The sequence below is a fragment of the Belliella buryatensis genome (genome assembly GCF_900188245.1).
GTDB classification, from domain to species: domain Bacteria; phylum Bacteroidota; class Bacteroidia; order Cytophagales; family Cyclobacteriaceae; genus Belliella; species Belliella buryatensis.
Genome location: NZ_FZOK01000008.1, coordinates 114,693 through 208,177 on the forward strand (window position 1 = coordinate 114,693; position 93,485 = coordinate 208,177).

Below are 93,485 nucleotides of genomic sequence, written 5' to 3' on the forward strand. Positions count from 1 at the left end.
TATTTCACAACAGACTCTACAGCCAGTCTAAGGGCTGTAGAAATTGAAGCTGAAGTTGTCCTTAAAGGTACCAGAGTAGATGGTGTATACACAGCAGATCCTGAAAAAGATAAATCAGCTACAAAATATAGCACCCTTTCTTTCCAAGAGGCATACGAAAAAAACCTCAACATCATGGACATGACAGCGTTTACTTTATGCCAGGAAAACAATTTGCCAATTATCGTATTTGATATGAACAAGGAAGATAACCTAGCAAAATTGATCCAAGGAGAAGAAATAGGAACATTAATCACAACATTATAATAATCCAGACTAAAATCTATTATGGAAGAGATACAAATGCACCTGGACGAGGCAAAAGAGCTGATGCAAAAAGCTGTAAATCACACCTCACAAGAATTGGTAAAAATCAGGGCAGGTAAAGCTATGCCAAATTTATTAGATGGCATTATGGTTTCTTACTATGGCGCTCCTACTCCATTGCAACAAGTCGCTTCAGTAACTACCCCAGATGCTCGAACACTATCCATCAAGCCTTGGGAAAGAAATTTGATTAGTGAAATCGAAAGATCCATCATCAACTCTGACCTAGGTTTAGCACCACAAAATAATGGAGAGATCATTATCCTAACTATCCCTCCAATGACAGAAGAAAGGAGAAGGGGTTTGGTGAAGCAAGCGAAAGCAGAATGTGAAAATGGAAAAGTAAGTGTTCGAACAGTTAGAAAAGATACCAACGATGCACTTAAAAAACTCCAAAAAGACGGTGCATCCGAGGATGAAATAAAAAGAGCAGAAGAAACCGTTCAAAAACTGACAGATCAATATTCTACAAAAATAGACGAACTCTTGGTGAAAAAAGAAACTGAAATCATGACTGTTTGACGAGTCTTAATTTAACCTTATACCTATTAGAGTCTGTTCCCAGCCAGGAGCAGACTTTTTTTATCAATTGGCTACTTTTCACTTCATCTATATTTTTCACCTAGAAAAGCGTACCTTTGCACCTTGGAAATTTTGAATCTATCCAAATGAGTTTAACTAAAGAAATACAAAAGCGCAGGACATTTGCCATTATTGCCCACCCAGATGCAGGAAAAACTACCTTAACGGAAAAGCTATTGCTTTTTGGTGGAGCAATTCAGACTGCCGGCGCTGTGAAATCTAACAAAATAGATACTGCTACCAAATCCGATTGGATGGAGATCGAAAAGCAAAGAGGTATCTCTGTTGCGACTTCTGTCATGGGGTTTGAATATAAGGACATTAAAATCAACCTACTTGACACACCAGGTCACCAAGATTTTGCTGAAGATACATACCGTACGCTCACAGCAGTAGATTCTGTAATCATGGTAATCGACTGTGTGAAAGGTGTCGAGATTCAGACTGAAAAACTGATGGAAGTTTGTCGAATGAGAAACACCCCAGTCATCTGTTTTATCAATAAACTTGATCGTGAGGGTAGAGATCCATACGAACTGTTAGACGAAGTAGAAAATAAACTCAATATCAAAGTAAGACCACTTTCTTGGCCAATAGGCATGGGTAAAGGCTTTAAAGGTGTCTACAACTTATACGAGAAAAAGCTAAACTTATTTACCCCAAGCCAAAGAAAATTAAGCGATGATCGCGTGGTGATTAAAAACTTGGAAGAGAGCCAACTAGATGATTTGATCGGGACTAATAATGCCAATCAACTCAGAGAAGATGTGGAATTGATCGAAGGAGTATATCCTGATTTTGATACCAAGGAATATCTTGAAGGAAAAGTTGCTCCTGTATTCTTTGGCTCTGCTGTTAATAATTTTGGTGTGAATGAAATGCTCGACACCTTTATAAGAATTGCTCCTGCTCCAAAAAGTAGAAACACAGAGGATAGGGAGGTTGTACCAACTGAGAACAATTTTTCTGGATTTGTATTTAAAATCCATGCAAACATGGATCCAAATCACAGAAATAGAATTGCATTCCTTAGGATTTGCTCCGGTCAATTCGAAAGAAATAAGCCTTATAAACACGTAAGAGGGACTAAGCCATTGAGATTTTCAAACGTCACCCAATTTATGGCTCAGGATAGAGAAATGGTGGACATTGCATATCCTGGAGACATCGTGGGCCTTTATGATACGGGTAATTTGAAAATCGGCGACACTTTGACAGATGGTGAAGAAATGACTTTCAAAGGAATCCCTAGTTTCTCACCTGAGATCTTCAAAGAAGTCATCAACAAAGATGCAATGAAGACCAAACAACTCGAAAAAGGATTGAAGCAGTTAATGGAAGAAGGTGTAGCACAATTGTTTACCTTTGATATGGGTTCGAGAAAGGTAATCGGAACAGTCGGTCAACTTCAATTTGAAGTGATCCAATTCAGGTTGAAGCAAGAATATAATGCGTCAGTAGAATTTGCTCCTATGCAATTGTACAAAGCCTGTTGGATCAATAGTAGCGACAAGAAAAAACTAGACGAATTTGTCAAATCCAAGAATCGACACATCGCTCACGATAAAGATGGAAAATTAGTATTCATGGCTGAGTCTCGCTCTTGGTTGCAAATGGTACAGGACAACTATCCTGATATAGAATTCCACTTTACTTCTGAATTTTAAATTCCAGAAAAGAAAAGATCAAATACTGCCAAATTTTGGCAAAAATAAAATCAACAAAGAAATGAAAAAGAGGCCATTTTCAGTCGTTTATGAAGACAACCACCTTTTGGTAGTTAATAAGGCTGCGGGCATTTTGGTTCAAGGCGATAAGACTAAAGACAAAACCTTAACAGATTACTGTAAAGAGTACATCGCTGAGAAATATAATAAACCGGGAGACGTTTTCCTTCACCCTGTCCATAGATTGGATAGACCTGTAAGTGGCTTGGTTGTCTTCGCAAGAACATCAAAAGGACTTGAGAGAATGATGGAACTTTTCAGAAAGCGAGACATCCATAAAGTCTACTGGGCTGTAGTAAAGAAAAAACCTAAAGATGAAATGGGAAAGTTAACCCATTACTTGGTCAAAGACGAGCATAAAAATTTCGTTACTGCTCATGACTACGAAGTCCCAGGTTCTCAAAAAGCTGAGCTTACCTACAAAAGGCTTGGCAAATTGAACGATCATTGGCTTTTGGAAGTAAGACCAGTATCAGGACGCCCTCACCAAATTCGCGTTCAATTGGCATCTATGGGGTGTGCTATCAGAGGCGATGTAAAATACGGCTTCCCAAAAGGAAACCCTGACAAAAGCATCAATTTGCATGCGTTCCATTTGATTTTTGTTCATCCTGTTAGAAAAGAAAAACTCTATCTAAGAGCTGCGCTTCCAGAAGAACCTTTCTGGGAGCAATATCTCGAACTTGAACCTGTCAAAGCAAAAGATCAACACATAGACAATACCTACAGCGGATAATTTAAAAAATCAAAAACCTAATCCCCTAAGATCATGAGAAATTTAATTTATACGCTTCTTTTACTGTTGACCATTGGTGCATGTAGTATTAAGCAGGAACCAAAAACTATCTTTGTCGTCAGGCATGCTGAAAAAATGCTTAATGGTAATGATCCAATGCTAAGTATTGCAGGCACAGCTAGAGCAAAGAAACTAGATCAAATTCTGGCAGACAAAGCCATCAAACATGCTTTCAGTACCAATACAGTGAGAACACTTGCGACTATTCAACCAACAGCAAATAGACATGGCATCGCCAAAGAAATCTACGATCCTCAGTTCCATGATGACTTGGTTAAAGAGCTAAGAACCAGAAAGGGCAATATCGTAATTGTAGGCCATAGCAATACAGTGCATCATATCCTTAATTACTTTGTCGGTGACGGTGAGAAATTCGAGGAGCTTAAAGATGAAGAGTATGATTTCATATTTGAAATCACCCTAGCTGAAGATGGCAGTAGCTCAGTAGAAAGAAGACTTTACAAAGAATATTAAAAAGGCGATAATTCCGCCTTTTTTCTTTTACACAACCCTTATCTCAATTCCTATCTCCTCAAGCTTTTCTCTATAAATTTCAGGTATCCCTGAATCGGTAATTATCACATCTACATCTTCCAGATTACAGATTTTTCCAAATCCTTTTTTCCCAAATTTACTTGAGTCTGCCAAGACAATGGTTTTTTGTACAGATCGAATCATCTGAGCATTCAAATGAGCTTCCATCATATGGGATGTCGTCAATCCAAAATCCAGACTAATGCCATCAACACTTAAAAACAACTTACTACAAGCAAAATTAGCCATCATCTCCTCTGCATAATTCCCTACTACAGAGCTACTACTTTTTCTAACTACACCACCTAATTGGACAATTTCTACTTCAGCAGAGTCAATCAGCGCCAAGGTCACATTCATAGCAGCAGTCAAGACAGTCAGCTTTTGATCTTTAGGTATCAGTTGCGCAAATGACACCACAGTAGTTCCAGAACCAATGATGATCGCTTCCTCCTTTTCTATCAGCTGAACAGCTGCCTGTGCTATTTTCATTTTCTCTTCTACCCTTACGAGCTTTTTTTCATGAACAGGCTTATCATTTACATAAGGAGAGTTAAGTGTGGCGGATCCATGTGACCGAAAAAGTAAGCCCTTATTTTCTAATAGCTTTAGGTCTTTTCTTACTGTCACTACGGTCACATTGAGCTCTTTACTTAGATCAGCAACATGCACAATCCCTGCTTGATTCAATTTATCCAAGATGTACCTATGTCTTTCTGCTAATGTCATTCTTACTTTCTTTTGATTATCAAATATAAGTCAGAACAATCAAAAAATGAACAAATAGTATTTTTTACTTTCTTTTACTTTTTTTTTATTTCTTTTACTGTTATTTTTGATCCAAATATCGTCGAAATGGATAGAGTTAAAAATATAGAAAAACTTGCAGAATCTGGAAGGGTGTGGGATGTTGCTGTTATAGGAGGTGGAGCATCTGGGTTAGGAGTAGCACTTGATGCATTATCTAGAGGACTATCAGTAGTACTTGTAGAAAAAGCAGATTTTGCAAAAGGGACTTCAAGTAGAAGCACAAAACTTGTCCATGGAGGTGTAAGGTATTTAGCACAAGGAGATGTTTTCCTAGTGTTCGAAGCACTCAAAGAAAGAGGGAGATTACTTAAAAATTCTCCACATCTGACTCACAATCAACATTTTATTATTCCCATTTATACGTTATTTGATAAACTTCAATACAGTATAGGTCTTAAAATATACGACTGGATGGCGGGAAGGCTTAGGCTTGGAAAATCAAAATTCATTTCTAAGGAAGAAACTATTCAAAGACTCCCTAAAGTCAAACAAGAAGGCTTAATGGGCGGGGTGGTCTATCATGATGGGCAATTTGATGATGCGAGATTAGCCTTAAGTATTGCAATGACTTGTGATGAATTGGGCGGAATTATGCTCAACTACACAAAAGTCAATGCCTTGATCAAAAATAATCAAGGTAAAATCACAGGAATTCAAGTGAGAGATTTGATAGGAAAGAAGAATTATCAAATCAAGGCTAAAATGGTAGTAAATGCCACTGGTGTCTTCGCTGACAAAATCCTACAACTTGACCAGCCAAGTGCGCCAAAAAGCATACAACCTAGTCAGGGAATTCATTTGGTCCTGGATCAATCATTTCTTGGAGGAAATGACGCATTGATGATTCCTAAAACTACAGATGGGAGAGTACTTTTTGCAGTTCCATGGCAAGACAAATTGGTCCTTGGCACTACTGATACCATCAGAGAAAAAGCAAAGCTTGAACCTGAGGCGCTAGCCAAAGAAATTGATTTCGTGTTGGAAACAGCGTCAGCTTACCTGACGAATAAGCCTACAAAATCGGACGTTTTATCTGTTTATGCTGGACTGAGACCTTTAGCTGTGCCAAAAGAAGGGAGCGCCAAGACAAAGGAGATATCTCGTTCTCACAAAGTAATTGTATCAGACAGCAACTTGGTTTCAATCACAGGAGGAAAATGGACAACTTTCAGAAAAATGGGAGAAGATACTGTAAACCACTTTTCAAAAGTATCAGGTAAATCAATTGGTAACAGCCAGTCAGCAGAGATCAAATACCATGGCTACACAGTCAACCCGCAAACAGGACACTGGAAAAGTTACGGATCAAATGCTGATAAAATCAAGAAAATGATTCAAGATGATCCAATACTAGGTGATTTACTTCATCCAGAGTATCCGTACACACTTGCCGAAGTAATCTGGGCTGTCAAACATGAAATGGCAATCAAGGTAGAGGATATACTAGCTAGAAGAATAAGGATTCTTTTTTTGGATGCAAAAGCCGCAATATCAATGGCCCCAAAAGTCGCTAGACTTATGGCTGAAACTCTTGGGCGCGATGAAGACTGGGTCAATGAAGAGCTCTCAGATTTCGAAAAAATGGCAAATAAATATATATTGAAATGAAATAAATAGAAATATAGCTTAGCTGAAATATTTCTGAAGTCAGATAGATTGATATACGGCTTCACTCAAATAATGCTTCGCAGAAGACATATATGATGCTCTCAGCTATATCTTTTCTATTTCAATCATAATTCTACAATATTCAACCATCTAACAATACCTAAAACAATTAACCCATGCCTCAATACATATTATCATTAGACCAAGGGACAACTAGTTCCAGAGCAATAATTTTTGATGCAAAAGGTCAGATTGTATCAGTAGCACAAAAAGATTTTAGGCAACATTTCCCAAGGTCAGGCTGGGTTGAGCATGACCCACAAGAAATTTGGTCTAGCCAATCGGCTGTTATGATTGAATCCCTAGCCAACCAAGGAATCAAAGCCAATCAAATTGCAGCAATTGGCATCACCAATCAGAGAGAAACAACAATCGTTTGGGATAAAAAAACAGGCAAAGCCATATATAATGCCATAGTTTGGCAAGATAGGAGAACTGCTGCTTTTTGCAATGAATTGAAAGAGGCTGGAAAAGCTGAAATGATCACTCAAAAAACAGGTTTAATACTAGATGCGTACTTTTCTTCCACAAAGATCAAATGGATCCTTGACAATGTAGAAGGGGCGAGAGATAAAGCTGAACTTGGTGAATTGGCTTTTGGAACTGTGGATACTTGGCTGATTTGGAAACTCACGGGAAGTAAAGCCCATGCTACGGATATCAGCAATGCCAGCAGAACAATGCTTTACAATATTCATGAAGAAAAATGGGATGAAGAATTATTGGATCTTTTTAAAATCCCACGCAACATGTTGCCAGAAGTAAAAGAAAGTGCCGAAATCGTAGGAGAAACAGCTGGAGATATTCTTTCGCACAAGATCCCTATATCTGGAGTTGCAGGTGATCAGCAGGCCGCACTTTTTGGACAACTTTGCACCCAAGCAGGTATGGCCAAGACTACATATGGCACTGGATGCTTTCTTGTCATGAACACAGGAGACAAGCCAGTAACCTCCTCAAATAAACTTCTCACCACCATAGCTTGGAAGGTAAATGGAAAAACGAGTTATGCATTAGAAGGCTCCGTATTTATAGGTGGTGCTGCTATTCAGTGGTTGAGAGATGGGATAGAACTTTTTGGCCATGCTAAGGAAAGTGAGAAGCTTGCTGCTAGCTTAGTAGATAATGATGGGGTCTATTTTGTCCCAGCTTTATCAGGACTTGGAGCACCACATTGGGATCAAGATGCACGTGGAGCATTTTTTGGAATCACTAGAGGGACGACTATTGCGCATATGACACGAGCAGCATTAGAGGCCATTGCTTACCAAGTCAATGATGTGCTCAAAGCCATGGAAAAAGATAGTGACGAACCCACTAAAGAGCTTCGAGTAGATGGGGGTGCAACTGCCAACAACTTCCTCATGCAATTCCAAGCAGATATTTTGGGATGCAAAATTACTAGACCCAAAATCATTGAAACCACAGCCATTGGAGCAGCATTTTTAGCCGGTTTGGCCGTCGGGTTTTGGAAAGACGAAGAGGAACTCAAATCCCTTTGGGAGGAAGACAAAAGCTTCGAACCAAATATGGATAAGGAAAAAGTCGAAAAATATCTACATTTTTGGCATAAGGCAGTTGAAAGATCTAAAAACTGGGTAGAATAATGGATGCATTCGTAGCAGAATTTGTAGGCACCTCGCTCCTTCTCGCAATGGGTTCTGGTGTCGTGGCCAATGTGGTATTGAATAATACCAAAGGACAAAATAGTGGATGGATAGTCATCACCACAGCTTGGGCACTTGGAGTCTTTATCGGAGTGGTCGTAGCGGGACCTTATAGCGGTGCGCATCTGAATCCTGCCGTAAGTATTGCTTTAGCAATTGCAGGAGATTTTCCTTGGGCGGATGTCCCTAAGTATGTTTTCGCCCAGATACTCGGAGCTATGTTTGGTGCGGGAATCGCTTGGCTGGTTTACAAAGATCATTTCGATGCGACAGATGATCCTGGATTAAAATTCGCCCCATTTGCAACTGTTCCAGCCATTAGAAATTTACCCTCCAACCTGATTTCAGAAATCGTAGGAACATCTGTTCTGATTATCGTAATTCTTTATTCGACAGAACCCATTTTACAGGATGGAAACAATACGCCGATTGGCCTAGGATCACTTGGTGCATTACCTGTAGCCTTTTTGGTTTGGGTGATTGGCTTATCTCTGGGAGGCACAACTGGCTACGCGATCAATCCTGCCCGTGACCTTGGACCAAGGATCATGCATCAAATCTTACCTATCAGAGGAAAAGGAGGAAGTGATTGGGCTTACAGTTGGGTTCCGATAATAGGCCCCATCATAGGGGCTGTGTTGGCTACTGGAATATATTTATTATTAGATCAAGGAGGAATGGTTTGAGATATAGTGAGTTGATGACGTAAAGTCTATATCAAATCTAGATCAAGGCAATAAAAGTTGATTTTTATCCGCATCAACCCGTTAGATCTGCGTCATCAGTATCTAATTGGATTTGATCTAGATAGTTAAGTTATTCATCCATTCTTTCAAAAGAAGTTCCAGCTTTTCAAAGCTTATGAATAGGCCTTAAACCAACAAAAATCAACTCGTCTTCAGACGGATTATTATCTGGATGATTGATTGAAACATATAACTTTCCTTGATAGGTAAAGAACATCCTTGTGTAAAACTGATCTACAGGAAGATGATATTCACCTACCTTATTCATTTCCTTATCCAAAATAATTATTGATGGTTTTTTATTATCCCAGTTTTTCCTAACTCCATCCAAATCCTTGTAATCCACTCCTTCATAGGCAAACCTATACAAGTAACCAGTTTCATTATCATAAGCAATCTCACGATAGGAATTACTCTCTAAATACTCTTGCTCATCATGATAGGGGCTTGGATTATCCAAGGGCAATATATCTCCATGTCCACTATGCCCAGCGGCTGCATAAGTAAGCGCTTCCGAGTCTATATTATAGATCAGCAGATCATTTAAGAATGGCAAACAAACGATTAACTGATCATCTCCCTTAAGCAAATGTGAGGTATGTGAAAAAAAAGCACTATATACCAGTGGTGACAAATGAGAAGGTAAATTCAAAACATGCTCCATCTGTGGCCGATCACCATGTGTAAACTTCATAAAATAAGTTCCAGACCATAAACTCGGTGAATTATAATCTTGGTCTCCCGCCGCAAAAGTGAAAGTTGTATTTTTTGTTTGATTATAGATTAACGGTTGATTGGTATAATATAGCTGTACAAAAGGTTTTTTATCTTCTCTTTCAACTTCCATTGAATTTATTCTTTGGAGAACATTACCGCTAAAATCTGTAACGTAAAGTTCACGACGCCAAGAACTCCCAATCAATAGCGTGCTATCAGACATAACTTCAAATGCCTTAATCGTCCTTACTCCGTTGGGACCTTCTTGCTGAAACTTAATACTGAAACTTTCAGCATCATCTGACAATGCATAAAACTCCAATTGGTTTGTATTTTCGTTGACTAGCCCCAAATAATCTTTTCCTTTTATACGAGCCTTTGAAATGTATTTTGAGAACACATTGGTTCTTTGCCCAATTGGAATAGATATCGTATCAGCTGAAATCAATGTGATTATATCATCAAATTTTCGTGGGTTAGGATCAAGCGATTGACTCGTTGAAGCCTGTTTTTCACAACTTATTAAACTAAGAATGCTAAATAAAAAAAGAAGTAAATATATTTTCTTCATGGATTCTGATTATTTGAAAAACTCATTTTAACACAACTTCACCTAAAAGCTTCTTCAAGATCATGATTACTTTTGTTATGTCCAAGTGAATGTTTCTATTTTTAAAAAAATTTTGAATACTCTGAAATTTTGTACAAATCCGAAATTAAATTCCCTATTTATACATTATGGAAATCTAAATTAAACCTCTCTTAATATGGCTATTAGCTTGGAATAAAAAAGCCCTTCCAAAGTTTCAAACTTTGGAAGGGTTTGGATCCTAATTCAAGGCTATGATTATCATCGAATTAACTACATGAAACCATGAATAATACAGGTAATCATCCTAAGTTAGGAGAGTGCAATTGAACTCTGAAGACTGTTGACCGTCGTCTGTTGACTACTTCAAAATCTCTCTCGAAATCACCAACTTCTGTATCTCGGAAGTTCCTTCACCGATTGTACAAAGCTTAGAATCTCTGTAGTATTTCTCTACTGGATAGTCTTTCGTAAATCCATAACCACCGAAAATTTGAACTGCTTCATTGGAAACAGCAACACAAACTTCTGAAGCATAAAGTTTAGCTTTAGCTCCAGCAAGCGTCACCTTCTGCCCTTTGTTTTTCAAATCTGCTGCTTTGAAAGTCAGTAGTTTTGCAGCTTCCACTTGGGTTGCCATATCTGCAAGTTTGAAAGATATTCCCTGAAACTTACTAATTGGTTGATTGAACTGTTGCCTCTCTTTGGAATACTGAATAGAAGCCTCCAAAGCTCCCTCAGCAATCCCTAATGACAAGGCAGCAATAGAAATCCTTCCTCCGTCAAGAATTTTCATAGACTGAATAAACCCATCTCCTACCTCACCAAGAATATGATCCTTGTGAATCCTACAATCTTCAAATATCATCTCGGCTGTTTCAGATGCTCGCATTCCAAGCTTATCTTCTTTCCTTCCTGCTGAAAATCCTGGAGTACCTCTTTCAACCACAAATGCGGTCATTCCATGGGAATCACCCACTTCTCCAGTCCTAGCAATCACTACAGCCACATCACCAGAAGCACCGTGAGTGATGAAATTTTTAGCGCCATTAATCACGTAGTAATCTCCATCTTTCACGGCTACTGTACGCATATTTCCTGCATCGGATCCTGTATTTGGCTCGGTCAAGCCCCAAGCGCCTAAAAATTCACAGGTAGCTAGTTTTGGCAAATATTTCTTTTTCTGCCCTTCATTCCCAAACATCATGATGTGTCCAGTACAAAGGGAATTGTGAGCAGCCATGGACAAACCTACAGATGGATCTAGTTTAGACAACTCCACAATCGCCGTCACATATTCAAAGTATCCAAAACCAGAGCCACCATATTCCGTCGGCACTAATACGCCCATCAAACCAAGTTCGCCAAGCTTTTTGAATACTTCTATTGGGAAATGCTGTGCATCGTCCCATTCTTTTCTAAAAGGGGTAATCTCTTTCGCTCCAAAATCCCTAATCATTTGGGCAATCATTGCCTGATTTTCATTGAGCTCAAAATTCATCATATTCGTTATTATTGGGTTTAATTTTTACTAATATAACAACTTCCTTTCAAACTGGAAGTTTGAAAAAACCCCCGCAAATAACCTTGACGTTTAGTCTATGAAGGTATTCTCCATATAATCCTCAATTCAAATCAACATAGGTCAACCAGGTATTTTTATATTTCAAGCATTCACCAAATATTTATTGCTTTGAAAAATGATGATTTTTACACAATTGGCTGATTCTATTGTAGAAAGACATCTGTAAACTCAAATTTCTGACCATCAAATAGCCCTTTGTCACTTAACTTCAAATCAGGAATTACTAGCAAGGCCATGAAACTCAAAGTCATATAGGGTGACTGCAGTGTAGACCCCATATCCTTCGCCATACGATCAATTTTAATGTAGGCTTTAGCTACTTCATATCCGTCTCTATTAGACATGATTCCTCCCACGGGCAATGGTAAAACCTCTTCTTGATCTCCATTGACTGCCGAAACTCCGCCTTTGACATTAATCAGTAAATTGACAGCTTTGCAAATAGATTCATCATCAACTCCCACCGCTATGATATTATGAGAATCATGACCGACAGACGAGGCGATTGCACCTGACTTCAGACCAAAATTCTTGATAAAAGCTATAGCTGGCGATGCGTCTTCATATCTATTGACAACAGCTATTTTAAGTATGTCGGAGGAAGGGTTTGAAATAGCAAAACCATCTTTAAGCAAAATTTCTCCATTCAATTCTGGTGTGATTAGCTGACCATCCAAGGCCTCGATCACTCTCACTTGGACTTGCCTCGACTTTAAAGCAAAATCTTCAACTGATTTTAATGATGTATTGAAGTTATTAATCACTTCATTCTTGACTCTTGGAATAAGAGTTTGCCCATCTTGCGCTACCAAGCGACCATTGATATAGGTAGCCTTAACTTTGAAATCCTTGATATCCTTTAACAATACAAAATCCGCAGGATCGCCTACCCTCAACAAGCCCACATCAAGTCTGTAATGATTCACAGGGGTGATACAAGCAGCACGCAAAACATCAAATAAGTTCTTACCCTTTGCCACAGCTCTTGAGACCAATTCATTGATATGAGATTCAGCCAAGTTATCAGGATGCTTGTCATCAGAGCAGAACATCATCATGCTAGGGTATTCGTCAATCAAATCAATCAAAGCTTCAAAATTTTTTGCAGCACTTCCTTCCCTGATTGCGATCTTCATTCCAAGTTGAATTTTTGCCAAAGCTTCTTCCTTAGTAAAACATTCGTGATCTGTAGTGATCCCTGCCGAAGCATATTTTGCAGCTAATTCCCCCTTGAGGCCAGGCGCATGACCGTCTATTGGTTTACCATATTTTTTTGCCAATGCAATTTTTTCCATTACCAGCGGATCTCTATTGACCGTACCTGGCCAATTCATCATTTCTGCGAGGTAGACAATCTCTTTTCTCTCTAGAAGATCATGGATATTTTGAACTGTAATCTCTCCCCCTGCTGTCTCATAGTGAGTTGCCGGAACACAGGAAGGAGCTCCAAAATAAAATTTAAAAGGAACTTGAGCACCATTTTCTATCATATAATTCACTCCTTCCATACCGCAAACATTTGCAATCTCGTGAGGATCTGAAATCGTAGCAACTGTCCCATGAACAACCGCCAGTCTAGCAAATTCAGCAGGAACTAACATGGATGATTCCACATGCACATGAGCATCAATGAATCCTGGGGAAATATATGGGAGCTCAGGGTTATCCTTTATCTTTCGGATGGATACTATTTTTCCATCTCCTACCTTCAACTCAACAGCAAAAATGGTCTTATTTATAATGTCTAAATATTGACCTTCAATGCAAAAACAGTTCATTTTTATATGATTTAAGTTAGGCTTTTTAAAATACAATCCAGAATAGAGCAGATACTTTACTGTAAGTTTGAATACATCTAGCTCTCTAAAGGAAATAGATATAAAACTACTATATTTGCCCCTGAAATAAAAAGGAGGGACAACTTTTACTAGATGAATAAAATTGTTATCGCAATTGACGGGCATTCTGGGTGTGGCAAAAGTTCCACAGCTAAATCTGTGGCCCAAAAACTTGGATATACCTACATTGATTCAGGTGCTATGTACAGAGCTGCCACTTTACATTTTTTGAACAATCACACCGTTTTGACCAACTCAAAAGAAGTTAAAAATGGTCTTGACTCACTAAAAATCAGCTTTCAGATCAATCCTGATAACCAAAAACAGGAAACATATCTTAATGGGCTCAATGTGGAAAAAGAAATCAGAACCATGAGGGTATCTGATTACGTTAGTGAAGTAAGTAAAATCAAGGAGGTCCGACAAGAATTAGTCGCTCAGCAACAAAAGCTTGGTAGAAAAAAAGGTGTTGTAATGGATGGAAGAGACATTGGTACGGTAGTTTTTCCTGATGCAGAGTTAAAGATTTTCATGACCGCAGATATTCAAATCAGAGCTGAGAGAAGGCAAAAGGAAATTTTGGAAAAAGGAGATCTGGTTGAATTAGACAAGATCATCAATAATCTTCAAGAAAGAGATAGAATAGATTCTAATCGGGCTGAAAGTCCATTATTTAAGGCAGCAGATGCGGTAGAGATTGATACCAGCTTCCTAGATTTCGAAAAACAAGTCGAACAGATTATATCACTGGCCAAAGAGCGAATGGCCGAGAAAGTATAGGCTTATGAATGTTACCATAGATAAAAACTCAGGTTATTGTTTTGGGGTAGAATTTGCCATAAAAATGGCAGAAGATGAAATGGAGGGTAATGATAGACTCTATTGCCTTGGCGATATCGTACACAATGACATGGAAGTCAAGCGACTTAGCGAGAAAGGCTTGGTGGTTATTGATAGAGAGAAACTTCAAGACTTAAGCGATTGCAAAGTTCTAATCAGAGCTCATGGAGAGCCTCCAGAAACCTACCGTACTGCAATCGAAAATAACATAGAGCTAATAGATGCTTCATGCCCTGTTGTTTTGAAGCTTCAGCATAGAGTCAAAACCGCATTTGACAAGATGGAAAAGGAAAAAGGTCAAATAGTCATCTATGGAAAAAAGGGGCATGCAGAGGTAATTGGACTTACGGGCCAAACCTTAGAAAAGGCCATAGTTGTCATGGAAGATAAGGACCTAGAAAAAATAGATTTCACAAAACCTGTAACCTTATTCAGTCAAACTACGAAAAGTACTAAAGGCTTTTACGAATTAAAGGAAAAAATTGAGGAAAAAATTAAGGCAACAAAGGGAGTGTTGAACGAGATTGACTTCAATGCCAATGACTCCATTTGTAGGCAGGTATCAAATAGAGAACCACAATTGAAACATTTTGCCAGTGAAAAAGATGTAATCATCTTTGTGTCCGGTAAAAAAAGTTCAAATGGGAAAGCCTTGTATCAAGTTTGTAAAAATGAAAACGAGAAAAGCTATTTTGTAGAAAATGAATCAGAGATCGACCCAAACTGGTTCAGTCCAGAAGATAAGGTTGGGATTTGTGGAGCGACTTCTACACCTATGTGGCTAATGGAACAGGTGATGCACTACATCATGTCCCTTGAACAAGGCCTTGCTTTAGAGAGTAATTAAATCAAAGAAAGACGTGAATTAAATATGTCAACTTAGCAGGTTACTGGCAAATAAACACAGAATTATCTTCTAATAACTGATGTATTTTCTTAGATTTGAGGCGTTTTTCAAAAGACCATACAGTTCAAAATAATATGTCAAAACTAATTAAGCTTAAGAAGGGATTCGACATTAAGCTCGCTGGAAAGGCTGAAAAGCAGCTTGAAGACTTCCAGTCTGCTAAGACCTTTGCTATCAAACCTACGGACTTCATTGGTCTTCAAAGACCTAAAGTTACTGTGGCTGAAGGAGATACAGTAAAGGCAGGAACTCCGATTTTATTCGACAAGGCTTTGGAGCAAGTCCAATACGTCGCACCAGTTTCTGGTGAAATCGTTGAGATCAAAAGAGGTGAAAAGAGAAAGCTATTGGAAATTAAAATCCTAGCTGACAAAGAAATCAGCTATGAAAATTTCGAAAAATATGCTGAATCTTCCATAAAGTCACTCAGTAAAGAAGACGCAATCACCCAAATGACCAAAGGTGGTGTATGGCCTCAACTGATCCAAAGACCTTTTGGTATAGTGGCTAATCCTGAAGATAGTCCAAAAGCCATATTTATATCAGGTTTTGACTCTCACCCACTAGCTCCAGATTACGCAGTAACATTGAAGGGTGAAGAAAAATACTTTCAAGCTGGTATTGACGTCCTCAAAAAGCTTACAGAGGGAACAATCCATTTGAATCTTAATGCAGATGCTGAGGTACCTGGCGTTTTTGCTAATGTACAAAATGCACAAATCAATAGATTCTCAGGTCCACACCCTGCTGGTAACGTGGGCATTCAAATCCATCATATAGATCCTATAAATAAGGGTGAAGTAGCTTGGACAATCAATCCTTACGGAGTAGTCCAAATTGGAAAACTTTTTCTCGAAGGTCTATATGATGCTTCTAAAGTTATTTCCATTACTGGATCAAGGGCTAAGAAAGCTGTTTACACGAAAACTTTTATTGGCGCTTGCGTAGATACTCTTGTAAATGGAAACCTGAAAGAAGACGAAAAGTCTGATGTTGCTCCTGAAACAAGAGTTATTTCTGGCAATGTACTGACAGGAGAGAAAATAAATCATGACGGTTACTTGGGTTACTATCATAACCAATTGACTTTGATTCCAGAGGGAGAATATCACGAATTTTTAGGATGGATGAAACCAACAACTGATAAATTAAGCTTCCACAGAGCACTTGGCTTATTGTCTTTCTTAAAACCAAACAAGGAGTACGTTCTTGACTCTAACGTTAGAGGTGAAGAGAGAGCGTTTGTTCAGACAGGCGTATTTGAAAGTGTAACTCCGATGGACATTCTTCCAGTTTATCTACTAAAAGCCATCATGGCAGAAGATTTTGATGAAATGGAAGAGTTGGGTATCTACGAAATCGTAGAAGAAGACTTAGCACTATGTGAGTTTGTGGACGTTTCCAAACACCCAGTACAGGAAATAGTTAGAAAAGGAATAGACTTAATTCAATACAGTTAATCAATATGAAGTTTCTAAGAGATCTGTTGGATAAGCAGAAGCCCCTTTTTCAAAAGGGAGGAAAATTAGAGAACCTTTATTATGCGTTTGAAGCTGGTGAGACATTTTTGTTTACACCAAAACATACCAATGCAATAAAAGGAGCTCAGGTCAAAGATGCCATTGACCTAAAAAGGATGATGATTACGGTAGTAATCGCAATGATTCCTTGTTTATTATTCGGCATCTATAATACAGGTCATCAACATTTTCTTGCCACAGGACAAACAGCAGGTTTGTGGGAAGATTTTGGACCAAAAGCATTGCTAGGCTTACAACTGGTGCTTCCAATTGTTATAGTAGCATATGCAGCTGGAGGGGCTGTAGAGGCAGCTTTTGCAGTGATTAGAAAACACCCAATCAACGAAGGATTTCTAGTTACAGGAATGTTAATTCCATTAGTAGTACCAGCCACGCTACCATTATGGCAAGTTGCCTTAGCAACAGTTTTTGCAGTCATCATTGCAAAAGAAGTATTTGGGGGAACTGGAATGAATATTTTGAACGTAGCGATGACAGCAAGAGCATTCTTGTATTTCGCATACCCTGCTCAAATATCAGGTGATCAAGTTTGGACATACCTGGGAGACAAAGCACCTGTAGATGGCTTCTCTGGTGCAACAGCATTAGCTGTAGCATACAATGCAGGGGTAGAAGGCGAAACTGTCAACTCAGCGCTCGCGACTCACAATAGTGCTATTGGTGCTGGATTATTTGACTTTGCAAACTTATTTATAGGTTGGATTCCAGGCTCTATCGGAGAAACATCTACATTGATGGCTTTGATTGGTGCAGTTATTTTAGTAGCAACTGGAGTAGCAAGCTGGAAAATCATCGTATCAGGTTTCGCAGGCGCATACTTAATGGGTCTTATAATGAATATATTCGCAGTAAATGAATATATGGCAATGGGTCCAGAATATCACATTGTGATGGGTGGTTTGGCATTCGGTGTAGTATTCATGGCAACAGATCCAGTATCTGCTGCACAAACAGAAATTGGAAAGTGGATCTACGGGCTATTGATTGGTGTCTTGACAGTCATCATCCGAGTGACCAACCCTGCTTATCCAGAAGGAATCATGCTTGCCGTTCTTTTCATGAACGTGTTTGCACCTTTGATCGATTATTATGTAGTAAAAGCAAACAAGAAAAGGAGGTTACAACGTGCAACAGTCTAACGCATATATCATCACTTTCTCAGTAATTCTGACAGTTGTTTTGGGGTTATTGTTATCAGGTACTTCTCAGTTATTGGGTCCTATTCAGAAAAAGGCCGTAGAACTAGATACCAAAAAGCAGATATTAGGTGCTGTCTTGGATGCATCTGAAATTAGAGCAATGAAGCCAGATCAAATACTTGATTTCTACGAAAAAAGAATCACATCTAAAGTAGTAGACATAGATGGTAACGAAATAGAAAAAGATACAGATGGCAATGAAATCGTTGCTGAAAATGTAGATGTTGCCAAAAACTATAAAATGGCACCTGAAAAAAGAAAATATCCAGTTTTCATCTTCCATGCTGAAGGCAATCAAGATGATGCCGAGGCTATCATTGTACAAGTGTACGGTGCTGGTCTTTGGGATGAAATCTGGGGATTCCTTGCTTTGGATACTGACTTAAACACAATTGAAGGTGTAACTTTTGGACACAAGGGTGAAACACCCGGTCTTGGAGCAAGAATCACTGAAGGTGGAGTTCAAAATAGATATCAAGGGAAGAAAATTTTCAATGACTCAGGTGAATTCCAATCCGTAGCTATGCAAAAAGGTGAAGGCAAAGATTATAGCAGCGAAGATCATAAAGTAGATGGACTTTCTGGCGCAACAATCACTGCTAACGGTGTAAATGCCATGTTGGAAAATTACTTAAAAGCTTATAAAGCTTATTTTGAGAAAATCAAAAGTTCCTCATCCAGCGAAATTGCCGCATTAAACTAATTCAGACATTATAAATAAAATATAATGAGCACAGAAACTGCAGAAATTAAAGAAAAAAAGGTGTCAGAAGCCTTATTTTCTAAAAGAAGAAAAAAGTTAATAAGCGATCCGCTAGTCGATGACAATCCAATTACCATTCAGGTATTAGGAATATGTTCAGCTCTTGCCGTAACTACACAGATGCAGCCTACCTTGGTGATGGCCATCTCAGTAATATTTGTAATGGTAATGGCGAACTTGACCATTTCACTATTGAGAAACACTATCCCTTCAAGGGTTAGGATAATTGTTCAGTTAGCTGTTGTCGCCTCTTTAGTGACGCTAGTTAACGAAGTATTGAAAGCTTTTGCTTTCGATATGTACAAAGAACTTTCAGTATTTGTAGGCTTGATCATTACCAACTGTATCGTAATGGGTAGACTAGAGGCTTTCGCCTTAGGAAACAAGCCTTACGATTCTATTCTTGATGGATTTGGTAGTGCTTTAGGTTATTCTTGGATTATACTTGCTGTTGCCTTCTTCAGGGAGTTATTAGGTTCTGGTTCAGTATTCGGTGTTCAAATCTATGATGGAATCAGCAGCCTATTTGGTGGAGAATTCAGCCTAGCGACCAATGGTCTTATGGTATCTCCAGTAGGGGCTTTCATTATCTTAGGTCTGATCATTTGGGTACAGCGTACCAAGACAGGTTATGTTGAACATTAATAAAGAAGAGAGAAATGGAATTATTTAGCTTAGCAATTAAGTCAATCTTTATTGACAACATGGTTTTTGCCTACTTCTTGGGAATGTGTTCATTTTTGGCTGTTTCCAAAAAAGTAAGTACAGCTATTGGTCTTGGTGCCGCAGTAATATTTGTATTGACAGTAACAGTTCCAGTAAACTGGCTTTTGAATGAATTCATCTTAAAAGAAGGAGCCTTGACATGGGCTAGCGCATCTCTTGCAGGTGTGGATTTATCTTTCTTGAGATTCATTATGTTCATCGCTATCATCGCTGCAATGGTTCAGCTTGTAGAGATGGTCGTAGAAAAATTCGCTCCTGCTCTTTATGGAGCACTAGGTATATTCCTTCCTTTGATTGCTGTAAACTGTGCTATCTTAGGTGGTTCACTTTTTATGGCACAAAGAGATTATACCTTAGCTGAATCTACAGTATATGGATTCGGATCTGGTACAGGCTTCTTCTTGGCAATTGTAGCTTTAGCTGCTATTAGAGAAAAGCTAAAATACTCTAATGTACCAAACGGCTTAAAAGGATTGGGTATTACCATGCTTTTGACTGGTCTTATGGGTATAGCATTTATGTCTTTCATGGGTATAGATCTATAAAAAAAGCAAAACATATTCAAGTAAAAAGGCCTCAGAAAATTCTGAGGCCTTTTTGTTGATACAGAAATTTTATGTTATATGATTCCTTCTAACTCACTCAATTCCAACCAACGCATTTCCTTTTCTTCTAATATGTCATCGATTTCTTGAATTCTTGCAGACCACTTGATTAACTCTTGATGATCATCTGATCCCTGAGTGATTTTAGCTACGACTACTTCTTTTTCACGTTGAAGCTTTTCGATAGTCTGATTCAACTCTTCAAATTCCTTTTTCTCCTTGAAACTAGCTTTATTCTTTGGGGGATTTTGGTCTTGAACTTCTTGAATACTTTTCTGGGAAGCAACCTTTTCTTGAGGTTTTGCCGTTTGATTTTCTTTCTCCCATTCTCTGAAATCAGAATAATTCCCAGGGAAATCCTTAATCTTACCCTCTCCTTCAAAGACAAACAAATGATCTACCAGCCTATCCATAAAGTACCTATCGTGAGAAACTATGATAAGACATCCTGGAAAGTTATCCAAAAATTCCTCAAGTGTATTAAGTGTCACGATATCCAAATCATTGGTAGGTTCATCAAGTATGAGAAAATTTGGACTTTTTATCAATATCATCAAAAGCTGCAATCTCCTTCTCTCTCCACCGCTTAATTTTGCGATTGGGGTATGTTGCTGTTTGGGGGGGAATCCAAATTTTGTCAAAAACTGAGAAACTGTAATTGTAGCTCCACCAGCAACAGTAACCACCTCTGCTACTTCTTTAACGATATCAAGAAGTCTTTTTTCTTCATCAAAAGAATCTTCCTCTTGTCGGTAGTAACCAATTGCTGTTGTTTGTCCAATTCCTACTTTTCCTGCATCAGGTTCCAATATTCCAGTAACCATATTGAGAAAGGTTGTTTTCCCAGCCCCATTGGGTCCTACTATACCTATTTTATCTCCTTTCTTAAAGATATAAGAAAAGTCTTCTATGATCTTTTTATCATCAAAAGATTTCTTTATATGCTCGATTTCTATGATCTTATTACCTAGACGTTGAGAGGTCACAGCTAATTCAATCTCGCGTTCTTCTCTCTTACTAAAAGCTTTTTCTTTTGTTTCTTCAAAAGCATCTACCCTATATTTAGCTTTGGTACCTCTGGCTTTAGGCTGTCTTCTGATCCAATCCAATTCTTTTTTATAGAGACTCTTTGCTTTATCTATTTCAGTAGCCTCTATCTCTCTTCGTTCAGCTTTTTTCTCTAAGAAATAGCCATAATTTCCCATATAGCGATGTATACTTCCATTGTCCAATTCTAGAATTTGATTAGTCACCTTCTCTAAGAAATACCTATCATGGGTTACCATAAACAAAGCCAAATTTGCTTTGGAAAGGTACTCTTCAAGCCATTCTATAGTTTCTAAATCCAAGTGGTTAGTTGGCTCATCAAGTAATAATAGATCAGGTTTTTCTAAGATAGCCTTAGCCAATGCAACTCTTTTTCGCTGGCCTCCACTTAAATTTCCCACAGCAATATCTGTATCATGTAGTCCTAGCTTACCTAGGATCTCCTTTACTTGATATTCGAAATCCCAAGCTTCCAGTCTATCCATTTTTTCGAAAATCTTCTGTAGCTGTTCAGAATTATCTATACCATTTTCAGAATCAATCATTGCCCTATGATAATTTTCTATGACTTTCAAAGTCTCATTATCACTCCCATCAAAGATTGTTTGATATATAGAAAGATTTCCTGTGAAAACTGGATTTTGGTGAACGTAAGCAACTTTGACCTGCTGATTGATTGCAATCTGTCCTGAATCGGGGACTTCTATTCCCATGATGATCTTCATCAAAGTGGATTTTCCTGCTCCATTGATACCAACAAGTGCTACCTTTTGCCCCTGATCTAAGCCAAAAGAAATATTTTGAAAAAGTTTACGCTCGCCAAAAGACTTGCTGAGATTTTCTACTGATAAGTAATTCATGGTGCAAAGATAGCGTTTGTAAAGTGCAAAATCAGCGCTTTATAAAAATTCCTTATATAATTGAAAAACTTAATTAAAACAGCAGTAAACAAGTTTTTACAATAAATTACTTCAAAGCAACACAATCGCATGCCCCAGATGTAGCCTCGAATTAGAAGTAGATAGAGAAAAATCTGAAGGAGCATTAGCTGCTTTGAGTAAATTACAGTCTGGGCTACATGAAGCAGCTACCATTCGACAAAACTCCAAGACTTGATAAACATCATCCTTTTTTGATTAAAACCTTGAAAGCTTCTCCAAGTTGTTTAAAGGCATTTTTAAAATGCTTTTGAGACTTTTTTAAATTAGGCTCCATTTCTATTTTTTTCGAATTGTATAGGTTTTCAACTTTTGATTTACCCTTCTTGAGTTCTTCTTCTATGGTAGTCCTTTTTTCTCTCAGATCTTTGATTTTCTTTTCTAAATCAACTTTTGCCTCACCACCTGCATCCGCTGCTTTTTCAATTAAATGTTCTATTTTAGTACCAATGTCCTGAAGGAGCGACTCCACTTCATCAAACCCGGATTTTTTATGACCTTCCATTATCTTTAATTTGATTCTAAAACTAATTTACGAAATGTTAGCTGAAATAATCGAAAAACTAGAAACAACCACGAAATTGAAACAAGACTTATTCAATCAACTAGTGGCGTATTTTGATAACTTAGAAAAAACTTGTCGTGAAGTAGCTTCAGAATTACAAGCTGCTGAAACTATTAATAACTTACCTATCAGAATTGAAAAAGTAAATGATTATGAATTTCTTTTCAGAATAGGGGGAGATGTTTTGATTTTTATGATGCAAAGCAACATAGTTAGAATACCTGACGAAGCCTACATTTGCAAAACCAAATACCTTAAAGATGACATCAGTCTCCGCTATTTTGGTCAAGTTTTAATCTATAATTTTCTAGCTGACACAATTACTTACGGTAGATTGGAAGATCCAGGCTACTTGATTAGTCGCCTCCTATTGAATAGAGAAAATAAATTCTTCTTAGAAGGTGACAGAAAGATTGTTTTTGATTTTCCAGAACTGAAAGTGAATACTGTCACAAAAGAGAAAAACAGGCAACTCGTAGAAGGCTTAGTACTATCAGCACTCAACAATGACCTACTAGCTCCCAACTTCCATGATATCATGATGATCAATTATCATCAAAAGTTAGAACACACTTCAAGTATGGGCAATCCACAAAAAATAGGTTTTGACATGTTTGCAAAAAACAGAGAAAACCCTAATTCTCAATAGGCTCATTATTTTGAGTCTGCTTTTCATATAATTCTGCATAGACTCCTTTTTTGGACATCAATTCTTCATGACTACCTTGCTCAACAAGCCTACCGTCATCCAAAACAATGATTTTATTTGCCAACTTGGCAGAAGATACCCTGTGAGATATGATGATTGAAGTCCTATTCTCCATTATCTTACTCAAGGCGTTGAGAATGGCATTTTCTGTTTTGGTATCTACTGCAGATAGACAATCATCCAAGAGTAAAATACTAGGCTCCTTAGCTATTGCACGTGCTATTGATACTCTTTGCTTCTGACCACCTGATAGTGTAATCCCCCTCTCCCCTAATTTAGTCTGAAAACCCTTGGGAAAAGCGGCAATGTTATCATAAACATCTGCATCTTTTGCAGCTTTTTCTACTAGTTCTTCAGGGATTTGATCCAATCCAAAGCCAATATTATTGGAAATACTATCACTAAAAAGGAAAACATCTTGAGGCACGAAACCAATCTGACGTCTCAAAGCTGCTGTATCAAATGTCTCAATTTTATGACCATCTATGTGAATCTCTCCATCTGATACATCATACATCCTCATCAGAAGATTAGCTATTGTAGACTTCCCTGAGCCAGTTGTTCCAATAATTGCGAGTGATTCTCCTGAATCAATATCGAAACTTACGCTATCTAGTGCTTTGATGCCTGACTCTGGATAGGTGAACGAAACATTTTTCACTTCAATTCTACCCTTAATAGGTATATCTAATCCTTGTGTACTGATTATGTCATTCTTTTCGTCTAAAAACTCGTTGATTCTTGTTTGAGATGCCGCTGCACGCTGCACGATACTTGTCACCCAACCAAGCGATGTCACTGGCCAAGTAAGCATATTGACATAAAGAATAAACTCAGCAATAACTCCATAACCTATCGTCCCGTCTATCACTTGCATTCCGCCTACATACACGGTGATGATGGTACTGATACCAATCAAGGCCAAGATAAGAGGATAGAAAAGAGCCTGGACTAAGGTTAATCGTATAGATTTATCTTTATAATCTTCACTTGCTGTCTTGAAATCGTTGACACTGTCATCTTCTCTGACGAAAGCCTTCAAAACTCTGATTCCAGAAAAGGCTTCTTGAACAAAAGTACTCAAACCGGAAAGGCTTCTTTGAATTTTTTCTGACCTTTCATTGATCAGATTATTGACAAAATATATACTGATAGACAGGACTGGGAGTGGTAATAGGGAGTAAATGGTCAATTCTACATTTACACTGAGCATATACCCAATCACCAAAGGAAATAATATCAACAGATTAAGGCCATACATGATCGCCGGTCCCAAATACATCCTTACTCTACTTACGTCCTCTGTAATTCTCGCCATCAAATCCCCCGTACTATTTCTTCTATAAAAACTCAGAGGTAGGCTCTGATAATGATCGAAAATCTCATTTTTCATGTCATACTCTATCAGTCTAGACATAATAATAATAGTCTGACGGATCAAGAATAAAAAGAAACCTCGAAGCAAGGCCATGACAAGGATCAAAACTCCAAAAATAAAGATGAATTTCAAGAATGAAGATCTAGCTATAACACTCAGTTCACCTTCACTAAATACCTGATAATACGCAAAACTCTCCACCACATAATCTATGGCTATCCGGACAAGTTGAGCTGGAATAATTACAAAAATATTAGATATCACAGTAAATATGATCCCTAACAAAAGGTAACCCTTATATTTATATAAATATTTATTTAATCGCCAGAGTGGTTTCACGAAATAAAAACTTTTAAATCACTTGATTAGTTTTTTTTAACTACCTTAATTGCATTGGTAAAGCCCGAGAAAAATATATAATTTTGCATCGGTGATTTTACAACACAACAATCCCAAATATAACACAATAAAAAATTCCAAGTTCAAATGGTAGAGATTAATCCTGTGGAAAAAGTAAGAGAAGGATCCATCTATGGACAGATCACTTCTTTAGGTCATGAGCAATTGGTCATCTGTTACGATGAGCCTACAGGGCTGAAGGCTATTATAGGCATCCACAATACAGTCCTAGGCCCCGCACTAGGCGGCACAAGGATGTGGAACTATGCATCGGAGGCGGAGGCCATCACTGATGTTCTGAGATTGTCCAGAGGGATGACATTCAAAGCTGCTATCTCAGGCCTAAACTTGGGTGGCGGCAAAGCTGTCATCATGGGAGATCCAAAATTAAAGAATGAAGCATTCTTGAGAAGATTCGGGAGATTTGTAGATAGCCTAGGAGGAAGATACATTACTGCAGAAGATGTAAATATGAAAACAAGCGATATGGAATATATCGCTATGGAAACAAAGTACGTAACAGGTCTACCTGAAGTAAGAGGAGGAGGAGGCGACCCATCTCCTGTGACAGCTTACGGTACTTACCTAGGTATGAAAGCCGCTGCAAATAAAGCTTTCGGAACCGATTCACTGGAAGGTAAAAGAATCCTTGTTCAAGGGGTTGGTCAGGTAGGTAAATACCTAGTAGAGAGATTAATTAAAGAAAATGCGAAAGTATTTGTGACTGATATTTTCGAAGACAAGCTTGCTGAAGTAGCCAAAAACACCGGCGCTACGGCTATTTCTCCTGAGATGGTATATGACTTCGATATGGACATCTACTCTCCATGTGCTTTGGGAGCGACTATCAACGACGACACTATAGATAGATTGAAATGTAAAGTAATCGCAGGAGGAGCCAATAATCAGTTGAAAGATGAAGAGTATCATGGAAAAATACTCCTCGAAAAGGGCATCATTTACGCTCCTGATTTCTTAATCAATTCAGGTGGCTTGATCAATGTATGTGCAGAGTTTATGGGAGGATACAATAGAGAATCCACCTATAGACATGCCGAAAAGATCTATGATATCACTACTTCTATCTTAGAAAAATCAGCGATTGAAAATATCCCTTCTCAAGAAGCGGCGATTGAAATGGCTTGGAACAGAATAGAAGCAATGGGAAGAGTAAAACTCCCTTACTAATTTTAAAAATAAATTGAAACCACCTGAAAGCAGAGATCTTGTAATTTTCAGGTGGTTTTTAATATGCTTAAAGACAGATTAGACGAACTGTCTTCGATTACTACGTCTAAAATATTATATTTACGTTCTTTAAATTCAGGTATGTTAAACAGAAGAATCCTCAGAGTCAAGGCATTTCAAAGTCTCTATGCTTACGAGCAATGCAAAGCATCTAATTTTAATCTTGCGAAAGACCAAATAAGAGAAGCTTTCCTCCCTGACCTCAATAGCATGGAGGTTCAAGATAAGACTCAATTAAAAAAAGATGCTGAAACCACCATCAAACTTTTTGAAAATAACCTGAATAATAAGTCCCTAATTTCTTCTCAAGAAGTCAGTGTAAAAATAAAATCAGAGGCCATAAAAGCTATCAATACTTTTCATAAAGCCAATGAAAAGGATTATGACTTTTTGCTCAAAAATATGATTACTTCCGCTGAAAAAATCCCACAACTTTACCTGAATGCAGTTCAATTACTTATTGAATTTAGTAATCATGTCAAGCGGGAAAGCGAAAAGAAAAGAAAGATAGCTACAGACCGTATTACGGATAACGCAGGCGAACTTAACCTAAGCAAAAACGTTATTTTACAACAGTTGAAAGCTAATCCTGATTTTGAAACAGCAGTAATCAGAAATGATGCAACGCTAGATGACCTTGAATTAGAAATCAAAGAATGGTTTAGAGATTACATCAAACCTGCTGAGGCTTATCAAGATTATATCAAAATCAGTCAACCAAATAGAGAAGATGATTACAATATCTTAGAGTCAATTCTCAAGAAAATCATTTTCAAGAATGATGCTATGCTCAACTTTTTCTCAGAAAAGGACATGAGTTGGATAGAAAATAAATCAGTAGTCAGAAGCTTAGCTACTAAATTGATCAAAAACGTGTATGAACAGGAAGTAAGCAGTAGTGATTTACTTCCTGAGATTGCTATGAACTGGGAAGATGATAAGGAATTCTTCCAAAATATATTTAACTTGACGATCGAAAATGAAGAAGTCAATCGAGACTTGATCGCCAAAAAAACTCAAAACTGGGATATAGAAAGGATAGCTTTCACTGACAAAATCATCATTTCGATGGCCTTGACAGAAATGAAGTTTTTCCCTAGTATACCAGTGAAAGTAACTATCAACGAATACATTGATGTATCCAAAACATATAGTACTCCAAAGAGCAAGCAATTTGTCAACGGTTTATTAGATGTTCTATCTAAAGAAATGTTAGAAAGCGGAGAAATCAAAAAGAGTGGTAGAGGTCTTTTAGATAATAAATAAACAACAAAGAGATGAGCAAAAGCAGCACAGGATGGGTCGCATTTTTAGCTGGTGCCGGTATTGGCGCAGCTTTGGGGATACTGTTTGCCCCAGATTCAGGAAAAAACACAAGAGATAAGCTATCTTACCAACTTTCTAAATATAAGGAAGAACTTGAAGAGCTTATCAAAGACTTGAGAGAAGGAAAAAACATGCCTTTTAACGAAGCAAAGTCTGAAGGAAATAAAGTGATATCTGACGCTAAAAATAAGGCAGAAAACTTATTGAGCGATGTCAACAAACTCATAGATCAAATCAACCAAGAAGCTAATTAACCTAATATATTTATGAAGCACTTAAGTTTATCAGCATTGGCACTCGCTGTAATCCTTGGATTCTCTAGCTGTGGTGGCAATGACCAATCTGACAAAATAGCGCAACTTGAACAAAAAATAGCGCAAATGGAAGCAGCAACTGCTACTCCTTCTAATGTTCAAACAACTACCACTGTAGACCCAAGTTCACTAGGGAAATTCAGTTTTGAAGAAGTTGAATTTGACTTTGGGACTATCGCCGAAGGTAAGGTTGTAGAGCATGTCTTCAACTTTGTCAATGATGGCCAAGCTCCATTGGTAATATCTAATGTGACTGCATCTTGTGGTTGTACAACTCCTGACTATACCAAAACACCAGTAAAACCAGGAGAATCAGGATTTGTAAAAGTTGCATTCAACTCTGCTGGTAAGCCAGGTACACAAGCGCCTACTGTAAGCATTCAAGCTAATACTAGCCCAAATGTCAACAGACTAAGACTAAAAGGAAATGTAACACCTAGAACAACAGCCAACACGCAGGGACAATTAGGCCCTGTTAAACAATAATTATGATTAACTTTATCTTATTACAAGCAGAAGGTGCCGGAGGAGGCATACTAGGTCAGGTATTTTTGTTTGGTTCTATCATATTGATCATGTATTTCTTCATGATCAGACCACAGCAGAAAAAACAAAAAGAAACTAAAAACTTCCTTGAGGAAGTGAAAAAAGGTGATAATGTAGTTACAATTGGTGGAATTCATGGCAAAGTAAATGCTGTAGAAGGTGATACCATTACATTAGAACTCGATAAAGGATTCAAAATTAAAATAGAAAAGTCCGCCGTTTCTCTGGACTTTACCAAAAGAGCAAACGGTACAAAATAATTTGTCCCTTGACTAAACTCAAAAAATTCTTTAAATCAACCAACCCTAGAAAGGTTGCAAATATGAAAGTGGTAGCATTATGCTTTTTAGCAGCTGCCACTTTCTGGTTTTTAAACGCTCTTAATAAGGATAACTATAATACAGTAGTGGATTATCCTATAGAAATCATTTTTGATCAAGAGGAATTCATGGCTGTTGAAAATCTCCCTTCAAAAATCAAAATTGAAATCAATGGCAACGGTTGGGATCTACTTAGAAAATATTTCAACATCAATGAAAGCCCTTTCTTAATTGAAATCAATAATCCAGCTACCAAAAATTACATCCTTACTTCTGAAATAAGAAGAAATCTCGCAGAAAATATCTCACCTACTTCTTTGGTGTCAATGGTTTCGGATACAATCAAATTCAATATTGACAAGGTAGTCACTAGAAAAGTGAAGGTAGAAGTGGATACTTCGGGAAATACAATAGCCAAAAACCATAAAATCATCAACCAAATTGAAATAGACCCTGCTACTATAAATATCAAAGGACCAACTTCGGTTTTGCAAAAATTAGATGGCTCTTTCAAAGTCAAATTGGGAGAAGAGAAGATCAGCAAAAGTTTTAATAAAATCATACCCCTTTCTGTCCCTGAACCTTATGAAGACTTCCTCAAGCTCGAAGATGAAAGTGTACTAGTGAAATTTGATCTTTATCAACTCCTAGAGGGTAATAAAAGGTTGAAAATCAGTAAAACAAATTTCCCTGACAATGTCAGCTTAGTACAAGAGCCAAATCATATCATGATATATTATCTCGTGGATGAGAGAAAGCTTGATGATCTTAAGCAGTTTGAGTTTGAAGCAGTGCTTAACTATAACAATAGAAACAAACAAGATAGTACTATTTCAGTAGTCATAAGCCCAAGGCCTTCTATGCTAGAAGATATGCGAATAGAGCCTGCTATTTTTAGATTGAAATATGAATAAAAACCGAACACTTCTAGTAGGCATAACTGGAGGAATAGGCTCTGGTAAATCAATTGTTGCCAAAATTTTTTCCATACTAAACATTCCTGTTTATTATGCAGATGACCGAGCAAAATGGCTTTTGTCAAATAATGCAGGTTTAAAAACTAAAATAATGGAAGTTTTTGGAGAAAAATCTTACTTTGATAATGGAGATCTAAATAGGGCTTTTTTAGCCTCCGAAGTTTTTGGGAATATTGAAAAAACTCAACTAATCAATAGCCTAGTACACCCAGTAGTCAAAGTTGACTTTGAAGCATGGGCGGAAGAAAATCAAAAATCCCCCTATGTCCTAAAAGAAGCAGCTCTACTATTTGAAACAGGGTCTGCTGAAGAACTAGACTTTGTCATCACTGTAAGCAGCCCATTAAGAGTTCGAATTAATAGAATATTGCTAAGAGACCCTCATCGCACTGAATATCAGGTAAATGCAATCATTGACCAACAATTGCCAGATGAGGAGAAAATCAAAAAGAGTGATTTTGTAGTGAAAAATGTAGACAACAAACTTTTAATCCCACAAGTCTTAGAGATTCATCAAAAAATCTTGGATACGCTCAAAAAGTAAGAATCAAATTGGTATATTAATCTGATCTAGATAGAATTTCATTCTTGTATGTTCTCTATTGAGAAAATCTATTTTATCAATTCTGTCTAGCTTGTGATTGTAAAACACTTCCACGTAATCCGAACCCAAGAGATATAAATTGACCTTGTATGAATAGTACCGTATAGCCACGACAAAAGTACCATCAATATATAACTTTTGAATCTTCTTGTGTAAGGGTAAATTTTTAAAATCCTCTCTACTCATTCTTCAACTTTGATAATTCCATTTCCGATGCAATATACCCAAATGCAGACCAATATCCAGTATTGATCACATTTTGAAATATTGATTGCGCCATAGTAGTATCACCTTTTGATAAATAAAAATTTCCCAAACCGTACCCTTGTGTCACATATTGCAACTTTTGGTCACTTGCTTGAGTGTCTACATTGAGTAGCTTCTCAGGCTGATACTCTCCTTTGTACATCAATAGTCTTTTGAAATAGGCATCATTCTCTATGATCTCCAAATCAGAACTCACTTGACTAAGTAGATCTTTAGCCTCTACATTTCTTCCCAACTTTTGTAATGTCATGTAATACCAATCTAATGTGGCGATTTTTAAATCATCATTGACGGATACCTCCATGCAATTTTTATAAGCTTCAAGTGCTTCATCCCATTCTCCCTTAAGGAAATGAGCCAAACCTAAGTGATACCAAACATTAAATTGCACATTGGAAAGTGGTATATTTAATTTATTAGGCATACCGTCTTGCTCTATCTGAATCGGAGCTCCACGCATTAGGTCAGCAGCATTTTGAAAATCTTTGATAGCTTCATCCAGCTTCCTGATAGAAATATACCTATGACCCCTATGTCTCAAAGGTTCAAAAGCTTCTGGAAACTCATTAACGGCTTTTGTAAAAGTTCTGATTGCTAGGTCGTACCGACTTAAATAAGCCTCTCTTCTCCCTATCCAAATTAAGTTTTCCAAAGTTGGGTCTTCCATATATTGCTTCTCGGCCTCTTGGAGATTTTTAATTTGCATTGACTGACTTGAAGAATCAATTTTAGTAAAAAGAGAATCTCCTAATAAGCTAATCGATTGAAATACTTCCTCATTTGGAATGATAATATTATTAGTCGATCTCTTCTTATCTACAATTTTTGTATCACAAGCCGAGAAAACGACCAAAAGTGCCATAAAAAAACTCCAATAATTTTTCATAATGATTCGGTTTCTTATCCGTTAAAACTTTGAATCTATTTTGTAGGTACGTATTATTGAATTTAATTTATTCTATCCAATTAATGAATACCAAGTCAAAAAAAATTTCCACTTTCAGCTTATTTTATACTTTTATTTTACTAGCACTAAGTATTCAATTATCTTCTTGCTCCTCCACCAAAAAAATCAGGAAACAAAATATCAGCCAAGTGGTCAATACTGCAAAGACTTACCGTGGCACCCCTTATCGTTATGGTGGAACAACAAGATCTGGCATTGATTGCTCGGCACTGATTTACCATTCTTTTGCGAGTGTAGGCGTGACTATGCCTAGGACATCAGAAGAGCAAAGTAAAATCGGTAAAAAAGTATCAGAAAGAAATCTTGAAAAAGGTGATGTGGTATTTTTTGCTACTGGAAAAAGAAAACGACAGGTAACACATGCTGGCATAGTCACAGAGACTACAAAAGGTCAGGTATGGTTTATCCATTCTTCTACCTCTCTTGGCGTCACTGAGGACAATCTCAATAACAATTACTGGTCTAAAGCATACTTATTTGGCAGAAGAGTCTTTTAAGCAGTAAAAATACAAACTACCATATAAAACAATGCTCCTATCATCATTTTTGACTGAGTTCAAATACTTTGTATAAAAAGGCAACAAATCCAGATTTAATTTCCAAACATCCTTTGGTATTAAGCTTTTATAATTAATTTTGCATCCGAATTGATAAAGCGTAATTTCCTTTTTACATCAACACATAAAAATGGCAAATCTTGGTAAGATAACTCAGGTAATTGGTCCAGTAGTGGATATCTCTTTCGAAGGAGGTAAATTACCTAATATCCTTGATGCACTTGAAATCACCAAAGAAAACGGTCAAAAAGTGATCTTGGAAGTTCAGCAGCACTTGGGCGAAGACAGAGTAAGAACTATTGCAATGGATTCTTCTGAAGGTATGGTTAGAGGCATGGTAGCAACCGATCTTGGTGCTCCTATCTCTGTTCCTACTGGCGAAGGTATCAAAGGTCGTCTTTTCAACGTAGTTGGAGAAGCTATCGATGGTCTTCCTCAGCTACCTGAGGGAAAGAGACTTCCTATTCACAGATCAGCTCCTAAGTTTGAAGATCTTTCTACTTCGACAGAAGTACTTTACACAGGAATCAAAGTAATCGACTTGATTGAGCCTTATGCGAAAGGTGGTAAAATTGGTCTTTTCGGTGGAGCTGGTGTAGGTAAAACTGTATTGATACAAGAGTTGATCAACAACATCGCTAAAGCTTATTCAGGTCTTTCTGTATTTGCAGGTGTTGGTGAAAGAACGCGTGAAGGAAATGACCTTTTGAGAGAAATGATCGAGTCTGGCATCGTTACTTACGGTGATGACTTCATTCATTCATTGGAAAATGAAGGTGGATGGGATCTTTCCAAAGTAGATTTGAAAAAATTAGAAGAGTCTAAAGCAACCTTCGTATTTGGTCAAATGAACGAGCCTCCGGGGGCACGTGCAAGAGTGGCACTGACAGGTTTGACTCTAGCAGAATATTATAGAGATGGTGAAGGAGATGGTGCTGGAAAAGATATTCTTTTCTTCATTGACAACATCTTTAGATTTACTCAGGCTGGTTCTGAAGTATCAGCACTTCTTGGTCGTATGCCATCTGCGGTAGGTTACCAACCAACTTTGGCAACCGAAATGGGAGCAATGCAAGAAAGAATTACTTCTACCAAAAATGGATCTATTACATCTGTACAGGCCGTTTACGTACCTGCGGATGACTTGACTGACCCAGCACCTGCGACTACTTTTGCTCACTTGGATGCTACCACAGTACTTTCTAGAAAAATTGCTGAACTAGGTATATACCCAGCGGTAGATCCATTAGATTCTACTTCTAGAATTCTTTCTCCAGAGATATTGGGAGAAGAGCATTATGGATGTGCTCAAAAAGTGAAAGAAATCCTACAGAGATACAAAGAACTTCAGGATATCATTGCCATCTTGGGTATGGAAGAGCTTTCTGAAGAAGATAAATTGGTTGTACACAGAGCTAGAAGAGTTCAGAGGTTCTTATCTCAGCCTTTCCATGTAGCTGAACAATTTACTGGCTTGAAAGGTGTGCTAGTTGATATCAAGGACACCATCAAAGGATTCAACATGATCATGGATGGTGAATTAGATCACCTACCAGAAGCCGCATTCAACTTAGTAGGTAGCATTGATGATGCTATTGCTAAGGGTGAAAAAATGCTAGCAGAGGTAAAGTAAGTGACTAGAAATCAGTTATTAGTTATCAGTTTTTGTCAAATAATTTTACAAATTACTATTAACCCAATAACTATTCACTCAATAACTTAAACAAAGATGCAACTAGAGATTGTAACACCGGACAAAAAAGTATTTCAGGGAGAAGTCTCTGAAGCAAGCTTCCCGGGAGCAAACGGAGCTTTTCAGGTATTGAATAATCACGCACCTATCGTATCAGCTTTGGCTAAAGGGGTTGTTTCTTTTACAACCAAAGAAGGCAAAGAAACTTTGATCATCGATGGAGGGGTAGTCGAAGTAAAAGACAATACCATAGTGGTACTCGCTGAAAAGGTTCTGTCATAAGTGTAAACGAAAACCCTTAATAATATAAAAGCCTGGCACAAGTCAGGCTTTTTATTTTTTGTAGGATATCATCAATCTAAACGTCATTTAGAGCAAATAATTTCCAATTTAGACAATAAAATAGTTTGATAATATGTCATTATTATAATTTTTCTTATTGTAATTTTGTGATAGTCAAAGAAAGCATCAAGTTCAATTTTTTCAAGTTTGCCTAAATCTTTTGACCAAAAAAGTACAGAAGTAGCGTATATCACAAATCATACAACTACAAGTAAAATGTTTCAAATCAGTGGTCTCGTCATTACGTATAACGAGGAAAAAAACATAGCCAAATGCATAGAATCACTTTCATTGGTCTGCGATGAAATCATCATCATTGACTCCTACAGCAGAGACAAAACCAAAGAAATTGCTCTTTCATTCGGTGCCAAAGTGGTCGAACAATCTTTTCTTGGGGATGGACAGCAGCGAATATTTGGACTGCAGTATTGCAAAAATGAGTGGATACTGAATCTCGATGCGGACGAGAGACTAGATGTGGACAGCTATGAATTCATCAAATCTCAGCAATATCTTAGCCTTCCATATGATGCTTACAATTTCCGAAGGAAAAACCATTTTAGAGACCAAAGAATAGATTTCGCAGGCTGGTATCCTTCCTATACCTGCAGATTCTTTAATCAAAAAACAGCAAAACCAGCCACTGCCAAAGTTCATCAGTCGGTAGTAGCTCAAAACATGAAAAGAACAAACCTCCATTTAATCCATTATGGTTGGGATAGTTTTTATCAAATCATTTCCAAGTATAACCAATATACCAACTGGCAGGCAGAGGAATATGTTGAGCAAAACAAACGTGTTTTTTCAATAAGCCCAATCCTTCATGGAGCATATTCCTTCTTCCGATGCTATTTTCTTAAAAAAGGTATATTCAATGGAATAGATGGTCTCACATTTTCATTGATGCAGGCATTTTTCTCTTATATGAAGTATGCCAAATATCTAAAACTAAAAAAGGAACAATCAAAAACTGATGCCTATTCTAATTCAGAACTCAATGGTAACCTTCAAATCCCGAATATATTTTCGACAACTAGGATTCTCAAACCAAACATTTGAAGATTTTCTTCAACATCATTTAGATAACACAATTATATTCCCTACATTTGCAACCCTGAAAGGAGGTGTATACATATGATCATAGTCAACGTAAAAGAAAACGAATCTATCGAGAAAGCGCTTAAGCGTTTCAAAAAGAAGTTTGATAAAACTGGAGCTGTAAGAGAGCTTAGAGCTAGACAACACTTTGTAAAACCTTCTGTAAAGAATAGGGAGCAGAGAATCAAAGCTGCCTACAAGCAGAGACTTCAGACAGAAGAAGCAAAATAATTTAATTATTGTTTGCTATCTTTTTGAGATACATTCTAATGGCGCATCTACCGAAAGTGGATGCGCTTTTTTTATTACTCTTTTTTTTAAGCAAATCAAATCCTCTCAATTAAAATATTTAAGGTGTAGTTACAAACTACACCCAGACTAAGCCCTCCCACATTATTTCAATCCATTTCTATCATATCTCATTTAAAACAATTAACTTAATGTAGTAGAATTACCATAGATGATAGACTCCTTTATCAATTTTCTTGAGCATGAAAAAAGGGCAAGCAAGCATACCGTACTCGCTTACCAAAAAGATCTTGAGCAATTTCAAGAGTTTTGTAATATTTCATTTGAAAAAGAAGATATTACACAAGCAGACCATGCTGAAATCAGGGCTTGGATTATTGACTTGGTTGAGCAAGGTCTCAACCCCAACTCGGTTAATCGTAAAATCGCTACTTTGAGATCCTTTTATAAATTTTTGATGCGATCTGGAGAAATCACAAAGGATCCTACCTATAAGATTAAAGCCCTCAAAACCCCAAAAAGATTGCCAGAGTTTGTCCAAGAAGAGTCCATAGAAAAAATCTTAGAAGCAGATGTATACGCACCAGACTTCGAAGGGCAAAGAGATCGAATGGTTATGGAGTTTCTCTACCTGACAGGTGTCAGATTAAGTGAACTAATATCCTTAAAGTGGAAAGATATCAACCTACACGAAGACAGCGTCAGAGTACTCGGAAAAAGAAAAAAACAAAGAATAATACCACTAACAAATACCTTAAAAAAGAATATAATTTCGTATAAAAAAGTATTTGAAGAAACATTTTCATTTGTAGACCAGAGTGACTATTTTATCGTTAGAAAAGATAGAAGCCAGGCATACCCTATGAAGATTTACCGCATAGTCAGACATTATTTAGATCTTTTTGCTCAAACTTCGAAAAGAAGCCCACATCTATTAAGGCATACCTTTGCTACACATCTGCTCAATAAAGGAGCGGATCTCAACGCTGTAAAAGACCTATTGGGCCATGCTAGCTTAGCTGCTACACAAGTATATACTCACAATTCTATGGAAAAACTTAAGGCTGTGTTTGATCAAGCACATCCTAAAGCTTAATATAAGTTCAACTTTAAACAAATACCGTTATGAAACTTCAAATGCATTCCATCCATTTCGATGCTGATTCTAAGCTTACAGACTTCATCCAGAGAAAAGCTGACAAGCTTGACACTTTCTATGATCGAATTATTGACGGTGAGGTTTTTATGAGACTAGATAAGAACGAAAAGAATGAAAATAAAATTATTGAAATCAAGATGAATGTGCCTGGTAAGCAACTTTTCGCTAAACATCAAAGTGACTCCTTCGAAGCTGCTGCAGATGAAGCCGTAGAAGCGCTAAGAAGACAGATTAAAAAGTATAAAGAAAAAGTAGTACTTGCCAATCAATGATAAACCCTAACAGCTAATTTTATGGCCTTCTTTCATCGGAAGGCCTTCTTTTTTTGCATATTTGTAGTCTGAATCTAGCATATGAAAGACATTTACTTTTACAGGAAACTTAGCTTGAGCCTCATATCTATAGTAGGACTTCTTAAGCTACTTTATTTTCACTTTTCCAGTTTAAGCTTATTTACAGAAGAAACACAATATTGGCTTTGGTCAAAGCATCTTGACTGGAATTACTATTCTAAGCCACTGATGATAGCAGTGTATAATTATTTGAGCACTGGAATCTTTGGAGACACTGAATTTGCAATTAAGTTCAATGCAATCTTATTCAGCTCACTCACTGCTTGGGTCATATTTGAATTTACCCATCTAATATTTCAAAAAGGGAAAATAGCCCTTTATGCCACTTTGATTTTGATTGTGATGCCTTTTTTTCATCTTGGATCTATCTTCCATACAACGGATTCTTCATTATACTTTTTTTGGATTCTAGCACTTTATCTGATTTGGAAAGCATGGGTGTCGAATCATTTACAATGGTGGGTTTGGGCTGGTATAGCGACAGTATTTGGGATACTATCCAAAAATATCATGGTGCTAACCCTGCCAATATTAGGGATATATATCTTACTTGTTGAGCCCAAAAGATTCTTTAGCAAAGGACCTTGGATCTATGTTCTGGTTTCTTGCTTTTCACTGACCCCTATTATTGTATGGAATATTCAGAATGACTGGGTTACTTTCAAACATGTTGGAACTCTTGGTGGTGTGGAAGGAAAAAAAAGTGGTTTTGACACCTACCAATCATTGAAATATATTGGAGAATATATTGGTGGTCAACTTGGTTTTTTATCACCATTCTTCATCCCAATTTTGATTTTGAGCTTCAGAAAATTGAATTTTTTGAAAAACCCAAAGAACTTATTCCTGCTTTTACCGACACTAATTGTTTGGGGACTGTTTTTAGCCATGTCTATCTTCAAAAACGTCAATGTCAATTGGCCTGCTTTTGCAATGCTCACTTTACCTCTATTGATGGCCAAAGTAGTCTATGAAGCCTCCTCTCGTTGGAAGAAATATACATTGTTCAGTGGATTAATTACAGGTGCTTTACTATTGGTTCTATTCTTTCCTGCTCCATTTGACGCCATAGGATTCAAGAAAGTCCTAAAGCCCAGCAAAGACCCCATGATGCGATTGGCAGGGTACCGAGAAATGGGCACAAGGTTAGATCATCTGATTGATTCTTTAAAGCTGGATCGCCAATTCATCTTTAGTGACAACTATCATGTTGCCTCAGAAATGGCCTTCTATATGCAAGGAAATCCTCAAACTTATACTATCAACCTGGGTAGAAGAAAAAATCAATTTGACTTATGGCCTGGCATTCAACAATTCGAAGAAAAAAACTATACAGGCATATATATTACCAAAGAAGATCAAATTCAAGAAGCGGTTAGACTAGGCTTTGATTCTTTGATATCAACAGAGAAGTTCTATACCATTCACAGAGGAGACACCGTCAAAACCTACACAATTGCAATCCTTGCAAATTTGAACCATATCGAAGAAGTAGATACTGGGGAATTTTAGTTAAAGTGGTGTTCCCCAATAGTATTTTTTACCAGTAGCTTCCTTCACTTCTTGAGAATTCCCTTCCCAAAGACTCTGAGCCATCTCTTTGATAAACTTCGCATCCCAATTGATAGCAGCTGTATCGAAGCTAAACTTATCCTGTGGTATCAACTCAAGATATTTGTCTTCAACAAGGATAAAATCGTACTGTCCAATCTGATCAATAAAATAATCAGGACTCAAATCAGTCATGTAAAATTGCGCTCCTAAACCAATCCGAATCTTGCTTCCTGTATGGAGGTGCCCGACAAAAGCTATTTTGCTTCCTTCCGGAATATGCTTATCAGCAACATACTGCTTAACTAACTGACCGGCATCAGGTAAGGAAATCTGATAAGTAGAAATACTTGCTCCAAAAAAGAGCAACAAAACACTCCCGGCTATCATCTGAGGCAAACCAACCAAAAGATTTCTTTTAAAATAAAAATAGATCAGTAGTGAAAAAACAAAGATGCACTGACCCCAAACCCATAAACTACTTTGCAAATAGGTATTGAAATACACACCAACTAAAAGCACAATTAAGTTAAGGCCCAGCAAAAACAATAAAGAAGATTTTAGTAATCTCACCCTTTTTAAAGCACCGTTTTCAATCAACAACCACCCTAGCCAAATACTAGCCAAAGGCAAGATAGGCAACAGATATCTTTCGTAAAACTTAGTCACTCCAGCTGACATCAATACAATAGCCAATACCCAAAGGACTACCAAACCAACAAATGCTGGATTTTGTTGAAATAGGTTTTTAGATTGGACTTTGACTTTTCTCAATCCAAAAATGAACCAAGGTATAAAAAGTACAACCACAAGTAAGGTCGCTAACATAAAGTTCTTGATCAAAAGTAAGAATCTATTTCCCATTCTAATACCTACCTGATCTTCTAAAAAAGACTCCAAATACATAGGTCCGTGAATCCAATACATCGCAACAAACCAATAACAAGCAATGACCAAACTGGTAAGAACAGCAGGAAAATACAATAGCTTTGATAAATCAATTCTTTGCCAAGGATTTAATAACAAATAACCAATCCCTAAACCTCCTAATGCAGCTGCAGGCAATCCTTTAACTTCAAAGGCCAATGCTAACCCTATAAATAGCAACCAATGGTAGCGCTTTGGAGCTTGATTACCGTATTTGATAAATCCTAAAAATCCAACTGTCGAAATCGCCATGCACATCCCTAGAAGCACATCAGGGATAGAACGCGTAGCACTAAGGATCAATACTGGCTGTGATGCCATCATAATCCCTGAAAGTTTCGCTACCCTTTTATCATCAAACAAGATTCTTGCACCCCAATACACAAAACCGACTGTAGCAGCTCCAGCCAATAAAAAGAAAATCCTTGAAGCAAATGGTGTAACACCAAAAAGCTTGAAACCTGCCAAAACAAACCAATAGGTCAAAATTGGCTTTTTGAATCTCAGCTCTTCACTACCAAGGTAGGGAGTTTGAATATCCCCAGTCTGAAGCATCCTGACAGCAGCATCCGAATAATACATCTCATCTGGATAATGCATGTGAAAACTCAATGCAAAAGGCCCTACCAAGACTACAAAGGCCAACATCAGCCCCCAAATAGAAAAACTTTTTTCAGTCAACATATTTTTGATTCATCTGCTTGCAAAGATACTATTTTAGTCAAGGACAGTATAAACCTTTCACCAAAGAAGATTCAAAAGAAAGAGAGTAATAGGTATAGAAAACTTGGGTTATTTGTGGACTTAGAGATAAAAGAGTAATTTTGACGAAATTTTATTTTCATGACCAAGCCATTGATTTCTGTAGTCATCACCGTCTACAATGAAGAAGAAAACATAAAGCCACTCTTAGATGCAACTTACTACGCACTCAAGGACATAGATTATGAGGTAATCCTGATAGAAGATGGTTCTACTGACGGGACTGTTGCAGAGGTGAAAAAATATGCTGACAACAGAACCAAACTTATCATTTTTAACAAGAACTATGGGCAAACCACTGCGCTTGCTGCTGGTATAGACATGGCTCAGGGGCAATATATCGCTACGATGGATGGGGATTTGCAAAATGACCCAACAGACATCCCAGGCATGCTCCAAAAAGCCATTGATGAAGATTGGGGTGTGGTAGCAGGCCGAAGAGCCAATAGAAAAGACGGATTTGTTCTTAGAAAATTTCCAAGCAAAATCGCTAATTACATCATCAGGCACAGCACCAAGGTCTATTTGAATGACTATGGCTGTAGCTTGAGAGTATACAAAGCAGAAATCGCTCAGAACATGGGCTTATATGGTGAGCTTCATCGATTCATCCCCGTGCTAGCTAAGCAGGAAGGCGCAAGCATGACAGAAGTAGATGTCAAACATCACCCTAGAATTCATGGAACTTCAAAGTATGGATTAAGCAGAACATTCAAAGTCATGGCTGACTTGATCCTGATGCTCTTTTTTCAGAAGTACTTCCAAAGACCAATTCATATATTCGGCACACTTGGATTATTCTCCTTTCTAATTGGGGTATTGATTAATTTTTATCTCTTAGTGGAAAAGATCATGGGAGCTGATATTTGGGGGAGACCTATACTATTACTCGGGTTTATTTTCCTCCTTGGTGGAATTCAGCTGATTACCACGGGAATTATTGCGGAGATCATCATCAGAACTTACTTTGAGTCTCAAGATAAAAAAACATATAAAATCAAAGCTGTCTATCAAGGTGAATAAAAAGACGCTCAAATTATTACTCAAGCTAACCCTCACCGGGTTAGCTGTTTTTTTGGTCTTCCGTAAGATAGACACCAATGAACTTGGACTTATACTCAAATCAGCAAGTCCAATTTGGCTATTTTTTGCATTTCTCCTCTTTGTGCTGAGCAAAGTCTTCACTGCGCTCAGGCTCAACTTGTACTTTCGTGATATCGGAGTAGTACTGAGCGAAAAGAAAAATATTATCCTTTATGGAATCGGGATGTTCTATAATTTATTTCTTCCAGGGGGAATTGGCGGAGATGGCTACAAGGTCTACTTACTCAATAAATACTTCCACACACCTGTAAAATCACTCATTCAAGCCTCTCTTTTAGATAGACTTGGAGGTCTGATTGCTATATTACTTATCCTGTTCAGCCTCCTTTTATTTGTTGACATTGATCTGACCCTTATAGCTACTTTACCTATTGTCACTGTTTCTATCGTCTTATTGATAGCAATATATCCTGTTTTCTACCTGATCAATAAATTGGTTTTTTCTAAATTTCTCAAATCATTCATTGGAGCTAATCTTTATTCTATAGCAGGACAATTGACCCAGATGATCGCTGCATATTTTATTATGATTGCCTTGGGCATAGATGACAGGATCCTTGAATATCAATTCGTCTTTTTACTTTCTTCTATCGTAGCCGTTTTACCATTGACAATAGGTGGTGTAGGAGCCAGAGAGTTGGTTTTCATTTACAGTCACGAATACATCGGAATCGATAAAAACGCGGCCGTTGCATTTAGCTTAATCTTCTTTTTGATCTCAGCGATGACCTCATTAATTGGTGCATTTTTAAAAATTGATTTTGAAAAATCAGAAAAACAATAAAATAATAATAAGCGCTAAAAATAGACTACTTCACAAAAAACAACATTGAATATTTAAAATTTAAATTTGCAGGGAAGATATATAGAATAGTAGCTTTAGAATTGGAAGAATTGCTCAGTGGGCTTTAAATAGTCCATTGAGTATATTTAAAAAATCAAATTATACCCAACCCCAGCCAATACCCCAATAATGATAATCAATGGTGAGGAGAGCTTAGTAAAATTCAACAAGAGATAAGTCCCTAAAATGGCCAACACATTGAACAAGTTCGCATCCAATGGCTCAAACAGTAAGTAAGCCGCTGCGATTAGCATGCCACAGCTTACGGCATTCACCCCCTCTAGTGCCGCCCTAACTGGTCTATATTTTTTCAATTGATCCCAAAATCGAATTACAAAGAATATCAAAAATGTCCCGGGCAAGAAAATTCCAGCAGCAGCGATAAATCCCCCAGTCAACAAGCCCATCACGCCATATTCCCGCATGGACAGGGCTCCCACATAGGAACTGATACTGAAAGTCGGCCCTGGCATTCCTTGTGAAATAGCATAGCCAGTGAGAAATTCTTGAGAAGTGAGGAATTTTTTAAACTCAACAAACTCGGTAAATAAATAGGGTACCAAAACTTGTCCTCCTCCAAATATTAAACTCCCATTTCTATAGAAATTCTCAAAAAGAAGAACAGATTGATTTTTTGTGATCGCTCCCAAAACAGCTGCTAGAATTAAAATACCCGCCCATAGATAGAAGTTGGACCAAGAAATTTTCAATTTCTTATCTCCTTTTTCCCTTGGATGATTCCTATAATTCATGGAGGTCACCATCCCCCCTACCAATAATAAAATAGGAAATACATATGGTGAGTTGTAAAAAAAGGAAACAAAAGCTGCCAACATCATCAACACAGTAGCTTCTGCTGTCTTGACCATTTTGAAGATGGTCTTTTGAGCTGCATAGATGATGAAACCGATAGCCATCGGTTGGATAAACTTGGCGAAATTCAATGCTCCTGGTGTGTTTTCCTGTAAAAAATCAATCAGGAAAGCCGCTGCAATCATCAAAAACGTAGCAGGCATGATCCAGACCAAAAGGGAAAGGTAAGCTAAATTTGGACCTCCAATCCGATAACCTATCGCAGATATGGTTTGCGTAGAAGTCGGCCCTGGCAATACTTGGCAAAGCGCATTGAGTTCCCACAATTCCTGCTCTGATATATAGCCTCGCTTCCTCACCATGAGCTCTAGCACCATGGCGAGGAATGCTTGTGGGCCTCCAAAAGCGGTCACAGAAAGTAAAAGTACATCCTTGAGGTAAAGGTAATATCTTACTTTCTTGACTGTCACCTTATTTCTTCAAACCTAATTCTCTCAAACGCTCATCTAGGAACTCCCCAGCAGTTGCGTCTTCGAATTGTTTAGGATTGTTTTCGTCAATACAACTTTCTAAAGAAGTGAGATCCATCTCAGACCTTGGATGCATAAAGAATGGAATTGAGAATCTGCTTGTATTCATCAGCTCTCTTGGTGGATTGACCACCCTATGTATGGTTGATTTAAGCTTTTTGTTGGTCAATCTTTCTAACATATCACCTACATTCACTACCAATTGATCTGGAAGTGCTGTGATTGGTATCCATTTTCCATCCCTTCTCAATACTTGCAAACCATCAGCGCTAGCGCCCATCAACAGTGTGATCAAATTGATATCTCCATGCTCAGCTGCACGTACTGCATCAGCTGGCACCTCGTCAGGATTGGTAATTGGGAAATAGTGGATTTGTCTCAAGATTGAGTTGCCATAGGCTACTTTATCTTCAAAATAATCCTCAGGAAGCTCCAAATAAAGCGCGATGGCTCTCAGCATATTTTTGCCAGCTGCCTCCAAAGTCTTATAAGTCTCTAGAGCGATCTCTTTGAACTCTGGCAATTCTTCAGGCCATACGTTTTCGGGGTATTCGGCTTTGATAGGGTCATTATCAGGAATGTCAGACAGTTCTTGCCCTACATGGTAAAACTCTTTCAAGTCACCTGTATTTCTACCCTTTGCATGCTCCTTACCTTTTCCTGTATATCCTCTTTGATAGCCAATTTCCGGTTTTTCATGCTTTACTTTTACTTCATCAGGAAGTTGGAAATATCTCTTTATGATATCATACAATTTTTCCTGTAACTCTTGGCTCAATCCATGATTTTTGATCGCAGCAAAACCAATGTTATTATAGGCTTGTCCCAACTTTTCAACAAACGCTGCTTTCTTTGCTGCATCTCCAGATGTAAAATCTGCTAAATCTAGAGATGGAATCTCGTCATATAAAATCTCAGTCATACGGGTATAATTTACCCCGAAAGGTACGGTTTTTTAAGGTAATTTTAAATATCTTTAGTCAACAAGTCTAATCCTATGAAGCACGCTTATTTTTACTCGCTCGTTTTTCTTTCACTTTCCCTGATTGCTTGTGAATCAAAAAGAGAAAAAAAGGCAGAAATGAAAGCCCCCATCAGCAAAGTAGACTCGGTATCTACCGAAACAGCCGAAGTGAGTTTTTATTTTTACGAAGAAAAAAACGATTATCCAGACGCTATTCTTGAAATGTTCAGTCCTCTAGGAGATCAAGTTTTCAAACCAGGAAAAGTCCCATTCGAATTCAACATCAAAAACTATCCTTTTGCTGATGGGTTAAGTGGGTTTCAATTGAAATTAATTTTGAATGCAAGCGACCCAGTTGGCTACAACATGCCAATTTTTCAAAGAGAACTTAAAGAAGGAACCTACAGAGCTGTGGCCTTTCTCGTCGATGAAGAGGGGTTGGCATTGAAAGAATTTGGAAACTATGTGGATCGGGATTTTCGAGTTGGTGATACTAGACCGTTCCCCTTTTCATCTGAACCATATTTGGCTATAAATCTACCCCATGACAAGCAGGAGTTCAATTCTGAAGACGAAGTGACGATTGATTTCTTATTGCTGGGAGGGGATATTAAATTAGACAAACTGAAGGTCATCATTACAATAGATGACGCAAAATACGAAGTCAATGAGATGACACCCGTACGGATTTCTAACTTACCAAAAGGAGAACACTTGATCAATGTAAAACTCGTGCAAAACAACGGTAAAGAACTAGACGGCCCTTTTTCCTCTGTAAATAAAAGAATATTCATCAATTAAAGAAATAAGCATCTAAGCGGATAATTAGGGCTGTTTTTGAATAACATCCTTATCTTTGCACGCAATATTCAAACAGAAATCAAGATACATTTTATGCTACTGGTCAATACAATTCGGGAAAATTTTGAGCAAGTGCTAGAAGGCCTCCAAAAAAGAAATTTCCCTCATGCCGAAGCAACTTTGCACCAGGTATTGGAGCTGGACAAAAAGCGAAAAGAAACACAAACAGAAAGAGATAATCTTCAAGCAGAATCTAATAGCATTGCAAAAGAAATAGGCATGCTGATGAAGTCTGGAAAAAAAGAGGAAGCAGAAAAGATCAAATCAAGAACTTCCGAGATCAAATCTCAGGTAAAATTACTTGAAGATGCTTACAACAATATTGAAGAAGATCTTAAGCAGATTTTATATACACTGCCTAATGTCCCTCACTATTCCGTGCCCAAAGGCAAATCAGCTGATGACAATGAGATTGTCTTGGAACATGGAGGTATTCCAGAGTTGTATGCAGATAAATTACCCCACTGGGAATTGATCAAAAAATATGATATCATTGATTTTGATCTAGGCGTGAAGATCGCAGGTGCAGGTTTCCCAGTATACAAAGGACGAGGTGCTAGACTACAGAGAGCTTTGATCAACTTTTTTTTAGACGAGGCAATGAAGGCTGGCTACATAGAAGTACAACCTCCTATCTTGGTCAATGAAGACTCTGGATATGGCACTGGACAACTTCCCGATAAAGAAGGTCAAATGTACGAGGCTACAGCAGATAAACTTTATTTGATCCCTACTGCAGAAGTGCCAATCACCAATTTGTACAGAGATGTCATTCTCAGCGAAGCAGAATTCCCAATCAAAAATGTAGGCTATACACCTTGTTTCAGACGAGAGGCTGGCAGCTGGGGAGCGCATGTTCGTGGCCTCAATAGACTGCATCAGTTTGACAAGGTAGAGATTGTACAGATTGTACACCCTGACAGATCATATGAAGTGCTGGAAGATATGAGCAGATACGTTCAGGGTTTGTTACAGAAGTTAGAACTTCCATATAGAGTTTTGAGACTTTGTGGTGGTGACATGGGATTCACTTCTGCACTAACTTATGACATGGAAGTCTATTCAGCAGCACAAGAAAGATGGCTTGAAGTGAGCTCAGTGAGTAATTTTGAAACCTACCAAGCCAATCGTCTTAAACTTAGATTTAAAAGTGAAGACAAAAAAACACAACTTGCCCACACTTTGAATGGCTCAGCATTGGCATTACCTAGAATAGTGGCCTCCATATTAGAAAACAATCAGACTGAAGATGGCATCAAAATGCCAAAAGTACTTGTTCCATACCTAGGTTTTGACATGATTTAGAAATATTATCGATTCAATCATAAATGCCTTGATGAATAGTTTTCATCAAGGCATTTGTCTTTATAACAAGACTTTGGGTTCAGTCTGAACCTAGTAAATCAACTGAGGATTATAAAATTCAATAAATTTTCCACACTATTATTTTCACCTTTTCAAAGAATGTAATTTGAGTAAATTCCAACCTTTATTTGGTGAAAATAAAAACTATCTCTCATGGGTGTTTCATGAAAACGTTTCCGAACAAATTTAATATTTTTACCAATTCAATAATTATTAAAGCTTTTACTAACATAATCATTAATTTTTAAACATTTTTATTGTCAAATTTGTAATTAAAAAATGTAAGCAGTATGTTTGTACTGTCATCCCAAAATAGCTGGCCTCAAATTTTATGACTCAGCATCTGTTGAGACTTGAGGTTAATCCAAATAGTATTTCTTAAACCTATTAAACTTATACTACTATGAGATTATTAACAGCGCTCACGTTAGCTTTCAGCATTTCATTTGCTGCTTTGGCTGAAAAAAAAGAAACAGAAGGTACTGTCAAGCTTAGAAAATTAGACGACAGTAAAGTACAACTAATCTATGGAATCGAGCCAGAAAGTATGGTTACTGTGAAGATTTTTGACAGCAACAATACGCTGATACATGCGGATCAAATTAAATCTAAAAAAGCATTTTCAAAAGCTTATGACTTCTCTAAGTTGATCCCTGGTAAATACCAAGTAGGTGTATTCAGTAAAAATGGTGAAATCGATCACTTAGAGCTGAATTTGGCAAATGAAAAAGTAGAGCCAATAGTCTATTCAAAATTGGAGAAGCAGGAGAGAAACAAGTACAGACTACTTGTTAATGCACTCCTCCCTACTGACATGACTGTAGATATCTATGAAAACAATATCTTGATCTATTCAGAACAATTGAATGATACTAAAGGCTTCAAAAAAACTTATATTTTGGCTAATGGAGTAGGTCGTTCAAATGCAAACATAGAGTTTTATCTAAGATCAGAAGATGGGTTCTCTACCCTTCTTGCAGCAAAATAAAGAAAAAAGGCCTCTCAAGTTTTGAGAGGCCTTTTTTCTTTATTTGAAATATTTTAAGTTGATGACTTCCTTTTCTGTCAGGAATCTATAATTCCCCCTGGTTAAATCTTTTTTATCTAAGCCTGCATACATCACCCTGTCTAGGCCTTCTACTTCATAACCAAAATGAGCGAAAATTCTCCTTACGATCCTATTCCTTCCAATATGAATTTCCAATCCCAAAATTGTCCTATCTTTAGAAAGCACTTGCATGTCATTCACTTTCACAGGGCCGTCCTCTAGGTCAAAACCCTCTAAGATAACTTCTTCATCTACTCTTGTAAGTGGTTTGTCCAAAGTAACTTGATAGATTTTCTTGATCTGATTTGATGGATGTGATAGCTTTGCTGCTAATTCACCATCATTGGTAAATAACAACAAGCCAGTAGTATTCCTATCCAACCTTCCAACAGGGAATATTCTTTCCTTGCAAGCATTTGCCACCAATTGCATGACAGTCTTACGTTCCATTGGATCATCAGTCGTTGTAATAAAATCCTTAGGCTTATTCAACAATACATAGACCGGCTTTTCTGGATTAATGTTTTTCCCTTTGAAAGTAACCACATCTGACAATTGCACTTTGTAACCCATTTCCATGATCACTTGTCCATTGACCTTGATTTCTCCGTTTTGAATCAGATTATCAGCTTCACGTCTAGAACAAATCCCTGAGTTGGAGATGTATTTATTGAGCCTGATGGCTTCATTCTTGTTAGGAGACTTATTGAGTTTTTTCTCAATAACCTCAAAGTTATAATTCGGTCTTGGTTCTGCTGGAGCATCTGCTGGCACCACTCTACTGAACTTCTTCTTGGCTGATCTACCTTCAGCCTCAGCCCTTTTTACAGTTTCAAAAACTGGCCTTTCGTCCTTTCCTCTTCCTTTGTAAACAGTTTTGAACTCACCTGATTTTTCAGATGCTTTATTATCTTCATTTTTTCTATATGAAGGTTTTCCATAGGAGCCTGCAGGCTTTTGGTCAGAAGTTTTAGGAGTATATTTCTTTTTAGGATGACCTTCAAGGCTAAACTCTTTCTTCTCTGTTGGCTTAGTCTTTCCTGAATAAGCTGGTTTTTCTGTTGACCACCTTTTCCCTTTCGATTCGTCTTTTGTACTTCGTCCTTTATAGCTAGACTCTGTTTTCCCTCTTCCTTCAAAAGAAGTTTTCTTATCATTTCTAGCCGATGAAAAGTCTCTCTTTCCTTCTTTAGAACTTCCTGATTTTGATCTTTTTCTAGAATCTTGGTTTCGATTATTATCTTTTTTCATAGCATTCAGCATCTCTGCTGTATTAAATATTATTCCATATTACTCAATGACACTAAGTCGCTGAAAGCAAATGGGATGCAAAGGTAAGTATTATTTCTTATAAAATGCTTCTACAGCCGATCTTACCGAACCAAACTTGACTAGGTATTCTTTAGCTTTTTCCTCCTCAAGCCCAGTGGATTCGACAATCATTTTTGTCCCACGCTTCACCAACTTCTCATTGGAAAGTTGCATGTCGACCATTTTATTGCCCTTGACTCTTCCCAATTTGATCATGACAGTTGTAGAGATCATATTCAAGACAAGCTTTTGAGCTGTCCCTGCTTTCATCCTAGTACTACCAGTCACAAACTCTGGCCCTACCACCACCTCTATTGGAAATGCTACTGCCTCAGCTAGCGGAGAATTGAGATTACAGGTGATACAGCCTGTGAGAAGTCCCTTTTCTCTGGCTTGTTTTACACCTCCTATTACATAAGGCGTGGTACCAGATGCGGCAATGCCAATCACTGTGTCTTCAGCATTAAATCCAAATGCAGCAATATCATGCCATGCTTGAACAGGATCATCTTCTGCATTTTCAACTGCTTTTCTGATAGCCTTATCCCCTCCTGCTATGATACCGACTACCCAATCATGAGGCACTCCATAAGTAGGAGGACATTCTGAAGCGTCCAAAATACCAAGCCTTCCACTCGTGCCAGCTCCTATATAGAACAAGCGACCGCCCTTTTGCATCCTTGGAATGATCTGCTCAATCAAAGCTTCAATTTGCGGTAAGCTCTTACCAATAGCTTGAGGCACCTTTTGATCTTCTTGATTGATATTTTTGAGAATGGAAGCTAGGTCCAATAGCTCTAAATTGTCATATAGGGAATTGCTTTCAGTCGTGCTCATTTTATTGTTTATGATAAAGCGTCAAGCCCGCTATAGGACTTTCAAGGATTAAATTAACATGTATCCCCGCCTCTGCGGCTGCATTTCGAAGGATGTCACTATTATAAAATGCGATAGAGCCAACAAAGTTCACTTGCTTAATTTGCCAATCAGGATATTTAAAAATATACTTTTTGAAAAAATCTTGAAACGCATTATAAAAAAGTAAGTAACAATACGGATCAGATTTATATTTTGAAATAAACCTACAAAAACTCGCCATATATCGCCCTGCAAAAGGCTGTTTATATACTCGATCAATAATTTCGTTATAATCTAGGCTTAATTCCTCTTTTACCCTTTTGTAAATATCGACTGGCATCTCTTGATGGATGAAGTCTTGTAGAAATTTTTTACCAATGTAAGTTCCTCCTCCTTCATCACCCAACACATAGCCCGGAGCTGGTGTAGAATGGATAATTTCTATTCCATCATAATCACAGCTATTGGATCCAGTACCTAAGATACATGCTATACCAGGCTCTCTTCCACATGTAGCGCGTGCTGCTGCAAGCAAGTCATGCTCGATAAAAATTTCGGCATGATCGAAGATGGTTTTTAAAGAAGCTTCCACTTGTGATTTCATTCCTTCACTTGAGCAACCTGCACCATAGTAGTGGATGATTTCTACATCTTGCCCTATGTTCAATAAAAAATCATCCTTTAAGAGTTTAGTCATTTCCTCTGAACTTTGATAAGTGGGATTAAAGCCCACACCTCTATGCTGCTGAATACTACCATCAACTAAAATCAATCTCCAGTCTGTCTTACTAGACCCGCTATCTGCTATTATTTGCATATCAATCGATCAGGAATCCAATGGACTCAAATTTTTGAAATACTTTTTCTGTGTGTGGGGCATCCTTCAACTCATTCGTTAGATCCTGACCTGCCCAATGTTCATAATGCTTACCATTTTTCCAAAGACGAGAAGCAGAAACATCATATATAGTTCCTTTGAAAGCAACCCAAATTTCTGGTTTATCCTGCCCATTCCTAAGCGCAAGTTGCTGCTTGGTATACGCTTTCATACTCAAAATAATTTTAACTGCGCATTGATCCAACGCTCAGGAATCTCTCCAGATTGAGCCATTTGGTAATCCTTGTAACTACAAGGAATAATGGTGGTTCGATCAAACCTATCTATATCATTTTGAGGAATCTCCATCCACCACTTTTCACTTCTTTTACTTTTATAAAAGACTATTAATGAAGGATTTGAATCAAGTGATACAGTATATTTTGTATAATCATTGGATTTAAAGCTCAAGCTGTCCTTCCTATCATAAAATCCTTCAATAAAATACCAAATCATTGTAGCTATGACAGAAGCAGTCTTATTACGGGTATCATCATAATAAGGCTGGTAACCGTAGACACCAAAGGAACTTAGCTTTTCATTCATTCCTGCAAATCTGCAAATCTGACAAGCTTCCTCTCCTGTAAGTCCAAAAGGCTGTGCATCCGCAGCACCTGGCGCATCCGCAGATTGAATAGCAGCAACATCGAAGCTTAGCAAATCTGCATTTCTCACCAAAGGTTCTATTTCTTTAAAATTACTCCTTAGATTTCCAAGTCTGATATGGTCGAAGTATAACTTCTCCATCACATTGATCAGATCTTTATCTACCAAGAAACTCTGATATGCAAGATGAGTGTAATTAAAGAGGAAATTAGGCTGGTGAAGTATAATATTTTGGGTGTGGCTTTGATATGGTAATCCATCCTCTTCCATGTCAATCTTAGCATCAATAGTCACCATACTGACCAGTTTTTTCATTCCTTGATAAGAAAGGTACTGACCAAAATCAAGATCATGAGAACCACCAATGAAAATCGGGAGGATTTGCTTTTTGATCAAAAATTCTCCAATTGCTCTAATAATTTCGATAGATTCTTGAAGACTTTCTCCAATTCTTAAATCTCCTAGGTCTACAATTTTATACAACCCCTCTCCCTTTTTGAGCTGATAGAGCTTTTCCCTAATCTCAGTAGCTGCTCTTTCTATTGTATTAGCTTGAGGCATACCACGCTTTTCCTTAAGCCCAATGATGGCTAGCTGTACTCCTTTGATGTCAGGAAATGTTTCACCATAATAATGGATGTAATTAAAAAATGAATTGTGGGCATATTTTTGAGAAGTGATTTCTTCTGCAACTGGATCAAAGAAAGATTTGAGATTCATAAGTAAATGCTATAGCTAGTCAAAAATAATTAAAAAAATCAGAGGGAAATAAAAAAGTCCCGCAAATGCGGGACTCAATTTTTTTAACCTCCGAAGTCATCAAATCTGATGTTTTCCTGAGGAACTCCCATATCATCTAGAAGTTTCAATACCGCTGCATTCATCAACGGAGGTCCACATAGATAGAACTCTACTTCGTCTGGCTCTGGGTGATCTTTCAAGTAGTTATCATAAAGCACTTGGTGAATAAATCCAACGTACCCATCGCCTTCTTTATCGTCTAATGACTTTTTGATCTTCCAATTATCTTCTGGAAGTGGTTCGGAAAGACCTATATGGAAATTGAAATTAGGGAAATCTTTTTCAATATCTCTAAAGTGTGGAGTGTAGAATAGTTCCTTCTTAGATCTGCCTCCATACCAATAAGATACCTTTCTATCCGTCTTTTCAGTGTGGAAAAGATGGAAAATATGTGATCTCAAAGGAGCCATTCCTGCACCTCCTCCGATGTAGATCATTTCTCTATCAGTTGGGTTGATGTGGAATTCACCATAAGGACCTGAAATAGTCACCTTATCACCCGGCTTCTGAGCAAAAACATAAGAAGAACACACACCTGGATTGACATCCATCCACTTGTTATTCGCTCTATCCCAAGGTGGTGTTGCGATACGAATGGTCAACATTACGATATTTCCTTCTGCTGGGTGGTTGGCCATGGAATAAGCTCTGAAAAGCTCTTCATCATTCTTCATGACTAAGTCCCAAAGACCGAATTTGTCCCAATCACTCTTATAAACATCATCAGGGTGTCCCAACTCAGGATGTGGAGTGATATCCATGTCCTTGAAGTTTACAGTAGTCACAGGTACATCTATTTGAATATAACCCCCTGATTCGAAATCTAATGTTTCACCTTCGGGTAGTTTTACTTTAAACTCCTTGATAAAAGTGGAAACATTGTAGTTGGAAATCACTTCACATTCCCATTTCTTGATTCCGAAGATTTCTTCTGGAACTCTGATTTTCATGTCTTGTTTTACTTTCACCTGACAAGAAAGCCTTACTTTTCCTTGTTTTTCTGCACGGCTAAGGTGACCTTCTTCTGTAGGAAGCACTTCACCACCTCCATCTTCAATCACACACTTACACATAGCACAAGTACCACCTCCACCACAGGCAGACGGCAAGAAGATTTTCTTGTTACCCAAGGTGTTCAACAAAGTTGAACCAGCTGGAGTCACGATAGGATTGCTCTCATCACCATTGATGATGATTTTGACATCTCCAGAAGCGACCAACTTTGATTGGGCAAACAAAAGGATAAAAACGAGTAGCAGAATAATCAGAGTAAATGCTACAATCGAGGTAATAATTACTGAACCCATTTATTGATTGATTTTTACTTTTTATTTTTCAGTATTTGACCCTGCTTAGGGAACACAAATATATTTATAAATAGATAAAAACAGCCAAGATTTGATTGAATTTTGACCTTTTATCTAGTATTTACTTATAGTTTTAACTGATTAATTGTTCAATAGGTTTAGCAAAGTTGTCAATCTGTTTTTCAACTGTCTCCTATCGATGATAAAGTCCAAAAATCCATGTTCCAAAACAAACTCTGAACTTTGAAAGCCCTTTGGCAGGTCCTTTCCTATGGTTTCTCTGATCACCCTTGGGCCAGCGAACCCAATCAGAGCTCCTGGTTCAGCGATATTAAAATCTCCTAGCATGGCATAAGATGCTGTAACTCCGCCTGTTGTTGGATCTGTTAAAAGTGAAATATATGGGATACGAGCCTTATCTAACAATGCAAGTTTTGCGGAAGTCTTGGCCATTTGCATCAAGCTAAAACCTGCTTCCATCATGCGTGCTCCTCCAGACTTTGAAATCATCAAAAATGGAATTTTTTCCTTCAATGCATGATCTATTGCTCTAGCAATCTTTTCCCCTACTACCGAACCCATAGACCCTCCAATAAAATTAAAGTCCATACATGATACCACGATATCAATGCCGTTCATCTTCCCTACTGCCGATCTTACTGCATCATTCAATTCCGTCTTACTGATTGTGGCTTCTATCCTAGAACTGTAAGGCTTCGTGTCCACAAATTTCAATGGATCACCCGACTTCATGTCTTGATCTAGTTCCTTGAATTTATTACCATCAAACAAAATCTCAAAGTATTCCTTAGAGCCTATCTTTACATGATAATCGTCGTCTGGACATACATAAGAATTATGCTTCAGCTCTCTAGTATGAATGATGTTGCCTTTTGGGGTTTTGAACCACAGGCCATCAGGAGCATCTTTCTTATCCTCAGTTGAGGTTTTTATTCCTTTATCTGTTCTTTTAAACCAAGCCATATTATATTCTTGTTTGTTTCCTGAGTTAAAATCAGGGACTACAAATTTATAGGTTATATCCATTAAATAAAATTACATCACTAAGTAACTGTGATTCAAATAACTTAATACATTACAAACCAATTGATTGTCAGGTTAGTGAATCGTGTGATCCACTGATAATATTCTAAGAAATTAAGGAATCGACCTGAGATCTTTGTCTTTTGGACAAATAGCAGGATATTCAAAGCTAGATTAGTAAAAAGCTCAGTGCTATGACGATTTTAACCTTGCTTGTTATCTCTGGATTGATTCTGCTTTTGGCATATTTCATCTATGGTAGGTATGTCTACAATAAGTTTAAGTTGAATAAAGATAGACGGTCTCCAGCACATCAATTCAAAGATGGCATCGATTATATTCCAAGTAAACCAATTGTCGTGTTGGGTCATCACTTTGCTTCCATAGCGGGTGCCGGCCCTATCGTAGGGCCTATCATTGCTTTGACTTTCGGTTGGATACCTGCTGTGATTTGGATATTGGTTGGGGGAATATTCTTTGGGGCGGTGCACGATCTGGGAAGCATGGCTGCCTCCTTGAGGAATCAAGGCAAATCCATCGGCGTGATCATTCAAAACAACATTGGTTACAAGGGCAAACAGCTTTTTATCCTATTCAGCTTTTCAACTTTGATCCTTATCATTGGGGTATTTGCGGATATCATAGCCAAGACCTTTGTCAGCAATCCAGGAGTAGCATCGGCATCCATCTTATTTATCGGTCTCGCAATTGCTTTTGGAGCTATCAATAAAATGATTGGACATCGCGGAATAGCTTTCACGCTGTTATCAATTATCGGCGTGATTCTAATGTACTATTTTGTCTATTTAGGGATGAAGCTCCCATTTGAACTGAGCTATCAAGTTTGGGTTTATATTTTGCTAGCTTACGCATTTGTAGCTTCTGTTGCACCTATTTCTATGCTACTGCAGCCTAGAGATTATCTGAATAGCTTCCTTTTATATGGATTAATCATAGCTGCTGTGGTCGGGGTATTTGTTGCCAATCCCGAAATAGTCATGGATAATAAAGTCCATTTTAATTCAGAAAACTTAGGCTATATATTCCCTGTACTTTTTGTCACCATCGCTTGTGGAGCAATCAGTGGTTTTCATTCCTTAGTAGCGTCAGGCACTACTTCCAAGCAACTTGATAAAGAAAGTGATGCCAAATTGGTGGGGTTTGGAGGTATGTTGATTGAGTCATTCCTAGCGATCATTTCAGTAGGAGCTGTGATAATCCTCAGCAGAGCTGAATACTTAGATCAAATAAACCTGCTTGGACCTGTCCCACTTTTTGCCAATGGACTAGGTGGTATGATTTCAAGCTTGGGGTTATCTGAAACCTTTGCTGTTGGTTTTGTAGCATTGACTGTATCAGCTTTTGCTTTGACTACTTTAGATACTTGTACGAGATTGGCACGATTTACACTTCAGGAGTATTTTGAGGACATCAAGAGTCCTAAGGTTGCAAAAGTCGCTCAAAATAGATATCTGTCCACTTCGATCGTTGTCGTTTTAGCAGTTATACTTTTGGGTTCAGGAGGATTTAGCATACTTTGGCCAATTTTTGGTTCTGCAAACCAATTGCTAGCAGCACTGGCATTATTGACTATTTCTGTTTGGTTAATGAAGCAAAAAACCAATGCCACATTTGTGCTGATCCCGATGTTCTTCATGTTCACTGTGACATTGACTTCTTTGGCATTGTTTGCTTGGAAAAATTTTCAAAATGGGGGATATATTCTAAGTGCCATAGCAGTGATTCTGTTTCTTCTTTCATTAGCCCTGATTTTATTAGCTAGTAAAAGTCTGAAAAGATAGGTGTAAAATAGCCAAATTCTATCAAAAAAACCTGTATCTAAATGATCAATCGCCGTCTAAAAAAAAAAGACCTCTGATGGAATAATTTCAATCCTTTGGCTACATAAAGTTGTTGTTGAAAATTTTATAAAGTTACTTTAAAACTAACTTCGAAATCGAGCTCGATTTTGGCCAAAATCTTTTTAGTAAATCTAAATTCTTTATCAAAATGAAAAAGCTATTATTTGGAATTGCCAGTTTAGTATTGTTTACAAGCTTAACCATTCAGGCTCATACTATGCGATGGCAGCAGTTAAGGTGTACTGATGGTACTGAAGGTGTCTATGAAATCTGTTGGTATACAGGTGATGGAAATGAATGTGACACATATAGGGAGAAAACTAGAAATTGTGATCCTATTACAGATCCAGGAGATCCAATTATTAATTAATTACTAATACAAGTATTACTTTGGCCAAAGGAAAAAATCCCTTTGGCCTTTTTAATTTATTTCATAAATGAAAAATCTAAACACTTTAATCTTCCTTCTTTTTATCTCATTGGGTTGCCAGTCAAATAATCCAGATTCAACAATTAAAACAATCTCCATTGATCTAACTCAAGAAAAATCAGACATCAATCTTACTGATTTAATTAAACCAGATGTAGATATTATTCCTCTTGAAAATTATGATCAAACTGGAAACCCTATCTATTTCAGAGATATACATAAATTCCGTCATTATAAGAACGAATTTTACATGCTGGATTTCATTTATGGTCAACGCATCCTAGTATTCAATAATAATGGTGAATTTCAAAGAGCTGTAGGACACTTAGAGGAAGGTCCTGGAGGTCTTTTACAGGCTATGGATTTTGACATCATCAACGACACTATAAAAGTTCTTGATGTGGGAAGGATCCTCAATTTTGAACCTAATGGTAACTACATTTCATTGGATAAAATGGAGGGTTTTATGGCAAGCAAATTTATAAAATTTGAAATAGGGTATGCGTTTATAGGAGGTGGAAGAGATACTGATAATCTTATTCTAGCTAATAATGAAATCCGTCAAGAAAGTTCGTTTTTCCCATATCATACTAGGGCATTAAATGTCCTTTTAATTAACCCTATGTATTATTCACCTGAGGGTGATGCGATTTACAGACGACAACTTAATGATACCCTATTTCAAATCAATGATTTTGAAAGGCCAAGCCCTTACCTATATATTGACTTCAAACAAAAGAAATCAAATATCAATGAATTACTCAATAGCCCAAACCCAGAAGCAGCTATCGTAAATGCAGGTACTCAGTATTGCGAAATCCATGATTTTTATGAAACAAAGGAATATCAGTATTTGGCGTTTTCTGTTGAGGGCGAGGCTTGGGTGTATTTGCAATCAAAGAAATCTGAAAAATCTTTTCTTTATAAAAGAAACAATATAACAAATGACATCATGCTTGACCCATACGCATTTCCAGTTGGAGTGATTGGCAACAAGTTTGTTTTCAAGGCAAATCCACAAAATGTTTTGGCAGGAATAGAAAGCTATCAAGGAACGAACAATCATTTTGAAAAACTAAAAAAACTTTGGGCAAATATGGAAAAGGAAGGTAACCCAGTACTTTTTCTGGTAGAATTCAATTTTTAGTATTTCAATACCTTCATACCATATTTCGAGCATACATAACCCAAAAAGCTAAAGAAGTCGAGGTTAGGATTATTTTCTAACCTCGACCTTAGATCAATTCTAATCCAAATTATTAAACACCCCTTTTACTTGCTTCGGTATCCTCCAAGCCAAATTTACATTGACTAGATAATCTGCAAAGGCAGCATCTCCATGCCTTCGGTTTTCTGGAGTGGACTCAATGATGTCAGTCAAACTTCGTGTTCTATTCCTGATTAATACCACTGGAACAGTTAAAGTCGTGGTAAAATTACCCAACATGTAACTAATCCCCGGTTCAACAGAAACAATATATCCTGGTCTGCGAAATCCATCACTTCCTCCTATAAAATCTCTCACTGGAACCCCTTCTACTCTTCCTCCTAGCGAAAGTCCCAAGCCATGCACAAAAGATAATGGCTTGAATACACCTGCTCTGAATGCAAATTGGTCAGGTACACTCATGACAGCTTCTGAAGCTCTCGCCCTATTTGTTTGGGTTCCATTCGTATTTCTTGGATTGAACATATAGAAACCATCATAATACAAGAAAAAACTCTTAGGAAGATTCCAAATCCCTTGAGCATCAACTATAAATCCCCAGCCCCCATCACCTAATTGGATCGATTGATCCACTGGTCTGATTTCTGGCGATCCACCTGGACCTACATTATAGAATGTACCTTGGGCATTATAATCCCCTGTTGGTAGTTTTAGCCCCAGGCCTACTGCTGTGTTGCCATTTTTTGCTTTTTCTCCAGTCAGCAACCAATAGCCAGCACCTACGCGCATATCAGCTATTCCTTTTGAGTAGGTCATGTGCCTTGAGTTTCTACCATGCTCGTAGAGCGAACTTCTTTCATTATATGCGTAAGGAATTGAAGCAATCAGGTAAGCTCTATCTGTAATAGCATAACTCAAATTCAAATCCAAACCATGCGACCAGTTGATCACTTCAGTGTTGTTTTCTACTCTATGTGGGTGCTCCTCTCTGCCACTGAAATGTCTGAAAGATCTGAAATAACGATAATTTACACTGACATTCCATTCTCCTTGTTCAAGTACATTACCTTGACCGACTGCGTTGCCAATTGCAGAAAATTGTCTAATCGCTACACAGCCTTGCCCATTAACTTCATAGCTAAAAATTAGAGAACAAGAAATAGCAATAACCATTGATAGTAATAATTTTTTCATTTGATTTTTTGATGAGATAGATATTGAAAATGATTTTAAAAAACATCAAAAGTCAGTTACATGCCCTATCTAATATGATTCTTAGACAGGGCTATGTATTTATCACAAATAGAAAGTATGCCTCAGAATATACAGTCTTAGTATGATGAGAACACAAACCATAAGCAAAACACCCTTCTCGCAGCCAATACCATGAACAACAAACCCCTTTGTAAAAACATGGATAGCATATCAAGAAGCACTATTGTGCTTTTGGAAACTAACTGACTTTTAATATAAAGTTGACTAGACCAGTTCTGGAGGTGGACTGGTTTGATTCAAAAATTCCTCTGAATAATTTGAAAAAATAAACCCTTGATTATGGTGTAATTCATTACCACCGAATAGCACAAGGCTATGACTATCTGGCTTGAAGTAATCTTTGATAAATATCTTATAGATTAGCGAGTTATTACTTTCTCTAGGCATTTCGTCAGAAACCAATGAAGCAACCCATTTCTTCACAGCTTCATTCAGTCTAGTCTTGGATGTATCAACCACATAGATTACCTGCAAAGTATCATTAGCATATCGCTGTTTGATAGCGCGGTAATTTTGACCATTTTTCTCAAAAGGCGTATTGATTACTTGAAATTCTTGCTGATCCGACATGTAAGGCACGGCAAGTGGTATTTCCATCATATACTCTACCTCATTCTTCTCTTCAAAAACCCGTTCTGTCCATAGAGATTCTATTTGGAGATTGAAGGAATAATAAAAAACATGATAGCCAAAGTGATACAAGGCAAAAACACACAAAAGCGATATAGCTATTATTTTTTTCACTAGGGTAAGTTGAAATGGAAATCTAACAAAAAAATTTATTCTACACTATCTTAAAATAAAAAAATAAACGATAACCAAACAAATCATTGCAGTTCCATATATTTTCAAAACTTTCAGCCTATTGAATCGATCTAAAAACCAAAGCACAATCACAGGTCTGTATAAGCCTAAAATTATAAAAACTACACATAGCACAATTAAAATTTGAAGTAAAGTTATCAATGATGCCATCATCCTAAATGAAAAAAGGAACCTTCAAATGAAAGTTCCTTTATATTAAATTGCTGTATTTTATTTCTTACGCTTGATCTCTTGCATCATGTAGCCTTCGATTGTATCATCTATCTGAATATCGTTGAACTTCTTGATCGAAATACCACATTCGTATCCAGCTTTCACTTCTGCTACATCATCCTTGAATCGCTTCAACTGATCGATCTCTCCATCATGAATAACAATACCATCTCTGATAACTCTGATTTTATTCTTACGTGTGATATAACCATCCGTCACATAAGAACCAGCTACAGTACCTACTTTAGAGATCTTGAAGACTTCTCTCACTTGAATATTACCAGTGATGACCTCTTCAAACTCTGGCTCTAGCATACCCTCGATCGCATCTTTGATTTGATTGATCGCATCGTAGATAATAGAGTAATGTCTGATTTCGATCTCTTCTTGCTCAGCAAGTTTCTTCGCATTAGAAGAAGGTCTTACCTGGAAACCTAAGATAATTGCATCAGATGCAGAAGCTAAGAGTACATCAGATTCAGAAATCTGACCTACGCCTTTATGGATGATATTTACTGAAACTTCGTCCTTAGATAGCTTCAACAAGGAATCAGAAAGAGCTTCAACTGAACCATCCACGTCACCTTTGATGATGATGTTAAGCTCCTTGAAACTACCGATAGCCAAACGGCGACCGATTTCATCTAAAGTGATGTGTTTCTTAGTTCGCATGCTTTGTTCTCTGAGGATCTGCTCTCTAGAGTTTGCAATTTCTCTTGCTTCTCTTTCAGAATCATATACCTTGAAAGTATCACCTGCTTGAGGTGCTCCAGCTAGACCCAATACCTGTACAGGGGTAGATGGTCCAGCCTCTTTGAGTTTTTTACCTTTATGATCAGTCATGGCTTTTACTCTACCATAATGCTGACCTGCTAGCATTACATCTCCAACCTTTAAGGTTCCAGCTTGTACCATTACAGTTGCTACATAACCTCTACCTTTATCCAAAGACGCCTCTACTACTGTACCTACAGCGTTTTTGTTAGGGTTAGCCTTCAGTTCTAGTACTTCAGCTTCTAGCAATACTTTTTCCAACAATTCGTCAATACCTGTACCTACCTTTGCAGAAATATCTTGGGACTGATATTTACCACCCCACTCTTCCACTAAGAGGTTCATATTAGCTAGTTGTTCTTTAATTTTATTTGGATTTGCGTTTGGTTTATCAATTTTATTGATCGCAAAGATCATTGGTACACCTGCTACTTGCGCGTGGTTGATAGCTTCTTTGGTTTGCGGCATAATGTCATCGTCGGCTGCTACCACAATGATGGCTACATCTGTGATCTTGGCACCTCTAGCACGCATGGCAGTAAAGGCTTCGTGACCAGGTGTATCCAAAAACGCAATTTTATCACCATTTGTCGTTGTAACATCATAAGCTCCGATGTGCTGTGTGATACCACCTGCTTCATCTCCTGTTACTTTTGATTTTCTGATGTAATCAAGCAAGGAGGTCTTACCGTGATCGACGTGTCCCATGATCGTTACAATAGGAGCTCTATCTACAAGATCCTCTGGACTATCAACCTCTGCCACTGCATTTTCTTCTTCATCTGGCTTAGTGAATTCCACTTCATAGTCAAATTCATCAGCGATGATGGTGATTGCTTCTGCATCTAACCTTTGGTTGATCGATACGAACATCCCCAATGACATACAAGTTGAAATCACTTCATTGACAGAAACATCCATAAGGGAAGCAAGATCATTGGCCGAGATAAACTCGGTCACTTTCAATATTCTGCTTTCTTCTAAGCCATCTTCAACTTCTCTATTTCTTTCTGCCTTTTTATCCCTTCTATTCTTTCCTTTACCACCAGATTTACCTCCACCTTGTAGTCTGGCAAGTGTCTGCTTGATTTGGTCTTGAATTTCTTTTTGGGTAGGCTCAGCTTTTTGTACTCTAGTACCACCTGGGGTCGGCTTTCCACCTCTACTTTGGTTCCCACCTCTTCTATCTCTTGTGTTAGCGCCACCTGGACCTCCTGCATTTGGACCTCCTGATGGTCTATTACCACCTGCTCCTGGTTGAGCTGGTCGTGTCCCAGCAGGTCCGCCGCTAGGGTTTTTATCGATTCTCTTTCTAACTCGCTTCTTCTTGTCCTTATTCCTTTCATCAGAAGATGCTACTGGCTTGCCTTTTTTCTTAGACTTATCAGCAGGAAGTTCAATTTTACCCAAAACAGTTAGACCTTTCAAAGAATCTGCCTTTGCAGAAATTACTTGATTTGGTGCTTCTTTTGGTGCTTCTTTCGCTTCTTCCTTTTTAGTTTCTTGAACAGGTTTTACAGGCTCAGCTTTTGGTGCTGGCTTAGCAGGGGGAGTAGTTGGTTTTTCAGTTTTTTCAGAAGTAGAAACAGGTTTTTGTGATTTAGCGTTGTCTTGTTGCTGAGGCTTCACAGCCTGAGGTTTATTTTCTACTTTAGGAGTCTCTGTCTTAGGTTTTGCTGGCTCTACTGCCTTAACTTCTTCTTTTGGGGCAGGCATTTCTGCTTTAACTGGCAGAGGAGTAGGTGCAGTCTCTTTCTTAGGATTTAGATCAATCTTACCCAATACTTTGATTCCAGGAAGCTTTGGAGCTTCTGCTGCAACTTTAGGATCAGCTTCCTCTTTGGGAGGGGCTGGTTTTGAGACAGGGACTGCCTCCTTTTTCTCTTCTTTGGCTGGTTCGGGTTTTGGCTCCTCACGGGCCTCCGACTCAGCTTCGATCGTAAATGTCTCGTTATGACGCTTACCTATCGACAGATGAGATGCCTCTTCCTTCTCTTGGGCAGAGGACTTGAATTCCTTGGCCAGCAAATTATATTGATCCATGCTGATTTTGGAATTGGGGTTGTTTTCGACTTCAAAGCCCTTTTTAGCCATAGAATCCACCAATGTAGATATCCCTACATTGAGTTTTCTGGCTACTTGGCCCAGTCTCATCATTTTTTCTTCTGACATACGCTAAAAACCTATTTCTTAATCTTTGGCAAATATAAGACCTATATTTGGGTATTTAGGCCTTTATTTTATTGTTCAAATTCTTGTTTCAATATTCTGAAGATCTCATCAATGGTCTCTTCTTCCAATTCAGTTCTTCTCAGCAAGTCTTCTTTGCTTAGTGAAAGTACACTTTTTGCTGTATCTAAACCTGTCTTTTTGAGTTCGTCAATGATCCAGCCATCGATTTCATCCACAAACTCATCTAATACTACATCTTCTTCGTCTTCAATATCATTCAGCTCTCTGAAAACGTCAATCTCGAATCCCACCAATCTACTTGCAAGTCGAATATTGAACCCGCCTTTACCGATAGCCATAGAGACCTGATCAGGTTTAAGGAAAACTGAGATTCGCTTTTTGTCCTGATCTACCGTGATTGAGGTCACCTTTGCAGGGCTCAAGGCTCTGGATACATAAAGATCAAGATTATCTGTATAATTGATTACATCGATGTTCTCGTTTTGAAGCTCTCTCACCACAGCGTGGATCCTGCTTCCTTTCATGCCTACACAAGCACCAACTGGATCAATCCTGTCATCATAAGATTCGACTGCTACTTTAGCACGCTCTCCTGGTTCTCTGACTATCTTCTTGATGGTAATCAAGCCATCATAAACCTCAGGGACTTCATTTTCAAATAACCTTTCCAAAAATATAGGTGAGGTTCTTGACAAGATGATTCTTGGGTTTCCATTTACCATTTCCACCTTATGAACGATGGCTCTCACAGTATCACCTTTTCTAAACCTATCTTTTGGAATCTGCTCTCCTTTAGGTAGGATAAGTTCGTTGCCTTCTCCATCCATCAAAAGCACTTCTCTACCTAAAATTTGGTAAACTTCAGCAGATATAATCTCGCCTACTAACTCTTCATACTGATTGAAAAGCAAATCTTTCTCCAAATCCTTAATTCTTTGAATCAAGGTCTGACGAGCCATCATGACAGCTCTCCTGCCGAACTCTTCTAGTTCAATTTTCTCATAAACTTCTTCACCTACTTCAAAATCAGGTTCAATTTTGCGAGCATCAGTCAAGCTGATTTTGTCAAAATCCCAGATATCCTCAGAATTATCGTCTACAATTTCTCTGATTCTCAATATCTCAAGATCACCTTTGTCAGCATTGATGGTCACATCAAAGTTTTCATCGGTCTCATACTTCTTGCGAATCATCGCTCTAAAAACATCTTCCAGAATACGGATCATCGTAGGACGGTCCACATTTTTTGATCTTGCAAATTCTGCAAATGATTCTATAAGAACTTTAGCATCCATTTTTTTTACTTAAAAGAGACTAGTACAATTGATTTCTTTATTTCTTCCAAAGGGAGTTCTACTTCTTCTTCTGTAGCTTTTTTTCCTTTTTCTTTTTTCTTCACCTTCAACTTAATTGCTGAAGATTCCACTGCAAGAAGTTCTCCTTCTAGTTCCTTGCTGTCAGTCAAGGTTACTTTGAGATTCCTGCCTACATTTTTTTGATATTGCCTTCTTGAACTTAAAGGGTAATCCACTCCGGGCGAAGAAACTTCTAACACATAGGCGGCATCTAAAAGCTCTTTGGCTTCTATCTCTTCACCCACTTGTCGACTAACAAATGCACAAGTATCTATACTGATACCATTATCTGCATCAAGCAAAATCTTTACCTGGGGCTTTCCTTTTCCCTCAATCACTTGAACATCCACTACGAAATGCTCTTGGTCAGGAAGGTGCTTTTCTACGATTTCTTCTATGGTTTGTTTTATACTCATATTACTCTTTACCATAATGAAAGAGGGGACTGTCGTCCCCTCCTATATTCGGCTAATACGCCACAAATTTAATAAAATTATTTCCAGAAAAAAAAGCTTCCTTGATATCCTCTTTATTTAAAGTCCCTGAAATCAAATATTATAGCTGAGACCTTGCTTGAATATTTCCAATTTGAGGAGTTTTGGTATACTGCTTGCGCTTCAGGCAGCAAGTCATTGAAAGCTTTTGTATTACAACAATTGAAAAACGAGTATGACAGGCCTTTTTTTGTAGCATGAAACATTGTTTCAAAAAAAAAGAGCATATTGATAAGAAATTGCAATTAAGATAATAATTTTGCTGTCCCACGTTTCATGTTATGCGTTCATAATGCTAACTTTAACAAATTCTCAATCAAAATTCAAACAAATAATGGGTTTATTCGATTTTTTTTCGAGCGACATTGCTATTGACTTAGGTACCGCAAATACACTAATCATCCATAAAGATAAAATCGTCGTAGACGAGCCATCCATCATTGCTATAGATCGGACTACCAATAGGGTCTTGGCAGTAGGAAAAGATGCGATGAACATGCACGAAAAAACGCATGAAAATATCAAGACAATTCGCCCATTGAAAGATGGTGTGATTGCTGATTTCTATGCGGCTGAGCAGATGATCCGTGGATTGATCAAAATGATCCCAGGTCATAAGAAAGGCATGTTTCCTCAATCACATAGAATGGTAATCTGTATTCCTTCTGGAATTACGGAAGTAGAAAAAAGAGCCGTACGGGATTCTGCAGAGCATGCTGGTGCCAAGGAAGTTTACATGATCTATGAACCAATTGCTGCGGCCATAGGTATCGGGATTGATATCGAAAAGCCTATGGGCTCTATGATTGTTGATATAGGAGGAGGTACTACTGAAATCGCACTAATCGCACTTTCTGGTATAGTAGCAGATCAGTCTATTAGAGTAGCTGGTGACACTTTTACTAAAGACATTCTTGACTACATGCGTAGACAACACAACTTATTGATAGGTGAAAGATCTGCGGAAAAAGTGAAAATCGCTATTGGCTCAGCTTTGACTGAATTGGATGATGCTCCCGAAGATTACGAAATTAGAGGCAGAGACTTGATGACAGGTATCCCTAAAGTGATCAAAGTATCTTATTCTGAAATTGCATTTGCACTGGATAAGTCTGTTTCTAAAATAGAAGAAGCGGTATTGAAAGCTTTAGAAATTGCTCCTCCTGAGCTTTCAGCTGACATCTATGACAATGGTATTCACCTCACAGGTGGTGGGGCATTACTCAAGGGACTGGATAAGCGTCTACATCAAAAAACAAAACTGCCTATTCACATCGCTGAAGATCCATTAAGAGCAGTAGTAAGAGGAACAGGAACCGCCTTGAAAAATATTTCCAATTTTAGAACCGTTTTGATGACTTGATGACTGAATGCAGCGGATTTTATTATTTCTCTACAGTTTAAGAGCATTTCTATTATTTGTTTTTTTGGAGGCAATCGCCATCTGGCTGATTGTCTCCTTCAATTCACAACAGGGCTCTGCCTTCTTCAACAGCTCTAACCAATTCAGCGGGAAGATTTTAGGAGCACAAAACAATATTTCTGACTACTTTACTCTAGCTGATGTAAATAAAAGACTACTAGATACCAATGCAGAACTTTTGGCAGAGCTTGAAGTCTTGAGAAAACCTGCTGATAGTGTTTACATACAACTGGATAGTGTTTTTGAAAATAGTTTTGAATTTAAAGGAGCCAAAGTCATCAACAACTCCATTAGGTTAAGTCAAAATCACCTCACGATCAACAAAGGTGCAAATCAAGGAATCAAGCCAGGCATGGGAGTATTCAACGGGCAAGGAGTAGTAGGGAGAGTAAAGGGTGTTTCCAATAATTTCGCTACAGTGATATCACTACTTCATACAGACCTTTTGGTCTCTTCCAAAATTGAAAACTCCGAAGTCTTTGGTTCAATTAAATGGGACGGTAAGGATCCTAAATTTGCCAAAATGCTCTATGTACCTAGACATGTCAAAGTTCAAGCTGGAGATAAGGTAGTGACATCTGGATACAATGCCATCTTTCCTGAGGGAATAGCTATAGGTACCATCTCAGAAGTCAAACAAGGCTCTGACACCAACTATCTAGATATCACCATAGAACTTGCTACTGATTTCACAAGGGTTTCATACGTATATTTAGTAGAAAACTCAGTTGAGCAAGAATTAGACTCTTTGTACAATAGCTCTGGAATAAGTAATGAATAGCAGCAGGATTTTTATATTGATCGGAAGCTTCATCATATTTATGATGGTGCAAGTGCTCATACTCAAAAACTTGGTGCTATTTGGTGTAGCTTTCTGCTTTTTGCATATCCTTTTTCTTTTTCTTTTACCTATAGAGACTAAGACTATCCCAAGCCTTTTGATCGCTTTTGGCTTAGGTTTGATTGTTGATCTATTCTATGATACTATTGGCATCCACACCGCTTCCCTCTTGATCATTGCATTTATTAGAAAGCCTTGGATAAAGATCCTCACACCTACTGGTGGCTATGATGACAACTTACAGCCTTCTATGCTCAATATGGGATTTGGCTGGTTTGCAACTTTCAGCTTGCCTTTGTTTTTGATTTACAATGCCAGTTTCTTTTTTATTGAAAGCTTGGGTACGAATTTATTTATCCCTGTCGTTCAAAAAATTATAGCGAGTACTATTTTTGTATTTGTAATGAGTATTATTGTCCAGCTGTTATTTTACAGAAGAAGGAGAGGAATATAATGAACGACAAAAGACCCATCGTCTTAATCATTGCCATTGCCCTGATAGGCATTATTTTACTGACCAAATTATTTCTGATACAAGTGGCTGACGACAGCTTTCTCAAAAGAGCTGAAAGAAATGCCGTGCAAAGATTAGTCGATCATCCTTACAGGGGATTAGTTTATGACCGAACAGGAAAAATCCTTGTTTACAATAATCCACTTTTTGACTTGATGATCATTCCCAAAGAGTTTTCAGTACAAGACACAGCAAGGTTTTGTGAAATCTTCAATATTTCGAAAGAACACCTGATTGAAGGTTATACTGCTGCTAGGAAGTATTCTTCAGTCAAGCCTTCACCATTGATCAAACAGATTTCAACGACAGAGTTTGCCAAGATACAAGATTTTCTGATTGATTATCCTGGGCTTTTCGTCACCACTAGGTCTGTACGCTCCTATCCGCAACCTGTAGCAGCGAGTGCTTTGGGTTACATCGGTGAGATTAGTGCAAGGCAATTGGAAAGAGATACTGTGAAATACTATAGACAAGGTGATTTTGTTGGTCTTGCTGGACTAGAAGGATTCTACGAAAAAGAACTTCGAGGAGTCAAAGGGGTCAAGTATAAAATGGTCAATGTGAAAGGTGTAGACAAAGGTTCTTTCAAGAATGGAGAATACGATACAGCCTCCGTAGCTGGTCACAATTTAACATCTACAATTGACCTAGACTTACAGCAGTATGGTGAAAAATTGATGGGAGGCAAAGTTGGCTCAGTAGTAGCTATCGAACCAAAGACTGGTGAAATTCTTGCCATGATTTCTGCACCGACTTACGACCCGAATATCCTCACAGGATCACAGTTTGGCGCCAACTACATGAATCTAAATCGGGATGAAAGCAAACCTCTCTTCAACCGACCCATCATGGCAACCTATCCTCCTGGCTCCATTTTCAAAATTGTGCAATCCTTAATCGGTCTTCAAATGGGGGTGTTGACACCTAATACCACCTATGCCTGCAACCGGTCACTTGTGGCATGTCACAATCACCCAAGCCCAGTCAATCTCTTTGGAGCAATCAGAAACTCTTGCAACCCCTACTACCATCAGGCCTATCGAGCTATGATCAATAGAGAAGTGTCTTCCAATACATTTAAAGATACTCAGATCGGATTAGATCAATGGAGGGACAAGGTATTGGCATTTGGTCTTGGAGGTCCACTTGGTCTAGACATGAATAATGAAAAGGGCGGAAGTATTCCTACCTCTAATTACTATGACCGTGTCTATGGGCAAGGCAGATGGAGATATTCGACCATTTACTCACTATCTATTGGCCAAGGAGAAATGATGGTGACACCACTTCAGATGGCAAACTTGGCAGCGATTTTTGCCAACAAAGGCTATTACTATACCCCTCACCTGATCAAAGCTATAGATGGTGATCCCACTGGAATCAACCCTGAATATCGAACAAAAAGAGAAGTAGGCGTAGATGCCCATCACTTTGATTTGATTCAAGAAGCTATGGCAGAGGCAATATATGGTACAGCTGCAAGAGCAGCTATCTCAGATATCAGAATTGCTGGAAAAACAGGAACTGCACAAAATCCACATGGAGAAGATCATTCTGTCTTCATAGCTTTTGCACCAAAAGATGATCCGAAAATTGCAATCGCAGTCTATGTAGAAAATGCTGGATGGGGTGGAAGAGCAGCGGCGAGTACAGCCTCATTGATGATCGAAAAATACATCAGAGGAGAAATCACAAGACCTGCGCTAGAAGAATATGTCTTAGCAGGAAAATTCATGTAATTTGAGACAAGACGATTTATACATCAACAAAATTGATTGGATTAGCATCCTGATATACGCCACTTTGGTTTGTATTGGATGGTTCAATATCTATGCTGCTGTCTATGATGAACAAGCAGCCAAAAGCATTTTTGATTTCTCTATCAACTCTGGTAAGCAATTGGTATGGATAGGAACAGCGGTCTTGTTAATTACCATTATCATGGTCGCTGACTACCGACTATTTGAAAATCTCTCTCTGGTATTTTATGGAATTTTTGTATTCTTCTTGCTAATTACCCCATTTTTCGGAAAAGAAATCAATGGGCAAAGGGCATGGTTTGAGCTCGGCTCTTTTAGACTTCAGCCTGCTGAGTTTGCAAAATTTGCCACGGCTTTGGCCTTAGCCAAATTCATGGAAAGGCCGAGCTTTGACCTCAGTCAAACAAAGTATCAGTTACAGGCCGTGGCTATAATTATGATTCCTGTAGCTTTGATCATGCTACAACCTGATACAGGTAGTGCAATGGTCTATTCGGCTTTTTTTATCATGATGTATAGAGAAGGAATGCCACAGCGGTATTATGTCTTGGCGCTCACGTTGATCGCTGTATCATTATTGGCTTTGGGAATAGAGAATAACCTTTATTTGGTCATTGCTATAGCAGCAGTGGTACTTTTGATCATCCTTTTGGGCAAAAAATCTATCTCAAGAATTATTTCCCTATCACTTATCGGTGTTTTAGCGATTGGCTATGTCTACAGCTTGGAATATGTGGTTTCAAAATTACCCCAACATCAGCAGAATCGAATCATGGTACTCTTTGATCCCGACTTGGATCCACTAGGTGTAGGCTGGAATGTCACTCAATCTAAAATTGCCATTGGTTCTGGAGGCTTTCTAGGAAAAGGCTATCTAGAAGGCACACAGACCAAGTTTGACTTTGTTCCAGAACAGCACACGGATTTTATATTTTGCACGCTTGGAGAAGAATTTGGCTGGACAGGGAGTTTTGTGGTTATTATTCTTTTTTGTGCCTTGCTGATCCGATTGATTTTCTTGGCTGAGCGACAGAAAACGCGATTCTCTAGAGTTTATGGGTACTGTGTGGTATCAATTCTTCTATTCCACTTTATGATCAATATCGCCATGACGATAGGATTATTCCCTGTGGTCGGAATACCGCTACCATTCTTTAGCTATGGAGGTTCATCACTTTGGTCCTTTACCATTTTACTCTTCATCTTTATAAAGCTAGACTCGCATAGGATTCAATTACTCGGAAGAATGAACTGAGATTAGATTAACCCTCTAGCTTTCAATTCTAAGTACTTATTGATAGTATTGGTACTTAGCTCTTTGGGTTTGGTTAGGATGGTTTGGATACCGTGACGGTTGAGCTCCTTGGCCATCAGTCTTTTATCATACATAAATTTAGCCGCTACAGTCTGCATAAAAACTTCTGAAATCCGCGCTGATTCCTGTCCTGCAACTTCTTCCAGTAGGGTATTTTCAAACATCACTACGACCAGCAGGTGTTGCTTTGCAATGGCTTTCAAGTACGGCAGCTGTCGTTCCAGTGCCGAATGGTGCTCAAAATTGGTAAAGAGTATCACCATACTTCTTTGGCTCACTTTACGCTTCAGCCAAGTGTATAGCAGTCCAAAATCAGTATCCAAGTAATCTGTCTTCAAACCATATAGTAGCTCTAAAATCGAAAGCAGATGGGTCTTCCTATTGCTTGCAGCTAGTGAGCGGTGCATAACATGGGAAAAAGTGATCACACCAGCCTTATCCCCTTTTTTGATTGCAATATTTGAAAAAGCCAAGCAGCTATTAATCGCATAATCTAGCAAGCTAAGACCATCAAATGGCATTTGCATCACCCTTCCCATGTCTATAATCGAATAAATAGGTTGTGATTTTTCATCCTGAAACTGATTGACCATAAGGTCTGCGGCTTTAGCAGTAGCCTTCCAGTTGATAGAGCGTACATCATCGCCAAGGTTGTATTCCTTGATTTGCTCAAATTCTAGTGTATGCCCGATTCTCCTGATCTTTTTAAGCCCTTGCTCTACTCGGTAAGTATTACTGGCTAAAAAATCATACTGTTGCATCTGTACAAATGATGGATAAACCTTTACCATTTGCCCTTTTTGAAAACTCAATCTACGCCTAACCAAGCCCAATCTACTCTGGATAAATACATGGAGGTCTCCAAAAAAATACTCCCCTCTTTCTAATGGGATCAATTGATATGATAAAATGCTCTCGGACCTACCTGCCAGAAATCCACTCAATTCAAAGTCACGCTTCTGAAACTGTATAGGGATTTCATCAATGATCACAAATTCTATTGGAATGTTGAGCTTATTCTCTAAGATAAGTTGCACTTCATTGCTATCAGAGTTAGAGAATTTCTCTGGAAGGATCCTAGTAGCTTGTAAAGGGTCTGAGTTTCTATAGAGTAAAACCAAATCCAATAAAAATACTACTCCCAAACTCCAAAGTAAAATCACAGCAATAGGAAATAATGCCGTAATCCAATAGGAAAGCAAGAAAATCAGGCTCAACCCAATCAACGTAAGGTAAAGTCTAAAACCAAGAAAGAGTTGTTGGATAAATTTTTTCACGATCAACGGGGAATTTCTACAGATTGTATTATTCCATATATGACTGTATCAGTACTCATACCTTCCATTTCTCGCTCAGGACTCAACAATATCCTGTGTCGCAATGCTGGAGTCACCACTTTCTTGATATCTTCTGGGATTACGAAATCCCTGCCATCAATGGCGGCAATCGCTTTGGAAGCATTCATGATAGCAAGACTTGCACGAGGTGAACCACCTAAATAAAGGCTAGGGTGATTCCTAGTCCTGACTACAATCTCTGAGATATATCTGAGAATTTTCTCCTCCACATTGACTTCTGTTGTCAAATCTTGAAATGCAATCAAAGCTTCGGGCTGGAGAATAGATTGAATTTGACCTAGCGCACTTTCTGATTTTCTGGCATGGTGACTTTTGAGAATTTCAAATTCCTGATCTAAGTCTGGATAGTCAAGCTTAATCTTGAATAAGAACCTATCAAGCTGAGCTTCTGGAAGGTTATAAGTACCCTCTTGCTCGATTGGATTCTGAGTAGCCAGTACCATAAACGGAGCCTCCATGGTATATTGCGTACCATCCATAGTTACTTGACGCTCTTCCATGACCTCAAACAAAGCTGACTGCGTCTTGGCTGGAGCACGGTTAATTTCATCGATCAGAACTAGATTAGAAAAAATAGGCCCCTTCTTAAATTCAAATGCACCTTGCTTCATATTGAGTATAGAAGTTCCAAGCACGTCACTTGGCATCAAATCAGGTGTAAACTGAATCCTACTAAAACCCACCTTTAGTGTTTTGGCAAATAGCTTGGAGGTAATCGTCTTGGCAATACCAGGCACACCTTCAATCAAAATATGGCCTTTGGACAACATCCCGACTAACAACAAGTCCACCAAATCATCTTGACCAATGATCACCTTTCTGATTTCGGTCTTGATTGCTGCTACAGCTGCCCGGAGTTCCTCCAGCGGAAGTCTACTCTGAAAATCCATTTCCCCTGACTCTTGTGGTTTATTTTCCTCCATGTTGATATTTTTTAAAGTCGTTGATTTTTTTGTTTAATGCGATGACATCTGCCGAAGTACATCCTTGCTTATGACTCAAGATCTCTAAAAAAGCAAATAAGTCTCTAGTCTTTTCCAAAGGACAGCCTGATCTTGCTGCTAACTTCTCCAGATCCATCTCCACAGATTCCATCCCCAATCTGAAAGTAGTCCTGCAGTAATCCATGAAAAGCTCAATCTGTTGCTCAATATTCTCTTGATAGGCATTCTTCTCTAAGTAAATGGCAGAGATGGTCTCAGCAAAAGCCACCGTCTGATTCTCCAAAGGCTTCACGATGGGAATACTCCGCTGTTTTCTCCTTCCCTCAAATACAATCCATAGCAAAAGCATGGCGATGATAGCATAGTAAGCCATTTTAAGGTTGGGGTTAGAAAGAAAAAGGTAGAGTGGTGATGAAAAGATAGACTTCCCATTTTTGACATAGTTGTCATAAAATACATGCTGGTCAATAGGCAAATAGCCAAGAATAGACTCTGTGTAAGTTTTATTATCAGCATTTAGCATGAAATAATTGCTAAATGCTAAAGGAAAAAGATGTAAGACAAACTTGCCCTCACCATAGCCTACTTCCAAAAACATGGGCTGAGCAGCTTTTTCAGAGTTAGTGAATTTTGACATGCCTAGGACTCGCAAGTCCAACGAATCGGGAAAGGTGAAATATGTCAAGCGAGTAGACCTATCAAACATAAATTCTTGCCCTTTCGAAAGGCTAGTATCATTCAAATACAAACTGATATGCTCCTGGAAATTACTCAATTCTATCGTTGACTTGATACCAACCCCTAAGGAATCTAGCAGTTCCTCCCCAATGAACCTTGCTGATATAAAAGCTGTGTTACCTTCATTTACCCAAGTCAAGAGCCTTTTAGTAGTCTCTTTGTCAGGGAAAAACCCACTATTGAAAATCAACAATGTGCCATTTTCTGCATCAGACCTTAGCCATTCGTAAGTAGACGAGTTGATCTCAGTAAGAGATTCGGGAGAGATTACCTTCGCAAACTGCTCATAAAAAATCTTACCACCATAAGGCGCTTTATCCATCTTGTCATAGCTCTCCTCCCAGTTCAAAGGTGGCTTAGAGGTGGCTTGAAGTATCAAAATCACCAAGATTGTGAATACCAAAAAGCCTATGAGAAACTTTTGCTTACCTTGTCTCATAGCGCTTCTTCTACTTGATGAAAGCTTCTCTTGACTGCATCAAAAGACGATTGGTCCAACTCAAATCCTCCATACCAGATATAGTCATATATTCTAGTAATACTAGTAAATCCAGTCTTCAGCATCCCTTCAGGTAACTCCTTGATGTAATCATGGTTGGTCTTTTGAATTTTCCAATCGATGAGTGATTGCTCCATCATTTTTTTCAAAATAGACAGATAAGAATATCTAACTGCCAGTCGGAAATCTCCTTGAGCAATTGCTGCTTCAATCAGGTCTTGAATATCCTGACGCTGCATGACGGCCTCATCGTCTGTAAATCCAACTTTGGCCTTGTTGATCTTCTTATCCGATGTGGGATAGACCTCATATTTGGTAATCACCCATAGCAGGAGAACAGAAAGCAACAAAACGGCAATGTAAGGCAGCGCCTGAACTATAAAATTTCCAAACTTGCCCAACTTACCATCTCCGATTAACCAACTGATGAATTTATTGACTGCTTGGTTGATTTTCCTTTTCAACTTCTCGTACCAGTTTTCTCCATCATCTAACTCCACATATTGATAGGAATCATCAGAAAGGTACTCCTCAATGTAAGCTTCCCCAAAACTCAATGGCTTTATTCCTTCGGATTGTATTTCCGAGGTGGTTTCTGCCATCAATCCTGAGAGCTGGGAAAAGCAAAAAAAGAAAATCAGCCCAAGCGTAACTCTTCGCATATCAAATGTCTAACTCTTCTATTTTTTGCTTGAGGCCTGTTCTATTTTGCTCCTCATCTAGGTCATAATACACAAACCCTAGAGCCACCAAAAATACAATAGAGAGTAGATTGCTACCCGCTGAGCCCAAAGCGCTTAAGGTCAAATAAATAAAATCACCTGGATTGCCACTTGTCAATGTCCCTTCATTGGAAGAAGTGATGACCATTTTGGTGACATTATAAATCAATGCAGGAACTGAAAAAGCGAAAGACATCACACCGATAATGATCGCAATGACGATCACAGTGCCAAAAGTCACCCACCAAAAGCCCTTTATCAACTTGAAACTTTCTCCAAGAGCTCCAAAAATCGTTGTTTCTTTAAATAATAAAATAGGAAAAACCACTGCTAAGGGCACTAAAAAATAAATCCCGGGAATAACAAAAAAGATCAATCCAAAAATCAACATCAAATAGGCTAATAAAGTAAGTCCAATCATGTTCCCAATATTGCTTTTGGCTTCTGATACTACATACTCCAAGTTGAGCTCCTTCCCCTTTGTCGTATCATATTCTTTGATAAAGCTATAAACTGTAGCTGAAGATGTGGCATAAAACAACAAGCCTGCAAGTCCCAAACCACCTAATGAAAATACAGCAGAATAAGGTGTGATTTCGCTAATATTACCAATTACATACTGATAATATACAGAGGCTAAAATCACCAAAATAAATGGAATCAATGATGTACGAATCAGTACCGTAAACAGGTCCTTGAAATTGCCTCTTACAAAAGCAAAAGTATCAGAAAGAATTTCCCCTAGTTCCCTTCGTTTTTTGAATTGGATGTAATTGTTTGTCATAGTTTTTTTTGTTGATGGATACGTATTGGATAGATAATATAATAGAGAATAATCAAAGCCAAAGAGGCTAAAATAATCGTGATATTGAAAATATCAGGAAAGTGTGTGATTCTTGTAACAAAACCCTCTAAAAACCCCGCTATAATAAAAAATGGGATGGTACTGATTAGAATTTTCAATCCTGCTTTAGCTCCCTTTTGAAAAGAAGCCAATCTGGTGAAAGTCCCTGGGAAAAGAATACTATTCCCCAAAACAATCCCTGCACAGCCAGCTACAATTATCACGGCAATTTCAATGGTCCCGTGTATCCAGATTGTCCTAGCAGACTCCCAAAGCAACCCTTGGTCAAAGAAGAAATATTGGAAAGAGCCCAGCATAATTGCATTGCGCATCATGATGAAAAAAGTACCTACACCAAGGAGTATTCCTGCCGAAAAGGCAAGCAATGCAACTCGAATATTATTGATGGTAATTCCCAAAAACATATCCACTTTGTTCATTTCCTTGTAGACAGCCATGGGGTCACCCTTTTCTATATTTTCCAAAGTCATATTCACATACCCATCTCCCATGATACTCCTAACGAAGGCCCCATCTGTCGCTGCTGAGTATGCACCTATTAAAGTGAAGACCAAAAAGATCAAAAATGACACCCCCAACTGAGGGAGGTACTGATAAAACATGGCAGGAAATTCATATTTGTAAAAATTTATAAACCTTCCTTTGGATTCCTTCTTTGTTTTGTAGATTTTTTGGTGCGCTTTTGACGCAAGCTGATTCAGGTATTGATGTGTATTGCTATTGGGGTAGAAAGTCTGTGCATAACTCAGATGATCTGTTATTTCAATATACAGATCTCCCAACTCCATAGGAGAGATAGGTAGATCGGAAACGAGGACATTTTCAAACTTCGTCCATTTATCCTTATTTCGCTTAATAAAGGTCGCTTCCCTCATCTATTTGTTCAATTTTATCAAAGAAAATAATAAATGAAAGAATTTCAAATCAAGACTGCCCAAAATATTAGTATAAATCAAAATACAGCCAATGTGGGGACTCGAATAGCAGCCTATCTGATCGATGGAGCCATTATTTTCTTTTATATTATTTTCATAATTTTTGTAGGGTCCAAGATTAAATCAGACACTTCCTTAGCATGGGCTGTGTATTCATTATTCTTTTTGCCTGTATTACTTTATCATTTACTTTTCGAAAGCTTCTTTGATGGTCAATCTCCTGGAAAGATGGCTATGAACATCCGAGTTGTCAAACTTGATGGTTCTAAACCCACACTGAGCAATTACCTGATCAGATGGCTTTTGAGATTTGTAGATATCTCTATCACCACCGGGGGTGTAGCGGTGATTAGCATTTTAGTGAGCGGTAGAGGACAAAGAGTCGGTGATGTTGCGGCAGGCACTACGGTAGTGTCTGAAAATTTTACCTTGGGATTGCACCAGACATTGCTTCAGGAAATCCCCGAAGATTATGTACCCAAATACCCTCAGGTCATGTCTCTCACAGACAAGCAAATCCAAAATATCAAACAAATCAAAAATGAAGCGCTGAAAGCAGGCGACTTCAGCTTGATCAAAAAATTGGCTGAGAAAACTGCCGCTTTGATTCAAGTGAGTCCAGATGAAAAAAACCTAGAATTCATTGATAATATCCTTAAAGACTATAATTATTATGCACAGAGAGGATAAAAAATTTTACTCAAAATAACACTAGCCTCTGATTATTGAATGTTTTTACCAAGCAAAAGCCCACGATCTAAAACCGTGGGCTTTTGATTAATCTACTTTTATGATGATTTGCTTGATTACAAGAATAATGATTACTCTATAAATCGATAATCTTATAGTCTCAGTTGACTGCCGACTTTTGTCTGTCGACGATTATTAACTGAAAATCGAATCTTCAATTCAATCAGCAACTCAATAATTATAATTTATTATGTATATCCGCTTTCGCACCAGTAACCATATTTTATTACGCACAAACCTTAAATTCAGATGTTGTCGACTGTCGGCCGTCGTCCGTTGACGATTATCCGCTTGATCCTTTCGTTTTATTGAATTACTGGTGTCATTGCGGATAATCATATAATTTATTTATACAATTGATTGAAGAGCAACTTAAATGTACCATGTGATTGAGCTCGGTAAGTGATCTCAGGTGTATAAACAATCAAAGAGCCTTTGCCTACAGGAGCTGAGAAACCAGTAATTCCATCCTCCAAGTAAGCCTCTCCCCAAGCCCATCCACTTCTCAATGGCGTCTGGCTGTCGAACCAACTCAAGATTTCTAAACCTTGTAGCTTAGCTTCTGGCTTGAATTTGAATACTGGATTATTGTTGAATAATACGAAAGCATAATCATCCATTCCGTAGGTGCCCACTTGATTAGAGTTAATTCTGGTCTGCAACACACTACCCGGAACATAATACTTTTCGCTCGCTAAAGGTCTTTCAGAACCATCACGCTGGATTTCAACTAGGGCATTTCTCACTGGAAGATCCATGTGATATGCTAAAATAGAAGCTGCGCCAACAGTAACAACTTTACCGCCATTCTCCATGAATGTTTTCAGCTGAGGGATGGATTTATCTGTCGATAAGTTGCCTACCATGTGCCTATACTCTGCAGGAATACTCGATTCATCTGGACCTCTAGATCCACCAGTAGACCCTACACTAGGAATTCCACCGCTGATAAATAGAATTGCATCATATTTTGTATTCAGGTTACCATTGTCTATTTCTTTAGCAAAGATCAATTGGAAGTCAAAGTTGTATTGTTCTAAGATCCATCTTACCCAACCACTAGGCATAGATCCACCATAGTAATCATAAAGGGCTACTCTTGATGGCTTAATGAAGTTGATCGCTTTTGGCTCTACTTTAGCTTCTGTGATTGGAAGCCCAAACTGTTTTCCATAATCCGCCAAGATTTTGTATCCGTTGGCTGGCACATAGAATGACCCTAATGGCATATCTGCTATTACTTCTGTAATTCTACCTACTTTGACACCTTTTTTCATCAATTCATTGACAATAGCAAAAGCATCATTGTGTACACTGCTGATAAGATATCCTGCCTTGGATTCTTTCATTGTAGTCGAACCTGGACTCTCAAGCACTCCGTAAGTCAAAGTCTCAAAAGGCCCTTCAAAGCCTTCTAATATCCTGTCAAAGTCCACATTCATTTGATAAGCTAAAGTCCAACCAGCAGCATCATAAGGTCTGATTGGAGGCCCTCCTGGGTACTGGAAGTCGTTAGGATAGTCTTGCGGCTCAAACATATCGATGATATGAGGCCTGAAAGCCTGATCAGTTTTGACCACATAAGAACCTTTAGGGTACCGCTTCCCCTTGACCGTAAAGTCAGCTGAAGCCTTTTCTATTCTAATTCCAGTTTTGATCAATGCATTGACAAACTTGATTGCGGTAGCAAAATCCTCTTGATCTGATGGAATGATAAAACCTCTAGGATCTCTCTTCTCTGGAGCACGATAGACGCTATCATAAAATACAGAAGGAATACCCCACCTTGAGTTACCCCCCCTTGCATTCTCTTTTTGAGAATCGGCATAGGCAGTCTTGATCGCCTCCACTTTCTTCGGAAATGGCGTCCAATAATCTTCACTACCTCTCTGAATTGAGCCTTTGCCCATAGAGTAGATGTTGTAAAGTAAGTGATCCTTATTCCTAGCAGCATAGTCCAATACGGCATAGTTCAAAGAAACAGAGTAATCTATAGACTGTTGGAACTTCCATGTTTCCTGTGGAGTCACTGGAAATGGTGTATTGGCATTTGGAACCAATCTATCCGGCACCAAAGGGATGGATTCCGGGTTAGGGCCACCAACAATCTCTGTAAGAATCCCAATGATATTGTGATAATGTGTCGTAGTTCTCAGACCACCATTGTACCATGTAGAGAAAGTTGAACCATTCATTCTGGTAAAACCTGGCTTATTCTCGGCATTGAGACGATTGTACATCGCTGCACCAACAGCATCTATTCCTGTCACCATCATCGGATCAAAGACATAATTGAAAGGATCTCTATACGGCGGTCCCGCCAAAACAGAACCTGCGGGACCTCTTTGATGGTGATTGTACATCACCTGAGGAATCCATTCTACAAAAAGCTGATAGCCCAAATTGGTGGACTCCTTCATGTTTTGAATATAGAAGTCTCTATTATTGTCATGACCAATGTACTTCTGATAAAGGACAGGTAATCCAGACAAACTTCTTTTCTCTGGCTCAGGATTTCTCATGTACCAGTTCCCTATTTTCTCGTGCCCGTCAGGGTTGGCATGCACAAAGAGCGTAATCACATTGTCTAAAATCCGCTGATTCTCTTTGTCATCTCTACTAAGAATCTGATAGATCGTCTCCGTCAGCTGATGAATACCTACCGTCTCAGTAGAATGCAAGCCACCATCAATCCAGACTACTGCTTTTCCTTCTTCAGCAAGATCTCTTGCTTCTTGCTCAGTAAGCTCTTCGGCTCTAGCCATTTTGACTGAGATATCTTTGAATCTCTGAAGATTTTTATGGTTTTCTGGAGAAGTGACAATCATCATCCACTGCTCTCGACCTTCTTCAGTCTTGCCGATCGATACTAACTCAGCTCGGTCAGAAATTCCTGAGACTTTCTTGAAATAAGCTTCAGTCTGTGTGTAATTGGAAATGTGATAATCTTGACCCATGCCAAAGCCGAAATGCTCTTCGGGTGTAGGGATTTTTTGCCCCATGACTTGCATGGAGGAGATTAGAAGACCAAAAAGGAGCAATCCCCATGGTCTCAAATTGAGTTTTTGTCTAATCATATCTGAGCTGTTTTGAATCTTTAAAATGACTTCATTGCTGAATATCATTCAAAAAGTAGGCATTTGCCAAAGCCCGAACAAATTCATGTATTAGAAGTGGTCAAATTGAGGGATAAAGATGTAGAGAGGTGCTGAATATTGGAAAAAAATACTTACTATACTTTTTAAAATAACCAAGAATTTCTTCTGTTGTAAATCTTGATGGATATTATATATTTTGGATATTGAACAAATACGCTCATTGTCTCTTCCAATGTGAATGTGCATAAAGCCAATAAAACATCTATTAATAAATTATCCGCTATACTTAAGGTAAACCGGGCGTGACAAATTAAATCAGTCTGTTACTGAGAGGTATCAATTAATATCTAAAACCAGATTTGAACTTTCAAATTTTATCGTCAAACCTTTTGATCAAATTTCCTGAAAATCAGCTGTAAAAACTCCTCCACAGGCTCGGAGTTCTTATCCCAATTCAATTCACCAACGTAACGTTCATTGACGAGTTGTATCGCTTCCATAAAGCTATCACATTGATCTATGGACTTCAACGCATGCTTCATCAAATCTGGATTGCCATCAAATAGCTCTTTGGTAAACATAAACCGCTGATTAATACCAACACTCTCCGAAAGCTCAGAAATTGTACCCTTCATGATGCTATATTGCTCAGATTCAAATTTTGCCCAAGCTTGCAAGGGATCTATGGCTTTCTTCGGGTCTACTGATTTGAAGCTTGTCGTAGCCCCACTTGGTGTAGATTCTTCATGGGGTATGTTAACCTCTTCTGATCCTTCTTCCTCAAAATCCATCTCTACATCAGAATCCTCTGCTATTTCAGGTACTATTTCATCCTGAATAGCATCTATTTTATCTTCTCTCACATCAGCATGATCCGCAGAAAAAGGGGCTACATCTTGTGGCTTTTTCTCAATTCTTTCAAAAAGAATCTCAAAATCCAAGTAAAGTACTTGTTTGAGTTCCTCCAATAATGCTTCAGCAGTGCTCAAGGTATCTTTTTGTTGTTCAAAATTCTGCTGTAATGCGTTTTTGTAAGCATCTACACTTTGAGAAATCCCAGCTCTATCAATTAAGCTTGTAACTAAACTCTCGTGCCAGCGATAATACTTTTTATTTTCTTTCAAAAAGGAATTAATCCCTGTATTGCCAGCTTTGTCAAATTCTCCCCTGAAAAAATTTAGTGGATCGAGAGCCAAAACAATGGAAAAGCCTACCGACTCTACCAATAAAGGCTCGAAATTTTCTCTATCTATTTTGATCGACCTAGAGAGAACATTCATAAATTCTTGCAATGCAAGATGTACATTATTGTCCCTGTAATCAAAGTATGGATTGGATTTCAACTTTTCCAATTCCTCTTGCCAAGCCTCAAAAAGTGACTTGATCACAAAGAAATTGACTTGTTTGCTTGGCGTAAGCTTAACAAGCTCTGCACCTGTCATGTACTTTTTTGAAGAAAAATATTGGTCGCAAACCTTTTTAGCGAATTCTAAGGAATAGTTTTCTAGATATTTGCTGTTAATTTTAACACTCATAAGTAGGGATTTTAAAATATTCAGAGCACAAATCATGCTGAAAATTATCATCGAGAACTTACATCACAAGGAAATAAATGCTCTTGAAAGTAAGCGTAAAGTTATAGAAATAATTCATGAAAACTACATCGATTGGATGCATGCTTGTGGCAAAAAAGGCCGCTGCACCTCTTGCAAAATGATCATCACAGAAGGTGCTGAAAACCTGAGCCCATTGACAGATAGGGAAGAATTTTTTAGAGAAAAAGACAGATTAAAATTGAATGAAAGGTTAACTTGCCAAGCTGAATTGAAATCTGGAACTCTCAAAATCCGAGTAGCAGACATCAATAAGTTTCCACATATGGAGTATAGTGATTAGTTTATAGAGGGATTAGTTATTAGTTGATTGAGTGGATTAATTATTGGGAAATGGATTAGTAGAATGGTGCTTGTTCCTTCATCCCTCCTCCTTCATTCTTTCATGATGGGTAAATAGAAGTTCACATCTTGTCTCTTGTTTCTTACCTCATGATTCATAAATCTTTACTCCACCCACCTTAGCTCAAAAAAGAATTCAAGTATGTTTATAGAGCCTTTTATAGGATCCAATAATAAAAAAGAAAGAAAAGGACACATCGAGGTAGTCTGTGGATCCATGTTTTCGGGAAAAACTGAAGAGTTGATCAGAAGGCTGAATCGTGCTTTGATTGCCAAGCAGAAAGTTGAGATTTTCAAGCCAGCCATCGACAAAAGGTATCATGAATTTGATGTAGTTTCTCACAATGAAAATGCCATTCGATCTACCCCTGTTCAATTTGCGGAAGATATCATCTTATTGGCTGGAGATTGTGATGTGGTTGGGATTGATGAAGTTCAGTTTTTTGATAATCGGATCGTAGAAGTAGCAAATATCTTAGCCAATTCGGGCAAAAGAGTGATTTTAGCCGGACTAGATATGGATTTTGAAGGAAAAGCTTTCGATCCCATGCCACAGCTACTATCTATTGCAGAGTATGTCACCAAAGTGCATGCAATCTGTATGAAATGCGGGGATTTAGCCTCTTACTCCTTCCGACTATCTGATGCAAAAGAAAAAGTAGTCTTGGGCGAAAAAGAAAGCTATGAAGCCCGCTGTAGAAAATGTTTCTACGAGGATAAAAAGTAATTTTGAAAATGAAAAATCAGACTCAGTCCTCATTTAGATCGTGTGTTTCTTTGAAATGGAAACTAATCATGGGGCTAACTCTGTATTTCTTTATCAGTTATTCTAATCCCTTTATTTTTGCCCAATCCATTATCCCTGTTGGTTCTTGGCGAGCGCATATCAGTTATCTAGATCCCGCTATACTCACAGGCAACGAGCAGACAATTTTTCATGTAGGAAATGAAAGTCTATTCTACTTGTCTACCACATCTGAAGAAGTATTCCCAGTCTCTAAATTAGACGGACTTTATGCACAGCAATTTACTAATGCTGCATTTGATGAAGATGAAAAAAAACTAATCATCACCTATTCGGATGGCAGCATAGATTTGCTTGGTGAGCATAACATTCGCAACATCGCTACCCTAAGAAACAACACACAGATCCGCGAGAAAGGAATCAACCGCATCAAAAAACTAAGCGCCAATACATTTCTTGCAGCGGACTTTGGCGTGGCCATCATCAATAGTAGTAACAATCAATTCGTAGATGCCTTCATCAATATCGGGCCAAATGCGACTACACTTCCGGTACTTGACATCACCGAAGACTCAGAAAAATACTACTTGGCGACGACCATTGGGGTGTTGGTCGGCAACAAATCTCAGAACTTGAGAGATTTCCGAAGTTGGAATCTATTGGATTCCAATAATCGAACCAGATACAGGCAAATCGAATTCTATGAAAACACCCTATTTGCATTGAGTGAGGAAGGAGAAATATTCATTTTTGAGAATGGAAATGCATTTGCACTCATAGGAATAAGCAATGCAAGAAATCTAAAACACTTCTCCAACGCCTTGTTTTTTCAATCAGGTCAATCGATTTATCAGTTGCAAGCCAATGGCTCTTTTGGCATCTATTTGACTTGGAAACAATCTTTTGACGATTTTCACATCACTTCAGGGGACACTTATCTCAGTATTGCTGGAAGGGGGATAATAAGAAACTCTGATGGAAGCAACTATTCGCCCAATGGACCTCAAACCAAGGTCCAAGCTTTTGCATTTGACCCTAGCGGGAGCTTTGCTTTTCCCTTTTTAAGACAAAGTAATGGTCAACTAAATATGTCTTTTGGAAGCAGGGGAAGTATACTGCGCTCTGGCTCTTGGGATGCAATAGACCATCTTGAAAATATCATCGCCATTCAATCCATAGGAGCCAAAACTTTTTTCGCAAGCATAAATCAGGGATTATGGGCTTTTGAAAACAATGAATTTCGACAAATAATCCTAAATGGTGTAAATCCAAATACACGTATTAGAACCATCCAAGCTGATGCTATGGGGCAACTTTGGGTTGGTTTAGAAGACAATCAAGGACGCTTGATCAAGATCCGACCTGATGATTCTCAATCTAGCATTCAAGTAACTGGGCTTTCCTTTCCACAAAAAATAGAGGTTGACAACCGAGGTAACCTTTGGATCTTGCAATCCAACAACCTTGGCAATACCTCCATTAGGGTGTTCAATGAAGATTCAAAACTCAACAGGTCACTCAGCACAAGCCCTAATCAAGGAGGCTTACCCAACACAAGCATCAGAGATATCAAGCTAGATGGAGAAAATAGACTTTGGATAGGCTTGAGTAATGGAATCGTTTTTGTACCAAATGTAGCTTCGATTCAGAATTCCACTGCCATCAATGTAGTTCAGCCACTTTTTCAAAATCAACCCTTACTTTCTGGAGAAACGGTGAATGCAATTGCCATTTCTCCTGATCAAAATCTATGGCTAGGAACAAACTCCAATGGATTGTTCCAATTTGCACCAGAAGCAACAACGACAATCGCCCATTTCACAAGGGCTAATAGCCCCCTATTCACCAATCAGATCAACAACCTTCAATTCAACAACTTTACGGGAGAGTTATTGATCACTACTCCTGCTGGAGGCCAAAGTTACAGGTCAGGAAGTATAGCGGCCAGTGATCAATTGAATAATATCAAAATCTACCCGAACCCCATCAGGCCTGATTTCAATGGACTAATGACCATAGAAGGATTGACTAATTTTACAGAAATTAAAATTAGCAATGCGGCGGGTAGAGTGATTTTTTCCAGTCAAGTGCGAGGTGGTAGCTATATATGGAATGTGAGAGATCTATCGGGAAAAAGACCTATCCCTGGGGTATATATGGTCTTCGTGATAGATGAAATCGGTAGAGAAAGAATTGCTAGTAAATTTGTGATCCTCTGATGTTAAAAAAGTCCCAAGGTATAGTCCTGTCCTACATCCGATACCAGGAAACTTCCATCATTGTCCGGATATTCACTAGAGAACTGGGACTAAAATCATACATTGTCAATGGCGTTAGAGTAGCCAAGGGTAAGAACAAAATGGCACTTTACCAACCTTTGACCATCCTTGATCTTGTAGTCTATGACAAAGAATCACTTAGTCTCAATAGGATTTCGGAAGCAAAACTTCAATATCCTTATCAGCAAATCCCTTTTGATTATATCAGGTCAGGCATTGCGATGTTTGTAGCAGAAGCCATCAGTAAATCCATTTACGAGGGTTATCAAAACGAGCAGCTTTATGACTTCCTGGAGCAATCTCTGAAGCATTTGGATGGTGAATCTGTCAAGTTGGCTTTATTTCCCATAGTATTCCTTTTAGAGATGTCCAATTACTTAGGTTTTGCTCCAAGTGATTCTAAGTCATTTTTTGAAGAAATCCTTCAAGAAATGAAAGTACCAGAATTGATCCAACAAGAATTACAAGCGCTAGATCATCTCATTGCGGAATCCTTTGACTGTAAAGTGACCATAACTAGCAAGACTAGGAAAGCGCTTTTAGACCATCTCTTGATTTTCTATTCCCAACATTTAGAAGACCATGGGGCTTGGAAATCAGTAAAAGTGCTGAGACAATTGCTATTATGATAAAGTCCTTTGGACAAAAACTTGCGTATTAAGAATGGAAGATGTAATATTGTGGTGTCACAGTATTTCAAAATCCTCTCCCCGTGGGTTTTATACTATCCTGAATATATTTTTAATTCAGTTCAGTAATACTCAATACATTTAATCAATTACACATCTTAGTAAAATTATCAATTTCATAAGCTTTTTATGTATAACATAGAAGAATTAAGAATCAGGCTTCTTTCTGAATTGAAAGAAATCGCAGAGGAGTTGGGAGTGAAGAATTTCAAAACTCTGAAAAAAGACGATCTAATCTATGCGATCCTAGATCAACAGGCTATCACCCCAGAAAAAGCCCTCCCAAAAAAGAAACCTTCCGTAACAGAAGGAGATCAGGCTCAACCTGACACAAAATCACCCTCCCCTGTTGCAGAGACCCCAAAAGAAGATGACTCCAAACCTAAATTCAGAAGACAAAATGTCACTGAAATAGCTAAAGAGGAACAGGACAAGCAAAAAGATGAATCTAATGCTGAGGTCAAAGAAAAGCCTCGACGAGAACCAGTAGCTAGGGAAGAAAGACCAAAAAGAGAAGCCCCAGCTAGAGAATCAAAACCTCAAGAAAAGTCAATAGAAGATTCTAATAGACCATCAAAACCTTCTACCCCAAGTCCAGCTACTGAGGATGATAAACCAAAATTCATCCGGCCTAGAAGAAAAGTCATCGAAGAAATCGAGACAGAAAAACCCAAAGCTGCTACAACCCCTGAGCAGGAAGTAGAACTTCCAAAGCGGAAAAACATCAGAGATATTGATGAAGTACATATCCCCACCGCCGAAGTTGTACCAAACAAGAGAAAAACTTATGTAAGTCCTAAAGAATTCGAAGGCATTATCGAGAATGAAGGTGTGCTTGAGATTATGACAGAAGGCTATGGCTTTTTGAGATCTTTAGATTACAATTATTTGGCATCACCAGATGATATTTACGTATCCCCTTCACAAATCAAACTTTTCGGTCTAAAGACCGGTGATCATATCAAAGGTACTATTAGACCTCCTAAAGAGGGGGAGAAGTATTTTGCCTTATTGAAAGTTATTACGGTAAACGGCAAGACTTCTGAAGAAATCAGAGATAGAATTCCTTTCGAGTATTTGACTCCCCTTTTCCCCGAAGAAAGATTAAATCTAACAACAAGATCTGATAACTATTCTACCAGAATTCTAGATTTATTTGCTCCTATTGGAAAAGGTCAAAGAGGGATGATTGTAGCACAACCTAAGACAGGTAAGACTGTTCTTCTTCAACAAATAGCCAATGCAATATCTGAAAATCATCCTGAGGTTCATTTGATGATCTTGTTGATCGACGAGAGACCAGAGGAGGTTACAGATATGGCTAGATCTGTAAAGGCAGAGGTGATATCATCAACCTTTGACGAGCAAGCCGAGCGCCATGTGAAGGTAGCTTCTATTGTATTGGAAAAAGCGAAAAGAATGGTAGAATGCGGTCATGATGTCGTGATCCTCTTAGACTCTATCACCCGATTGGCCAGAGCATACAATACAGTAGTACCTTCCTCTGGTAAAATCCTTTCTGGTGGTGTGGATGCAAATGCCCTACACAAGCCAAAAAGATTCTTCGGTGCTGCAAGAAATGTAGAGAATGGCGGTTCATTGACCATTATCGCAACGGCCTTGGTTGAAACAGGTTCTAAAATGGATGAAGTGATCTTTGAGGAATTCAAAGGGACTGGTAACATGGAGCTTGCCCTTGACAGAAAGCTTTCCAATAGAAGAATATATCCTGCGATCGATGTGCCTAGCTCTGGTACAAGAAGAGAGGATCTATTGATGGACAAAGAGGAAATGCAGCGTGTGTGGATCTTGCGTAAGCTAATGTCAGATATGAATTCTCAAGAAGCAATGGAGTTCTTGCTACAAAGAATGCGCGGAACAAGAGACAATGTAGAATTCTTGATCAGCATGAATGGCTAATCCAATCTATGTATAAAACTGAATTTCTAGCCCCTATCATTCGCTTGATAGGGGTTAATTTTTTCTTATAAAAAGTCAATTTAATTTTCTGCATATTTAGTTATTTGAATTCAGCTAATAAAATGGATTTTGAATACTGTATTTCGCTTTGTAAACTAATCTATTGTTTTATATTTTACCGCGTAGGATATTTGTTTTCAGAAAGTTACGGACAAGTCTTTAACCTTACTAAAAAGGAAAAAGAGTTAGTCCCGTAGGCCCAAACTCAGGGTAAAATGAAGACTTACAACGTTTATATCTTTTCAAATAATTGCACTAAGGGATTTTATTCTTTAGCGAAACTCATATTAGCAATATTTTTCATAATATCTCTTGCTACAATTCAAAAATTAACCGCCGAAGGTTCAGGAGATTGGGGTACAGCCCCCAATCGTCAAAGTATGCTATGGGTGCCAGCAAGTTCGGGGGTTTCTGGTTATGGCACAAGAGGATGTATGATGATACCTTCTGGTGTAGCTGGATATAATCCAGGGCATAGATTATATGTGTATGTAAAACAAGGAGAAACTGTTTTTTGGGGATTCAGAAGAGCAGGGTCTACAGGGAATATCAGAGTTCGTTGGTATTATGATGCTAATTCAACAGGTTTTTTTCCTGAAGGAATATCTGGTAGTGCAAGAACCCAAATATCTTCAGTTGACTATGATGCAAGTTCAAGCGGTGGGGCAAATGGCAGACCAGCAGATGCTATTGCAGCGCACATTGGACCTTCACAAGTAACTGGTACAGGATATACAGGAAGGAGCTTTACGAATAATACTGGAGCTGATCGCGCATTTTGGGTTGAAATAAGTAATCCAGATACAAATAGCACAATAGTAAGCTCAGGTTTTAATATCAATTTTTGGGATATTACAGTAGCCTCAGGTAGTGCAGGCAGCTACATCGAGCAGAAAGGAAGAGTGTATTCTCGATATTGGAGCGTTTCCAACTCAAGAGCAGATATCTCAATCAACAATTTAACAATTCTCAACAAAGGTCAGGCTGATGCCTATTCCTTTCATGACGATTTTGGTTTTTTTGTTCCCATTGACAACACCTACACAACAGCTACGGACGATTACTTTGTCAAACATATTAGATTTCCCGGATCTTCAGGAGGTTGGACAAACTTCTTTGCCAATCAAGATGGGCCTAGAAATACATTGAGCTACGAAGAAAATAGAAAATCCATCACCACAACTTCTACAAATAACTATCAGTATCCCCTTTTCATCAATGACCCTGACCCTAGTATCTGGAAGACCACAACGCCACCATCAGCTACCCTAGATATCGTGTACAGTGAAAAAGCGCCTCCTGCCACTGGTGGAGAAGCTAATGTCAACATCAATATCAGTCTTCCAGCCATTGTAGATATCCTCATCGATATTAATGGAAATGGTGAGTATGATGCAGATACGGATGTGATCCTTTCAGAAATCTATGAAAGCCCAGGTAATTACACCATTTACTGGAATGGGGAAGATGCCAATGGTGTAGAGTTACCCAGTGGTGGGGAGGTCAATTTTGTTGCCTCAGTGGCATTTTTCCCGGTTCATTTCCCTATTTACGACTTAGAGCAATGTTTGGGAATTCATGTGGACAATGTTCGCCCAGGTGACCCGGGGAAAGATTTTATCTTTTGGGATGATTCCTTGATTCCCCGAACTGGACTGACACCAGCTGATAGTCCTCAATCTATAGAAGTGAATGTCACAGGTCAAGAAAGTCCAGAGCATATCTGGTGGGCCACGGGTGACAATGGATTTAGTAACAATAAAACAATCAATACTTGGACAGCTTCCTTCTACAGAGTAGTGCAGAGAACCAGTGGATTTACTTTCTTATCGATCTCTGGAAATGTTTTTGAAGACTTGAATGCATTACAAGACAATACCGTCAATGGTACTGGGGTAAATATCGCTAACCTATATGCTGTCTTGATCAATGATTTAAATAATGTAGTCAGTTTTGCGGTAGTTCAATCGGACGGTACTTACGTGATCAATGATGTGCCCAATGGCACCTTCAGTATTATCATCACGACTGAGTTACCTACACTCAACGAGATTGCTCCCTCCATTATTCTCCCAATGTATTATGAAAGTACTGGAGAATTTCTAGGGGCTGGAGAAGGGCATGATGGCACTCCAAATAGCATTTTACCCAATATAGTGGTCGATAATGCCTCTTTATCCAATGCCAATTTTGGGATACGCCCTATTGAATATGACTTGATAGCAGGAAAGTCAGTATCAGCACTCAAGCCTGAGGTTGGGGATCAGATTACCTTTATTATTACAGTGGAAAACAATGGATATAGCATTGCAAGAGAAGTGATTTTGGAGGAAAATATGCCTGTAGGATATTCGTATGTAAGCCATACAGCCTCTCAAGGAACTTATGACCCACTTGCTAGTCCTGCAATTTGGGACATAGGCACGCTGGGGAGTTGGGAAACGGCGACGTTAACCATTGAAGTAGAAGTTTTGGACGCCGTTGATTATTTCAATTTTGTAGAGACTTTCAGCAATACCCTAATTCCAGAAACCCGGAGTGATAACAACTATGCAAGTGCCACAACTGAACCAATTTCCGAACTCCCTGTAGATTGGCTGAGATTCCAAGGAAAACTCTTTCATGAATCCATTCAACTTTCTTGGGCTACAGCCAAAGAGAGGTATAGTGATCATTTTATGATACAGCGATCGCGCGATGTGAAAAGTTGGGAGAATCTCGGGACAGTTCTAGCACAAGGCTTTTCTGAACAAATCACAGATTACAAATGGACTGATCAGCATCCATTGATTGGATCAAATTTTTATCGATTGATTCAATTTGACATGGATGGTAGCCATAGCTATTCTAAAGTCATCAGAGCAGATTTCAACCCTAATTGGGAAATCAAAGTGTACCCAAATCCATTTATCGAACATATTTTCATAAGAGGAAAGGACATTGATAAATTTAGCTGGACAATGAGTGATTATACTGGTCGAATTATCCAAGGAAAATCAATCAACCAAACAGGTAATGAAATAAATATAGACACAACAAAGCTTCAGCCTGGTTTATATTTTATCAAACTTGAAAACAAATCTCAATCATACATTTACAAACTAAAGAAAAACTAATATGTATATCCGCTTTCGCACCAGTAACCATATTTTATTACGCACACACCTTAAATTCAGATGTTGTCGACTGTCGACCGTCGTCCGTTGACGATTATCCGCTTGATCCTTTCGTTTTATTGAATTACTGGTGTCATTGCGGATAATCATAAAAACTAAAATCAATATACTTTTTAATGCATATAAAGTACATTTTTTAGTAAATAAATAGCACAAAAAGTTTCTCACTTCGGAATATCTACATATCTTCGTACGCCTTAGTAATTATTGAAAAACAATCACCCTAGTTTCAATAGTTATACCATCACCGTATGATTAAAATTTTCAGCAAATTAAGCCTTGGTTTATCCCTAACCGTGGTTATGTTGTGTGTTTTTTTTGTGAACAATAGCATTGGACAGAGTTGTCCAACTTGTACACCTGATAGAAACATAAACTTAACTAATGGTGGAACTTTATCAGCTCCATCAAATGTAACTTACAGCACTCCAAATAATCAAATATTCAAATTTACGGGCACAGGATTTTACAGCTGGACAACAAACAATACAGTAACATTAAGAGGAATAGTTTTAGAATCTGGGGTTTACATGACTTTAGGAAGCAGAAACCAAGGAAATACAGAAGCCTTTAGCATTGTTGGTGTAAGCGCAACTAATAGAGGCTGTATTATTGTCAAAAGTGGAGCAACTTTAGATTTAGCATGGATCTCAACATTAAAATATGTTGATGTATGTGTCGAAGATGGAGGTAAAATTATTTTTGACTCTGATGATGACAGAGATAACAATGCTCGAAATACCTATACCTTTGATGGTGTCACAATCAATCTTCAAGGACCTGATGCTAAGTTAGAATTTGGAGATGCAAATATCAATATTGTGAGTGGTTTAGATATTGTAGGGTGGACAGGTGACTTGGTATGTCCTTCAGGTAATTCACCAAACCCCTCTTCAACTGGACAATCAGGTAATATTTCTTGGAACTCAGATACAGTAAATATCTGTGCAATTCTAAATTTTGGAGTACTTCCTGTAGAATACCTCTCATTCACCGTCAACCACATAGCAAGTGTCCGTAGCAACGAGATCAAATGGGTAACTGCTTCAGAGAAAAACAATTCACATTTCGTTTTAGAAAGGTCTGTCAATGATATCAAGTCTTGGACTGCGATCAGAGAAATAGCAGGAGCAATCAATTCTGAAATGCCGCAAGCCTATAGTTACACAGACGAGAAACTCCCTTTGGCGGGGGGAATGATCTATTACAGACTCAAACAAGTAGATCTAGAAGGCAAATCATACTACGGTGACGTGATCGCTGTAAGAGTAGCTGGAATCAATTCATCAGCCACGTGGAGAGTCTACCCAAACCCTAGTTCAGGAAATGACATTCATCTAGAATTAACCAATCAAGAAAAATACCAGGGGGAATCTATTGGGATCAGTCCTAAAAGTTGGGGAATTGGGTTCAATCGATTTTCTTTGTTAAAAAAAAGAATTGGAAGAAAAGGATTACCTCAGTTTGCTTTTGCC

Annotated in this window: 84 protein-coding genes (1 of these 84 only partly in view); 52 read left to right on the forward strand and 32 right to left on the reverse strand. The window is 38.2% G+C overall.

The window, feature by feature from the left end; all coding sequences use genetic code 11:
* The 5 genes from pyrH to CHB66_RS09765 form a co-directional block, all read left to right on the forward strand.
* Nucleotides 1–306, forward strand: partial view of a UMP kinase gene (gene pyrH, locus CHB66_RS09745; protein ID WP_089240377.1) — the end only. Its footprint begins 405 nt before the window's first position; only the last 306 of its 711 coding nucleotides appear in the window; the start codon falls outside the window, past its left edge; the stop codon is at nt 304–306.
* Between the two features lie 21 nt (nt 307–327).
* Complete coding sequence (frr, locus tag CHB66_RS09750) at nt 328–888, forward strand: ribosome recycling factor (RefSeq protein WP_089240379.1); 561 nt, start codon at nt 328–330, stop codon at nt 886–888.
* 146 nt (nt 889–1,034) lie between these two features.
* On the forward strand, nt 1,035–2,615 hold the full coding sequence (locus CHB66_RS09755) for a peptide chain release factor 3 (protein ID WP_089240537.1): 1,581 nt from the start codon (nt 1,035–1,037) through the stop codon (nt 2,613–2,615).
* Between the two features lie 61 nt (nt 2,616–2,676).
* The gene (locus tag CHB66_RS09760) at nt 2,677–3,411 is read left to right on the forward strand and encodes an RluA family pseudouridine synthase (protein ID WP_089240381.1); all 735 of its coding nucleotides are present in this window, start codon (nt 2,677–2,679) and stop codon (nt 3,409–3,411) included.
* A 33-nt stretch (nt 3,412–3,444) separates the two neighbouring features.
* Entirely contained in the window at nt 3,445–3,945 is a 501-nt protein-coding gene (locus tag CHB66_RS09765) for a histidine phosphatase family protein (protein ID WP_089240383.1), read from the forward strand.
* Nucleotides 3,946–3,972: 27 nt separating this feature from the next.
* On the opposite strand, the gene CHB66_RS09770 is transcribed toward CHB66_RS09765, so the two are convergent.
* A complete protein-coding gene (locus CHB66_RS09770; protein ID WP_089240386.1) occupies nt 3,973–4,734 on the reverse strand; it encodes a DeoR/GlpR family DNA-binding transcription regulator in 762 nt (253 codons plus the stop codon).
* Between the two features lie 126 nt (nt 4,735–4,860).
* Between CHB66_RS09770 and CHB66_RS09775 the strand changes: the two genes are divergently transcribed.
* The 3 genes from CHB66_RS09775 to CHB66_RS09785 all read left to right on the forward strand — a co-directional run bounded on the left by CHB66_RS09775 (nt 4,861) and on the right by CHB66_RS09785 (nt 8,836).
* On the forward strand, nt 4,861–6,423 hold the full coding sequence (locus CHB66_RS09775; RefSeq protein ID WP_089240539.1) for a glycerol-3-phosphate dehydrogenase/oxidase: 1,563 nt from the start codon (nt 4,861–4,863) through the stop codon (nt 6,421–6,423).
* A gap of 176 nt (nt 6,424–6,599) precedes the next feature.
* Nucleotides 6,600–8,090, forward strand: a complete 1,491-nt coding sequence (gene glpK, locus CHB66_RS09780) for a glycerol kinase GlpK (RefSeq protein WP_089240388.1) — start codon at nt 6,600–6,602, stop codon at nt 8,088–8,090.
* A complete protein-coding gene (locus tag CHB66_RS09785) occupies nt 8,090–8,836 on the forward strand; it encodes an MIP/aquaporin family protein (RefSeq protein ID WP_089240390.1) in 747 nt (248 codons plus the stop codon). Before glpK ends, CHB66_RS09785 begins: the two co-directional genes overlap by 1 nt.
* Before the next feature lie 166 nt (nt 8,837–9,002).
* Here CHB66_RS09785 and CHB66_RS09790 read toward each other — a convergent pair whose 3' ends face one another.
* The 3 genes from CHB66_RS09790 to ade all read right to left on the reverse strand — a co-directional run bounded on the left by CHB66_RS09790 (nt 9,003) and on the right by ade (nt 13,565).
* A complete protein-coding gene (locus tag CHB66_RS09790) occupies nt 9,003–10,184 on the reverse strand; it encodes a DUF4221 family protein (RefSeq protein ID WP_089240392.1) in 1,182 nt (393 codons plus the stop codon).
* A gap of 379 nt (nt 10,185–10,563) precedes the next feature.
* Complete coding sequence (locus CHB66_RS09795; protein WP_089240541.1) at nt 10,564–11,703, reverse strand: acyl-CoA dehydrogenase family protein; 1,140 nt, start codon at nt 11,701–11,703, stop codon at nt 10,564–10,566.
* 227 nt (nt 11,704–11,930) lie between these two features.
* The gene (gene ade / locus CHB66_RS09800) at nt 11,931–13,565 is read right to left on the reverse strand and encodes an adenine deaminase (RefSeq protein ID WP_089240543.1); all 1,635 of its coding nucleotides are present in this window, start codon (nt 13,563–13,565) and stop codon (nt 11,931–11,933) included.
* 153 nt (nt 13,566–13,718) lie between these two features.
* Between ade and cmk the strand changes: the two genes are divergently transcribed.
* From cmk to nqrE, 7 genes are all read left to right on the forward strand, one after another.
* A complete protein-coding gene (gene cmk / locus CHB66_RS09805) occupies nt 13,719–14,405 on the forward strand; it encodes a (d)CMP kinase (protein ID WP_089240394.1) in 687 nt (228 codons plus the stop codon).
* A 4-nt stretch (nt 14,406–14,409) separates the two neighbouring features.
* Nucleotides 14,410–15,312 carry a 4-hydroxy-3-methylbut-2-enyl diphosphate reductase gene (locus tag CHB66_RS09810; RefSeq protein WP_089240396.1) on the forward strand — a complete coding sequence of 301 codons (903 nt, stop codon included), beginning with the start codon at nt 14,410–14,412 and terminating at the stop codon, nt 15,310–15,312.
* Between the two features lie 134 nt (nt 15,313–15,446).
* Complete coding sequence (locus tag CHB66_RS09815; protein ID WP_089240398.1) at nt 15,447–16,832, forward strand: Na(+)-translocating NADH-quinone reductase subunit A; 1,386 nt, start codon at nt 15,447–15,449, stop codon at nt 16,830–16,832.
* A gap of 5 nt (nt 16,833–16,837) precedes the next feature.
* The gene (locus tag CHB66_RS09820; RefSeq protein WP_089240400.1) at nt 16,838–18,052 is read left to right on the forward strand and encodes an NADH:ubiquinone reductase (Na(+)-transporting) subunit B; all 1,215 of its coding nucleotides are present in this window, start codon (nt 16,838–16,840) and stop codon (nt 18,050–18,052) included.
* Nucleotides 18,039–18,815, forward strand: coding sequence for an NADH:ubiquinone reductase (Na(+)-transporting) subunit C (nqrC, locus tag CHB66_RS09825; protein ID WP_089240402.1), 777 nt, complete (start codon nt 18,039–18,041; stop codon nt 18,813–18,815). Before CHB66_RS09820 ends, nqrC begins: the two co-directional genes overlap by 14 nt.
* Nucleotides 18,816–18,839: 24 nt before the next feature.
* Nucleotides 18,840–19,520 carry an NADH:ubiquinone reductase (Na(+)-transporting) subunit D gene (locus CHB66_RS09830; RefSeq protein WP_089240404.1) on the forward strand — a complete coding sequence of 227 codons (681 nt, stop codon included), beginning with the start codon at nt 18,840–18,842 and terminating at the stop codon, nt 19,518–19,520.
* A 14-nt stretch (nt 19,521–19,534) separates the two neighbouring features.
* A complete protein-coding gene (gene nqrE / locus CHB66_RS09835; protein WP_089240406.1) occupies nt 19,535–20,146 on the forward strand; it encodes an NADH:ubiquinone reductase (Na(+)-transporting) subunit E in 612 nt (203 codons plus the stop codon).
* 74 nt (nt 20,147–20,220) lie between these two features.
* On the opposite strand, the gene CHB66_RS09840 is transcribed toward nqrE, so the two are convergent.
* Together CHB66_RS09840 and CHB66_RS09845 are read right to left on the reverse strand one after the other, a co-directional pair.
* Nucleotides 20,221–22,113 carry an ABC-F family ATP-binding cassette domain-containing protein gene (locus CHB66_RS09840; protein ID WP_089240407.1) on the reverse strand — a complete coding sequence of 631 codons (1,893 nt, stop codon included), beginning with the start codon at nt 22,111–22,113 and terminating at the stop codon, nt 20,221–20,223.
* A 262-nt stretch (nt 22,114–22,375) separates the two neighbouring features.
* Entirely contained in the window at nt 22,376–22,696 is a 321-nt protein-coding gene (locus tag CHB66_RS09845; protein ID WP_089240409.1) for a sll1863 family stress response protein, read from the reverse strand.
* Between the two features lie 34 nt (nt 22,697–22,730).
* Between CHB66_RS09845 and CHB66_RS09850 the strand changes: the two genes are divergently transcribed.
* Nucleotides 22,731–23,405 carry a hypothetical protein gene (locus CHB66_RS09850; RefSeq protein WP_089240411.1) on the forward strand — a complete coding sequence of 225 codons (675 nt, stop codon included), beginning with the start codon at nt 22,731–22,733 and terminating at the stop codon, nt 23,403–23,405.
* On the opposite strand, the gene CHB66_RS09855 is transcribed toward CHB66_RS09850, so the two are convergent.
* Nucleotides 23,392–25,182 carry an ABC transporter ATP-binding protein gene (locus CHB66_RS09855; protein ID WP_089240413.1) on the reverse strand — a complete coding sequence of 597 codons (1,791 nt, stop codon included), beginning with the start codon at nt 25,180–25,182 and terminating at the stop codon, nt 23,392–23,394. The genes CHB66_RS09850 and CHB66_RS09855 overlap by 14 nt on opposite strands.
* A gap of 147 nt (nt 25,183–25,329) precedes the next feature.
* Here CHB66_RS09855 and CHB66_RS09860 point away from each other — a divergent pair, with 147 nt between their 5' ends.
* The 7 genes from CHB66_RS09860 (at nt 25,330) to coaE (ending at nt 30,517) form a co-directional block, all read left to right on the forward strand.
* Nucleotides 25,330–26,430, forward strand: a complete 1,101-nt coding sequence (locus CHB66_RS09860; RefSeq protein WP_089240415.1) for a Glu/Leu/Phe/Val family dehydrogenase — start codon at nt 25,330–25,332, stop codon at nt 26,428–26,430.
* 141 nt (nt 26,431–26,571) lie between these two features.
* Nucleotides 26,572–27,756, forward strand: a complete 1,185-nt coding sequence (gene nusB / locus CHB66_RS09865; protein WP_089240417.1) for a transcription antitermination factor NusB — start codon at nt 26,572–26,574, stop codon at nt 27,754–27,756.
* An 11-nt stretch (nt 27,757–27,767) separates the two neighbouring features.
* Nucleotides 27,768–28,070, forward strand: a complete 303-nt coding sequence (locus CHB66_RS09870; protein ID WP_089240419.1) for a YtxH domain-containing protein — start codon at nt 27,768–27,770, stop codon at nt 28,068–28,070.
* A gap of 12 nt (nt 28,071–28,082) precedes the next feature.
* Complete coding sequence (locus CHB66_RS09875; protein WP_089240421.1) at nt 28,083–28,616, forward strand: DUF1573 domain-containing protein; 534 nt, start codon at nt 28,083–28,085, stop codon at nt 28,614–28,616.
* Nucleotides 28,617–28,618: 2 nt separating this feature from the next.
* A complete protein-coding gene (gene yajC / locus CHB66_RS09880; protein ID WP_089240423.1) occupies nt 28,619–28,936 on the forward strand; it encodes a preprotein translocase subunit YajC in 318 nt (105 codons plus the stop codon).
* Between the two features lie 8 nt (nt 28,937–28,944).
* Nucleotides 28,945–29,910: a YbbR-like domain-containing protein gene (locus tag CHB66_RS09885; RefSeq protein WP_089240425.1), complete on the forward strand. Its 966-nt coding sequence runs from the start codon at nt 28,945–28,947 to the stop codon at nt 29,908–29,910.
* A complete protein-coding gene (gene coaE, locus CHB66_RS09890) occupies nt 29,903–30,517 on the forward strand; it encodes a dephospho-CoA kinase (protein ID WP_089240427.1) in 615 nt (204 codons plus the stop codon). The genes CHB66_RS09885 and coaE overlap by 8 nt, the downstream gene beginning before the upstream one ends.
* 3 nt (nt 30,518–30,520) lie before the next feature.
* Here the strand turns inward: coaE and CHB66_RS17200 are convergent, their stop codons facing one another.
* The gene (locus CHB66_RS17200) at nt 30,521–30,763 is read right to left on the reverse strand and encodes a hypothetical protein (protein ID WP_089240429.1); all 243 of its coding nucleotides are present in this window, start codon (nt 30,761–30,763) and stop codon (nt 30,521–30,523) included.
* Nucleotides 30,756–31,730, reverse strand: coding sequence for a tetratricopeptide repeat protein (locus CHB66_RS09900; RefSeq protein ID WP_089240431.1), 975 nt, complete (start codon nt 31,728–31,730; stop codon nt 30,756–30,758). Before CHB66_RS09900 ends, CHB66_RS17200 begins: the two co-directional genes overlap by 8 nt.
* A gap of 83 nt (nt 31,731–31,813) precedes the next feature.
* On the opposite strand from CHB66_RS09900, the gene CHB66_RS09905 reads away from it, so the two are divergent.
* The 8 genes from CHB66_RS09905 (at nt 31,814) to CHB66_RS09940 (ending at nt 38,774) form a co-directional block, all read left to right on the forward strand.
* Nucleotides 31,814–32,308 (forward strand): C40 family peptidase, encoded by a 495-nt coding sequence (locus CHB66_RS09905; protein ID WP_089240433.1) that lies wholly within the window; start codon nt 31,814–31,816, stop codon nt 32,306–32,308.
* A 190-nt stretch (nt 32,309–32,498) separates the two neighbouring features.
* Entirely contained in the window at nt 32,499–34,001 is a 1,503-nt protein-coding gene (atpD, locus tag CHB66_RS09910) for a F0F1 ATP synthase subunit beta (RefSeq protein WP_089240435.1), read from the forward strand.
* 96 nt (nt 34,002–34,097) lie between these two features.
* Nucleotides 34,098–34,343, forward strand: a complete 246-nt coding sequence (gene atpC, locus CHB66_RS09915; RefSeq protein ID WP_089240437.1) for an ATP synthase F1 subunit epsilon — start codon at nt 34,098–34,100, stop codon at nt 34,341–34,343.
* A gap of 276 nt (nt 34,344–34,619) precedes the next feature.
* A complete protein-coding gene (locus CHB66_RS09920; protein ID WP_089240545.1) occupies nt 34,620–35,462 on the forward strand; it encodes a glycosyltransferase family 2 protein in 843 nt (280 codons plus the stop codon).
* A 75-nt stretch (nt 35,463–35,537) separates the two neighbouring features.
* The gene (rpsU, locus tag CHB66_RS09925) at nt 35,538–35,732 is read left to right on the forward strand and encodes a 30S ribosomal protein S21 (protein ID WP_076501306.1); all 195 of its coding nucleotides are present in this window, start codon (nt 35,538–35,540) and stop codon (nt 35,730–35,732) included.
* A 229-nt stretch (nt 35,733–35,961) separates the two neighbouring features.
* Nucleotides 35,962–36,846: a tyrosine-type recombinase/integrase gene (locus CHB66_RS09930; protein ID WP_089240439.1), complete on the forward strand. Its 885-nt coding sequence runs from the start codon at nt 35,962–35,964 to the stop codon at nt 36,844–36,846.
* A gap of 29 nt (nt 36,847–36,875) precedes the next feature.
* Entirely contained in the window at nt 36,876–37,181 is a 306-nt protein-coding gene (gene hpf, locus CHB66_RS09935) for a ribosome hibernation-promoting factor, HPF/YfiA family (RefSeq protein WP_089240441.1), read from the forward strand.
* An 81-nt stretch (nt 37,182–37,262) separates the two neighbouring features.
* Nucleotides 37,263–38,774, forward strand: a complete 1,512-nt coding sequence (locus CHB66_RS09940; protein WP_089240443.1) for an ArnT family glycosyltransferase — start codon at nt 37,263–37,265, stop codon at nt 38,772–38,774.
* Here the strand turns inward: CHB66_RS09940 and CHB66_RS09945 are convergent, their stop codons facing one another.
* On the reverse strand, nt 38,775–40,424 hold the full coding sequence (locus CHB66_RS09945; protein ID WP_089240445.1) for an ArnT family glycosyltransferase: 1,650 nt from the start codon (nt 40,422–40,424) through the stop codon (nt 38,775–38,777).
* A 159-nt stretch (nt 40,425–40,583) separates the two neighbouring features.
* Between CHB66_RS09945 and CHB66_RS09950 the strand changes: the two genes are divergently transcribed.
* Entirely contained in the window at nt 40,584–41,525 is a 942-nt protein-coding gene (locus CHB66_RS09950; protein WP_089240447.1) for a glycosyltransferase family 2 protein, read from the forward strand.
* The gene (locus CHB66_RS09955) at nt 41,518–42,390 is read left to right on the forward strand and encodes a lysylphosphatidylglycerol synthase transmembrane domain-containing protein (protein WP_089240547.1); all 873 of its coding nucleotides are present in this window, start codon (nt 41,518–41,520) and stop codon (nt 42,388–42,390) included. The genes CHB66_RS09950 and CHB66_RS09955 overlap by 8 nt, the downstream gene beginning before the upstream one ends.
* A gap of 146 nt (nt 42,391–42,536) precedes the next feature.
* On the opposite strand, the gene chrA is transcribed toward CHB66_RS09955, so the two are convergent.
* Together chrA and CHB66_RS09965 are read right to left on the reverse strand one after the other, a co-directional pair.
* Nucleotides 42,537–43,733 carry a chromate efflux transporter gene (chrA, locus tag CHB66_RS09960; RefSeq protein ID WP_089240449.1) on the reverse strand — a complete coding sequence of 399 codons (1,197 nt, stop codon included), beginning with the start codon at nt 43,731–43,733 and terminating at the stop codon, nt 42,537–42,539.
* 1 nt (nt 43,734) lies between these two features.
* Nucleotides 43,735–44,715, reverse strand: a complete 981-nt coding sequence (locus CHB66_RS09965) for an isopenicillin N synthase family dioxygenase (protein ID WP_089240451.1) — start codon at nt 44,713–44,715, stop codon at nt 43,735–43,737.
* A 159-nt stretch (nt 44,716–44,874) separates the two neighbouring features.
* On the opposite strand from CHB66_RS09965, the gene CHB66_RS09970 reads away from it, so the two are divergent.
* The 3 genes from CHB66_RS09970 to CHB66_RS09980 all read left to right on the forward strand — a co-directional run bounded on the left by CHB66_RS09970 (nt 44,875) and on the right by CHB66_RS09980 (nt 47,971).
* Nucleotides 44,875–45,558: a hypothetical protein gene (locus tag CHB66_RS09970; protein WP_245812699.1), complete on the forward strand. Its 684-nt coding sequence runs from the start codon at nt 44,875–44,877 to the stop codon at nt 45,556–45,558.
* 93 nt (nt 45,559–45,651) lie between these two features.
* The gene (serS, locus tag CHB66_RS09975) at nt 45,652–46,923 is read left to right on the forward strand and encodes a serine--tRNA ligase (RefSeq protein ID WP_089240455.1); all 1,272 of its coding nucleotides are present in this window, start codon (nt 45,652–45,654) and stop codon (nt 46,921–46,923) included.
* Nucleotides 46,924–47,386: 463 nt separating this feature from the next.
* A complete protein-coding gene (locus CHB66_RS09980; protein WP_089240457.1) occupies nt 47,387–47,971 on the forward strand; it encodes a hypothetical protein in 585 nt (194 codons plus the stop codon).
* A 39-nt stretch (nt 47,972–48,010) separates the two neighbouring features.
* On the opposite strand, the gene CHB66_RS09985 is transcribed toward CHB66_RS09980, so the two are convergent.
* From CHB66_RS09985 to accD, 7 genes are all read right to left on the reverse strand, one after another.
* Nucleotides 48,011–49,282 carry a pseudouridine synthase gene (locus tag CHB66_RS09985; protein WP_089240549.1) on the reverse strand — a complete coding sequence of 424 codons (1,272 nt, stop codon included), beginning with the start codon at nt 49,280–49,282 and terminating at the stop codon, nt 48,011–48,013.
* Nucleotides 49,283–49,372: 90 nt separating this feature from the next.
* A complete protein-coding gene (gene murQ, locus CHB66_RS09990; protein ID WP_089240459.1) occupies nt 49,373–50,179 on the reverse strand; it encodes an N-acetylmuramic acid 6-phosphate etherase in 807 nt (268 codons plus the stop codon).
* A 1-nt stretch (nt 50,180) separates the two neighbouring features.
* Nucleotides 50,181–51,017, reverse strand: coding sequence for an N-acetylglucosamine kinase (locus CHB66_RS09995; protein WP_089240461.1), 837 nt, complete (start codon nt 51,015–51,017; stop codon nt 50,181–50,183).
* 1 nt (nt 51,018) lies between these two features.
* Nucleotides 51,019–51,249 (reverse strand): cytochrome b5 domain-containing protein, encoded by a 231-nt coding sequence (locus CHB66_RS10000; protein ID WP_089240463.1) that lies wholly within the window; start codon nt 51,247–51,249, stop codon nt 51,019–51,021.
* A 2-nt stretch (nt 51,250–51,251) separates the two neighbouring features.
* On the reverse strand, nt 51,252–52,403 hold the full coding sequence (locus CHB66_RS10005; RefSeq protein WP_089240465.1) for a formimidoylglutamase: 1,152 nt from the start codon (nt 52,401–52,403) through the stop codon (nt 51,252–51,254).
* Between the two features lie 83 nt (nt 52,404–52,486).
* Entirely contained in the window at nt 52,487–53,791 is a 1,305-nt protein-coding gene (gene nqrF, locus CHB66_RS10010; RefSeq protein WP_089240467.1) for an NADH:ubiquinone reductase (Na(+)-transporting) subunit F, read from the reverse strand.
* A 141-nt stretch (nt 53,792–53,932) separates the two neighbouring features.
* Entirely contained in the window at nt 53,933–54,775 is an 843-nt protein-coding gene (accD, locus tag CHB66_RS10015) for an acetyl-CoA carboxylase, carboxyltransferase subunit beta (RefSeq protein ID WP_089240551.1), read from the reverse strand.
* A gap of 254 nt (nt 54,776–55,029) precedes the next feature.
* Here accD and CHB66_RS10020 point away from each other — a divergent pair, with 254 nt between their 5' ends.
* The 3 genes from CHB66_RS10020 (at nt 55,030) to CHB66_RS10030 (ending at nt 58,274) form a co-directional block, all read left to right on the forward strand.
* Complete coding sequence (locus CHB66_RS10020) at nt 55,030–56,637, forward strand: carbon starvation CstA family protein (RefSeq protein ID WP_089240469.1); 1,608 nt, start codon at nt 55,030–55,032, stop codon at nt 56,635–56,637.
* 208 nt (nt 56,638–56,845) lie between these two features.
* On the forward strand, nt 56,846–57,067 hold the full coding sequence (locus tag CHB66_RS10025) for a hypothetical protein (protein ID WP_089240471.1): 222 nt from the start codon (nt 56,846–56,848) through the stop codon (nt 57,065–57,067).
* A gap of 67 nt (nt 57,068–57,134) precedes the next feature.
* On the forward strand, nt 57,135–58,274 hold the full coding sequence (locus tag CHB66_RS10030) for a 6-bladed beta-propeller (RefSeq protein WP_089240473.1): 1,140 nt from the start codon (nt 57,135–57,137) through the stop codon (nt 58,272–58,274).
* A 99-nt stretch (nt 58,275–58,373) separates the two neighbouring features.
* Here CHB66_RS10030 and CHB66_RS10035 read toward each other — a convergent pair whose 3' ends face one another.
* From CHB66_RS10035 to CHB66_RS10060, 5 genes are all read right to left on the reverse strand, one after another.
* Entirely contained in the window at nt 58,374–59,489 is a 1,116-nt protein-coding gene (locus tag CHB66_RS10035; RefSeq protein ID WP_089240475.1) for a hypothetical protein, read from the reverse strand.
* A 285-nt stretch (nt 59,490–59,774) separates the two neighbouring features.
* Nucleotides 59,775–60,314, reverse strand: coding sequence for a hypothetical protein (locus CHB66_RS10040; RefSeq protein WP_089240477.1), 540 nt, complete (start codon nt 60,312–60,314; stop codon nt 59,775–59,777).
* Between the two features lie 291 nt (nt 60,315–60,605).
* The gene (gene infB, locus CHB66_RS10050) at nt 60,606–63,554 is read right to left on the reverse strand and encodes a translation initiation factor IF-2 (RefSeq protein WP_089240481.1); all 2,949 of its coding nucleotides are present in this window, start codon (nt 63,552–63,554) and stop codon (nt 60,606–60,608) included.
* Between the two features lie 68 nt (nt 63,555–63,622).
* A complete protein-coding gene (nusA, locus tag CHB66_RS10055; protein ID WP_089240483.1) occupies nt 63,623–64,870 on the reverse strand; it encodes a transcription termination factor NusA in 1,248 nt (415 codons plus the stop codon).
* A 5-nt stretch (nt 64,871–64,875) separates the two neighbouring features.
* Entirely contained in the window at nt 64,876–65,346 is a 471-nt protein-coding gene (locus CHB66_RS10060; RefSeq protein ID WP_089240485.1) for a ribosome maturation factor RimP, read from the reverse strand.
* 412 nt (nt 65,347–65,758) lie between these two features.
* On the opposite strand from CHB66_RS10060, the gene CHB66_RS10065 reads away from it, so the two are divergent.
* The 5 genes from CHB66_RS10065 to rodA are packed head-to-tail and all read left to right on the forward strand — an operon-like array spanning nt 65,759 to nt 71,217.
* Nucleotides 65,759–66,787, forward strand: a complete 1,029-nt coding sequence (locus CHB66_RS10065; protein ID WP_076501372.1) for a rod shape-determining protein — start codon at nt 65,759–65,761, stop codon at nt 66,785–66,787.
* Nucleotides 66,788–66,794: 7 nt separating this feature from the next.
* Nucleotides 66,795–67,628, forward strand: a complete 834-nt coding sequence (gene mreC / locus CHB66_RS10070; protein WP_089240487.1) for a rod shape-determining protein MreC — start codon at nt 66,795–66,797, stop codon at nt 67,626–67,628.
* Entirely contained in the window at nt 67,621–68,142 is a 522-nt protein-coding gene (locus CHB66_RS10075; protein WP_089240489.1) for a rod shape-determining protein MreD, read from the forward strand. The genes mreC and CHB66_RS10075 overlap by 8 nt, the downstream gene beginning before the upstream one ends.
* Entirely contained in the window at nt 68,142–69,941 is a 1,800-nt protein-coding gene (gene mrdA / locus CHB66_RS10080; protein ID WP_089240491.1) for a penicillin-binding protein 2, read from the forward strand. The genes CHB66_RS10075 and mrdA overlap by 1 nt, the downstream gene beginning before the upstream one ends.
* A gap of 1 nt (nt 69,942) precedes the next feature.
* Nucleotides 69,943–71,217, forward strand: coding sequence for a rod shape-determining protein RodA (gene rodA / locus CHB66_RS10085; protein ID WP_089240493.1), 1,275 nt, complete (start codon nt 69,943–69,945; stop codon nt 71,215–71,217).
* Nucleotides 71,218–71,219: 2 nt separating this feature from the next.
* Here the strand turns inward: rodA and CHB66_RS10090 are convergent, their stop codons facing one another.
* From CHB66_RS10090 to CHB66_RS10115, 6 genes are all read right to left on the reverse strand, one after another.
* Nucleotides 71,220–72,554, reverse strand: coding sequence for a DUF58 domain-containing protein (locus CHB66_RS10090; RefSeq protein ID WP_089240553.1), 1,335 nt, complete (start codon nt 72,552–72,554; stop codon nt 71,220–71,222).
* A 2-nt stretch (nt 72,555–72,556) separates the two neighbouring features.
* A complete protein-coding gene (locus CHB66_RS10095; protein WP_089240495.1) occupies nt 72,557–73,558 on the reverse strand; it encodes an AAA family ATPase in 1,002 nt (333 codons plus the stop codon).
* Nucleotides 73,545–74,756, reverse strand: a complete 1,212-nt coding sequence (locus CHB66_RS10100) for a DUF4350 domain-containing protein (RefSeq protein ID WP_089240497.1) — start codon at nt 74,754–74,756, stop codon at nt 73,545–73,547. The genes CHB66_RS10095 and CHB66_RS10100 overlap by 14 nt, the downstream gene beginning before the upstream one ends.
* The gene (locus CHB66_RS10105; RefSeq protein ID WP_170932465.1) at nt 74,753–75,418 is read right to left on the reverse strand and encodes a DUF4129 domain-containing protein; all 666 of its coding nucleotides are present in this window, start codon (nt 75,416–75,418) and stop codon (nt 74,753–74,755) included. Before CHB66_RS10105 ends, CHB66_RS10100 begins: the two co-directional genes overlap by 4 nt.
* Nucleotides 75,419–75,479: 61 nt before the next feature.
* Nucleotides 75,480–76,322 (reverse strand): hypothetical protein, encoded by an 843-nt coding sequence (locus tag CHB66_RS10110; protein WP_076501388.1) that lies wholly within the window; start codon nt 76,320–76,322, stop codon nt 75,480–75,482.
* The gene (locus CHB66_RS10115; RefSeq protein WP_089240501.1) at nt 76,319–77,278 is read right to left on the reverse strand and encodes a stage II sporulation protein M; all 960 of its coding nucleotides are present in this window, start codon (nt 77,276–77,278) and stop codon (nt 76,319–76,321) included. The genes CHB66_RS10110 and CHB66_RS10115 overlap by 4 nt, the downstream gene beginning before the upstream one ends.
* A gap of 33 nt (nt 77,279–77,311) precedes the next feature.
* On the opposite strand from CHB66_RS10115, the gene CHB66_RS10120 reads away from it, so the two are divergent.
* Nucleotides 77,312–78,028, forward strand: coding sequence for an RDD family protein (locus CHB66_RS10120; protein ID WP_089240503.1), 717 nt, complete (start codon nt 77,312–77,314; stop codon nt 78,026–78,028).
* Nucleotides 78,029–78,432: 404 nt separating this feature from the next.
* On the opposite strand, the gene CHB66_RS10125 is transcribed toward CHB66_RS10120, so the two are convergent.
* Both CHB66_RS10125 and CHB66_RS10130 read right to left on the reverse strand, forming a co-directional pair.
* Complete coding sequence (locus CHB66_RS10125) at nt 78,433–81,165, reverse strand: M14 family metallopeptidase (protein ID WP_089240555.1); 2,733 nt, start codon at nt 81,163–81,165, stop codon at nt 78,433–78,435.
* Between the two features lie 401 nt (nt 81,166–81,566).
* Entirely contained in the window at nt 81,567–82,721 is a 1,155-nt protein-coding gene (locus tag CHB66_RS10130; RefSeq protein ID WP_089240505.1) for a hypothetical protein, read from the reverse strand.
* A gap of 34 nt (nt 82,722–82,755) precedes the next feature.
* Here CHB66_RS10130 and CHB66_RS10135 point away from each other — a divergent pair, with 34 nt between their 5' ends.
* From CHB66_RS10135 to CHB66_RS10165, 7 genes are all read left to right on the forward strand, one after another.
* Nucleotides 82,756–83,082, forward strand: a complete 327-nt coding sequence (locus CHB66_RS10135; protein ID WP_089240507.1) for a 2Fe-2S iron-sulfur cluster-binding protein — start codon at nt 82,756–82,758, stop codon at nt 83,080–83,082.
* Nucleotides 83,083–83,283: 201 nt separating this feature from the next.
* Entirely contained in the window at nt 83,284–83,868 is a 585-nt protein-coding gene (locus CHB66_RS10140; protein WP_089240509.1) for a thymidine kinase, read from the forward strand.
* A 68-nt stretch (nt 83,869–83,936) separates the two neighbouring features.
* The gene (gene porZ, locus CHB66_RS10145; protein WP_089240511.1) at nt 83,937–86,105 is read left to right on the forward strand and encodes a type IX secretion system anionic LPS delivery protein PorZ; all 2,169 of its coding nucleotides are present in this window, start codon (nt 83,937–83,939) and stop codon (nt 86,103–86,105) included.
* Entirely contained in the window at nt 86,105–86,794 is a 690-nt protein-coding gene (gene recO / locus CHB66_RS10150; RefSeq protein ID WP_089240513.1) for a DNA repair protein RecO, read from the forward strand. The genes porZ and recO overlap by 1 nt, the downstream gene beginning before the upstream one ends.
* Nucleotides 86,795–86,983: 189 nt before the next feature.
* Entirely contained in the window at nt 86,984–88,774 is a 1,791-nt protein-coding gene (rho, locus tag CHB66_RS10155; protein WP_089240515.1) for a transcription termination factor Rho, read from the forward strand.
* A 440-nt stretch (nt 88,775–89,214) separates the two neighbouring features.
* The gene (locus CHB66_RS10160; RefSeq protein WP_170932466.1) at nt 89,215–91,950 is read left to right on the forward strand and encodes a T9SS type A sorting domain-containing protein; all 2,736 of its coding nucleotides are present in this window, start codon (nt 89,215–89,217) and stop codon (nt 91,948–91,950) included.
* A 362-nt stretch (nt 91,951–92,312) separates the two neighbouring features.
* Nucleotides 92,313–93,485, forward strand: a 1,173-nt coding sequence (locus tag CHB66_RS10165; RefSeq protein ID WP_089240519.1) for a hypothetical protein, incomplete at its 3' end; no start/stop codon positions are given.

Bases quoted from the DNA above. Each gene is read 5' to 3' on its own strand.
- frr (WP_089240379.1), top strand. From the start codon at position 328: ATGGAAGAGATACAAATGCACCTGGACGAGGCAAAAGAGCTGATGCAA.
- CHB66_RS09755 (WP_089240537.1), top strand. From the start codon at position 1,035: ATGAGTTTAACTAAAGAAATACAAAAGCGCAGGACATTTGCCATTATT.
- CHB66_RS09760 (WP_089240381.1), top strand. From the start codon at position 2,677: ATGAAAAAGAGGCCATTTTCAGTCGTTTATGAAGACAACCACCTTTTG.
- CHB66_RS09765 (WP_089240383.1), top strand. From the start codon at position 3,445: ATGAGAAATTTAATTTATACGCTTCTTTTACTGTTGACCATTGGTGCA.
- CHB66_RS09770 (WP_089240386.1), bottom strand. From the start codon at position 4,734: ATGACATTAGCAGAAAGACATAGGTACATCTTGGATAAATTGAATCAA.
- CHB66_RS09775 (WP_089240539.1), top strand. From the start codon at position 4,861: ATGGATAGAGTTAAAAATATAGAAAAACTTGCAGAATCTGGAAGGGTG.
- glpK (WP_089240388.1), top strand. From the start codon at position 6,600: ATGCCTCAATACATATTATCATTAGACCAAGGGACAACTAGTTCCAGA.
- CHB66_RS09785 (WP_089240390.1), top strand. From the start codon at position 8,090: ATGGATGCATTCGTAGCAGAATTTGTAGGCACCTCGCTCCTTCTCGCA.
- CHB66_RS09790 (WP_089240392.1), bottom strand. From the start codon at position 10,184: ATGAAGAAAATATATTTACTTCTTTTTTTATTTAGCATTCTTAGTTTA.
- CHB66_RS09795 (WP_089240541.1), bottom strand. From the start codon at position 11,703: ATGAATTTTGAGCTCAATGAAAATCAGGCAATGATTGCCCAAATGATT.
- ade (WP_089240543.1), bottom strand. From the start codon at position 13,565: ATGAACTGTTTTTGCATTGAAGGTCAATATTTAGACATTATAAATAAG.
- cmk (WP_089240394.1), top strand. From the start codon at position 13,719: ATGAATAAAATTGTTATCGCAATTGACGGGCATTCTGGGTGTGGCAAA.
- CHB66_RS09810 (WP_089240396.1), top strand. From the start codon at position 14,410: ATGAATGTTACCATAGATAAAAACTCAGGTTATTGTTTTGGGGTAGAA.
- CHB66_RS09815 (WP_089240398.1), top strand. From the start codon at position 15,447: ATGTCAAAACTAATTAAGCTTAAGAAGGGATTCGACATTAAGCTCGCT.
- CHB66_RS09820 (WP_089240400.1), top strand. From the start codon at position 16,838: ATGAAGTTTCTAAGAGATCTGTTGGATAAGCAGAAGCCCCTTTTTCAA.
- CHB66_RS09830 (WP_089240404.1), top strand. From the start codon at position 18,840: ATGAGCACAGAAACTGCAGAAATTAAAGAAAAAAAGGTGTCAGAAGCC.
- nqrE (WP_089240406.1), top strand. From the start codon at position 19,535: ATGGAATTATTTAGCTTAGCAATTAAGTCAATCTTTATTGACAACATG.
- CHB66_RS09840 (WP_089240407.1), bottom strand. From the start codon at position 22,113: ATGAATTACTTATCAGTAGAAAATCTCAGCAAGTCTTTTGGCGAGCGT.
- CHB66_RS09845 (WP_089240409.1), bottom strand. From the start codon at position 22,696: ATGGAAGGTCATAAAAAATCCGGGTTTGATGAAGTGGAGTCGCTCCTT.
- CHB66_RS09850 (WP_089240411.1), top strand. From the start codon at position 22,731: ATGTTAGCTGAAATAATCGAAAAACTAGAAACAACCACGAAATTGAAA.
- CHB66_RS09860 (WP_089240415.1), top strand. From the start codon at position 25,330: ATGGTAGAGATTAATCCTGTGGAAAAAGTAAGAGAAGGATCCATCTAT.
- nusB (WP_089240417.1), top strand. From the start codon at position 26,572: ATGTTAAACAGAAGAATCCTCAGAGTCAAGGCATTTCAAAGTCTCTAT.
- CHB66_RS09870 (WP_089240419.1), top strand. From the start codon at position 27,768: ATGAGCAAAAGCAGCACAGGATGGGTCGCATTTTTAGCTGGTGCCGGT.
- CHB66_RS09875 (WP_089240421.1), top strand. From the start codon at position 28,083: ATGAAGCACTTAAGTTTATCAGCATTGGCACTCGCTGTAATCCTTGGA.
- yajC (WP_089240423.1), top strand. From the start codon at position 28,619: ATGATTAACTTTATCTTATTACAAGCAGAAGGTGCCGGAGGAGGCATA.
- coaE (WP_089240427.1), top strand. From the start codon at position 29,903: ATGAATAAAAACCGAACACTTCTAGTAGGCATAACTGGAGGAATAGGC.
- CHB66_RS17200 (WP_089240429.1), bottom strand. From the start codon at position 30,763: ATGAGTAGAGAGGATTTTAAAAATTTACCCTTACACAAGAAGATTCAA.
- CHB66_RS09900 (WP_089240431.1), bottom strand. From the start codon at position 31,730: ATGAAAAATTATTGGAGTTTTTTTATGGCACTTTTGGTCGTTTTCTCG.
- CHB66_RS09905 (WP_089240433.1), top strand. From the start codon at position 31,814: ATGAATACCAAGTCAAAAAAAATTTCCACTTTCAGCTTATTTTATACT.
- atpD (WP_089240435.1), top strand. From the start codon at position 32,499: ATGGCAAATCTTGGTAAGATAACTCAGGTAATTGGTCCAGTAGTGGAT.
- atpC (WP_089240437.1), top strand. From the start codon at position 34,098: ATGCAACTAGAGATTGTAACACCGGACAAAAAAGTATTTCAGGGAGAA.
- CHB66_RS09920 (WP_089240545.1), top strand. From the start codon at position 34,620: ATGTTTCAAATCAGTGGTCTCGTCATTACGTATAACGAGGAAAAAAAC.
- rpsU (WP_076501306.1), top strand. From the start codon at position 35,538: ATGATCATAGTCAACGTAAAAGAAAACGAATCTATCGAGAAAGCGCTT.
- CHB66_RS09930 (WP_089240439.1), top strand. From the start codon at position 35,962: ATGATAGACTCCTTTATCAATTTTCTTGAGCATGAAAAAAGGGCAAGC.
- hpf (WP_089240441.1), top strand. From the start codon at position 36,876: ATGAAACTTCAAATGCATTCCATCCATTTCGATGCTGATTCTAAGCTT.
- CHB66_RS09940 (WP_089240443.1), top strand. From the start codon at position 37,263: ATGAAAGACATTTACTTTTACAGGAAACTTAGCTTGAGCCTCATATCT.
- CHB66_RS09945 (WP_089240445.1), bottom strand. From the start codon at position 40,424: ATGTTGACTGAAAAAAGTTTTTCTATTTGGGGGCTGATGTTGGCCTTT.
- CHB66_RS09950 (WP_089240447.1), top strand. From the start codon at position 40,584: ATGACCAAGCCATTGATTTCTGTAGTCATCACCGTCTACAATGAAGAA.
- CHB66_RS09965 (WP_089240451.1), bottom strand. From the start codon at position 44,715: ATGACTGAGATTTTATATGACGAGATTCCATCTCTAGATTTAGCAGAT.
- CHB66_RS09970 (WP_245812699.1), top strand. From the start codon at position 44,875: ATGAAAGCCCCCATCAGCAAAGTAGACTCGGTATCTACCGAAACAGCC.
- serS (WP_089240455.1), top strand. From the start codon at position 45,652: ATGCTACTGGTCAATACAATTCGGGAAAATTTTGAGCAAGTGCTAGAA.
- CHB66_RS09980 (WP_089240457.1), top strand. From the start codon at position 47,387: ATGAGATTATTAACAGCGCTCACGTTAGCTTTCAGCATTTCATTTGCT.
- CHB66_RS09985 (WP_089240549.1), bottom strand. From the start codon at position 49,282: ATGAAAAAAGATAATAATCGAAACCAAGATTCTAGAAAAAGATCAAAA.
- murQ (WP_089240459.1), bottom strand. From the start codon at position 50,179: ATGAGCACGACTGAAAGCAATTCCCTATATGACAATTTAGAGCTATTG.
- CHB66_RS09995 (WP_089240461.1), bottom strand. From the start codon at position 51,017: ATGCAAATAATAGCAGATAGCGGGTCTAGTAAGACAGACTGGAGATTG.
- CHB66_RS10000 (WP_089240463.1), bottom strand. From the start codon at position 51,249: ATGAAAGCGTATACCAAGCAGCAACTTGCGCTTAGGAATGGGCAGGAT.
- CHB66_RS10005 (WP_089240465.1), bottom strand. From the start codon at position 52,403: ATGAATCTCAAATCTTTCTTTGATCCAGTTGCAGAAGAAATCACTTCT.
- nqrF (WP_089240467.1), bottom strand. From the start codon at position 53,791: ATGGGTTCAGTAATTATTACCTCGATTGTAGCATTTACTCTGATTATT.
- accD (WP_089240551.1), bottom strand. From the start codon at position 54,775: ATGGCTTGGTTTAAAAGAACAGATAAAGGAATAAAAACCTCAACTGAG.
- CHB66_RS10020 (WP_089240469.1), top strand. From the start codon at position 55,030: ATGACGATTTTAACCTTGCTTGTTATCTCTGGATTGATTCTGCTTTTG.
- CHB66_RS10025 (WP_089240471.1), top strand. From the start codon at position 56,846: ATGAAAAAGCTATTATTTGGAATTGCCAGTTTAGTATTGTTTACAAGC.
- CHB66_RS10030 (WP_089240473.1), top strand. From the start codon at position 57,135: ATGAAAAATCTAAACACTTTAATCTTCCTTCTTTTTATCTCATTGGGT.
- CHB66_RS10035 (WP_089240475.1), bottom strand. From the start codon at position 59,489: ATGAAAAAATTATTACTATCAATGGTTATTGCTATTTCTTGTTCTCTA.
- infB (WP_089240481.1), bottom strand. From the start codon at position 63,554: ATGTCAGAAGAAAAAATGATGAGACTGGGCCAAGTAGCCAGAAAACTC.
- nusA (WP_089240483.1), bottom strand. From the start codon at position 64,870: ATGGATGCTAAAGTTCTTATAGAATCATTTGCAGAATTTGCAAGATCA.
- CHB66_RS10060 (WP_089240485.1), bottom strand. From the start codon at position 65,346: ATGAGTATAAAACAAACCATAGAAGAAATCGTAGAAAAGCACCTTCCT.
- CHB66_RS10065 (WP_076501372.1), top strand. From the start codon at position 65,759: ATGGGTTTATTCGATTTTTTTTCGAGCGACATTGCTATTGACTTAGGT.
- mreC (WP_089240487.1), top strand. From the start codon at position 66,795: ATGCAGCGGATTTTATTATTTCTCTACAGTTTAAGAGCATTTCTATTA.
- CHB66_RS10075 (WP_089240489.1), top strand. From the start codon at position 67,621: ATGAATAGCAGCAGGATTTTTATATTGATCGGAAGCTTCATCATATTT.
- mrdA (WP_089240491.1), top strand. From the start codon at position 68,142: ATGAACGACAAAAGACCCATCGTCTTAATCATTGCCATTGCCCTGATA.
- CHB66_RS10095 (WP_089240495.1), bottom strand. From the start codon at position 73,558: ATGGAGGAAAATAAACCACAAGAGTCAGGGGAAATGGATTTTCAGAGT.
- CHB66_RS10100 (WP_089240497.1), bottom strand. From the start codon at position 74,756: ATGAGACAAGGTAAGCAAAAGTTTCTCATAGGCTTTTTGGTATTCACA.
- CHB66_RS10105 (WP_170932465.1), bottom strand. From the start codon at position 75,418: ATGGCAGAAACCACCTCGGAAATACAATCCGAAGGAATAAAGCCATTG.
- CHB66_RS10110 (WP_076501388.1), bottom strand. From the start codon at position 76,322: ATGACAAACAATTACATCCAATTCAAAAAACGAAGGGAACTAGGGGAA.
- CHB66_RS10115 (WP_089240501.1), bottom strand. From the start codon at position 77,278: ATGAGGGAAGCGACCTTTATTAAGCGAAATAAGGATAAATGGACGAAG.
- CHB66_RS10120 (WP_089240503.1), top strand. From the start codon at position 77,312: ATGAAAGAATTTCAAATCAAGACTGCCCAAAATATTAGTATAAATCAA.
- CHB66_RS10125 (WP_089240555.1), bottom strand. From the start codon at position 81,165: ATGATTAGACAAAAACTCAATTTGAGACCATGGGGATTGCTCCTTTTT.
- CHB66_RS10130 (WP_089240505.1), bottom strand. From the start codon at position 82,721: ATGAGTGTTAAAATTAACAGCAAATATCTAGAAAACTATTCCTTAGAA.
- CHB66_RS10135 (WP_089240507.1), top strand. From the start codon at position 82,756: ATGCTGAAAATTATCATCGAGAACTTACATCACAAGGAAATAAATGCT.
- CHB66_RS10140 (WP_089240509.1), top strand. From the start codon at position 83,284: ATGTTTATAGAGCCTTTTATAGGATCCAATAATAAAAAAGAAAGAAAA.
- porZ (WP_089240511.1), top strand. From the start codon at position 83,937: ATGGGGCTAACTCTGTATTTCTTTATCAGTTATTCTAATCCCTTTATT.
- recO (WP_089240513.1), top strand. From the start codon at position 86,105: ATGTTAAAAAAGTCCCAAGGTATAGTCCTGTCCTACATCCGATACCAG.
- rho (WP_089240515.1), top strand. From the start codon at position 86,984: ATGTATAACATAGAAGAATTAAGAATCAGGCTTCTTTCTGAATTGAAA.
- CHB66_RS10160 (WP_170932466.1), top strand. From the start codon at position 89,215: ATGCTATGGGTGCCAGCAAGTTCGGGGGTTTCTGGTTATGGCACAAGA.